This is a genomic window from Mesorhizobium sp. KR9-304 (assembly GCF_040049215.1).
Taxonomy (GTDB): domain Bacteria; phylum Pseudomonadota; class Alphaproteobacteria; order Rhizobiales; family Rhizobiaceae; genus Mesorhizobium_K.
The window spans coordinates 1,580,392-1,690,481 of the sequence record NZ_JBDZDN010000001.1; the positions used below are offsets into that span (position 1 = coordinate 1,580,392).

118 protein-coding genes and 4 pseudogenes (2 of these 122 only partly in view) are annotated in these 110,090 nt (G+C 63.8%); 62 read left to right on the forward strand and 60 right to left on the reverse strand.

Features of this window, described 5'->3' with window-relative positions; all coding sequences use genetic code 11:
- The 8 genes from tsaE to ABLE71_RS07515 all read right to left on the reverse strand — a co-directional run.
- On the reverse strand, positions 1-1,021 hold the 5' portion of the coding sequence (gene tsaE / locus ABLE71_RS07480; RefSeq protein WP_348782714.1) for a tRNA (adenosine(37)-N6)-threonylcarbamoyltransferase complex ATPase subunit type 1 TsaE. It extends 500 nt beyond the left edge of the window; 1,021 of the gene's 1,521 nt are visible here — the first part of the coding sequence; its start codon is at positions 1,019-1,021; the stop codon falls past the left edge of the window.
- The gene (locus ABLE71_RS07485) at positions 1,018-3,576 is read right to left on the reverse strand and encodes an ATP-binding protein (protein ID WP_348782715.1); all 2,559 of its coding nucleotides are present in this window, start codon (positions 3,574-3,576) and stop codon (positions 1,018-1,020) included. Before ABLE71_RS07485 ends, tsaE begins: the two co-directional genes overlap by 4 nt.
- Before the next feature lie 198 nt (positions 3,577-3,774).
- Positions 3,775-5,169, reverse strand: a complete 1,395-nt coding sequence (ahcY, locus tag ABLE71_RS07490) for an adenosylhomocysteinase (protein WP_348782716.1) — start codon at positions 5,167-5,169, stop codon at positions 3,775-3,777.
- Positions 5,170-5,492: 323 nt separating this feature from the next.
- Positions 5,493-5,792: an HPr family phosphocarrier protein gene (locus tag ABLE71_RS07495; RefSeq protein ID WP_348782717.1), complete on the reverse strand. Its 300-nt coding sequence runs from the start codon at positions 5,790-5,792 to the stop codon at positions 5,493-5,495.
- A gap of 8 nt (positions 5,793-5,800) precedes the next feature.
- A complete protein-coding gene (locus ABLE71_RS07500) occupies positions 5,801-6,202 on the reverse strand; it encodes a PTS sugar transporter subunit IIA (protein WP_348782718.1) in 402 nt (133 codons plus the stop codon).
- Between the two features lie 184 nt (positions 6,203-6,386).
- Positions 6,387-6,830 (reverse strand): HPr kinase/phosphorylase, encoded by a 444-nt coding sequence (locus tag ABLE71_RS07505; RefSeq protein ID WP_348782719.1) that lies wholly within the window; start codon positions 6,828-6,830, stop codon positions 6,387-6,389.
- A gap of 3 nt (positions 6,831-6,833) precedes the next feature.
- Positions 6,834-8,618 carry a sensor histidine kinase gene (locus ABLE71_RS07510; RefSeq protein WP_348782720.1) on the reverse strand — a complete coding sequence of 595 codons (1,785 nt, stop codon included), beginning with the start codon at positions 8,616-8,618 and terminating at the stop codon, positions 6,834-6,836.
- 18 nt (positions 8,619-8,636) lie between these two features.
- Positions 8,637-9,338, reverse strand: a complete 702-nt coding sequence (locus ABLE71_RS07515; RefSeq protein ID WP_348782721.1) for a response regulator transcription factor — start codon at positions 9,336-9,338, stop codon at positions 8,637-8,639.
- A 352-nt stretch (positions 9,339-9,690) separates the two neighbouring features.
- Here ABLE71_RS07515 and ABLE71_RS07520 point away from each other — a divergent pair, with 352 nt between their 5' ends.
- From ABLE71_RS07520 to ABLE71_RS07545, 6 genes are all read left to right on the forward strand, one after another.
- Positions 9,691-11,319, forward strand: a complete 1,629-nt coding sequence (locus ABLE71_RS07520) for a phosphoenolpyruvate carboxykinase (protein ID WP_348782722.1) — start codon at positions 9,691-9,693, stop codon at positions 11,317-11,319.
- 75 nt (positions 11,320-11,394) lie between these two features.
- Positions 11,395-11,832 carry an alternative ribosome rescue aminoacyl-tRNA hydrolase ArfB gene (gene arfB / locus ABLE71_RS07525; protein WP_348783691.1) on the forward strand — a complete coding sequence of 146 codons (438 nt, stop codon included), beginning with the start codon at positions 11,395-11,397 and terminating at the stop codon, positions 11,830-11,832.
- A complete protein-coding gene (locus tag ABLE71_RS07530; protein ID WP_348782723.1) occupies positions 11,832-12,464 on the forward strand; it encodes an alpha-ketoglutarate-dependent dioxygenase AlkB in 633 nt (210 codons plus the stop codon). Before arfB ends, ABLE71_RS07530 begins: the two co-directional genes overlap by 1 nt.
- 134 nt (positions 12,465-12,598) lie before the next feature.
- Entirely contained in the window at positions 12,599-13,762 is a 1,164-nt protein-coding gene (locus ABLE71_RS07535) for a glycosyltransferase family 2 protein (protein ID WP_348782724.1), read from the forward strand.
- Positions 13,647-14,267, forward strand: a complete 621-nt coding sequence (locus ABLE71_RS07540) for a methyltransferase domain-containing protein (protein WP_348782725.1) — start codon at positions 13,647-13,649, stop codon at positions 14,265-14,267. Before ABLE71_RS07535 ends, ABLE71_RS07540 begins: the two co-directional genes overlap by 116 nt.
- A gap of 24 nt (positions 14,268-14,291) precedes the next feature.
- Positions 14,292-15,920 carry a hypothetical protein gene (locus tag ABLE71_RS07545; protein WP_348782726.1) on the forward strand — a complete coding sequence of 543 codons (1,629 nt, stop codon included), beginning with the start codon at positions 14,292-14,294 and terminating at the stop codon, positions 15,918-15,920.
- On the opposite strand, the gene ABLE71_RS07550 is transcribed toward ABLE71_RS07545, so the two are convergent.
- The 12 genes from ABLE71_RS07550 to hisB form a co-directional block, all read right to left on the reverse strand.
- The gene (locus ABLE71_RS07550; protein ID WP_348782727.1) at positions 15,877-16,272 is read right to left on the reverse strand and encodes a GtrA family protein; all 396 of its coding nucleotides are present in this window, start codon (positions 16,270-16,272) and stop codon (positions 15,877-15,879) included. The two genes, ABLE71_RS07545 and ABLE71_RS07550, sit on opposite strands and share 44 nt — an antisense overlap.
- A 14-nt stretch (positions 16,273-16,286) precedes the next feature.
- Positions 16,287-17,051 carry a class I SAM-dependent methyltransferase gene (locus ABLE71_RS07555; RefSeq protein ID WP_348782728.1) on the reverse strand — a complete coding sequence of 255 codons (765 nt, stop codon included), beginning with the start codon at positions 17,049-17,051 and terminating at the stop codon, positions 16,287-16,289.
- Entirely contained in the window at positions 17,051-18,094 is a 1,044-nt protein-coding gene (locus ABLE71_RS07560; protein ID WP_348782729.1) for a glycosyltransferase family 2 protein, read from the reverse strand. Before ABLE71_RS07560 ends, ABLE71_RS07555 begins: the two co-directional genes overlap by 1 nt.
- 188 nt (positions 18,095-18,282) lie before the next feature.
- Positions 18,283-19,257 (reverse strand): type I pantothenate kinase, encoded by a 975-nt coding sequence (gene coaA / locus ABLE71_RS07565; RefSeq protein WP_348782730.1) that lies wholly within the window; start codon positions 19,255-19,257, stop codon positions 18,283-18,285.
- 19 nt (positions 19,258-19,276) lie between these two features.
- Positions 19,277-19,627 carry a phosphoribosyl-ATP diphosphatase gene (locus ABLE71_RS07570; RefSeq protein WP_348782731.1) on the reverse strand — a complete coding sequence of 117 codons (351 nt, stop codon included), beginning with the start codon at positions 19,625-19,627 and terminating at the stop codon, positions 19,277-19,279.
- Positions 19,628-19,637: 10 nt separating this feature from the next.
- A complete protein-coding gene (hisF, locus tag ABLE71_RS07575) occupies positions 19,638-20,432 on the reverse strand; it encodes an imidazole glycerol phosphate synthase subunit HisF (protein WP_348782732.1) in 795 nt (264 codons plus the stop codon).
- Positions 20,433-20,443: 11 nt separating this feature from the next.
- Positions 20,444-21,019: a Uma2 family endonuclease gene (locus ABLE71_RS07580; RefSeq protein WP_348782733.1), complete on the reverse strand. Its 576-nt coding sequence runs from the start codon at positions 21,017-21,019 to the stop codon at positions 20,444-20,446.
- A gap of 51 nt (positions 21,020-21,070) precedes the next feature.
- Entirely contained in the window at positions 21,071-21,907 is an 837-nt protein-coding gene (locus ABLE71_RS07585) for an arginase family protein (protein WP_348782734.1), read from the reverse strand.
- A gap of 1 nt (position 21,908) precedes the next feature.
- A complete protein-coding gene (gene hisA, locus ABLE71_RS07590) occupies positions 21,909-22,646 on the reverse strand; it encodes a 1-(5-phosphoribosyl)-5-[(5-phosphoribosylamino)methylideneamino]imidazole-4-carboxamide isomerase (RefSeq protein WP_348782735.1) in 738 nt (245 codons plus the stop codon).
- A gap of 67 nt (positions 22,647-22,713) precedes the next feature.
- A complete protein-coding gene (gene hisH, locus ABLE71_RS07595; RefSeq protein WP_348782736.1) occupies positions 22,714-23,364 on the reverse strand; it encodes an imidazole glycerol phosphate synthase subunit HisH in 651 nt (216 codons plus the stop codon).
- A gap of 1 nt (position 23,365) precedes the next feature.
- The gene (locus tag ABLE71_RS07600) at positions 23,366-23,854 is read right to left on the reverse strand and encodes a DUF2628 domain-containing protein (RefSeq protein WP_348782737.1); all 489 of its coding nucleotides are present in this window, start codon (positions 23,852-23,854) and stop codon (positions 23,366-23,368) included.
- Between the two features lie 3 nt (positions 23,855-23,857).
- Positions 23,858-24,457, reverse strand: coding sequence for an imidazoleglycerol-phosphate dehydratase HisB (gene hisB, locus ABLE71_RS07605; protein ID WP_348782738.1), 600 nt, complete (start codon positions 24,455-24,457; stop codon positions 23,858-23,860).
- 193 nt (positions 24,458-24,650) lie between these two features.
- On the opposite strand from hisB, the gene hslV reads away from it, so the two are divergent.
- From hslV to ABLE71_RS07630, 5 genes are all read left to right on the forward strand, one after another.
- A complete protein-coding gene (hslV, locus tag ABLE71_RS07610) occupies positions 24,651-25,205 on the forward strand; it encodes an ATP-dependent protease subunit HslV (protein ID WP_348782739.1) in 555 nt (184 codons plus the stop codon).
- A gap of 88 nt (positions 25,206-25,293) precedes the next feature.
- Entirely contained in the window at positions 25,294-25,812 is a 519-nt protein-coding gene (locus tag ABLE71_RS07615; RefSeq protein WP_348782740.1) for a GNAT family N-acetyltransferase, read from the forward strand.
- Positions 25,813-25,907: 95 nt separating this feature from the next.
- Positions 25,908-26,504: a DUF2585 domain-containing protein gene (locus ABLE71_RS07620; protein WP_348782741.1), complete on the forward strand. Its 597-nt coding sequence runs from the start codon at positions 25,908-25,910 to the stop codon at positions 26,502-26,504.
- Between the two features lie 90 nt (positions 26,505-26,594).
- Entirely contained in the window at positions 26,595-27,905 is a 1,311-nt protein-coding gene (gene hslU / locus ABLE71_RS07625) for an ATP-dependent protease ATPase subunit HslU (RefSeq protein WP_348782742.1), read from the forward strand.
- Between the two features lie 262 nt (positions 27,906-28,167).
- Positions 28,168-29,103 (forward strand): DUF1402 family protein, encoded by a 936-nt coding sequence (locus ABLE71_RS07630; protein ID WP_348782743.1) that lies wholly within the window; start codon positions 28,168-28,170, stop codon positions 29,101-29,103.
- Positions 29,104-29,133: 30 nt separating this feature from the next.
- Here the strand turns inward: ABLE71_RS07630 and ABLE71_RS07635 are convergent, their stop codons facing one another.
- Genes ABLE71_RS07635 through ABLE71_RS07650 form a run of 4 tightly spaced genes read right to left on the reverse strand, consistent with a single transcriptional unit; the run spans position 29,134 to position 31,873 of the window.
- Positions 29,134-29,511 (reverse strand): helix-turn-helix domain-containing protein, encoded by a 378-nt coding sequence (locus ABLE71_RS07635; protein ID WP_348782744.1) that lies wholly within the window; start codon positions 29,509-29,511, stop codon positions 29,134-29,136.
- Positions 29,508-30,035 (reverse strand): Smr/MutS family protein, encoded by a 528-nt coding sequence (locus ABLE71_RS07640; RefSeq protein ID WP_348782745.1) that lies wholly within the window; start codon positions 30,033-30,035, stop codon positions 29,508-29,510. The genes ABLE71_RS07635 and ABLE71_RS07640 overlap by 4 nt, the downstream gene beginning before the upstream one ends.
- Positions 30,032-31,138, reverse strand: a complete 1,107-nt coding sequence (locus ABLE71_RS07645; protein WP_348783692.1) for a murein transglycosylase A — start codon at positions 31,136-31,138, stop codon at positions 30,032-30,034. Before ABLE71_RS07645 ends, ABLE71_RS07640 begins: the two co-directional genes overlap by 4 nt.
- Positions 31,139-31,168: 30 nt before the next feature.
- Positions 31,169-31,873 carry a Tim44/TimA family putative adaptor protein gene (locus ABLE71_RS07650; protein ID WP_348782746.1) on the reverse strand — a complete coding sequence of 235 codons (705 nt, stop codon included), beginning with the start codon at positions 31,871-31,873 and terminating at the stop codon, positions 31,169-31,171.
- A 219-nt stretch (positions 31,874-32,092) separates the two neighbouring features.
- Here ABLE71_RS07650 and ABLE71_RS07655 point away from each other — a divergent pair, with 219 nt between their 5' ends.
- The 3 genes from ABLE71_RS07655 (at position 32,093) to ABLE71_RS07665 (ending at position 34,258) form a co-directional block, all read left to right on the forward strand.
- Positions 32,093-32,587 (forward strand): FxsA family protein, encoded by a 495-nt coding sequence (locus ABLE71_RS07655; RefSeq protein ID WP_348782747.1) that lies wholly within the window; start codon positions 32,093-32,095, stop codon positions 32,585-32,587.
- A 158-nt stretch (positions 32,588-32,745) separates the two neighbouring features.
- Positions 32,746-33,243 carry a protein-export chaperone SecB gene (secB, locus tag ABLE71_RS07660; protein WP_348782748.1) on the forward strand — a complete coding sequence of 166 codons (498 nt, stop codon included), beginning with the start codon at positions 32,746-32,748 and terminating at the stop codon, positions 33,241-33,243.
- A 151-nt stretch (positions 33,244-33,394) separates the two neighbouring features.
- Entirely contained in the window at positions 33,395-34,258 is an 864-nt protein-coding gene (locus ABLE71_RS07665; RefSeq protein ID WP_348782749.1) for a DMT family transporter, read from the forward strand.
- An 18-nt stretch (positions 34,259-34,276) separates the two neighbouring features.
- Here the strand turns inward: ABLE71_RS07665 and ABLE71_RS07670 are convergent, their stop codons facing one another.
- The 6 genes from ABLE71_RS07670 to ABLE71_RS07695 form a co-directional block, all read right to left on the reverse strand.
- On the reverse strand, positions 34,277-34,528 hold the full coding sequence (locus tag ABLE71_RS07670; protein WP_348782750.1) for a hypothetical protein: 252 nt from the start codon (positions 34,526-34,528) through the stop codon (positions 34,277-34,279).
- 55 nt (positions 34,529-34,583) lie between these two features.
- Complete coding sequence (dnaQ, locus tag ABLE71_RS07675) at positions 34,584-35,297, reverse strand: DNA polymerase III subunit epsilon (RefSeq protein ID WP_348782751.1); 714 nt, start codon at positions 35,295-35,297, stop codon at positions 34,584-34,586.
- Positions 35,298-35,463: 166 nt separating this feature from the next.
- Positions 35,464-36,063: a dephospho-CoA kinase gene (gene coaE, locus ABLE71_RS07680; protein WP_348782752.1), complete on the reverse strand. Its 600-nt coding sequence runs from the start codon at positions 36,061-36,063 to the stop codon at positions 35,464-35,466.
- Positions 36,060-36,923 carry a shikimate dehydrogenase gene (locus tag ABLE71_RS07685; RefSeq protein ID WP_348782753.1) on the reverse strand — a complete coding sequence of 288 codons (864 nt, stop codon included), beginning with the start codon at positions 36,921-36,923 and terminating at the stop codon, positions 36,060-36,062. The genes coaE and ABLE71_RS07685 overlap by 4 nt, the downstream gene beginning before the upstream one ends.
- On the reverse strand, positions 36,916-37,515 hold the full coding sequence (locus ABLE71_RS07690) for a Maf-like protein (RefSeq protein WP_348782754.1): 600 nt from the start codon (positions 37,513-37,515) through the stop codon (positions 36,916-36,918). Before ABLE71_RS07690 ends, ABLE71_RS07685 begins: the two co-directional genes overlap by 8 nt.
- A 32-nt stretch (positions 37,516-37,547) precedes the next feature.
- Positions 37,548-38,387, reverse strand: coding sequence for a pyruvate, water dikinase regulatory protein (locus ABLE71_RS07695; protein WP_348782755.1), 840 nt, complete (start codon positions 38,385-38,387; stop codon positions 37,548-37,550).
- Between the two features lie 403 nt (positions 38,388-38,790).
- Between ABLE71_RS07695 and hemE the strand changes: the two genes are divergently transcribed.
- From hemE to ABLE71_RS07735, 8 genes are all read left to right on the forward strand, one after another.
- Positions 38,791-39,804: a uroporphyrinogen decarboxylase gene (hemE, locus tag ABLE71_RS07700; protein WP_348782756.1), complete on the forward strand. Its 1,014-nt coding sequence runs from the start codon at positions 38,791-38,793 to the stop codon at positions 39,802-39,804.
- Positions 39,801-40,349 carry a protoporphyrinogen oxidase HemJ gene (hemJ, locus tag ABLE71_RS07705; protein ID WP_348782757.1) on the forward strand — a complete coding sequence of 183 codons (549 nt, stop codon included), beginning with the start codon at positions 39,801-39,803 and terminating at the stop codon, positions 40,347-40,349. The genes hemE and hemJ overlap by 4 nt, the downstream gene beginning before the upstream one ends.
- Positions 40,350-40,515: 166 nt before the next feature.
- Positions 40,516-41,781: a transcription termination factor Rho gene (rho, locus tag ABLE71_RS07710; protein WP_348782758.1), complete on the forward strand. Its 1,266-nt coding sequence runs from the start codon at positions 40,516-40,518 to the stop codon at positions 41,779-41,781.
- 290 nt (positions 41,782-42,071) lie between these two features.
- On the forward strand, positions 42,072-43,466 hold the full coding sequence (gene mnmE / locus ABLE71_RS07715) for a tRNA uridine-5-carboxymethylaminomethyl(34) synthesis GTPase MnmE (RefSeq protein WP_348783693.1): 1,395 nt from the start codon (positions 42,072-42,074) through the stop codon (positions 43,464-43,466).
- 363 nt (positions 43,467-43,829) lie between these two features.
- The gene (gene mnmG, locus ABLE71_RS07720) at positions 43,830-45,701 is read left to right on the forward strand and encodes a tRNA uridine-5-carboxymethylaminomethyl(34) synthesis enzyme MnmG (protein ID WP_348782759.1); all 1,872 of its coding nucleotides are present in this window, start codon (positions 43,830-43,832) and stop codon (positions 45,699-45,701) included.
- On the forward strand, positions 45,698-46,333 hold the full coding sequence (gene rsmG / locus ABLE71_RS07725; protein WP_348782760.1) for a 16S rRNA (guanine(527)-N(7))-methyltransferase RsmG: 636 nt from the start codon (positions 45,698-45,700) through the stop codon (positions 46,331-46,333). The genes mnmG and rsmG overlap by 4 nt, the downstream gene beginning before the upstream one ends.
- Positions 46,334-46,380: 47 nt before the next feature.
- Complete coding sequence (locus ABLE71_RS07730) at positions 46,381-47,178, forward strand: ParA family protein (RefSeq protein WP_348782761.1); 798 nt, start codon at positions 46,381-46,383, stop codon at positions 47,176-47,178.
- A gap of 35 nt (positions 47,179-47,213) precedes the next feature.
- Positions 47,214-48,098, forward strand: a complete 885-nt coding sequence (locus ABLE71_RS07735; protein ID WP_348782762.1) for a ParB/RepB/Spo0J family partition protein — start codon at positions 47,214-47,216, stop codon at positions 48,096-48,098.
- A gap of 46 nt (positions 48,099-48,144) precedes the next feature.
- Here ABLE71_RS07735 and holA read toward each other — a convergent pair whose 3' ends face one another.
- Positions 48,145-49,185, reverse strand: coding sequence for a DNA polymerase III subunit delta (holA, locus tag ABLE71_RS07740; RefSeq protein WP_348782763.1), 1,041 nt, complete (start codon positions 49,183-49,185; stop codon positions 48,145-48,147).
- Positions 49,186-49,398: 213 nt separating this feature from the next.
- On the opposite strand from holA, the gene ABLE71_RS07745 reads away from it, so the two are divergent.
- The 6 genes from ABLE71_RS07745 (at position 49,399) to ABLE71_RS07770 (ending at position 56,282) form a co-directional block, all read left to right on the forward strand.
- A complete protein-coding gene (locus ABLE71_RS07745; RefSeq protein WP_348782764.1) occupies positions 49,399-51,048 on the forward strand; it encodes a N,N-dimethylformamidase beta subunit family domain-containing protein in 1,650 nt (549 codons plus the stop codon).
- Between the two features lie 7 nt (positions 51,049-51,055).
- Positions 51,056-52,411: an aspartate aminotransferase family protein gene (locus ABLE71_RS07750; RefSeq protein ID WP_348782765.1), complete on the forward strand. Its 1,356-nt coding sequence runs from the start codon at positions 51,056-51,058 to the stop codon at positions 52,409-52,411.
- A gap of 12 nt (positions 52,412-52,423) precedes the next feature.
- Positions 52,424-53,353, forward strand: a complete 930-nt coding sequence (locus ABLE71_RS07755; RefSeq protein WP_348782766.1) for a 3-keto-5-aminohexanoate cleavage protein — start codon at positions 52,424-52,426, stop codon at positions 53,351-53,353.
- A 31-nt stretch (positions 53,354-53,384) separates the two neighbouring features.
- Positions 53,385-53,888 (forward strand): GNAT family N-acetyltransferase, encoded by a 504-nt coding sequence (locus tag ABLE71_RS07760; protein WP_348782767.1) that lies wholly within the window; start codon positions 53,385-53,387, stop codon positions 53,886-53,888.
- 48 nt (positions 53,889-53,936) lie between these two features.
- A complete protein-coding gene (locus ABLE71_RS07765) occupies positions 53,937-54,974 on the forward strand; it encodes a histone deacetylase family protein (protein WP_348782768.1) in 1,038 nt (345 codons plus the stop codon).
- 117 nt (positions 54,975-55,091) lie between these two features.
- Positions 55,092-56,282: a Xaa-Pro peptidase family protein gene (locus tag ABLE71_RS07770; RefSeq protein WP_348782769.1), complete on the forward strand. Its 1,191-nt coding sequence runs from the start codon at positions 55,092-55,094 to the stop codon at positions 56,280-56,282.
- Positions 56,283-56,290: 8 nt separating this feature from the next.
- Here the strand turns inward: ABLE71_RS07770 and ABLE71_RS07775 are convergent, their stop codons facing one another.
- The 4 genes from ABLE71_RS07775 to ABLE71_RS07790 all read right to left on the reverse strand — a co-directional run bounded on the left by ABLE71_RS07775 (position 56,291) and on the right by ABLE71_RS07790 (position 59,820).
- A complete protein-coding gene (locus ABLE71_RS07775; protein WP_348782770.1) occupies positions 56,291-57,184 on the reverse strand; it encodes a DMT family transporter in 894 nt (297 codons plus the stop codon).
- Positions 57,185-57,331: 147 nt separating this feature from the next.
- On the reverse strand, positions 57,332-57,748 hold the full coding sequence (locus tag ABLE71_RS07780) for a cupin domain-containing protein (protein ID WP_348782771.1): 417 nt from the start codon (positions 57,746-57,748) through the stop codon (positions 57,332-57,334).
- Positions 57,749-57,780: 32 nt separating this feature from the next.
- Positions 57,781-58,617, reverse strand: coding sequence for a phosphoenolpyruvate hydrolase family protein (locus ABLE71_RS07785; protein WP_348782772.1), 837 nt, complete (start codon positions 58,615-58,617; stop codon positions 57,781-57,783).
- 9 nt (positions 58,618-58,626) lie between these two features.
- On the reverse strand, positions 58,627-59,820 hold the full coding sequence (locus ABLE71_RS07790) for a Tm-1-like ATP-binding domain-containing protein (RefSeq protein WP_348782773.1): 1,194 nt from the start codon (positions 59,818-59,820) through the stop codon (positions 58,627-58,629).
- 110 nt (positions 59,821-59,930) lie between these two features.
- Between ABLE71_RS07790 and ABLE71_RS07795 the strand changes: the two genes are divergently transcribed.
- The 7 genes from ABLE71_RS07795 to ABLE71_RS07825 all read left to right on the forward strand — a co-directional run bounded on the left by ABLE71_RS07795 (position 59,931) and on the right by ABLE71_RS07825 (position 66,779).
- Entirely contained in the window at positions 59,931-60,617 is a 687-nt protein-coding gene (locus ABLE71_RS07795; protein ID WP_348782774.1) for a TetR/AcrR family transcriptional regulator, read from the forward strand.
- Positions 60,618-60,976: 359 nt separating this feature from the next.
- Positions 60,977-62,287: an extracellular solute-binding protein gene (locus ABLE71_RS07800; RefSeq protein ID WP_348782775.1), complete on the forward strand. Its 1,311-nt coding sequence runs from the start codon at positions 60,977-60,979 to the stop codon at positions 62,285-62,287.
- A 180-nt stretch (positions 62,288-62,467) separates the two neighbouring features.
- The gene (locus tag ABLE71_RS07805; RefSeq protein WP_348782776.1) at positions 62,468-63,373 is read left to right on the forward strand and encodes a sugar ABC transporter permease; all 906 of its coding nucleotides are present in this window, start codon (positions 62,468-62,470) and stop codon (positions 63,371-63,373) included.
- Position 63,374: 1 nt separating this feature from the next.
- A complete protein-coding gene (locus ABLE71_RS07810) occupies positions 63,375-64,334 on the forward strand; it encodes a carbohydrate ABC transporter permease (protein ID WP_348782777.1) in 960 nt (319 codons plus the stop codon).
- Positions 64,331-64,600: a hypothetical protein gene (locus ABLE71_RS07815; RefSeq protein ID WP_348782778.1), complete on the forward strand. Its 270-nt coding sequence runs from the start codon at positions 64,331-64,333 to the stop codon at positions 64,598-64,600. The genes ABLE71_RS07810 and ABLE71_RS07815 overlap by 4 nt, the downstream gene beginning before the upstream one ends.
- The gene (locus ABLE71_RS07820) at positions 64,597-65,700 is read left to right on the forward strand and encodes an ABC transporter ATP-binding protein (protein WP_348782779.1); all 1,104 of its coding nucleotides are present in this window, start codon (positions 64,597-64,599) and stop codon (positions 65,698-65,700) included. Before ABLE71_RS07815 ends, ABLE71_RS07820 begins: the two co-directional genes overlap by 4 nt.
- Positions 65,700-66,779, forward strand: a complete 1,080-nt coding sequence (locus tag ABLE71_RS07825; RefSeq protein WP_348782780.1) for an ABC transporter ATP-binding protein — start codon at positions 65,700-65,702, stop codon at positions 66,777-66,779. The genes ABLE71_RS07820 and ABLE71_RS07825 overlap by 1 nt, the downstream gene beginning before the upstream one ends.
- 13 nt (positions 66,780-66,792) lie before the next feature.
- Here ABLE71_RS07825 and ABLE71_RS07830 read toward each other — a convergent pair whose 3' ends face one another.
- From ABLE71_RS07830 to ABLE71_RS07860, 7 genes are all read right to left on the reverse strand, one after another.
- The gene (locus ABLE71_RS07830) at positions 66,793-67,236 is read right to left on the reverse strand and encodes a hypothetical protein (protein ID WP_348782781.1); all 444 of its coding nucleotides are present in this window, start codon (positions 67,234-67,236) and stop codon (positions 66,793-66,795) included.
- 376 nt (positions 67,237-67,612) lie between these two features.
- Positions 67,613-68,710 (reverse strand): NADH:flavin oxidoreductase/NADH oxidase, encoded by a 1,098-nt coding sequence (locus ABLE71_RS07835; RefSeq protein WP_348782782.1) that lies wholly within the window; start codon positions 68,708-68,710, stop codon positions 67,613-67,615.
- Positions 68,711-69,393: 683 nt separating this feature from the next.
- Entirely contained in the window at positions 69,394-70,413 is a 1,020-nt protein-coding gene (locus ABLE71_RS07840) for an LLM class flavin-dependent oxidoreductase (RefSeq protein ID WP_348782783.1), read from the reverse strand.
- Positions 70,414-70,519: 106 nt separating this feature from the next.
- Positions 70,520-71,506: a hydroxyacid dehydrogenase gene (locus ABLE71_RS07845; RefSeq protein ID WP_348782784.1), complete on the reverse strand. Its 987-nt coding sequence runs from the start codon at positions 71,504-71,506 to the stop codon at positions 70,520-70,522.
- A 124-nt stretch (positions 71,507-71,630) separates the two neighbouring features.
- Entirely contained in the window at positions 71,631-72,344 is a 714-nt protein-coding gene (locus ABLE71_RS07850) for a FadR/GntR family transcriptional regulator (RefSeq protein ID WP_348782785.1), read from the reverse strand.
- A gap of 15 nt (positions 72,345-72,359) precedes the next feature.
- Entirely contained in the window at positions 72,360-73,529 is a 1,170-nt protein-coding gene (locus ABLE71_RS07855; protein WP_348782786.1) for a mandelate racemase/muconate lactonizing enzyme family protein, read from the reverse strand.
- A gap of 60 nt (positions 73,530-73,589) precedes the next feature.
- Positions 73,590-74,492: a sugar phosphate isomerase/epimerase family protein gene (locus tag ABLE71_RS07860; protein WP_348782787.1), complete on the reverse strand. Its 903-nt coding sequence runs from the start codon at positions 74,490-74,492 to the stop codon at positions 73,590-73,592.
- A gap of 481 nt (positions 74,493-74,973) precedes the next feature.
- Between ABLE71_RS07860 and ABLE71_RS07865 the strand changes: the two genes are divergently transcribed.
- Positions 74,974-76,029: a sugar phosphate isomerase/epimerase gene (locus ABLE71_RS07865; protein ID WP_348782788.1), complete on the forward strand. Its 1,056-nt coding sequence runs from the start codon at positions 74,974-74,976 to the stop codon at positions 76,027-76,029.
- Between the two features lie 130 nt (positions 76,030-76,159).
- Positions 76,160-77,347, forward strand: coding sequence for a Gfo/Idh/MocA family oxidoreductase (locus ABLE71_RS07870; RefSeq protein WP_348782789.1), 1,188 nt, complete (start codon positions 76,160-76,162; stop codon positions 77,345-77,347).
- A gap of 28 nt (positions 77,348-77,375) precedes the next feature.
- Here ABLE71_RS07870 and ABLE71_RS07875 read toward each other — a convergent pair whose 3' ends face one another.
- Together ABLE71_RS07875 and ABLE71_RS07880 are read right to left on the reverse strand one after the other, a co-directional pair.
- Entirely contained in the window at positions 77,376-78,455 is a 1,080-nt protein-coding gene (locus tag ABLE71_RS07875) for an alanine racemase (RefSeq protein ID WP_348782790.1), read from the reverse strand.
- Positions 78,456-78,460: 5 nt separating this feature from the next.
- Complete coding sequence (locus ABLE71_RS07880; RefSeq protein ID WP_348782791.1) at positions 78,461-79,240, reverse strand: 3-oxoacyl-ACP reductase family protein; 780 nt, start codon at positions 79,238-79,240, stop codon at positions 78,461-78,463.
- A gap of 223 nt (positions 79,241-79,463) precedes the next feature.
- Here ABLE71_RS07880 and ABLE71_RS07885 point away from each other — a divergent pair, with 223 nt between their 5' ends.
- Together ABLE71_RS07885 and ligD are read left to right on the forward strand one after the other, a co-directional pair.
- On the forward strand, positions 79,464-80,369 hold the full coding sequence (locus ABLE71_RS07885; RefSeq protein WP_348782792.1) for a Ku protein: 906 nt from the start codon (positions 79,464-79,466) through the stop codon (positions 80,367-80,369).
- A 3-nt stretch (positions 80,370-80,372) separates the two neighbouring features.
- Complete coding sequence (gene ligD, locus ABLE71_RS07890) at positions 80,373-82,886, forward strand: DNA ligase D (protein WP_348782793.1); 2,514 nt, start codon at positions 80,373-80,375, stop codon at positions 82,884-82,886.
- Between the two features lie 187 nt (positions 82,887-83,073).
- Here ligD and ABLE71_RS07895 read toward each other — a convergent pair whose 3' ends face one another.
- The 3 genes from ABLE71_RS07895 to ABLE71_RS07905 all read right to left on the reverse strand — a co-directional run bounded on the left by ABLE71_RS07895 (position 83,074) and on the right by ABLE71_RS07905 (position 85,681).
- On the reverse strand, positions 83,074-83,325 hold the full coding sequence (locus ABLE71_RS07895) for a DUF2934 domain-containing protein (RefSeq protein WP_348782794.1): 252 nt from the start codon (positions 83,323-83,325) through the stop codon (positions 83,074-83,076).
- A 107-nt stretch (positions 83,326-83,432) separates the two neighbouring features.
- The gene (locus ABLE71_RS07900; RefSeq protein ID WP_348782795.1) at positions 83,433-84,710 is read right to left on the reverse strand and encodes a glycosyltransferase; all 1,278 of its coding nucleotides are present in this window, start codon (positions 84,708-84,710) and stop codon (positions 83,433-83,435) included.
- The gene (locus ABLE71_RS07905) at positions 84,707-85,681 is read right to left on the reverse strand and encodes a GntR family transcriptional regulator (protein WP_348782796.1); all 975 of its coding nucleotides are present in this window, start codon (positions 85,679-85,681) and stop codon (positions 84,707-84,709) included. Before ABLE71_RS07905 ends, ABLE71_RS07900 begins: the two co-directional genes overlap by 4 nt.
- Before the next feature lie 175 nt (positions 85,682-85,856).
- Here ABLE71_RS07905 and ABLE71_RS07910 point away from each other — a divergent pair, with 175 nt between their 5' ends.
- The 15 genes and pseudogenes from ABLE71_RS07910 (at position 85,857) to ABLE71_RS07980 (ending at position 98,928) form a co-directional block, all read left to right on the forward strand.
- Entirely contained in the window at positions 85,857-86,918 is a 1,062-nt protein-coding gene (locus ABLE71_RS07910; RefSeq protein WP_348782797.1) for a spermidine/putrescine ABC transporter substrate-binding protein, read from the forward strand.
- Between the two features lie 69 nt (positions 86,919-86,987).
- Positions 86,988-87,824, forward strand: a complete 837-nt coding sequence (locus ABLE71_RS07915) for an ABC transporter permease (protein ID WP_348783694.1) — start codon at positions 86,988-86,990, stop codon at positions 87,822-87,824.
- Positions 87,825-88,619, forward strand: a complete 795-nt coding sequence (locus ABLE71_RS07920; RefSeq protein ID WP_348782798.1) for an ABC transporter permease — start codon at positions 87,825-87,827, stop codon at positions 88,617-88,619.
- Positions 88,616-89,683, forward strand: coding sequence for an ABC transporter ATP-binding protein (locus ABLE71_RS07925; protein WP_348782799.1), 1,068 nt, complete (start codon positions 88,616-88,618; stop codon positions 89,681-89,683). Before ABLE71_RS07920 ends, ABLE71_RS07925 begins: the two co-directional genes overlap by 4 nt.
- A 16-nt stretch (positions 89,684-89,699) precedes the next feature.
- Entirely contained in the window at positions 89,700-90,974 is a 1,275-nt protein-coding gene (locus ABLE71_RS07930; protein WP_348782800.1) for a glycosyltransferase, read from the forward strand.
- A gap of 47 nt (positions 90,975-91,021) precedes the next feature.
- Positions 91,022-91,297: pseudogene (locus ABLE71_RS07935) on the forward strand (cupin domain-containing protein); the annotation flags it as partial.
- Positions 91,298-91,348: 51 nt separating this feature from the next.
- Positions 91,349-91,693: a cupin domain-containing protein gene (locus ABLE71_RS07940; protein WP_348783695.1), complete on the forward strand. Its 345-nt coding sequence runs from the start codon at positions 91,349-91,351 to the stop codon at positions 91,691-91,693.
- 9 nt (positions 91,694-91,702) lie between these two features.
- On the forward strand, positions 91,703-93,211 hold the full coding sequence (locus ABLE71_RS07945) for an aldehyde dehydrogenase family protein (RefSeq protein WP_348782801.1): 1,509 nt from the start codon (positions 91,703-91,705) through the stop codon (positions 93,209-93,211).
- A 17-nt stretch (positions 93,212-93,228) separates the two neighbouring features.
- On the forward strand, positions 93,229-94,572 hold the full coding sequence (locus tag ABLE71_RS07950) for a glutamine synthetase family protein (protein ID WP_348782802.1): 1,344 nt from the start codon (positions 93,229-93,231) through the stop codon (positions 94,570-94,572).
- Between the two features lie 265 nt (positions 94,573-94,837).
- The gene (locus ABLE71_RS07955; protein WP_348782803.1) at positions 94,838-96,130 is read left to right on the forward strand and encodes a site-specific integrase; all 1,293 of its coding nucleotides are present in this window, start codon (positions 94,838-94,840) and stop codon (positions 96,128-96,130) included.
- 344 nt (positions 96,131-96,474) lie between these two features.
- Positions 96,475-97,290, forward strand: coding sequence for a hypothetical protein (locus ABLE71_RS07960; protein WP_348782804.1), 816 nt, complete (start codon positions 96,475-96,477; stop codon positions 97,288-97,290).
- Positions 97,291-97,443: 153 nt separating this feature from the next.
- Complete coding sequence (locus ABLE71_RS07965) at positions 97,444-97,659, forward strand: DNA-binding protein (protein WP_348782805.1); 216 nt, start codon at positions 97,444-97,446, stop codon at positions 97,657-97,659.
- Between the two features lie 11 nt (positions 97,660-97,670).
- A complete protein-coding gene (locus tag ABLE71_RS07970) occupies positions 97,671-97,895 on the forward strand; it encodes a hypothetical protein (protein WP_348782806.1) in 225 nt (74 codons plus the stop codon).
- Complete coding sequence (locus ABLE71_RS07975; protein WP_348782807.1) at positions 97,892-98,407, forward strand: HNH endonuclease signature motif containing protein; 516 nt, start codon at positions 97,892-97,894, stop codon at positions 98,405-98,407. Before ABLE71_RS07970 ends, ABLE71_RS07975 begins: the two co-directional genes overlap by 4 nt.
- Entirely contained in the window at positions 98,404-98,928 is a 525-nt protein-coding gene (locus ABLE71_RS07980) for a hypothetical protein (protein WP_348782808.1), read from the forward strand. The genes ABLE71_RS07975 and ABLE71_RS07980 overlap by 4 nt, the downstream gene beginning before the upstream one ends.
- 269 nt (positions 98,929-99,197) lie before the next feature.
- Here the strand turns inward: ABLE71_RS07980 and ABLE71_RS07985 are convergent, their stop codons facing one another.
- Both ABLE71_RS07985 and ABLE71_RS07990 read right to left on the reverse strand, forming a co-directional pair.
- Entirely contained in the window at positions 99,198-99,446 is a 249-nt protein-coding gene (locus tag ABLE71_RS07985) for a DUF982 domain-containing protein (RefSeq protein WP_348782809.1), read from the reverse strand.
- A gap of 38 nt (positions 99,447-99,484) precedes the next feature.
- A complete protein-coding gene (locus ABLE71_RS07990; RefSeq protein ID WP_348782810.1) occupies positions 99,485-99,634 on the reverse strand; it encodes a hypothetical protein in 150 nt (49 codons plus the stop codon).
- 242 nt (positions 99,635-99,876) lie between these two features.
- Between ABLE71_RS07990 and ABLE71_RS07995 the strand changes: the two genes are divergently transcribed.
- The 6 genes from ABLE71_RS07995 to ABLE71_RS08020 all read left to right on the forward strand — a co-directional run bounded on the left by ABLE71_RS07995 (position 99,877) and on the right by ABLE71_RS08020 (position 101,391).
- Entirely contained in the window at positions 99,877-100,032 is a 156-nt protein-coding gene (locus ABLE71_RS07995) for a ribbon-helix-helix protein, CopG family (RefSeq protein WP_348782811.1), read from the forward strand.
- A complete protein-coding gene (locus ABLE71_RS08000) occupies positions 100,029-100,229 on the forward strand; it encodes a hypothetical protein (RefSeq protein WP_348782812.1) in 201 nt (66 codons plus the stop codon). Before ABLE71_RS07995 ends, ABLE71_RS08000 begins: the two co-directional genes overlap by 4 nt.
- Before the next feature lie 76 nt (positions 100,230-100,305).
- A complete protein-coding gene (locus ABLE71_RS08005; RefSeq protein ID WP_348782813.1) occupies positions 100,306-100,749 on the forward strand; it encodes a DUF5681 domain-containing protein in 444 nt (147 codons plus the stop codon).
- Complete coding sequence (locus ABLE71_RS08010) at positions 100,746-100,970, forward strand: hypothetical protein (RefSeq protein ID WP_348782814.1); 225 nt, start codon at positions 100,746-100,748, stop codon at positions 100,968-100,970. The genes ABLE71_RS08005 and ABLE71_RS08010 overlap by 4 nt, the downstream gene beginning before the upstream one ends.
- Positions 100,967-101,137, forward strand: a complete 171-nt coding sequence (locus ABLE71_RS08015; protein ID WP_348782815.1) for a hypothetical protein — start codon at positions 100,967-100,969, stop codon at positions 101,135-101,137. The genes ABLE71_RS08010 and ABLE71_RS08015 overlap by 4 nt, the downstream gene beginning before the upstream one ends.
- Positions 101,138-101,142: 5 nt before the next feature.
- Complete coding sequence (locus tag ABLE71_RS08020; RefSeq protein ID WP_348782816.1) at positions 101,143-101,391, forward strand: hypothetical protein; 249 nt, start codon at positions 101,143-101,145, stop codon at positions 101,389-101,391.
- Between the two features lie 34 nt (positions 101,392-101,425).
- Here the strand turns inward: ABLE71_RS08020 and ABLE71_RS08025 are convergent, their stop codons facing one another.
- The 4 genes from ABLE71_RS08025 to ABLE71_RS08040 form a co-directional block, all read right to left on the reverse strand.
- On the reverse strand, positions 101,426-101,620 hold the full coding sequence (locus tag ABLE71_RS08025; RefSeq protein WP_348782817.1) for a hypothetical protein: 195 nt from the start codon (positions 101,618-101,620) through the stop codon (positions 101,426-101,428).
- 448 nt (positions 101,621-102,068) lie between these two features.
- Positions 102,069-103,016 (reverse strand): hypothetical protein, encoded by a 948-nt coding sequence (locus tag ABLE71_RS08030; protein ID WP_348782818.1) that lies wholly within the window; start codon positions 103,014-103,016, stop codon positions 102,069-102,071.
- Between the two features lie 7 nt (positions 103,017-103,023).
- The gene (locus ABLE71_RS08035; protein WP_348782819.1) at positions 103,024-103,302 is read right to left on the reverse strand and encodes a hypothetical protein; all 279 of its coding nucleotides are present in this window, start codon (positions 103,300-103,302) and stop codon (positions 103,024-103,026) included.
- Entirely contained in the window at positions 103,299-103,586 is a 288-nt protein-coding gene (locus ABLE71_RS08040; protein WP_348782820.1) for a hypothetical protein, read from the reverse strand. Before ABLE71_RS08040 ends, ABLE71_RS08035 begins: the two co-directional genes overlap by 4 nt.
- A 22-nt stretch (positions 103,587-103,608) precedes the next feature.
- On the opposite strand from ABLE71_RS08040, the gene ABLE71_RS08045 reads away from it, so the two are divergent.
- Complete coding sequence (locus tag ABLE71_RS08045) at positions 103,609-103,941, forward strand: hypothetical protein (protein ID WP_348782821.1); 333 nt, start codon at positions 103,609-103,611, stop codon at positions 103,939-103,941.
- Positions 103,942-104,825: 884 nt separating this feature from the next.
- On the opposite strand, the gene ABLE71_RS08050 is transcribed toward ABLE71_RS08045, so the two are convergent.
- The 7 genes and pseudogenes from ABLE71_RS08050 to ABLE71_RS08080 form a co-directional block, all read right to left on the reverse strand.
- Complete coding sequence (locus ABLE71_RS08050; protein WP_348782822.1) at positions 104,826-106,025, reverse strand: PqqD family protein; 1,200 nt, start codon at positions 106,023-106,025, stop codon at positions 104,826-104,828.
- Positions 106,026-106,684: 659 nt separating this feature from the next.
- A pseudogene (locus ABLE71_RS08055) lies at positions 106,685-106,834 on the reverse strand (IS21 family transposase); the annotation flags it as partial.
- Between the two features lie 14 nt (positions 106,835-106,848).
- Positions 106,849-107,073 (reverse strand): hypothetical protein, encoded by a 225-nt coding sequence (locus ABLE71_RS08060; RefSeq protein ID WP_348782823.1) that lies wholly within the window; start codon positions 107,071-107,073, stop codon positions 106,849-106,851.
- Between the two features lie 151 nt (positions 107,074-107,224).
- Positions 107,225-107,486, reverse strand: a pseudogene (locus ABLE71_RS08065) (hypothetical protein).
- Entirely contained in the window at positions 107,483-108,202 is a 720-nt protein-coding gene (locus ABLE71_RS08070; RefSeq protein ID WP_348782824.1) for an SOS response-associated peptidase, read from the reverse strand. Before ABLE71_RS08070 ends, ABLE71_RS08065 begins: the two are co-directional and overlap by 4 nt.
- A 79-nt stretch (positions 108,203-108,281) precedes the next feature.
- Complete coding sequence (locus tag ABLE71_RS08075) at positions 108,282-108,776, reverse strand: ferritin-like domain-containing protein (protein ID WP_348782825.1); 495 nt, start codon at positions 108,774-108,776, stop codon at positions 108,282-108,284.
- 452 nt (positions 108,777-109,228) lie between these two features.
- Complete coding sequence (locus ABLE71_RS08080; protein ID WP_348782826.1) at positions 109,229-109,669, reverse strand: hypothetical protein; 441 nt, start codon at positions 109,667-109,669, stop codon at positions 109,229-109,231.
- A gap of 307 nt (positions 109,670-109,976) precedes the next feature.
- Here ABLE71_RS08080 and ABLE71_RS08085 point away from each other — a divergent pair.
- Positions 109,977-110,090, forward strand: a pseudogene (locus ABLE71_RS08085) (NAD(P)/FAD-dependent oxidoreductase) (its annotated part continues 161 nt past the right edge of the window); the annotation flags it as partial.

A 110,090-nucleotide genomic window follows, 5' to 3' on the forward strand; every position in this document is an offset into this window, starting at 1 on the left:
CGCGCAACGCCTCACCGGCAGGCCGCGCCGTGGCATAGGGCACATACCAGTCGACCAGCAGTTCGGCCTCGATCAGCATGGCGTCGCGGTCAAAGGGCGGCACGTCGTGGAAGAAGCCCGGCGCGGCCTCCAGCCGCGAAGGCCATTGGCGCGCGTGGATCGCCGCCAGAAGTTGCGCCGCCGCGGCGCAACGCTCCGCGACCGGTCGGCCTTCCGCGTCTAGGAAACCTTCCGAACCAAGATGGCTGATCAGCAGAAAGCCCCGGTCGAGATCATCAGCGAAAATTTCCGGCACCGACACACCGGCTCCGGCAAGCGCGCGGCCGATCGCCACGAAGGCTGTGACCGACTGGGCGGTGTGCGCGATCTCAGCATAGGGCTTGCCGTCACGCACCGGTGGCCCGAGCACCAGCCGCGGCGAGTTCATCAACACGCGCGTCTCTTCTCCGGCCATCGTCACGGTCTCATAGGATCGCGCAGAAGCATCGCCGGTGAAATATCTTCGCGTCGCCTCGCCCCGACCGGCCCCCGTCAGAAAGTCGCGCATCGCGAGCGACCGGGCTATGCGCTCATACGCCTGGCCGGAGCCGGCGATCCTGGCCAGCCGCCCCTCGCCGTCATGGGTCAGTTCCACCGCGACCACGTCTTCCGGCAGCCGGTCGCCGGCGCGCTCCGGCCATTCGATGAGCGCAGCGCCCGATGCCAGCATTTCGTCCAGCCCCAGCTCGTCGAGCTCGGACGGCGAGCCCAGCCTGTAGAGGTCGAAATGATGCAGCGGCACGCGCGTCTCGTAGGACTGCACCAGCGTGAAGGTCGGGCTCGGCACCTCGAGGCTCACGTCGTCCGCCATGGCGCGGATGACGCCTCGCGCCAGCGTCGTCTTGCCCGCCCCGAGATCGCCCACAAGCGCGATCGCGTCGCCGGTACGCAGCGCCATGGCGATGTCCTCGCCGAGCCGCGCCGTCGCCCGTTCGTCCGGCAGACGGCGCTCGAGCACTTTCTTGCCCGTCGCAGCCGTCATTCAGCCGCGTCGCGCATGCCGGCGGGAACGATCGGGAACAGGCAGATGACGGTCGTGCCCTGGTCCGGCGCCGTCTCGATGCGCACGCTGCCGCCATGCAGCTCGACGAAGCTCTTCACGATCGACAGGCCGAGGCCCGCGCCCCTGCGTCGGCCTCCATTGCTGCGCGGCTCGAAGCGGCGGAACACGGTGTCGAGGATTTCGGGCGGCATGCCGGGTCCGTCGTCATGCACGGAGAATTCGGTGCCGATCTCCAGCTTGCGGCAGGCAAGCCTGATCGTGCTGCCGTCGGGCGCGTAGTTCACCGCGTTGGTCAGCAGATTGTAGAGAATCTGGCGGATGCGGATCTCGTCGCCATGGATGAATTCCGGCGCGAATGCGGTCTCCACCTTCAGGCTGATCGAGTGCTCCTGCAGGCGGTCGGCGATCAGCTCGCCCGCGGCCGCGATCGTCTTCTTCACCTCGACCTCGGCGATATCGAGCTCCATGATGCCCGCATCCACGGTGGCGAGGTCGAGTATGTCGTTGACGATGGTGAGCAGCACCGACGACGACGAACCTATGTGCTCGACATATTCGCGCTGGCGCGGCTGCAGCGGCCCGGTCGTGGGCAACGACAGCAGCTCGGTGAAGCCGATGATGTTGGTCAGCGGCGAGCGCAACTCGTAGGACACGTGCTGCACGAAGTCGTTCTTGAGCTGGTCGGCCTTCTGCAGGGCGTCGTTCTTCTCCTTCAGCGCCCGCTCGATGTTCACGCGGTCGGTCACGTCCACGAAGGTGATCATCACCTGGCCGTTGGGCAGGTGGATGACGCCGTAGCGCAGCACGGTGCCGTCGGCGAGCTCGGTCTGGCCGTGGCGGTCGCGGCGTTCCTCGTCGAAGCCGGTGACCGAAGCGACGAAATCGGCCCATGGGCTGTCCTTCGCCAGCGCCTCGCAATGCGTCCTGATGTCGGAGATGTGGGTCTTCTGCGCGACGACGTCCTCCGGCAGCCGCCACAGCGCGTCGAAGGCGGGATTGGACAGGCGGATGCGGCCGTCCGGCCCGAACACGGCGACGCCTTCGGCCAGATTGTCGAGCGTCTCGCCCTGGACACGCACCGCCGTCGCGTAGCGGCTTTCGAGGTCCATCTTCTCGGTCAGGTTCTCGAATACCCAGGTCACGCCGCCCTTGGGCTGCGGGTTGGCGACCACGCGGATGGTGCGGCCGTCCGGCAGATGCCACCAGTGCACGGCCGAATCGACCGAGCGGTACGCCGAAAGCAGGTTCTCCTTCCAGCGCCGCCATTCCGGCTGCTCGGCGATCTTGCCCTCGCTGCGCAGCCTGTCGATCAGGAGCGCGTTGTCCGGCGCGCTGGCGAGGAAGCCGTGGTCGAACTCCCACAGCTTCTGGAACGCCTGGTTGAAGAAGCGCAGCTTCTCATGCTCGTCGAAGATCGCCACTGCCGTGGTGAGCTGGTCGAGCGTGTCGGCATGGCTGCGCACCATGCGCTCGTATTCGGCGCGGATCGCCTCGATCTCGCTCTTGTCGACGGCGATGCCGGCGGAACCGTCCGCACCCGCAAAATCCGTCACCGCGAACAGCCGGCGGTCGCCGGCGATCACGGTCGAGAGCGGCTGATCGAAGACCGGGCTGGCGCCATGCTGCCTGTCGATGGCCTCGCGCGCCTGCGTGCCCAAGAGTTCCTTGCCCTCGCGAACGGCGGCTTCGGCGTCGACCGCCTCGGTGGCGACGGCATAGGCGCGGTTCACCCATTTCAGCTGGCCGTCCTTCGTCCTGATCCAGAACGGCATGTTCAGCGCGTCGATCAGGCCGAGCATCGTTTCGTGTGCGGCGGCAAGCCGCTGGTTGTCGAGCTTCAGCCGCGCCTGCATGCGCTGGCTCTCCGACAGCGACAGGAATCGTACGATGACATGAGCCGGCGTCTTGCGCCCCTGGATTTCGAGCGGCGCGCCGTTCTGCGCCTCGATCACGAGGTCGAAGGCGACGCCTCTTTCGCGCAGCCCCGCGACGGCGTTCTCGAGCGCGGCGGCCGAGCGCGGCATCAGCCAGCGGCCGAAGGCCAGGAACGAGGCGCGCTCGTCCGGCGCGCCGCTTTCGGCCGGCAGCGTGCCGAGCAGTTCCGGCTTCTTCCTGTCATCGTTCCAGACGATCAGGCGCTGGTCGCGCAGGTTGAGCAAGGCTTCCGAGCGGCGGATCGCGGCGTTTAGGTCGGCGACCCTGGCGCGCAGTTCGACGTTTTCGGCGGCCGTGCGCGCTCGCTCGCGGATCATCACGATAGCCGACAGCAATGCCGCGCCCATCACGCCGACCAGCATGGAGACCTGCATCACCTCGACGGTGCCGAAGGAGAAGAGGGAGCCCGCCAGGCCGCCCTGCGCATGGGCGAGATCGGAAACTAGCAGGGATGACGCGGCGGATGCGCGGATCAGCAACCTCGGCGGCGAGCCCGCCAGCGGAAAGCGCAGGCCGATGCCGCCCGCCGCGGCAGTTCCGGAATCCCTGTTCCGGCCGGAATCGGCCTTTCCCGCCTGAAGCGGGGCTTCCCCCGGCATGTCTTGTTCCTCTCCGCCGCCTGACTGCAAGACCGCCCTGACGAGGGCGCCTCCACCGTTCCCCGGAACCGGTGGCGTCGCGAATCACCAACCATAACCCTTGCGCGAATCGGCGTGAAGAAGGCTGCCGCCCAAAAATGAAACCGGGCGAAAAGTCAATCGCCCGGTATCAATATCTTGTAGCTGGAGACGCTAATCTTAATAGCGGTAGTGTTCCGGCTTGAATGGTCCCTGCGGCGCCACGCCGATATAGGCGGCCTGCTCGCCGGACAGTTCGGTGAGCCTCGCGCCAAGCTTGTCGAGATGCAGCCTGGCGACCTTCTCGTCGAGGTGCTTGGGCAGCACATAGACCTGGTTCTGATATTGGCCGGGCTTCGAATAGAGTTCGATCTGCGCCAGCACCTGGTTGGTGAAGGAGGCCGACATCACGAAGCTCGGATGGCCGGTGGCGTTGCCGAGGTTGAGCAGCCGTCCCTCCGACAGCAGGATCATGCGCTTGCCGTCCGGAAAGGAGATCAAGTCGACCTGCGGCTTCACATTGGACCATTTCAGGTTGCGCAGCGAGGCGACCTGAATCTCGTTGTCGAAGTGGCCGATGTTTCCGACGATCGCCATGTCCTTCAGCTTGCGCATATGGTCGAGCGTCAGCACGTCCTTGTTGCCGGTCGCGGTGATCACGATGTCGGCGGTCGAGATGGCATCGTCCATGGTGACCACCTCGTAGCCGTCCATCGCCGCCTGCAGCGCGCAGATCGGATCGGCCTCGGTGACTTTTACGCGCGCGCCGGCGCCCTTCAATGAAGCGGCCGAACCCTTGCCGACGTCGCCGTAGCCGGCGACGATCGCGACCTTGCCGGCCATCATCACGTCGGTGCCGCGGCGGATGCCGTCGACCAGGCTTTCCTTGCAGCCGTATTTGTTATCGAATTTCGACTTGGTGACGCTGTCATTGACGTTGATCGCCGGGAAGGGCAGCAGGCCCCTCTTCTGCAACTGGTAGAGCCGGTTGACGCCGGTCGTCGTCTCCTCGGTGACGCCGCGGATCGCATCGCGCTGCCTGGCGAAGAAGCCGGGCGAGGCGGCCAGCCGCTTCTTGATCTGCGCGAACAGGATTTCCTCCTCCTCGCTGCCGGGATTGGACAGCACGTCCTCGCCCGCCTCGGCGCGCGCGCCGATCAGGATGTACATGGTGGCGTCGCCGCCATCGTCGAGGATCATGTTCGACGTGCCGCCGTCGGCCCACTGGAAGATCTGGTCGGTGTATACCCAATATTCCTCGAGCGTCTCGCCCTTCACCGCGAACACCGGAATGCCGGCGTCGGCGATGGCGGCCGCAGCATGGTCCTGCGTCGAGAAGATGTTGCAGGAGGCCCAGCGGATCTCCGCCCCCAGGCTTTTGAGCGTCTCGATCAGAACGGCCGTCTGAATGGTCATGTGCAGCGAGCCCGAGATGCGGGCGCCCTTCAGCGGTTGCGAGTCGCCGAATTCCTCGCGGCAGGCCATCAGGCCCGGCATTTCGGTCTCGGCGATCTCGATCTCCTTGCGGCCCCAGGCGGCAAGCGACAGGTCGGCGACTTTAAAATCCTTGGACATTTCATGCTCCGAAAGTTTCGTCCGCTGTCGGACGTCGGGCGCTTGGGCCCTCTGGCTGCGGCGGGCCCTTGCGGATGCCTCGCGCGAAAGTGCGCCGTGACCTAGCAGATCGCTCCGAAATCGACAATGGGATATAAAGAAATCTTTATTCGTGCATATCTCTGGGCGCAATGTCAGTCTGGATTTGTTGGAGATTCAGGTCAGGCCACGCCGAAAATGGTGTATTGCGAGAACCGGAGCGGAGCGTACTTTCAGGTACGTGCGCACCGGAAGAGCAGAAAGCCGCCATTTGCAGGCCGGCCTCACCTGAATATCAACAAATCCTAGGCTTCTTCGCCGAACCGCGTCGCGATCAACTCCTCAATCGCCGCGATGGCCTGTTCGGCTTCGGGGCCGCTCGCGGTGACGCGGATGGAGCAGCCGGGGCTGGCGGCAAGCATCATCAGCCCCATGATCGACGTGCCGCCGACCTTGATGCCGTCCTTCTCGACCGAAACGGTCGCGCGGAAGGAATCGGCAAGCTGCACGAACTTCGCCGACGCCCTCGCATGCAGCCCGCGCTGGTTGACGATCAGGAAGTCGCGGGCGATCGCGCCGTCTGCTTCGGAGCTCCCCGCGACCATAGCCGAGCTCACTTGGTGGCCAGCAGCTGGCTGGCCACGTTGATGTATTTGCGTCCGGCGGCCTGCGCCTCCTCGACGGCGGCGGCAAGCTGGTTGCCCTTGCGCACGCTCGACAGCTTGATCAGCATGGGCAGGTTCATGCCGGCGATCACCTCGATGCGCCCGGCTTCCATGACGGAGATGGCGAGATTGGACGGCGTGCCGCCGAACATGTCGGTCAGCACGACGACGCCCGAGCCCTGGTCGACGCGCGCCACAGCGTCGACGATGTCGCTGCGGCGCTGTTCCATATTGTCGTCGGCGCCGATCGAAACGGTCTCGAAGCTCTCCTGCGGACCGACCACGTGTTCCACGGCGCTGCGGAATTCCTCGGCCAGCCGACCGTGCGTCACAAGCACGAGGCCGATCATACTTTCATGGCTTTCGTCATCGTCCGTTCACCGGCATTCCCTAAAGCCTGCTTCGGGCTAGCGCCCATCGGGGCTGTCCGGTCGGCGGGAGCGCTATCTTGTCGACGCGCGACGCGTTGACAAGCCCAAATCTGCGCGTCAGGCGACCATTTTGACGCAGCGCAGCATCCCGTTTCAACCCGGCTCAACCGAATGGCGGCAGCGACAGCCTCGCCATCACGGCGGTCAGGGCGGCCCGCCTGTCGTCGGCTGCGAGCCTGAGCAGCGGCACGGCACAGCCCAGCAGGAGTTCCGCCTCGGCCTGCGGAAAACGCTCCGCCGCGCGCCTTTCCACCAGACGGACCACGAGGTCGACCGGCGCCCGCGCCAAATGCGCCAGCGGGCTCGGCCCGAGCCCCCGGATCTCCACCAGCCCGGCGATGGCGGCAGGCGCCGTGCAGACGAGCCGGCCGCCATGGGCCGACAGGAGTATCTGGTCGTCGGCGACCAGCCGCGCGAACATACCCTGCGTCCGGACCCGGGATATAAGGTCGAGCGCGAGCTGCGTCTTGCCCATGCCGGTCTCGCCCGCGATCACAACGCCGCGATCACCGAGCACGACCGCGGTGGCGTGGAAATTGTTCGCCAAGGGCTAGCTGTCCGCCGGCAGCGTCACGGTAAACCGCGCACCGCGGATTTCGCCGGGCTTGCCGCCGCCGATGTTTTCGGCCGTCAGCGTGCCGCCATGCGCCTCGACGATCTGGCGGCTGATCGACAGGCCGAGGCCCGAATTCTGGCCGAACGCCTCGCCCGCCGGCCGGTCGGTATAGAAGCGCTCGAAGATGCGGTCGATATTGTCAGCGCGGATGCCCGGGCCATTGTCGTCGACGGTCAGCATGATCAGCTTGCCGACCCGCGACAGCGAGATCGTTATGCGTCCCGTATCCTCGGGCACGAAGGAGCGGGCATTCTCGATCAGGTTGGTGATGACCTGCCCGAGCCTGAGATCGTGGCCGAGCACGAGATAGCCCTTGGCGCCCTGCTGCGGCCTGGCTGCCTTGAACTCGATCTCCACCTTCTTCCTGTTGCCGCCGGTGTCGCGCGTGGCCGCAATCAGGTCGCCGACGAATTCTTTCAGGTCGACCTTGCGGGCGTCCTCGCGCGCCAGTTCGGCGTCGAGCCGCGAAGCGTCGGAAATATCGGTGATCAGCCGGTCGAGCCGCCTCACGTCGTGCTGGATGATCTCCATCAGCCGCTCGCGCGAATTCTCGTTCTTGGCGATGGGCAAGGTCTCGACGGCGCTCCGAAGCGAGGTCAGCGGGTTCTTCAGCTCGTGACTGACATCCGCCGCGAAGCTCTCGATCGATTCGATGCGCGCATAGAGGGCTCTGGTCATGTCGCGCACGGCGACGGACAGGTTGCCGATCTCGTCCTGGCGGTCGGAGAAGTCGGGAATCTCCTCGCGGCTCTTGACGCCGCGGCGCACGCGCACGGCCGCCGCCGCCAGCCGGCGCAGCGGATTGGCGATGGTCGAGGCCAGCATGATCGACAAGAGCACGTTGACCAGCGCCGCCACGCCGAAAACACGCAGGATGGAGTTGCGTTCGGCGGCGACGATCTTGTCGATGTCGCCGCCCTGCGTCGACAGAAGCAGAACGCCGAGCACCGCGCGGAAACGCTGCACCGGTACGGCCACCGACACGATCTGTTCGCCCTGCTCGGAGATGCGCACGACGGTCGAGGGAACCCCGGTCAGCGCGTTCATCACCTCCGGGAAGGCGGCGCCGTTGCCTCCCGGCTGCTCCTTATAGACCGGCAGGTCGGTACGGCGGAAAAACGCGGCGATGAATTTCTGGATGCGGTCGAAGAGGTCGAGTTCCTCCTGGTCGACGGGCGGCAGGTCGTAGCGCAGGATCTGGCCGCGCGAATAGAGATGGCGCGAATCGAGCAGCAGATTGGCGTCGCGGTCGTAGATGCGCGCGCGTGTCCTGGTCGGCGAAATCAGGCGTCGCAGCACCGGGGCCACGCGCTCGGGATTGATCGGGAAGTCGAGGCTGTCGAGCTGGTCGGAACCCGGGCCAAGGCTCTCGCCCGCCTGAAGCTCGAGCAGCTTTTCCGGATCGATCGAGATCGAATCGGTCTCCACCGTCGCCGAGGCGGCGATCGCGCCGGCGATGATCTCGCCCTGCGTCATCAGGCTCTCGACGCGCGCCTCGATCAGCCCGTCGCGGAACTGGTTGAGATAGAGGATGCCGACGACCAGCACGCAGAGCGCGGCGAGGTTGAGGAAGAGGATGCGCCGGGTCAGGCTGGAGAAGATGTAGTGGCCAAGGAAGCGCTGCAGCCTAATGCGCAGCCTGCCGAGAAAGGAAGGCAGAGTCCTCGCCGGCCGCTTGGCGGCAGCCGGCGCGCTCTTGATCCCTGCTTCCATGACCATCGGCAATGGTCTCCCGGCTTATGCCTCGCGGAACCGGTAGCCCACTCCATAAAGCGTTTCGATCATCTCGAAATCGTCGTCGACCTGCTTGAACTTCTTGCGCAGGCGCTTGATGTGGCTGTCGATCGTCCGGTCATCGACATAGACCTGCTCATCATAGGCCGAATCCATCAGCGCATCACGGCTTTTTACGACGCCGGGGCGCTGCGCCAGCGAATGCAGGATCAGGAATTCGGTGACGGTGAGCGTCACCGGCTCGCCCTTCCAGGTGCAGGTGTGGCGTTCCTGGTCCATGACGAGTTGGCCCCGCTCGAGCGATTTCGTCTGCTGGGCCGGGGCCTTGGCGCCGGCCTCGCGAGCCGAGGCGCGGCGCAGGACCGCCTTCACGCGCTCGACCAGCAGGCGCTGCGAGAAGGGTTTGCGGATGAAGTCGTCGGCGCCCATCTTGAGGCCGAAGAGTTCGTCGATCTCGTCGTCCTTCGAGGTCAGGAAGATGACCGGCAGGTCGGTCTTCTGGCGCATCCGGCGCAGCAGTTCCATGCCGTCCATGCGCGGCATCTTGATGTCGAGGATGGCGAGGTTCGGCGGACGCGCGGCCAGCCCTTCCAGCGCCGACGCCCCGTCGGTGTAGGTCTCGACGCGATAGCCCTCCGATTCCAGCGCAATCGAAACCGATGTCAGAATGTTCCGGTCGTCATCGACAAGCGCGATAGTTGCCATTTCAAGCGGCTCCCTCATGAGCGGATGTCCCTTCCTGCTGCGAGCAAGGGGCTATTGCGGTACAAATTGGGTACAAATTGTGGCACAGAATTCCGGCCATGTCACAGTAAGCTTCCCTTCGGCTGCGAGCCGGTCCGTTGCCTGGTGAGACGACGCAACCCTGCCCGATCCTTGGGCAGGACCTGAACATTCCTTGTCATATAAACGATTTAAAGAATTTTCAAAATCTTTAAATCGATTAATGATTTGATATCCTTGAGCTTTTCTGTTTTCGACGATTCCGGTTCTCGCGGAGGACCTCCCGCTTAGCCGACCGGGACAAACAGCCATCAATGTCGACGAGGGAGTTCCGATGCAAGAATTCGGCCAGTGGAACCGTGCCTGTGCAATAGGCGTCCCAGGCCTGACCACCGGGCGTTCGGTCCACTACAACTTGCATGCACCCGACCTTTACGCGCAGGCGATTCTGCGCGGCGAGGCCGAGCTCAGCGCCGACGGCGCGCTCGTCGCCTATACGGGCCAGCACACCGGCCGCTCCCCCAAGGACAAGTTCATCGTCCGCGACGAAACCACGCAAGCCGCCGTCTGGTGGGGCGCCAACCAGGCGATGGCGCCGGAAGCGTTCGAGCGGCTCCATGCCGACTTCGCCGCCCATGCCGCGGAGCGCGACCTGTTCGTGCAGGATCTCGTCGGCGGCGCCGATCCGGCGCAGAAACTGCCGGTGCGCGTCGTCACCGAGCTCGCCTGGCATTCGCTGTTCATCCGCAACCTGCTGATCCGGCCCGGCGCCGCCGAACTCGAAACCTTTGTGCCTGACATGACGATCATCGACCTGCCGTCCTTCCGCGCCGATCCAGCGCGCCACGGCACGCGCTCCGAAACCGTCATCGCCATAGACCTTGCGCGCATGATCGTGCTGATCGGCGGCACCGCCTATGCCGGCGAGATGAAGAAAGCGGTGTTCACCGCGCTCAACCATCTCCTGCCTGGGCGCGGGGTGATGCCCATGCACTGCTCGGCCAATGTCGGTCCCGGCGGCGACACGGCGGTCTTCTTCGGCCTGTCGGGCACCGGCAAGACGACGCTGTCGGCCGATCCGTCGCGCATGCTGATCGGCGACGACGAACATGGCTGGGGGCCGGACGGCATCTTCAACTTCGAGGGCGGCTGCTATGCCAAGTGCATCCGCCTCTCGCCCGAGGCGGAGCCGCAGATCTTTGCCGCCAGCACGCGTTTCGGCGCGGTGCTGGAAAACGTCGTGCTGGAGCCCGTCACGCGAAAACCTGATTTCGACGACGAATCGAAGACGGAAAACACGCGCTCGGCCTACCCGCTCCCCTTCATCCCCAACGCCTCGATGAGCGGCCGCGCCGGCAAGCCGAAAAACATCGTCATGCTGGCCGCCGACGCCTTCGGCGTCATGCCGCCGATCGCCAGGCTCACGCCCGCGCAGGCCATGTACCACTTCCTCTCCGGCTACACCGCCAAGGTCGCCGGCACAGAGCGCGGCGTCACAGAGCCGACGCCGGAATTCTCCGCCTGCTTCGGCTCGCCTTTCCTGACGCGCCATCCGTCCGAATACGGCGCGCTCCTGAAGCGCCTCATCGCCGAGCACGATGTTTCATGCTGGCTGGTCAACACCGGCTGGACCGGCGGCGCCCACGGCGCCGGAAGCCGGATGCCGATCAAGGCGACGCGTGCGCTGCTGTCGGCTGCCCTCGGCGGCTCGCTCGACGACGCCGAATTCCGCACCGACCCCTGGTTCGGCTTCGCCGTGCCGGTCGACGTTCAATGTATCGATCCGGCGATCCTCGACCCGACAATTCTGGACCCTCGCTCCACCTGGGCCGACAAGGCCGCCTACGACCGCCAGGCCAAAAAACTCGTCGGCATGTTCATCGACAATTTTGCGAAATTCGAGGATCACGTCGACGACGCCGTGCTGGGTGCGGCCCCGCGCGCGCTGGAGGCGGCGGAGTAGGGGGACGGACTCACAAACACCGTCCAGGGCGCTCCTCCCTTCCCTTTTCCCTCCGCCCGCGCCATGTCTGTCGCCATGGCCGCCGACGACAAGATCATCATTTCGGAAGAAGCCGTCATCCGCCCGGATGACCTCGAGGAGAATTTCATCCGCTCCTCGGGTCCCGGCGGCCAGAACGTCAACAAGGTGGCGACCGCGGTCCAACTCCGCTTCGACGCGGCCGGCGCGGAAGGCCTCTCCGAACGCGTCCGCGCGCGGGTCATCAAATTCGCCGGCCAGCGCGCCACCAAGGACGGCGTCATCGTCATCGAGGCCGGGCGTTTCCGCACCCAGGAGCAGAACCGCGCCGACGCCCGCGCCCGGCTGACCGAACTGGTCGCCAAGGCAGCTGAACCTCCACCGAAACCGCGCAGGAAAACCAAGCCGACCAAGGGCTCCGTCGAACGGCGGCTCAAGACAAAGGCAGGTCGCTCGACGGTGAAGAAGCTGCGCGGCCGCGTGGACAATGACTGATGCCCACTCTCCCGGCGCCGACACTTCCCCAGGGCATCCGCTATTTGCCCGACTATTTCGACCGCGCCGCGCAAGCCGCGCTGGTGGAGGACATCCGCCGCGTCGTTGAGGCAGCACCCCTCTACACGCCTGCCATGCCCAGGACTGGCAAGGAGATGAGTGTGCGCATGACCAATTGCGGCGAGCTCGGCTGGGTCACCGACAAGGAGCGCGGCTACCGCTACCAGCCGACGCATCCGGTTACCGGCGAACCGTGGCCGCCGATCCCGCAAGCGCTGCTCGACCTCTGGCGCGAGGTCGCCGGCCATCCGTGGCCGCCGCAGGCCTGCCTCGTCAATTTCTACTCCGACAAGGCCAGGATGGGTCAACACCAGGACCGCGACGAGTCCGATCTTTCCGCGCCCGTGGTCTCGGTCTCGCTCGGCGACGACTGCCTGTTCCGTGTCGGCGGCACCAAGCGCGGCGACCCCACGTTATCCTTCCGCCTGCGTTCGGGCGACATCGTCGTGCTCGGCGGGCCGAGCCGGCTCGCATTCCACGGCGTCGACCGCATCTATCCGGCCACCTCGACGCTTCTCAAGAGCGGCGGCCGCATCAACCTGACCTTGCGGCGGGTGACCGCCTCGGGGTAGCGCCTCGAAACTTCCCGACCGCGAGTTTACCGGTCCTAAAGGAGCATCCGCTAGTCTGGTCTTGGTATTTCCCAGGGCGGCTTCTTCGCGTCGCGGCGACGCGGGGCGGGAAGGCGCGAATCCGGAGAAGCTGGATGAAGCTCGACGAGGCCGCTGCAGACGCGCCGGAACGCACGGGAGTCTCGATCGTCGTCCCGGTCTATAACGAGCAGGATTCGCTTGCCATTCTGTGCGAGCGGATCCGGGCCGTGATGGCCGCGCAAGCGCAGGACTACGAGATCATCTTCGTCGACGACGGCTCAACAGACGCTTCGCCGGAACGGCTGAAAGAGCTTGCGGGCTCGCTCGACAACGTCAGATGCATCGCCTTCCGCCGCAACTTCGGCAAGGCCGCCGCGCTGGACGCGGGCTTTGCGGCGGCGAGCGGCGAATTCGTCATCACCATGGATGCCGATCTGCAGGACGACCCGCAGGAGATACCGAACTTCATCGCCAAGCTGAATGAAGGCTGCGACGTGGTGTCCGGCTGGAAACGCGTCCGCAACGACCCCGTCCACAAGACCCTCCCGTCTCGGGTCTTCAACGCCGTGGTCAGCCGGCTCAGCGGCGTGAAGCTCAACGATTTCAACTGCGGCTTCAAGGCCTATCGCGCGGAGGCGCTTGAGGGGCTCTCGCTCTACGGCGAGCTTCACCGGTTCATTCCGGTGTTGCTTCACTGGCGCGGCTACCGGATCGGCGAAATCCCGGTCAACCATCATGCGCGGCAGTTCGGCCGTTCGAAATACGGCTTCAACCGTCTCCTCAAGGGCGGTCTCGACTTCCTAAGCGTCATGCTCAACACGCGTTTCGCGACGCGGCCGCTGCATGTCTTCGGCACCGCCGGCGCCATCTTCGGCCTCACGGGAACCGCCATCCTCGCCTATCTTTGCGTGCTCTGGGTCCTCGGGCTCGGCCCGATCGGCGATCGGCCGCTGCTGATGCTCGGCATGCTCCTGGTGATGACGTCCTTCCAGTTCATCACGATCGGGCTGTTGGGCGAGTTCATCCAGCGCCAGGGCTCGAGGGCCGATCGTCCCTACACGATCAAAGCGACGCTGAACCTCGAACACAAGCTTCAGACCGGAGTTCCGGCAGCGCGTCAGCTCGCCGAGATCGCCCGGCGAATGAGAGAAAGCCATCCGGATGAGCAGCACGACAATTCGGTACGACACGACAGAGCGCCATATCGCCAAATACAACAATCCGAACCCGCTCCATCGCCTGAGCCTCGGCCGGTTCCACGCCGCGCTCGCAAGTGAGCTGCGCTCGCTCGATCCCCGGAGCATTCTGGACTTCGGCTGCGGCGAGGCCTTCACGCTCGACGAGCTTGCGCGCCTCGGCGTCGATGTCGACAATTATGAAGGCGTCGATCTGAGGACCGACGCGCTCGAAGCGGCCCGCGCCCGCTGGCCGGAGCTGCGTTTCAGCTGCGCCGACATCCTCGATCCCGCTTTCGACGGCAAGCGCTACGACGTCACCCTCGCTCTCGAAGTGATGGAACATCTCTACGAGCCCGGGCGCATATTGAAGCGGCTGGTCGAGCTGACGGACAAGGCGCTCATCATCTCGGTCCCGCACGAGCCCTGGTTTCAGCTCGTGAACCTCATCAGAGGCCGCGATTTCATCCGGCTCGGCAATCATCCCGAGCATGTCCAGCACTGGAACTCGCAGACCTTCGCGGACTTCATTTCTCCCTACGCCGAGGTGGTGCACATCCGGCGCAGCTTCCCGTTCATCCTGGCGACCGCGCGTCCCCGGCGATGAGTTCGGGGCGATGAGCTCGGAGCGATGAATTCGGTCAGCCTGTCGGACGCCCATCGGGGAGCGGCGGCCCTGCGCGCCTTCGTCACGCCGTGGCGCATGGCCTGGCTGCTCGCCGCGCTGGCCGGCGCGCTGGTGTCTTTTTGGCCGCTCGGCATGGCCGGAGACTACATGAACCATCTGGCGCGCAACCACATCGAGGCGCGGCTGTGGTTCGACCCGATCCTGCATGAAAACTACACGGTTTCGTTCGAAATCATCCCCGATCTCGCCATGGACATGATCGTGCCGTGGCTGTCCTACGCCACCGGCATCTATGCAGCGGGCGCGTTCATGATCTGGGCGGCGTTCGTCTTGCCGCCGATCGCCGGGCTGTTGATCGCGCGGACGCTCCACGGCCGCGTTTCCTGGGTCGCGCTGCTCGGGTTTCTCGCCATGTTCAACCAGAACATGCAGTGGGGCTTCGTCAACTTCGCCGTGTCCACCGGCCTCGCTCTCATCGGTTTCGCATTGTGGATTCGAAGCGGTCCGTCCTGGCGCCGCACCTTCGCCTTCGCGCCTTTCGGCGTCTTGCTGGCGCTCGGCCACGCGCTGGGCTTCCTGCTCCTCGGCTATCTGGTCCTGCTCTGGGAGATCGCGTCCTATGCGGCCGGCCAGCGGGGCTCGCCGGCCGACTTCCTTCGCCAGCTGGCGACCAAGGACGCCGCCGCCATGGTCCCCGGCCTTCTCGTCGTCCTCATAGCGACGGGCGGAGCCGAACAGCTTCCGCAGGCCGGCGTCATCAATTTCGCCCTCGGGCAGAAGATCGACTCACTCTGGTCGGGGGCCGCCTTCTTCAGTCCTTCGCTGGCTAAGCTCGTCACCATCGTGCTGGTCTGCGTGTTCTGGCTTGGGCTGAGGCGCGGCGTCCTGGCGATGGAACCGCGCATGGTCTGGGTCTGCGGCGGCCTCTTGGCGCTGATCGTCGCCCTGCCGACCACCGTGCTCGGCATCTGGGGGCTGCAGTTCCGCTACCAGGCCGTGCTGATCATCCTGGCCGCGGCCAGTGTCCGCGTCGCGCCCGGCCACGACCGGCTGGCAAGGCAGGTCGCCGTGGCGGCGACGCTGCTGCTTGCCGCCGTCTACGCCAACGGCGCCTTTCAGATGGCGCGGATCGACGGTTTCGCCCGCGCCAATCGCGATCTCCTTGCCGGCGTTTCCGAAGGCGCGCGGGTGCTGTCCGCCGGCCACGAAGAGGCCGATCCGCTGCTTGCTTTCCACGCCGCCGCGATCGCCGTGATCGAGCGTTCGGCGTATGTGCCGAACCTGTTCACCAACACCTCGCCCGTCGGCGTTCGCCCTGAAATGCGCGCCTTTCACATGCCGCAGGCCTGGCCGCTGCTCGAAGCGCAACTGGCCGCCTCGGCCTCGCTGGAACCACCGGGATCCGCCAACGGCTACTGGTCGCCGGAATATTATTACGGTTGGCCCCGACATTGGGACTACGTCGTCTATTTCCGCTCGACCCCGGAACAGTCGCTCAGCCATCCATTCCTCTGCCGGCAAGCCGAGGTCCCCGGAGCTGTCCTCTATCGGATTTCCCGCGACGGATGCGCGCCCGACGCCGCGCAGGTCAGCCGTCGCGGAACACCCAGCGACCCAGCACGACATAGTTGACCGTCGGCACGACGATGCAGGCAAGCAGGATGGGAACGACCGCGGGCAGCCCCAGCAGCCCGGTCAGCAGCGCCGGCAGCATCGACACCACCGCCAGCCCGGCCGCGCTCAGCGCGAGAAACCGCGGCAGCTCGAAGGCGTGGCGTCCGCCTGAGACATAGGTCACGTATTTGTGCCCCGTATAGGAGAAGACGGCGGCAAGCCCGAAGGCGAGGACCGAGGCGCCTGTCGCTTCGACGCCAAGGCCGTTCAAGACCAGCGCGAGTACTGCATAGAGCACGGTCGACAGGATGCCGATCGCGGCGAAGCGCGACAGCCGCAGCGACCACAGGCCGCCGATCAGGCGCGTCATCGGGCACATGTGTGTCAGGCTGCCAGCAGAGCGTCTTGCGGCGCCTCGGCTTCGTTCTTGGAGAAAACCGCCAGCAGTGACACGCCGAACGGCAGCGAGGCATTGGCGACGATCAGGCTCTCGGCCGAAAACACCGCCTTCATCGCCGCGTTGACAGGGGCCGGCGGCATCGCCTGGCCCGAAGCCGGGCCGGAACGGCGCAGCCGGTCGGCGAGCCGGGCGAGAACCGCAACCGGAAACAGCGCCGCGTTGGTGTAGGTCAGCTTCTCGATGCTGTAGCCGGCCGCCTGGATGCGCTGCCTGAGCAGGCTGCGCGAATAGCGCCGCATGTGATGCAGCCCGACATCGTGCGTGCTCCACAGCCATTGATGCGCGGGAACCGTCAGCACAACCTTGCCGGTCGACTTCAGCAGCCGGCGCATGGACCGCAACGAAGCCTCGTCCGCCTCGACATGCTCGAGCACGTCGAACAGGCAGATGAGGTCGACCGTACCCGGCGAAACCGGGATGTTGTCCGGCAGATAGCCGTAGAGGAAGTCGCGGCCGGTCTTTTCCCAGGCGATCCGGCGCGCCAGGTCGCTCATCTCGATCGCCTGCACCTCGCCGAACCTTTCCAGCATGGCGATGTTGCCGCCGGTGCCTGCGCCGATCTCCAGGATCTTCGCATCCTTCGGCAGGCCGAGGCCGCGGATGACGGCCTCTCCGATGGCGCGGCGGCCGCAGAACCACCAGTGGTCGTCCTCAGTGGCGGCCATGCTGCGGTAGGCGTCGAGTTCCATCATTTGCCCCCGAAGGTGCGCCGCACGATGTAGATCGGGCGCTGTTTGATCTCGGAATAGACGCGGCCGAGATACTGTCCGATGATGCCGATGCCTAGCAACTGGATGCCGCCGAGGAACAATATGCTGACCAGCAGCGAGGCGTAGCCAGGCACGTCGATGCCGAAGACCAGCGTCTTGGCGACGATCACCAGGCCGTAGAGGAACGACAGGAACGAGATGGTCGCGCCGACATAGGTCCATATCTCGAGCGGCGCGCTGGAGAAGCTGGTGATGCCTTCGAGCGCGAAGTTCCAGAGTTTCCAGCCGGAGAACTTGCTGCGCCCGGCGGCCCGCGGCTCGCGGATATATTCGACCGTCGCCGTGTTGAAGCCTACCCAGGCGAAAAGACCTTTCATGAAGCGGCGGCGTTCCGGCAACGCGCGCAGCGCATCGATGACCTGGCGGTCGATCAGCCGGAAATCTCCGACGTCATGCGGGATCTTCTGGGCCGCCATCATGTTGTGGATGCGGTAGAACAGCGAGGCCGAGCGGTGCTTCATGAAGCCGTCGCTCGACCTGTCGGAACGCCTGGCGACCACGACCTCGAAGCCTTCGCGCCACTTCTCGATCAGCTGCGGAATGACGCTCGGCGGGTCCTGGAGGTCAACGTCGATCGGGATCGCGGCGTCGGCATCGCACATGTCGAGGCCGGCGGTCATCGCCGCTTCCTTGCCGAAATTGCGCGACAGGTCGACGACCCGGATGCGGGGGTCGTCCTGCTGCGCAAGCAGCAGGCAGTCGAGCGTCGCGTCGGTCGAGCCGTCATTGACGAAGATGAAGTCGAAGGAGATGCCCCCCTCGGTCAGCACCTCGGTGTTGCGGTAGACCGCTTCGAGGAACGGGGCGATCGACGCTTCCTCGTTGTGCACCGGCACGATCAGCGCGACGGTCGCAACGCAGACTTCGGGACGCGCTTCGGCCGCAGGCCCGCCCTCCGCCGGCGAATCCGGGGACGCCGTATCTGGGGATGCCAGCCCGGAATGGGGGAAAAGTGCGTTCATCGTCCGCCGCAGCCTCTTTAGACGCAGGCTGGACAATAGATTTACGCGGTTAAGTTAACTTTAAGGTTCCGGGCAGGAGGCCGACAGCGCAAGCGGCGGATCGGCAACCGAAACGGACCGACCGTTGGGACCGCGACGAGCACCGGAAGCCGGAAACCCCGCTGTTTGCAGGTCGATCCAGCCTTGTTCTACAGCTTCCTGAGCGCAACTTGCTCGACGCGGTGATCGGCGCCCTTGCGCAGGATGAGGTCGGCGCGCGGCCTCGTCGGACGGATGTTCTCGCGCAAATTCTTCAGGTTGATGTTGTTCCACAGGCCTTCCGCGATCGCCCGCGCCGCGTCCTCCGACAGTTCCGAATAGCGATGGAAGAACGACGCCGGGTTGCGGAAGGCGGTTTCCCGCAGCCGCATGAAGCGCGCCACGTACCATTCGTGGATCAACTCCTCCTCGGCGTCGATATAGATCGAGAAGTCGAAGAAGTCGGACAGGAACGGCACGAACTTGCCGTCCTTGGGCAGTTCGCGCGGCTGCAACACGTTCAGCCCCTCGAAGATCAGTATCTCCGGCCGGTCGATTGTCACGTATTCGCCGGGCAGCACGTCATAGGTGAGATGCGAGTAGACCGGCGCACGCACATCGGCCTGGCCGGACTTTATCGCAGACAGGAAACGCAGCAGCGCGCCGACATCGTAGCTGTCAGGGAAACCCTTGCGCTCCATCAGGTTCTGCCGGCGCAGCACCGCGTTGGGCAGCAGGAAGCCGTCGGTCGTCACCAGATCGACCTTGGGGCTCGACGGCCAGCGCTGCAGCAGTTCCTTGAGCAGGCGCGCCGTGGTCGACTTGCCGACCGCCACCGAGCCGGCGATGCCGATGATGAAAGGCGTCTTCACCGCATGAGGCACCTGAAAGAATTGGCGCCGCTCGCGGAACAGGGTCTGGCTAGCCTCGACATGCACGGAGAGCAGCCGCGACATCGACAGATAGATGCGCCTGACTTCGTCGAGGTCGATCGGATCGTTGAGCGAGGAGAGCCTGGTTACCTCCTCCTGCGTCAGCGTCAGCGACGCGCCGGCCGCGAATTCCGCCCAGCGCTCCGCCGCATAGAAGCGGTAGGGCGAATACTTTTCCGTCGCGACAAGCTGGTCCTTCACAAGCTGGTCCATCGAAACTCCAGCCCTCCGTTCAGCCCGGCCCGTGGCCCGGCTTGGTCCGCGACGCCTTTTCGGCCAGACCCGACTGCCCCGTGCGCCGCTCGAGTTCGCCGATCACCTCGGATAGGGGAACGCCGGCGAGCGCCAGAACGACCAGCCAATGATAGACAAGATCGGCGCTCTCCGAAACGATGGCTTGCCGGTCGCCGCCCACGGCCGCGATCACGGTCTCGACCGCTTCCTCGCCTAACTTCTTGGCCGCCTTGTCCATGCCGCCGGCAAAAAGCTTGGCCGTCCATGAGCCGGAATCGCCCGAGCGGCCGCGCTCGGCGATGATTCTTTCGAGGTCGGCCAAGGAGAACTGATCGGAAAATTCCCTCATGGCAGGCCGTTTATTGCGCTGCGGCACGAGAGTCCAGACGCATCGGCACGCCAGCCTTAGCCATATGAACTTTCGCCTCGGCGATCGAATAGGTCCCGAAGTGGAAGATCGAGGCGGCAAGAACCGCTGTCGCGTGGCCGTCGCGCACGCCCTCGACCAGGTGGTCGAGCGTGCCGACGCCGCCCGACGCGATCACCGGGACCCGCACGGCGTCGGCAACGGCGCGGGTCAGCGCGATGTCGTAGCCGGCCTTGGTTCCATCGCGGTCCATCGAGGTCAGCAGGATCTCGCCGGCGCCGAGGTCGACGACTTTTCGCGCAAATTCGACCGCGTCGATGCCGGTCGCCTGCCTCCCGCCATGAGTGAAGATTTCCCAGCGGACGGGCTCGCCGGGCGCCGACACCTTCTTCGCATCGATCGCCACAACGATGCACTGGTTGCCGAACTTGTCGGCGGCTTCGGCAACGAAATCCGGATCGTTCACCGCAGCCGTATTGATCGACACCTTGTCGGCGCCTGAGAGCAGCAGTTTCCTGATGTCGCCGACGCTCCTGACGCCACCGCCGACCGTCAGCGGCATGAAGCAGCGCTCGGCGGTCCGCGCGACCACGTCGAAGATGGTCTCGCGATTGTCCGACGACGCGGTGATGTCGAGGAAGCAGAGTTCGTCGGCGCCGGCCGCGTCATAGGCCGCAGCCGCCTCGACCGGATCGCCGGCATCGATGAGGTCGACGAAGTTGACGCCCTTGACGACGCGGCCGTCCTTCACGTCGAGGCAGGGGATGACGCGGGCTTTGAGGGTCATTGCGCCGCTTCTCAGGAGGCCGCACGAACAGACGCGATGCCCGCATAGAGCGAAGGCAAATCGATCGAAACGGGCCTGCCGTCGATAACGAGCGGAACCGAACCGGCCTCGAAGATTTCCGGTTCCTTCCAGCTCTTGTCGTTAGCGCGCGACCAGACCCACATGCGCACTTCGTCCTGCGAAAGGATCAGATAATGTTGAAGCGACGGTAGGCCCTGGTAGTCCCGAGCCTTGGGGCCGAAATCGTCGGCGATACTCGACTTCGACAGGATCTCGGCGATCAGCAGCGGAGACGTGGCCGCAAGCGCTCGTCCATCAACCGCCACCGTATCCACCATGACATCAGGAAATCGAATCCCGTCCGGAGTTTTCACGCCGTGATCGGTCGTTCCCACGTCATAGTTTTCGTCGCCCAGTTGCGCCGCGATCTGGCGCTCGAGCCGGTTGGCCAGCCGCCAGTGATTCCTGGTGACGTTGATCATCATTTCGACCACCCTCCCGCGCACGAACTCCCGCTTGCCCTCGCGCCCTTCGTTCCAGCGCAGGAATTCGTCCGCCGTGGTCGGCATTTTTTGCTGCAGGTTCATGGCGTCAGCCTAGCACAACCGCCTTCTCTTTCACATCGGCCCAGCTGAGCATCAGATCCGCTCCAGCGCGGCGAGGAAATCGACCATCAGCCTGCCGACGGCGGGCGGCACCTCGCCCTTGGCGTCGAAGGCCGGGTCGTAGGCCGAGAGCGTCAGGCCGACAATCGGCACCGAGCGCGCCATGCAGCTTGCCGCCTCGCGCACCGCGTCCGGGTTCGGTCCGCCCGACCGCGCATAACGGTTCACCTGCAACTCGTCGGGATCGTGAACGTCGAGGTCGATGTGCAGATGCGTGCGGTGCGCGCCGGCCTCCTTCAGCCCCAACACCTTGTCGGCGGCCTCGCCCACCTCGGAACGGATGATAGGCAATCGGTCGAGCAGATCCTTCTCGTCCGGATCGAGGTCGCGCGCGTCGACCAGCATGCATCGTGCCGGGTCGACTGCATGGAAGCCGGGAATGGCATTCGCCATCGGCCGCCAGCACAGCCCGAGCGCGGTCGCCAGCGCCATGCCGTCCAGAAAACCATGCGGCGAGGTGTCGGGCGTGTTGATGTCGCCGTGCTGGTCGAACCAGATGATCGAATCGGCCGACTCGCCGGCGACCGCGCCGCAGGTGGTCAGGCAGTTGCCTGCGAGCACCACCGGGAAGCGGCCCTCGGCCTCGCTCTCGACGACCTTTTCCGCAACCGCCTTGCAGACGGCGAAGCCGGTCGCGATCTCGCGATCGTCGAGCCCCTTGATCTTGCCGATCTCCTCGACCGCCACGTCATGGCCATTGAGGGTCAGCATCTCGACCAGCCCGCCCGACAGCAGCGCGTCCGGCCCCTTGCCGAAACCTTCGTGCCGGCGGCCGCTGTCATAGGGCGCCACGATGATGGAAAGCTTCAAGTCAGGACACCTTCGCTTCACGCAGGATCGCCAGCGCTTCGGCCGGGTCGATCCTGCCATCATATAGGGCGCGTCCCGAAATTGCGCCCGCCAGCTTGCTGGCGTCGGGTCTGGTCATGCGCCTGACGTCGTCGAGCGAGGCGAGCCCCCCCGACGCTATCACCGGAATGGACACCGCGTCGGCCAGCGCGATCGTCGCCTCCCAGTTGATGCCCGCCAGCACGCCGTCGCGGTCGATGTCGGTGTAGATGATCGCCGCCACACCGGCGCCCTCGAATTTCTTCGCCAGCTCGATCACGCCGAGGCTCGACGCCTCCGCCCAGCCCTCAACCGCCACCTTGCCGCCGCGCGCGTCGATGCCCACCGCGACCTTTCCGGGAAACTTTTGGCACGCTTCCTTCACCAGCTCGGGCTCGCGCACCGCCACCGTACCCAGGATCACCCGCGCCAGCCCGCGCCCCAGCCAGTCCTCTATCTGGGCAGGCGTACGGATGCCGCCGCCGAGCTGCACCGGGTTCCTCGTTGCCTTAAGGATTGCGCCGACCGCGGCGCTGTTGACGCTCTTGCCCTGGAAGGCTCCGTTGAGGTCGACGACATGCAGCCAGGAAAACCCCTGGTCCTCGAAGGCCTTCGCCTGTGCGGCCGGGTCCTCGCTGTAGACGGTCGCGGTCGCCATGTCGCCGAGTTTCAGGCGAACGCACTTGCCGTCCTTGAGGTCGATCGCCGGAAAGAGGATCATCAGCGGTTGCTCTCGACGATAGCGAAATACGCCCGCCATCCGGTAGCACTCTTCACAGGCTCTTTCATCACGGCCTCCATTTCAGGAAGTTGGCGATCAGCGCCAGGCCCAGGGCCTGACTCTTTTCCGGGTGGAACTGGGTGCCGGCCAGATTGTCCTTGGCCACCGCCGCCGTCACCGGCCCGCCATAGTCGGCGACCGCCAGCACGTCTTCTGCGTTCGCCGCGTCGAGGTGATAGGAATGCACGAAATAGGCATGCAGGCCCTGTTCGCCGGTCGCGATGCCCTCGAACAGCGGATGCCGGCGCTTCAACGTCAGCGTGTTCCAGCCGATCTGAGGGATCTTCAGCGACGGGTCCGACGGCGCGATCTCCTTCACATCGCCCTTGATCCAGCCGAAGCCTTTTGTCACGACCTTCTCAAGCCCGCGCTCGGACATGAGCTGCATGCCCACGCAGATGCCGAGGAAAGGCTTTGCGCGCGTAATCGCCGTCTCCTCGACCGCTTCCCACATGCCTTCAACCGCATGGAGCCCCGCCGCACAGTCGGCATAGGCGCCGACGCCCGGCAGCACGATGCGGTCGGCCGTGCGAACGCGCTCGGCATCCGCGGTCAGGTCGATATCGGCGGCGATGCCGGCCTCGCGCGCGGCGCGCTCGAAAGCCTTGGTCGCCGAGCGCAGATTGCCCGAGCCGTAGTCGATTATGGCGACACGCATGTCAGCGGTTTCCGGGATAGTCGAACAGGCCTAGCGCCGGACCAGAAGCCGCTCCGGCGGTCAGCCTTGGCTGTATGGGACCTTTCAAGTGCGGAACCGATGACTGCACAGCCGCCTCCGGTACGTCGCCGGCTAAATATCGGATCTCGGCTTCGCCAAGGTCGTTGGCTTCCACGACGCCCCATTCGCTCCAGCCGCGCCGCCTCAGCGCATTGATGCGCAATGCCTGCCCTTCCAGCCCGACAAAAATCGAGACCAGCAAGGAAAGCGCTCCACCGGTGAAGCCCAGGCCGGCCGTCTCGCCCAGCGCCGTCAGCCCGACGCTCACAGCAAAGGCAATCGCCGCTTCGATCCAAAGCCGGTGCCACAACAGCCAGAGCGGCGGCACCAGGAAGGCGAAAAAAGCAACGCCGTCCCGCACGAAGACGGCCCGCTCCGCTGCCTCTGCCGCGTTGGCGGCGGGCGGCTCCATGACAACATAGATCGCCATGACTCAGCCTTTCAGACTGCCCTTGGTGGACGGCACGGCGTCCGGCTGGCGCGGGTCGCGCTCGAGTGCAGCCCGCAGCACCCGCGCCACCGCCTTGAAGCAGGTCTCGGCGATATGGTGGTTGTTGGCGCCGTAGCGGTTCGTCACGTGCAGCGTGACGCCGGCATTCTGCGCCAGCGCCTGAAAAAACTCGCGCACCAGCTCGGTATCGAAATTGCCGACCTTCGGCGAGGAGAAGGCGACGTTCCAGACCAGGAACGGCCTGCCCGACACGTCGATTGCGGCGCTGGTCAGCGTCTCGTCCATGGCAAGGTCGATCGAGGCGTAACGCATGATGCCGCGCCGCTCGCCGAGCGCCTTCGACAGCGCCTGGCCGATGGCGATGCCGGTATCCTCGACCGTGTGGTGGTCGTCGATATGCAGGTCGCCCTTGGCCTTGACGGTCATGTCGATCAGCGAATGCCTGGCGAGCTGGTCGAGCATATGGTCGAAGAATCCGACGCCGGTCGTTATGTCGGCCTTGCCGGCGCCGTCCACGTCGAGCGAAACCGAGATCTCGGTCTCCTTCGTCTTGCGGCTGATTTCTGCGGAGCGCGATGCCATTTCGGGGTCCTGCGGTTCGAAAGCGTGAGCCTTCTACCAGCATGGTCGGGCGATTGCCAGTTGCGATGCCGGGGTTGGTTTCTGGAGGACTTTCGGCCATTTGCAAATCGATCCGCCCTGCATACATATGCCGCAACCCACCTCGTACCGCGCCGGCTGCCTTCCGGGGCTCGCGCGAAATCGGAGCAGCAGAATGTCGAATGAATTGACCATGCACGCCACGACCATCGTGACGGTGCGCAAGGGCGGCAAAGTCGTGATCGCCGGCGACGGCCAGGTCAGCCTCGGCCAGACCATCATGAAGGGCAATGCCAGAAAAGTCCGCCGCATCGGCGCCACGGGCAACGTCATCGCCGGCTTCGCCGGCGCCACCGCCGACGCCTTCACCCTGCTCGAGCGCCTCGAAGCCAAGCTCGAACAGTATCCCGAGCAGCTCACCCGCGCCTGCGTCGAGCTGGCGAAGGACTGGCGCACCGACCGCTATTTGCGCCACCTCGAGGCGATGATGCTGGTCGCCGACAAAAGCGTGTCGCTCGCCATCACCGGCAATGGCGATGTGCTCGAACCGGAGCACGGCGTCATGGCGATCGGTTCGGGCGGCAATTATGCGCTTGCCGCCGCCCGCGCGCTGATCGACACCGACATCGACGCGGAAGAAATCGCCCGGCGGGCGATGAAGATCGCCTCCGACATCTGCGTCTACACCAACAACAATTTTGTCGTCGAAACGCTGGACGCCGCGGCCTGAGCAAGGCGCGGTCCGGTCCTCCTCTCCCCGAGGGGGAGAGGGTGGCCGAGCGAAGCGGAGGCCGGGTGAGGGGGAGCCGCTCAACAACATGACCGCCAGAAGCGCCGAGCCCACCTACGACTTTCGTGAGGTGACCGAGGCCGACCTGCCGATGCTCAGGGCCTGGCTGGCCGAGCCGCATGTCGCTGAATGGTGGGGCGAAGGCCCCGAGGTGTCACTCGCCGAGATCGTCGAGGCCATGGAGAGCGTCGAGACCGAGCCGCTGATCGTCGAGCTCGACGGACGGCCCATCGCCTATGTCCAGAGCTACGATCCGCATCTGGAGGACGGCCACCCCTACCAGGACCAGCCGTTCGGCACGCTCGGCATGGACATTTCCATCGGTCCTCCCGAGCTTGTCGGCAAGGGTCACGGCCCGGCGATCGTCAGGCAGTTCACGGCCATGCTGTTCGAGGAAGGCTGCCCGCGCGTGATCATCGACCCCGATCCAGCGAATGCGCGCGCGGTTCGCGCCTACGAGAAGGCCGGCTTCGTCGCCTTCGATACCCGCACATCCGTCTACGGCCCGGCGCTGATGATGGCGCGCGACGCGGAGGACGGCGAATAATTCCGCATCCGCTCCTCAAAAATGACCGAGCCGCCCCAAATCCGCGGCGAAGTGTGCTTTGGTCGGCGGGTCATTCACGTCGCGAGGGGAATTAAGTGGCTCAACTGACGTCTCACGAGCGCGCGCAATGGGGACTGGACTGGAAGGCAGGCGTGCTCGTCGCCGCCCTGCTGGTCGCGGCCCAGGCGCTGATCCTGCGCATGATGGGTCACATCTGGATCTGTAAATGCGGCACCGTAAAACTTTGGCACGGCGTCGTCGTCAGTCCGGAGAACTCCCAGCACCTCGCCGACTGGTACACGCCGTCCCACGTCATCCACGGCTTCCTGTTCTACCTGCTGTTCTGGCTCATCTTCCGCAGGTCCACCGTGTGGACGCGGCTATCCCTGGCGATTCTGCTCGAAGCCGCATGGGAAATCCTCGAAAACAGCCCGATCATCATCAACCGCTATCGCGAAGCGACGATCTCGCTCGATTATTTCGGCGATTCGATCATCAACTCCGTTTCCGATACGCTGTGGATGGTGCTGGGCTTCTTCCTCGCCGCCCGCCTGCCGGTCTGGCTGACGGTCGTTCTCGCCATCCTGTTCGAACTCGGTGTCGGCTGGCTGATCCGCGACAACCTCACCCTCAACGTGCTGATGCTGGTCTATCCGGTCGAAGCCGTGAAAGCCTGGCAGGGAGGCCTGTGAGCCCTGCATGGCCCGCGCCCTTGCATGAGGGCTTGAACCCCATACATAAGCGGCAACCTTCCCTGCTGTTTCATTGAGTACCCCCCGATAATGTCCACCTTCTCTCCCCGCGAAACCGTTTCTGAACTCGACCGCTTCATCATCGGCCAGAAGGACGCCAAGCGCGCCGTGGCCATCGCCTTGCGCAACCGCTGGCGCCGCCAGCAGCTCGAAGGGCAGATGCGCGAAGAGGTGATGCCGAAGAATATCCTGATGATCGGGCCGACCGGCGTCGGCAAGACCGAGATCTCGCGCCGCCTGGCCAAGCTCGCAGGCGCGCCCTTCGTCAAGGTCGAGGCGACCAAGTTCACCGAGGTCGGCTATGTCGGCCGCGACGTCGAGCAGATCATCCGCGATCTCGTCGAGATTTCCATCGGCCTCGTCCGCGAAAAGATGCGCGAGGACGTCAAGGCGCGCGCCCATGTCAATGCCGAGGAGCGCGTTCTCGAGGCGCTGGTCGGCAAGACAGCCTCGCCGGCGACGCGCGATAGCTTCCGCAAGAAGCTGCGCGACGGCGAGCTCGACGACAAGGAGATCGAGGTCGAGGTGGCCGATACCGGCAACGGCGGCATGCCGGGCTTCGACATTCCGGGCATGCCCGGCGGCAGCGTCGGCGTCTTGAACATCAACGACATGATCCAGAAGGCGATGGGCGGCAAGCGCACCAAGACGCGCAAGACCACCGTCAAGGAATCCTACGACCTGCTCGTCAACGACGAATCCGACAAGCTGCTCGACCAAGACGAGGTCGTGCGCCAGGCGCTGGAATCGGCGGAGAACGACGGCATCGTCTTCCTCGACGAGATCGACAAGATCGCCGCGCGCTCGGGCGTCGTGGGCGGGCCTTCACGCGAGGGCGTGCAGCGCGACCTCTTGCCGCTCGTCGAAGGCACGACGGTCGCCACCAAATACGGGCCGATCAAGACGGATCACATATTGTTCATCGCATCGGGCGCGTTCCACGTCTCGAAGCCGTCCGACCTGCTGCCCGAGCTTCAGGGCCGCCTGCCGATCCGCGTCGAGCTTCGCGCGCTGGAAAAGGACGATTTCGTCCGCATCCTGACCGAGACGGAGGCGAGCCTCATCAAGCAGTATATCGCGCTGATGAAGACCGAGGGCGTTGCGCTCGACTTCACGCCCGACGCCATCGACAGGCTGGCGCAGATCGCCGTCGACCTCAACGCCAATGTCGAGAACATCGGCGCGAGAAGGCTGCAGACGGTGATGGAGCGGGTGCTCGACGAAATCTCCTTCGACGCTCCGGACAGGAATGGTACGACCGTCGAGGTCGACGCCGCCTATGTCGAGAAACATGTCGGCGATCTCGCGAAGAACACCGATCTGTCGCGATTCATCCTGTAAGGCGCGGTCGGGCTTAGGGCGGCGCGTCGGCGACAGCGCGCCGCGCAAAACAGGCCGGCGGGTGTGGCCGATTGGAAGCACAAGGCCGCTTCCCGACATCCTGGAAGCGCAAGGGAACGGTCATGCCCTCGACACCGGCGGGTCGATTCCTTAGTTTGCGCGGCAAGATTGAGGGCGGAAAGGCCCTCGGGTGTGGCGGATGATCGGGCTGGCATTCTCAGGACAGGCGTTGCCGTCGGGCAAATTTTGGGCGCGGGCATTTTTGGCCGCGCTTTTTGTTGTGCTCGGCGCATCCTTCGCCTCCGCCACGACGCTGGTGCCGCCCGGCAACCGCTCGCTCGAACAGCCCGGCGTGCCCGGTGGCTCGTCCAAGCGCACCAAGGCCGGCGGCACCACCTTCGACGCCAAGTACCGCAAGGTCTATGCGCTGCTGAACAACGACGGCGCGTTGCGCGGCAAGATCATCGACGCGGCCAATGCCTATGGCATCGACCCCCTGCACATCGTCGGCGCCATCGTCGGCGAGCACACCTACAATGTCGACGCCTACGACCGGCTGCAGACCTACTACGTAAAGGCCGTCGCCTATCTGAAAGCCGACCTCTCCTTCGCCTATGAAGGCGAGAACGTCGACGACTTCGTCCGGCGGCCGCAATTTTCGGAATGCGCCCAATCGGACAGCTACACGCTGTGGACCTGCCGCGAGAGCGTCTGGAACCGATCCTTCCGCGCCAAGACCGTCGGTGGCGTGTCTTTCCCGGACAATCGCTTCGCCACCGTCTTCTTCCAGCCCTATTATGCCGGCCAGACCTTCGGGTTGGGGCAGCTCAGCCCGCTGACGGCCCTGCAGATGAGCGACCTCGTGCATCAGGTCTCGGGCCTGCCGCCCCTCGACGCCGGCAACCCGAACCAGGTCTACGAGACCATCATGGATCCGGACCTGACGCTGAACTACGTCGCCGCTGCGCTGAAGAAGTCGATCGACTCATATGCCGGGATCGCCGGCTTCGATATCTCGCAGAACCCCGGCATCACCGCGACGCTCTACAATATCGGCAATCCCGACGCCCGCGCCTATGCACTGAAGCGCGAGAACGAGGAGCGCGCGGCGCGCGGCGAAGCGCCCCGCTTCCCGGAGGAGAATTATTACGGCTGGCTGGTCAACGAAAAGCTGCCGGAATTGCAGGCGCTGTTCTGATCGGTTCGGCTCAGCCGGAATCTTTAGTCGTCATTCCGTCCCGGCGCTTGCTGGACGGGGCGCGCTCAACAGCGCGATCATCCGATCCAGAGTCTCAGCGTCTAGGCCAGCTATGCGCTCGGCGAGAAGATTGGCGAGTTCGGTCGCGGCCGGCGACAGTCCCGACGTGTCGATCACCACGCGCGGGCGTGATTGGCCAGCAAGACGCAAGACCTCCTCGGCATCGTCCCAGATGACATTGAAATAGCCGATGATCTTCTGCAGCAGCACCCAGGTCGGCACGCCGCGCCGGCCGTGCTCCAGCGCCGAGAGATAGGCGGCGCTGACGCCGAGCGCGGCCGCCATCTCCTTCTGGCTGACGCCCTTCTTGCGGCGCAGATCGCGCAGCTTGTCGCCGAGCGGCGTCATGCCTTGCGCCTCAGCCGCACATAGAGCGCACCCTCGCCGCCATGGTTGCGCGCCGCCAGATCGTGGCTCGACACCAGCGCGCGGAAGGGCGGCGTCGACAGCCAGGCCGGCACCTGCCGCCTGAGAATACCGTCGCCGCCGGAGGAAAATCCCTTGCCGGTGATGACCAGCACGTAACGCACGCCGCCGGCATGCGCCCTTTGCAGGAAGGACAATAGCAGCGAATGCGCTTCGCTTTGCGTCATGCCGTGCAGGTCGACGCGGCCCTCGATCGGCAGGCGTCCGCGCGCGAGTTTGTCCAGCGTCGGCCGGTCGAGCACATGCGCCACATGCTGTCGCTTCGGCGGCACCGGCGCCTGCGCCGTCGCGGCGGCAGCCGCTGCGGCCGGCTGTTTCTCCAAGGCCGCGGGCTTGGGCGTCTCTTCCTCGACCGGCTTCCTGCCCTTGAGCGGCCTGGCGGATTTCGCCACCAGGCTCCACAGAACCCGGTCCTCGTCTGTGAGTTTTTTGCCCGCCCGGCTCACGGCGACGCGCCCACCAGTGCCTTGGGCAACAGCGCATAAAAGTCCGCCGCGTTGCGCACCACGCCGGCGATCTCCCCCGCCGCGTCGCCTGAGCCGGCGAACAGGTCGCCGCGCGCCGGCCCGACGATCGCCGAGCCTGTGTCCTGCGCAATCATCAGCCGGCGGAATCCCTTCCCGCCGAAAGCCGTGAGCGACGGCGCGTCTATATAAAAAGGCGTGCCGAATGTGTGCAGCAGACGATCGACCGCCACCGAACGGCCTGAGGTCAGCGGCACTTTCGCCGCCGCGATGGGGCCGAGTTCCGCGTCCTCGACCGCCGCCTCGCGGAAAAAGATGTAGGAGCGGTTTTGCCGCAGAATCTCGTCCACGCGCCCGGCATTGTCCGCCAGCCAGCCGCGGATCGATTGCATCGTCACGTCTGCGAGCGGGATCTCGCCGAGGTCGGCGAGAACCCTGCCGATGCCGGTGAAGCGCTGGCCCGACTTCGCCGCATAGGTCACGCGCTTCAACGAGCCGTCGGTCATCTGCAGCCGCGCCGCGCCCTGCACATGGATGAAGAAGGCGTCGACCTTGCTTGCCAGCCAGGCGATCTCCAGCCCGCGGCCCGCGAGCGCACCCTGCTCGATCGCCGCGCGGTCGAAATATTCCACCGGCCCCGTCTCCGTCCTTCGCCCGAACGCAAGATAGGGATCCAGTCCGGCCGGCCGGTTGGCGTCGTCGATGTCGATCAGATCGTCGGGCCGCGACAGCAGCGGCACGGTGAATTTTTCAGTCCTCACCGGCGAGGCTTCGACCACCGGCTCGTAGAAGCCGGTCACGAAGCCGCTTGCCGCCTGTCCTCCAGGCGACACCAGAGCCGGCGTGAAATGCCGCTCGAAGAAGCGCCTGGCGCCACCGCTGTCCGCCGGCGATGTTTCACGTGAATCCGCGTAAGCTTCGGCAAAACTCTGGAAAGCCACGCCGAGCGAGCCCGTCCGATAGGGTTTTGTCAGGATGTGGAAGGCGGAACGCCGGAACGCCTCGAAGGCGGGAAGATGGTCGTCGTCGTCCCAGCCGGGCAGGTCGTCGAAGGCAACAGGCTGGAGAAGCGGTGAGAGCGGCACGGGGTCGGTTCCGGGTACCGCCTTCGCCAATCAATCTTCCTCTTCGGTCGCGACGAGCTTCCAGTTCGGGTCCTTCGAGCGGGTGTCGCGGGCGAACGTCCAGACGTCCTTCACCTCGGCGACCGTCTCGGGGTCGCCGTCGATCACCTCGCCGGCCTTGTTGCGCGTCGCCGAGATGAGCTCGCTGACGATGCGCAGCGTCACATGCGCCTCGCCGCCCTTCATCTCCGCCGCGACGATGGCTGCCTTGTCGATGCCGACGAAGGAGGACTGGATCTTTTCCGACTTGGCCTCGCGATCGGAGATCGCCGCGACAAAACCGTCGAAGACCTCCCGCGACAAGAGGTTCTTCAGCGTCTTCCGGTCACCATCGGCATAGGCCATCACGATCATCTCATAGGCCATCTTGGCGCCGTCGACGAAGGTCTTCGGATCGAAGGACGGATCGGCGTCCTTGATCGCGCGCAGTCCCTTGTTCAGGTCGCTGCCCGGTTTCTCGAAGGCGTCGATTGAGGCATAGCTCTCGTCGCTTGCCTCGCCCGCCGCCTTCTTGCGCGGCAGCGAGACGACGTTTTCGGACTTCGCCGCGGCCTCCTTGGCGGTACGCGCGGCAGTATAGGGGTCGAAGGGCGGACGCTCGTTGCCCGTGCGGCGGCCAAGCACGTTGCGCAGCTGGAAAAAAATCACCACCGCCGCAACGAGGAAAAAAATCGTGCCGAAGTCGAAAAATTCCATGTGTGCCGCCAGTAGATCCCTTGCTTCGGCCCCATGATCCGGCCGTGAAACGGCTCGCCGCGCCGAGCAGGTTCCAATACCTGCATATAGAACGCATGCCGCCATCATTCAAATCAAAGGCGTGCATACCTATCTACCACGGAAAGCGCCAGCCGTAGCGGGCATTTGCCGCGCCGGTTAACGTTTTCGCCCAATTCTGCGGAAAGATACCAACCAACAATGCGATTGCCCGTTATTGCGCTTTTTCTTGTTGCGCTGCCCTTCCTCGAGATCGCCAGCTTCGTGGCCGTCGGGCGTCAGATCGGCGTATTCGCCACCCTGGCGCTCGTCATTGCCGCCGGCGTGCTCGGCGCTATCCTCCTGCGCGTCCAGGGCTTCGGCGTCATGGCCCGCGTCAGCAAGGAACTCGACGCCGGCCAGGACCCGAGCCGCGAGCTCGCCAACGGCGCCATGATCCTCGTCGCCGGCATCCTGCTGCTGATCCCGGGCTTCGTCACCGACATCATCGGCCTGCTGCTCTTCCTGCCGCCGGTGCGCGCGCTCGCCTGGCGCTTCCTGAAAAGCCGCGTCATCATATCGGCCGCCGGTTTCGGCGGTTTCGCGCGACCCGGCGCGCGCGGCAAGACGATCGATCTCGACGCCGACGAATACAGCACTCGGCCCGAGTCCGGGCCTCGCCCGGAATCGCCCTGGCGACGTATCGACCACGACTGAACCCCATGCTTGCGCCAGCCTTTCGGCTGGAATGACGGGTCGCGGCCAAACCTGCTGCCGAACCTTGTCTTGCCCGGACTGCCATGCTAGCCAACGCCCGATTTCAAAACCGGGCCGCTGCGCGGCGGCCCCTGTGATAGTGAACAAGGAACCGGCTCATGGCCAATGAAGAAAAGCCGGCAGGCGCAACCACCAACGGAGACGGCGCCAAAGCGGCACTCAACGTTCTCGCCCAATATGTGAAGGATCTCTCCTTCGAGAGCCCGGGCGCGCCGAACTCGCTGCGCGGCCGCGACAAAGCGCCCGGCATTGCTATCAACGTCAACGTCAACGCCAATCCGATGTCGGAGAAGGAATTCGACGTCAACCTGACGCTGACCGCCAAGGCGTCCTTCGAAAAGGACGTGCTGTTCAACGTCGAGCTGGTCTACGGCGGCGTCTTCCGCATCGAGGGTTTTCCGCAGGAGCACATGCTGCCGCTGCTGTTCATCGAATGCCCGCGGCTGCTCTTCCCCTTCGCCCGCCAGATCATCGCCGAGGCGACCCGTAACGGCGGCTTCCCGCCGCTGATGCTCGATCCTATCGACTTCGCGCAGATGTTCCAGCAGAAGCTCGCCGATGACCAGGCCAAGGCGGCGAAGGTTCAGGTCAGCTGAGCCGCCGAACTTGAGCACGAACGAAACCCGGCCTCGCGCCGGGTTTTTGTTGCGCCCGTTTTGTTGAGCCCGTCGTTTTGCCTGTCTGGCCCTTGTCCAATCCTCGGCCGAACTGCCTTGTCCGCGCCCGATGACAGTCTTGCAAACGCACATGGACCGAACGGCAAGCGGATGGGTCAACGGACTCGTCGGCGTCGTTATCTTCAGCGCTTCGCTGCCCGCCACCAGGGTAGCGGTTCTTGAATTCGATCCGCTGTTCCTCACCGCGGCGCGCGCGGCGATCGCCGGGCTGCTTGGCCTCGGCCTGCTGCTTCTGTTCAGGGAAAAGCGTCCGTCGCGCAGCGATCTGACGTCCCTTTTCATCGTTGCCATCGGCGTCGTCGTCGGCTTTCCGCTGTTGACGGCGCTTGCCCTCCAATACGTCACGTCGGCACACTCGATCGTGTTCATCGGGCTGTTTCCGCTCTCGACCGCGATATTCGGCGTGTTGCGCGGCGGCGAGCGGCCAAAGCCCGCCTTCTGGCTGTTCTCCACGCTCGGCAGCGCGCTGGTCGCCGGCTTTGCCTTGATGCAGGGGCTGGCCGCCTCGCCGGCGGGCGACGCGCTGATGCTCGCCGCCATCGTCGTCTGCGGGCTTGGTTATGCCGAAGGCGCAAAACTGTCGCGCACGCTCGGCGGATGGCAGGTCATCTCCTGGGCGCTCGTCCTGTCGCTGCCGGTGATGCTCGTGCTGTCGATCGCCACCCTGCCGCCGTCGTTTGCGGCGATTGGGCTGCCTGCGTGGACCGGCCTGGCCTACGTGTCGGTCTTCAGCATGCTGGTCGGCTTCGTCTTCTGGTATCGCGGCCTTGCCCAGGGCGGCATCGCCGCCGTCGGCCAGCTGCAGCTGCTGCAGCCCTTCTTCGGGCTGGCAATCGCCGCCGCCCTGCTCGGCGAGCCTGTTACATGGTCGATGCTGTTGATCACCGCCGGGGTGATCGCGTGCGTCTTCGGCGCCCGGAAGTTTGCCAAGTAGAGCAGAAGACGGCTTGGGCTAGTTCCGATAATCTTCCAGCGCCCTGCCAAACGCCCGAATCGCAACACCGGGTTCTATCGCCATCATGGCCTTGGCCATCTCTTTGAAGCTGGACGTTTCAATGCAAACGTCAAACCCCGATTTTCGCTTCGGTCCGGCCGACAAGAACCGAATTGTCACTTCATACAGGCTGACTTCAGCAATGGTGCCTGTGTAAGTCTGACGGCTTCTGCCAGTCGAGTTCGGGAAACGATCAACCCTAATTGCCATGCTTCCCTCCTGTTAGAATCTGCCAAGCGAGGGGCTCGGTCCGGGTTTGCCGATATTACGCCGCTGCCCCCTCGCCCATCTGCAGCCATATGGCCTTCTCGCCGAGATCCTTGACCAACAGGCCGTGCGCCGCGAGATCCGCTTCGGTCAGGCGCGGCGCCAGCGGCACCGGCCTCTGGCGGATGCTGATTTCGATCGTCGTGATCTCGATCGTCGTCGACGAGCCCGAGACGATTGTGTCGAGGCCGAGCGCCGCCTGCTTGCCGCCGATCAGCTCGATATAGACTTCCGCCAGCAGTTCGGAATCGAGCAGCGCGCCGTGCTTGGTGCGGCGGCTGTTGTCGATGCCGTAGCGGCGGCAGAGCGCGTCGAGCGAGTTCGGCCCCATCGGATGCTTGCGCTTGGCGATCGCCAGCGTGTCGACGACGCGGCCCTGGTCGACCGCCGGCTGGCCGAGCCGCGCCAGCTCCGCATTGATGAAGGCGATGTCGAAGCCGGCATTGTGGGCGACCAGATGCGCGCCGTCGATGAAGGCGACGAATTCTTCCGCTATGTCGGCGAAGGTCGGCTTGTCGACGAGATCGGCCGCGCTGATGCCATGGACGGCCTGCGCTTCGGCATTGATCTGGCGGCCCTGCGGATTGAGGTATCTGTGGAAGGTGCGGCCGGTCGGGAAGCGGTTGACCAGTTCGATGCCGCCGAGCTCGATGACGCGCTCGTCGCGCCAGTCCAGCCCCGTTGTCTCGGTGTCGAAGACGATTTCCCGCATCGAATCAGTTTCTCCTTGCGGAAAAATCATGGGATGCATGGCGCGGCCGCGCAAGGTTGGCCTGACCTCTCCCCCACTTTGATGGAGAAGTGTCGAGGCCCGAATGGCCGAGACCATGAGGGCTTCGCTGCCGCAATTGCCCTTTGCCTCAGCGGCCGTCGCGGCGCTATGCTCCCTCCGGCCGCTTCCCCGTCAGCCTCTCGATGATATCCGCCACCGCCTGGCGGGCCGCGTCCATGCCCTCGCCGGTGTCGATGACGAAATCGGCCATGCGCCGCTTCGCCGCGTCCGGCACCTGCTGGACGAGGATTTTCTCGAACTTCTCCTCGGTCATGCCCGGCCGCGACAGCACCCGCTCGCGCTGCACCTGAGGCTCGGCGGTCACCACCGCCACCTGGTCGACGCGCTCCTCGCCTCCCGTCTCGTAGAGCAGCGGTATGTCGACGACCGCCAGCGGCGCGCCTGCCGTATGTTGCCGTTTGAGGAAGGCCGTGGCGTCGGCGCGCACCAGCGGATGCACGATCGCCTCGAGCCGTTTCAGCGCCGCCTGGTCGCCGAGCACGCGCTCGGCGAGCTTGACCCGGTCGACCACGCCGTCCGCCGTCGTGCCGGGAAAAGCGGCTTCCACCAGCGGCACGGCCTTGCCGCGATAGAGCCTGTGCACCGCCTCGTCGGATTCATGCACCGGCACGCCGAAATCGGCAAACATCTTCGCCGTCGTCGACTTGCCCATGCCGATCGAGCCCGTCAGGCCGAGCACGATCATGATTTTGCAGCCGATGCCTTTGCCATGTCGGCGATGATCATCCCACGCAACTCTTCCGTCACCTCCGGCCGTCTCCCGAACCAGCGCTCGAAGCCGGGCGCCGCCTGGTGGAGCAGCATGCCGAGCCCGTCGACCGTCTTCAGCCCGCACCGCCGCGCGGCGGCAAGCAGCGGCGTCTCCAATGGGACGTAGACGATGTCTGTAACGATCGCATGCCGCGGCAGCGCTTGCGGATCGGCCGGCAGTTCGCCGGCTCCCGCCTTGCCGGCCATGCCGAGCGCCGTCGTGTTGACCAGCAGGCCGGCATCCGAAAGCAGCTCTGTCGTCACCGCGACCGGATGCGCCGAGACATCCGGACCGAAGCGGTCGGCTAGCTCGACCGCCCGCGCGAGCGTCCGGTTCGTCACGCGAATGTCGGCAAAACCGCGCTCCTTCAGCGCGTGGATGACCGCCCGCGCCGCGCCGCCGGCGCCCAGCACCACCGCCGCGCCAAGCTTCGTCCAGCCGGGCGCCCGTTCGTCGAGATTGGCCGCGAACCCTTCGGCGTCCGTGTTGCCGCCACAGAGCACCCCGTCCTCGAACCACAGCGTGTTGACCGCGCCGATCCGTTCAGCCGCCCCGTCCCGCCGTACCGCCGCCGCGAAGGCTGCCTCCTTGTGCGGAATGGTGACATTGCCGCCGGCAAAACCTCGCTGCCCGAGCGCCGCGAAGAAACCCGCCGCGTCCTCCGGCGTCACATCGATCGCCTCGTAGCTGCCCGCAATGCCATATCTCCTCAGCCAGTAGCCGTGGATGGCAGGCGAACGCGAATGCGCGATCGGATGCCCGCAGACGAAGGCCTTTTTCGCCATGTCAGCCATCGATCGCGCCGAGTTCGCGCAATTCCTTGAGCAGCGGCAGCAGCGGCAGGCCGACGATCGTGAAGTGATCGCCCTCGATCTTCTCGAACAGCTGAATGCCCTCGCCCTCGATCTGGTAAGCGCCGACCGAGTTCAGCGCCATCGGCCCGACCCGCGCCAGGTGCCTGCCGATGAAGGCCGGCTCGAGCTTGCGCATCGTCAGCCGGGCGATGCCGACGTCGCGCCACAGCGCCTCGCCGTTCCTGGCCAGCACGGCGGCGCTGTTCAGCTGGTGCGTCCGGCCGGACAGCTTCAGCAGGTGCCGCCTCGCATCCTCCATGTCCTTCGGCTTGTGGAACAGCTCGTCACCCAGCGACAGCGTCTGGTCGCAGCCGAGCACCAGCCGGCCGGGCTGCCTTTCGCTGACCTCCAGCGCCTTCGCCTCGGCCAGCACCTGCGCCACGTCTTCCGGCGACGCGCCGGTGCCTTCAAGAGTTTGTTCGACCGCGCGCTCGTCGATATCGGCCGGCACGACGTCGACAACAACCCCCGCCGCTTCCAGCATCGTCTTGCGAAACTGGCTGCCCGACGCCAGCACTATTCTTTCGGCCATTTATTTCCTACCCGTTCGCGTGCCGCCTGTCGCTATAGCACGCCGCCGCCCGACTTCACCTTGCCCCTCAGCGCAACGATCGCCGCCGCCGTCTCCTCGATCGAGCGGCGGCTGACATCGATCATCGGCCAGCCGTGGCGGGTGAATATCTGCCTTGCATAGGTGAGCTCCTCGGTAATCGCCGCGCGATCGGCATAGATCTCGGCGTCGAAACCCGGCGTTGCCCCAAGCAGCCGGTTCTGGCGCACCTGCGAGATGCGCTCGGCCGTTGCGATCAGCCCGACGATCAGCGGATTCTTTGCCCTCGTCAGGCTGTCGGGCACGGGCACGCCGATCACGATCGGGATGTTTGCGGTCTTGATGCCGCGGTTGGCGAGATAGATCGAGGTCGGCGTCTTCGACGTCCTGGATATGCCGACCAGCACGATATCGGCCTGGTCGGCCTCCTCCGGTAGCTGGCCGTCATCATGCTCCATGGTGAAGTTCAGCGCGTCGATGCGGCGGAAATATTCCGCGTCGAGCACATGCTGGGCGCCGACGCGCCGGCCGGCCGGCGTACCGAGATAGGACTGGAAGACGGTAAGCACCGGTTCCAGGACGGACACGCAGGGCAGCCCCATCGCCGCGCAGCGCTCATCGATCTGCCGAGCCAGTCCCTGGTCGACCACCGTATAGAGCACGATGCCAGGCTCCTCCTCTATGTCCTCGAAAACCTTCGCCAGCTGCTTTTCGGTGCGGATCAGCGGAAAGATGTGCTCGATGGCGCGCGCGTCCTTGTATTGCGCCGAAACCGCGCGGCCGGCGGCAATCAGTGTCTCGCCGGTGGCGTCGGAGATCAGATGGAGATGGAAGAAGCTCTGCGGTTTCGTCATTCATACACGGGATTTGGGGGTGGCTGTGATCTGCTGTGGACAAGACGGGAGGATTTCGGCTGCTTCGGCGGGCGACTGTATCAGATGGCCAGATGTCCACAATTCGCCCTGCCTTGGAGATCGTTCTCCGGTCTGGGAAGACTATGGGGACAAAACCAGCCTCCGGCACGCGGCGCCAAACCGTTCTATATCGGGCGTTGCCCAAGTAGCGGCAAAACCACGCAGAATCCGGTTCGTCCCCAGACTTGTCCTTTCCCGGTGAATGTTCGTCCTGTAAGGAAGCTCCACCTTCCGGCAGCTGCCTGGGGACAATTCGCAACCACCGATTCCCACAGAGTCTAAGAACTAGAAAACAGAAAGAATCTAAGTTTTGGTTTTAGAGAGTACCCCGGGACAACGCGTCATGCTGGATGTGCTGAGGGGCAAAACCGCCTTTCCTCCGCCCGTCTGGATGATGCGCCAGGCCGGTCGCTATCTGCCCGAATACCGCGAAACCCGTAAGAGAGCAGGGAGCTTCCTCGACCTCTGCTACAATCCCGACCTCGCCGTCGAGGTGACGCTGCAGCCGATCCGGCGCTTTGGTTTCGACGCCTCGATCCTCTTTTCCGATATTCTGGTCGTTCCGCATGCGCTTGGCCGCGACCTGCACTTCGAGGAGGGACGCGGTCCGCTGATGACGCCGCTCGAGGTGGCTGAAATCGACGGCCTGGAGACGGAAAGGTTTCACGTGAATCTTTCGCCGATCTACGAGACCGTCCGACGCCTGCGCGCCGATCTGCCGGACGAAACCACGCTCATAGGATTCTGCGGCGCGCCCTGGACGGTCGCCACCTATATGATCGCCGGCCACGGCACGCCCGACCAGGCGCCGGCCCGGCTTTTCGCTTACCGCCATCCGCAGGCTATGAGGCGGCTCCTGAAGCTGCTGGCGGACCAGTCCGCGGCCTATCTCATCCGCCAGATCGATGCCGGGGCCGACGTGGTGCAGATATTCGATTCCTGGTCGGGTGTCCTCGATGGGGCCGGTTTCCAGGCCAGCTGTGTCGAACCCGTCGCCGAGATCGTGCGCCAGGTGCACGCCGCGCATCCGGATGTGCCGGTCGTCGCTTTCCCCAAGGGCGCCGGCAGCCGCTACGACGGCTATCGCGCGGCGACAGGCGCCGCCGCGCTCGGCCTCGACTGGACCGTGCCGCTGGCCCAGGCGCGGTGCTTGCAGAAGGACGGCGCCGTGCAGGGCAATCTCGATCCGCAGCGGCTTGTCGCCGGTGGCGAAGCGCTCAGCGAGGGGATCGAAGCGATACTGGACGCCCTCGGCGACGGCCCGCTGGTCTTCAACCTTGGCCATGGCATCACGCCTGAAACGCCGATCGCCCATGTCGAGGCGATGATCTCGCAGGTCAGGAGCGCCCGAAAATGAACGAGAAGACGAGCAGTATCGGACCACGCCCGGGCGGGGCGCAAGCCATGACGCGGGCTCTTGTTGCGGTAGTGGTGTTCCTGGCGCTGACGGCCTTCGTCTTCTGGCTCTACCCCGAAAACTTCTATCTCTGGGCCAAGGCGGTCCATGTTATCGCGGTGATCGCCTGGATGGCCGGCATGCTCTATCTGCCGCGCCTCTTCGTCTATCATTCGGAGGTTCCTGTCGGTTCGCCGCAGGCGGAAACCTTCAAGGTGATGGAGCGCCGGCTGCTGCGCGCCATCATCAATCCGGCGATGATCGTCACCTGGGTATTGGGCCTGTGGCTTGCCTGGGATGGCTTCGGCTTCAAGGGCGGCTGGCTGCACGCCAAGATCGCGCTCGTGCTCGCCATGTCGGGCGTGCACGGCTATCTGTCGGCGTCGGTCCGCCGCTTCGCCGACGACCGCAACGAAAAGTCGCCCCGCCACTGGCGCATCGTCAACGAGATCCCCACATTGCTGATGATCGCCATCGTGATTCTGGTCATCGTAAAGCCGTTCTGACGGCGGCAGCGATTCGTGGCTTGCTCTTTGCGGGCAGCGCCGCTAGAAGACGATTCTTCCTTTCCCGTCCTGTGCCGCCTCCCTGCCCACTGGCCCGGCCGCACCGACGACAATCGCGTTAGACGATCCGCATTCCCCACCAATTTCCCACCCAGAGTCCATCTATATGCAGGAAATGAAACTCGCAGAGTTCAAGAACAAGAAGCCGCCGGAGCTGATCGCTTACGCGGAATCGCTCGAGGTCGAGAACGCCAGCGTCATGCGCAAGCAGGAGCTGATGTTCGCGATCCTGAAGAAGCTGGCAGGCCAGGACATCGAGATCATTGGCGACGGCGTCGTCGAGGTGCTGCAGGACGGCTTCGGCTTCCTCCGCTCGGCAAACGCCAACTATCTGCCGGGTCCCGACGACATCTATATCTCGCCGTCGCAGATCCGGCGCTTCTCGCTGAAGACCGGCGATACGGTCGAGGGACCGATCCGCAGCCCCAAGGAGGGTGAACGCTACTTCGCCCTGCTCAAGGTCAATACGATCAATTTCGACGATCCGGAGAAGATCCGGCACAAGATCCACTTCGACAATCTGACGCCGCTTTACCCGACGGAACGGCTGCGTATGGAGGTCGAGAACCCGACTGGCAAGGACATCACGTCGCGGGTCATCGACTTGGTAGCGCCGATCGGCAAGGGCCAGCGTTCCCTGATCGTCGCGCAGCCGCGCACCGGCAAGACGGTGATCCTCCAGAACATCGCGCACTCGATCACCGCCAACCATCCCGAGTGCTACCTCATCGTCTTGCTTATCGACGAGCGCCCCGAGGAAGTGACGGACATGCAGCGTTCGGTGAAGGGCGAGGTCGTGTCCTCAACCTTCGACGAACCGGCTTCTCGCCACGTGCAGGTCGCCGAAATGGTCATCGAGAAGGCCAAGCGCCTGGTCGAGCACGGCCGCGACGTCGTCATCCTGCTCGACTCAATCACCCGTCTCGGCAGGGCCTACAACACCGTGGTGCCGTCTTCCGGCAAGGTGCTCACCGGCGGCGTCGACGCCAACGCGCTGCAGCGCCCGAAGCGCTTCTTCGGCGCGGCGCGCAACATCGAAGAAGGCGGGTCGCTCACCATTATCGCGACCGCGCTGATCGACACCGGCAGCCGCATGGACGAAGTGATCTTCGAAGAATTCAAGGGCACCGGCAACTCGGAAATCGTGCTCGACCGCAAGGTTGCCGACAAGCGCATCTATCCGGCGATGGACATCCTGAAATCCGGTACCCGCAAGGAAGATCTGCTGGTTACGAAGGCCGACCTGCAAAAGATCTTCGTGCTGCGCCGTATCCTGGCTCCGATGGGTACCACCGACGCGATCGAGTTCCTCATCGACAAGCTGAAGCAGACCAAGACCAACGCGGACTTCTTCGACTCGATGAATACGTGACCCGACGAGGCCGGATGTCGGCCTCGATTCGGACTCGGAACGAGTGGGCGCGACGTTAATGATCCGTTAACCATGATGGATCGGCAGCTGATGCCACGCCCGGCGGCGGTCCTTCGAAGCTCGCTGCGACCGTTCCCGGAAGAGGTCGGCCTTGCATCACGGGTGGCCGTCCTGTGCTAAGGTAAATCAGGCAATGAAGGGGCTCCGCAGCTGCCTGGAGGGAGTGACAGGCAGCTACTCCCCCATCGTGAGCGAGCGGAGCGAGCCTCGAAGGACGCACCGTGAGTTCCATCGACTTCCCCGACACCATCGTCGCGCTATCCAGCGGCCGCTTGCCCGCCGGCATCGCGGTCATCCGCATCTCTGGTAAACAGACTCGATTCGCACTCGAAACGATCTCTGGCGAGCTTCCTGAACCGCGCCTTGCGAGCTACGGCGCCCTGCGCGCGCCCGCCGGTGCAAAGATCGATTCGGGCCTGATACTATTTTTCCCTGCGCCGCGCAGCTTCACCGGCGAGGACTGCGCCGAGTTCCAGATCCATGGCGGCAAGGCGGTGGTTGCCGCAATTCTCGCCGCCTTGACCGGCATCCCAGGGGTCCGCCACGCCGAAGCTGGCGAGTTCACCCGCCGCGCCTTTCTCAACGGCAAATTGGACCTGACTGAGACCGAGGCTCTCGCCGACCTCATTTCGGCCGAGACCGAAGCCCAGCGCCGCCTGGCCGTCCTGAACGCCGACGGCGCCCAGTCGAACCTCTATTCAGGCTGGCGTCAGCGTCTCATCCACGCCAGGGCCATGATCGAGGCGGAACTCGACTTCGCCGACGAGTTGGACGTTCCGGGATCGGTGGCCGATATTGTCTGGGCAGACATGGAAAAGCTGCTCGGCGAGATCCGCGAGCATATAAGTGGCTTCCACCGCGCTGAGATGATCCGTGACGGCTACGATGTCGTCATCGTCGGTGCACCCAATGCCGGAAAGTCCAGCCTGTTGAATGCGCTCGCCCGCCGCGACGCGGCGATTGTCTCCGACGAGCCTGGCACGACCCGTGACTTGGTCGAGCTTGCTTTGGACCTGAACGGCATAAAGGTCCGCCTCACCGACACGGCCGGCATCCGCGAAGGTGCAGGCAAGGTAGAAGCGATCGGCATCGAACGCGCCCGGCAACGCGCCGAGAGCTCCGACCTCGTCCTGCTCCTGATCGACGCTACGGCTGAAGCCCCCGTCTTGCCCGTCCTCGTTAATCCCAATGTTATCCACATAGAGACAAAGGCCGACCTGGTGGCCGGCAGCTTGATAGGAGCCAAGGATATCAGTGCCGTGGCGGGCTTGGGACACATCGCGAACGCACGGGTTATCTCCACGGAGGCTGCAGACCAACCCCTTCTGATGGTCTCTTCCATCACAGGTCAGGGAATCGACCAACTCCTTGGTCTTTTAGCCGAAAGAGCCAAGCATGCAGTGGGCGAAGCCGGCGATGTCCTTCCCTCGCGGCTGCGCCACATTGAACTGTTGCGAGAGACCGCGGCCCATCTGGAATCCGCCTTGGTGGCCGACGGTCGCGGCCTTGAACTTCGCGCCGACGATCTTCGGCTCGCTGCGGACCGGCTCGGCAGGATTTCGGGCGCAGTCGATGTCGAGGACCTGCTCAACGTCATCTTCTCGCAATTCTGCATTGGCAAGTAGTACGGGAAGGGACGACCGGATTCCGGCGTTTCGCATTGCGGCTGAGACGATTAGTGGATCGCCGCTATGCAGGGTCATTTGGTTCGAATGACACGATGACCATGCAGCCTGACGTTATTCTAACCAACTCTTCGCGGCGTACGAACGTCGGCTTGATATAGGTTTTCATTGCCCAGCTCCCGCAATGTGCGTCGACAACGTTTCACGGAACCGGTGCCGCGTCAATTTCCCACGGGTGCGTGATTCACGTGAAACACGCTTCCTCCCCGGGCCCTGCGTTTCACGTGAAACGCTCGTGCCTTCAATGGCTTGACACCTACGCTCATTGCGCACATCTGTCGGCGCAACGAAGCGGAAGCTGACATGACTGGAATCTACGATGTCGTGGTGGTTGGCGGCGGCCATGCCGGCTGCGAGGCGGCAAGTGCTGCCGCGCGCTCCGGTGCCCGCACCGCGCTGGTCACGCTGCGAGCCGACAAGATAGGGGCGATGTCCTGCAATCCGGCGATCGGCGGGCTCGGCAAGGGCCATCTCGTGCGCGAGATCGATGCGCTGGACGGCCTGATGGGCCGTGTCGCCGACGCCGCGGGAATCCAGTTCCGCCTGCTTAACCGTCGCAAAGGTCCGGCCGTGCGCGGTCCCCGCACGCAGGCGGACCGCAAGCTCTATGCCGCCGCCATGCAGCAGGCCATCGCCGGACAGGATCTGCTTGATGTCGTCGAAGCCGAGGTTGAGGACCTCGACCTGGACAATGGCTGGGTTGCCGCCGTCCTGCTGGCCGACGGCCGCCGCCTCACCTGCGGCGCCGTGGTGCTGACGACGGGTACCTTTCTGCGCGGCCTCATCCATATCGGCGAAAGGAAGATCGTCGCCGGGCGGATGAACGAAAAGGCGTCCATGGGCCTCTCGGCGACCATGGCTCGCGCCGGCTTCAAGCTCGGCCGCCTCAAGACCGGAACCCCGCCCCGGCTCGACGGCCGCACGATCGACTGGGCCTCGCTGGAAATGCAGGCGGCCGACGAGGACCCCGTGCCCTTCTCGCTGATGACAGACCGCATCGCGAACCGTCAGATCGAATGTGGCATCACCCGCACGACTCCGGCGACTCACGACGTCATCCGGACGAATCTTGGGCGCTCGGCGATGTATTCGGGATCGATCGAAGGTGTCGGTCCCCGCTATTGCCCGTCCATAGAGGACAAGATTGTGAAGTTCGGCGATCGCGAAGGCCACCAGATCTTTCTGGAGCCCGAGGGTCTGGACGACGACACCGTCTATCCGAACGGTATCTCGACCTCGCTGCCCGAGGATGTCCAGCTCGAGATGCTGAAGACCATCCCCGGACTGGAAAGGGCGGTCATGCGTCAGCCAGGCTATGCGATCGAATATGACCATGTCGATCCGCGCGAGCTGGAAACCACGCTCGAGACGAAGCGCGTGCAGGGACTTTTCCTTGCCGGCCAGATTAACGGCACAACCGGCTATGAAGAGGCGGCTGCGCAGGGAATTCTCGCTGGTTTGAACGCCGCCAGACGTGCTGTGAACAAAAATCAGGTCACGCTTAGCCGCACCGAGGCCTATGTCGGTGTAATGATTGACGATTTGACGATGCGCGGCATCACCGAACCCTATCGTATGTTCACGTCCCGCGCGGAGTTCCGCCTATCGCTGCGCGCCGACAATGCCGACGAACGCCTGACTCCGCTGGCCATCAAGCTCGGAATAGCCTCGTCCGAGCGTACCCGCCGGTACGAAAGCATGCGCGAAGTGCTTGATTCGGCTCGGGTCTTGGCGAAGAGCCTCACAATCACGCCGAATGAGGCCCGCAAGCGGGGCCTCGAACTGAACCAGGATGGCATCAGGCGGTCCGCCTACGACCTGCTGGCTGTCAAGGATACCAGCGTGAACTCGCTGGCGGCGCTTTGGCCAGAGCTCGCTTCAGTCGATGCAAAAACCGCCGAACGCCTTGAAACTGAAGCGAAATATGCGGTCTACCTCGATCGCCAGGCGGCGGATGCCATCCAGATCCGGCGCGAGGAACAGCGGGCCATTCCGCCCGGTCTCGATTTCTCCGGCGTGCCTGGATTGTCGAATGAAATCAAGCAGAAGCTTCGTGCGCGCAGCCCCCGATCCTTGGCCGAGGCTCAGCGGATCGACGGCATGACCCCTGCGGCGGTGGCGTTGATCGTTTCGCATATCCGGCATTCCGAGCGCCTGCAAGAAGGTGCCGTTTGACGAATAGTGACAAGTATCAAAGCCTTATCCATATTGCCGGCCCCGTTTCACGTGAAACATTCGAAGGCTTGGAGGCCTTCGAAGCGATGTTTCGGACCTGGGCGAGCCGCATTAATTTGGCCGCGCCATCCACTCTGGACGACCTCTGGAACCGGCATATTCTGGATAGCGCGCAACTAGCGCCTCTCGCGCCGAATGCGCTCCGCTGGCTGGACCTCGGCTCGGGAGGTGGATTTCCGGGGCTTGTTCTTGCCTTCTTGCTCAAGGATAGGCCTGGCGGGCATATCGATCTCGTCGAGAGCAACCGCAAAAAGGCGGGGTTCCTGCAGGCTGCCGTGGGCGAATTCGCGCTGCCTGCCCGCATCCACGCAAGCAGAATTGGGCCGGGAATCAAAGGGTTGCAGCCACCCGACATCGTCACAGCCAGAGCGCTGGCGCCATTGCCCGAGCTGCTCGACCTTGCCTTTCCCTGGTTGTCGGTCGGCGCAACGGGTCTTCTGCATAAAGGTCGGGATTACGGCCGAGAGGTTCAAGAAAGCGCTCTTCTGTGGCAATACGATCTGATAGAACACCTAAGCAGGGTCGATACCGGCGGCGTTATCCTTGAGATCGCCAATCTCAAGCGCCGCTAACAGTCGATCGCTGACGCTGAAAAACCGATTGCATACAGAGGCTTACAATGAAGCCCGGACCGCGTATCATAACACTCGCCAACCAGAAGGGCGGTGTCGGCAAGACAACAACCGCCATCAACCTCGCTACGGCGCTCGCCGCGATCGGCGAGCGTGTGCTCATCGTCGACCTCGATCCGCAGGGAAATGCCAGTACCGGCCTCGGCATCAACCGGCGCGAGCGCTCGGCGTCGTCGTACGACGTACTGACCGGCGCGCTGACGCTTGACGAAGCCGCCATGCCGACCGCAGTGCCCGGGCTGTCCATCGTGCCGTCGACGCTCGATCTCCTCGGCATCGAGATGGAAATCGCCGGCACGCCCGACCGGGTGCTGCGGTTGCGCAACGCAGTCCACGCCTCGGCCAGCCGTTCGGCTGCCTTCACCTACATATTGATCGACTGCCCGCCGTCGCTCAATCTTTTGACGCTGAACTCCATGGCAGCGGCGGATTCAGTGCTGGTTCCGCTGCAATGCGAGTTCTTCGCGCTGGAAGGATTGAGCCAGCTCTTGGAGACAGTCGAGCAGGTGCGTAACTCGATTAACCCCGACCTGACCATCCAAGGCATTGTGCTCACCATGTTCGACGGCCGCAACAGCTTCGCCCGGCAGGTCGTCGACGACGTTCGCGAACATATGGGCGAGAAGGTCTATGAGACAGTGATCCCGCGCAATGTCAGGGTTTCCGAGGCGCCGTCCTACGGCAAGCCGGCGATCCTCTACGACCTCAAATGCTCCGGCAGCCAGGCTTATCTGCAGCTTGCCTCGGAGGTGATCCGCCGCGAACGCCGGCTTCGCGCAGCGTAAAGCTCGATTCGGTATCGAAACAAACTGGATTCATGATGAACGAAGACCAATCCAAGAAAAGGCTGGGCCGCGGGCTTGCCGCGTTGATCGGTGAAATGGACCGGCCCGCACCGCGCGAAGAGAAACAGTCCACACAGGTCGCCGCCGCGGACGGCCGTGTGCCGATCGAGTTCGTATCGCCCAATCCGAAAAACCCGCGTCGCAGCTTCGCCGAGCCCGAACTTGCCGATCTCGCGCAGTCGATCCGCGAACACGGCATCGTTCAGCCGGTGCTGGTGCGTCGCAAGCCCAACGGCAAATATGAGATCATCGCCGGCGAGCGCCGCTGGCGTGCCGCGCAGCGTGCCGGGCTGAACGAGATTCCGGTTCTGGTGCGCGACGTTGACGACCGCACCGCCCTTGAACTTGCCATCATCGAGAACGTCCAGCGCGCCGACCTCAATCCGGTGGAGGAGGCGCAGGGCTACCAGCAACTGATCGACGAGCACAATTACACGCAAGCCGATCTGGGCAACGTCATCGGCAAGAGCCGCAGCCATGTCGCCAACACGCTGCGCCTGCTCAAGCTGCCCGAGGTGATCCGCGACCTTCTGGTCGACGGCACCCTGTCTGCCGGCCATGCCCGCACGCTGGTGACCGCCAGCGATCCGGCCGGCCTTGCCAAGCGCATCGTCGAGGGCGGGCTTTCGGTTCGTCAGGCGGAGGCGCTGGCGCAGCAACCCGACGCCGGCGCGCCAAAGGCGCGCAAGCAGTCACAGCCAAGTGAGAAGGACCCGGATACGCTGGCGCTCGAGAAGCTGCTCTCCGATGTCACCGGCCTTCACGTCGCCATCTCGCACAAAGAGAAAGGCGGGGAGGTTCGCCTCGGCTATCGCACGCTCGATCAACTCGACGATCTTTGCCGGAGGCTACAACAGTAGCTGAAAACCGTTTTTACTCAGTCGTTTAGCGATATAGTTAGCCGGCTCATCTCCTTTGGCCGAGCCTGGCGCCTTCAACGGCGATGCCAAGCAGCGCCTGCCTGGCGATCTCTACCGACAATTCCGGGCGCTGGCGTGTCGCAAGCACCGCGGTCTGAAGCCGCGCAAGCCCCCGTTGCAGCGCCTCCGTCGACCAGCGATCCAAGGCCCGCTCGACCAGCTTGCGCCGTGCGAAAAAGACCGGTGGCCTCGCGGCCGCAACGGCGGCCGCGGCATTGCGACCCGTCATGCTGGCGCGCATCAGATGCAGGGACTGCATCTGCCTGATCGCCGCCGCCAGCACCAGATAGGCCTGGCTGCCGCCGAGTGCCTGGCGCGAAAAAGCCTGATCGAAGGCGTCGATCTTGCCGTCGAGCATTGCGTCGACGGCGTCGTCGAGCGATATGCCGGAAACGTCGCCGGTCATGGCGAGTACGTCGTTCAGTTCGATCTCGCGTTTGCCATGCGCGTAAAGCGCCAGCTTGGCGATCTCGCCGCGCGTCGCGAGCCGGTCGCCGCCGAGATTGCGGCGCAGTGCGTTACGCGCCTCCATCGCGATGCCAATGGCGGTCTTGGCGAGCTCGTCGTCAATCACTGAATCGATGTCGCGGTCCTCGTCGCCGTAACAGGGTAGCGCCATGCCGATAGCACTCGTTTCGACCGCCGAGCGCAGCGGGGCGCCCTTCTTCAGGTCGCCGGCCTCGATCAGGATGACCGCGTCGCGCGGCGGTGCGGCCGACAGCGCCTTGACGTCGTCGGCCAGCGACTTCTGGGCGCCCGCATTGCGCACCCAGAGGAGGCGGCGGCTGGAGAACATCGGCACGGTGCGCGCCTCGTCGAGCAACCGGCCCTGGTCGCGCTCTGCTTCACCCGCATCGAGCCGAACGACCGAGAACGGATCGTCGAGCGGCAGCCCGGTCTTTTCCGCGAATGCCTTTGCCCGCTCCGACACCAGCCCGCGGTCGGGCCCATAGATCAGGACGATCAAGACGTTTTCGGGCGGCCGTCGCAGCCAGCCTTCGACCTCATGTGCTTTCTTCTGCGCCATTGGCGCTGGATAGCATGTGCCGCGCGAGTTGCGAACGCTTTTGCGTCGCGCGTCGCCACTTGCGCCAGTTCGATATTTGAGACGGGCCAGACAGGCTGGTGCGGGCATCAGGCATGCTGGAGGCCCCGTGCCCCCTTGACCGCATGGCCAAGGACGCGGTCAATCGCCTGACGTCGCCGGGGGAGCCGGCAAATCAGACTGCCGGAACGCCCGATGCACAAACCGCATCCAGCTACAGAATTTCCCGACTTCGGCCTGACGCCCGAGGAGCGCCGTTTCGCCGTGCGCGGGCACTATTATGAATATCCTGGTATGGACGGCGAGCGCGGCGAGATCTGGTGCTACACGGACCGCTTCTCCTACCGACCCGGCGAGGTCGCTTACCTTCATGCCAGCACGACCGCGGAAAGCTTTGCGATCCGCATCCTTCGCGACGGCGCAAGCGAGACAAAAGTTTTCGAACAGCACAACACCGCTTGCCGCTGGCAGGACACGCCGGATCAATGCTCGGTCGAGGGGTGCGGGTGGCAGCCTGTGTTGGAGATTGCGATCGGCGAGGATTGGCCGTCCGGCGCCTACCGCGTAACGCTTATGGCCGAAGGTCGCGATGGCTCCAACATCACTTGCCACCACGTCTTCATCGTCACTCCGAAGCCCGGCAAAAAATCCGGTCGCGTGCTGCAGGTGGCGGCGACCGGCACGTGGACCGCGTACAACACATGGGGCGGCTCGAACGCCTATCAGGGGATTACCGGCCCTGCCCGAGACCAGTATTCGCCCATGGTATCGACACAGCGTCCCTGGTGCCGCGGCTTCGTCGTGCTCCCGCCAGAGGCGCCGCGCGTGCCACTGGAAGTCTCCATGCCGCCGAAAACCGTACCGCGGTACCCGCATATGGAATGGGCATTGGCGACCGGCCACTCCAAGAAATACGCCTCGGCCGGTTGGGCGAGCTATGACAGCCACTTCTTCCGCTGGGCCGAGGCCGCCGGTTATGCGGTCGACCTCGTCAGCCAGCACGATGTGCATTTCACGCCGGAAATCCTCGCCGGGTACGATTGTGTCGTCTTCGTCGGCCATGACGAATACTGGACCTGGGAGATGCGCGACGTCGTGGACCACTATGTCGAGCGTGGCGGCCATGCGGCGCGTTTCGCCGGCAACTTCATGTGGCAGACCAGGCTCGAGGACGAGGGCAGGCGCCAGGTCTGCTACAAATACCGCGCCCGCGCCGAGGACCCGGCATACCGGACAGCCGATGTCACCCGCGCCACCAACTCCTGGGACGCGCCCGAGATCGGCCGGCCCGGCGTGAAGACCTTCGGCCTCAATTCGTCCAAAGGCGTCTACGCAGGCTGGGGCGGCTGCACGCCGCGCGGCGCGCGGGGCTTTCCCGTCTACCGGCCGGAACATTGGGCTTTCGCCGATACCGGCCTGTTCTACGGCGATCTTCTCGGCGCCGACAGCCATGTCTATGGATACGAGGTTGACGGACTCGACTACGAGATACGCAATGGACGGCCATATCCGACCGCCACGAGCGGCGCGCCGGACAGCCTCGAAATCCTGGCGATGGGCATGGCGAGCCAGGTCGAGGAAGCCGACTTCCTCACCATCGAGGATCAGTTCTTCGGCGACGAGGACGGCCGCTTCATAGCCGATATGCTCTATGGCGAAGCCAGCGACGAAAACCTGGAAAAGGTCCGCTACTCGAACGGCATGATCGTCAATTTTTCGCGCGGCAAGGGCGAGGTGTTTCACGCCGGCAGTTGCGAATGGGTCGCCGGTCTGTTGCGGCGCGACGCGATGGTCGAGCGCGTCACCGCCAATGTGCTCGACCGCTACCTCGGTAACAGCCGGTGAGGATTTCATGAAAGCAGACGCAACACCGCGCCGGAACCTCTTCCACTTCACGCGGCTCCCGCGGCCGCTGGTCGACCGCGCCGGCGGCATCTATCTGTGGGACAGCACAGGCCGCCGCTACATCGACGGATCGAGCAGCGCGGTCAACGTGAACATCGGCCATGGCAATCGCGTGGTCATCGACGCGATGAAAAGGCAGATGGACCGGGTATCGTTCGCCTATCCGATTCACTTCGAGAATGAGCCGGCTAATGATTTGGCGAGCAAGCTGGCCGCGCGCTTGCCGGAAGGGTTGGAGCGCATCTATTTCGTCTCGGGCGGATCGGAGGCCGTAGAGGCCGCGATTAAGCTGGCGCGGCAATGGGCGGTGGCCACCGGCCAGGAGAAGCGATGGAAGGTGATCGGCCGCATGCCTTCCTATCACGGCATCACCATGGGCGCGCTCGAGCCGACCGGCGACGACGTGCTCACCAAGGTCTTCGAACCGATGAGCAGGCCGATGCCGCTGATTCCGGCGCCTTTCGTCCATCGCGACCGCGACAATCTCTCGCTGGAAGAACGCGGGCTCAAATATGCCGACATGCTCGACGCGAAGATTATCGAGGAGGGAGCAGACAGCGTGCTCGCCTTCATCATGGAGCCGATCGGTGGTGCCGCAACAGCCGCACTCGTACCGCCCGACAGCTATTTTTCGCGCATCCGCGAGATCTGCGACCGCCATGGCATCCTGCTCATCCACGACGAGGTGATGACCGGCGTCGGCCGTACCGGAAAGTTCCTCGGCGGTGACCACTGGAACTGCCGACCGGACATCGTCGTGCTGTCGAAAGGCCTGTCGTCGGGCTATGCGCCGCTCGGCGCGATTGCCGCGCCGGAACGCATCGTCGGGCCGGTGATCGACATGGGCGGCTTCCTGCACGGCCACACCTATGGCGGCAATCCGGTCTCCTGCGCGGCGGGCCTCGCGGTGCTCCAGGAGATCGACCGCCTGCATCTCATCGACAATGCGGTGGCGATGGGCGAGATGCTGAAAGGCGAGCTCGAAAAACTGTCGCAGCGTTTTCCGTTCGTGGCGGATGTGCGCGGCAAGGGCCTGCTGCTCGGCGCGGAGATCTATGCCGATCCAATTGCGAAGACGCCGCTGCCGCGCGAGGTTAATGCCAACGTCCGGCTGATCGATCTTGCCTTCGAGCGCGGGCTGATCGTCTATTCGCGGCGCGTGCGTGGCGGGCCGGAGAGCGACAATTTCATGGTCTGTCCGCCGCTCATCGTGTCGCGCGCGGAGATCGCGGAGATCATGGCGATCCTGTCCGACACGCTGGAAGCGCTGGCCGGCGAACTCGGCCTGCCGGTCAACCGCTGAGGCGCGAGAAGCATGGCAAGGAAGAAGGTCGTCATCACCTGCGCGGTCACCGGGTCGGTGCATACGCCGACGATGAGTCCCTATCTGCCGGTGACGCCGGACCAGATCGCGGCGGAAGCGATCGCGGCGGCCGAGGCCGGCGCATCGATCCTGCATCTCCATGCCCGCGACCCGCGGAACGGACGGCCCACCGCCGATCCGGAGATGTTCATGCAGTTCCTGCCGCGCATCAAGCAGGCGACCGACGCGGTGATCAACATCACCACCGGCGGCTCGTCGCTGATGACGCTCGACCAGCGGCTGGCCGCGCCGCTGAGGGCCGAGCCCGAAATGTGCTCGCTCAACATGGGCTCGATGAATTTCGCGCTGTTTCCGATGCTCGACAAACCAAGGGAATGGAAACACGAGTGGGAGCCGAAGCTGCTGGAGGCCACGCGCGACACGATCTTCAAGAACACGTTTGCAGACATGGAGACGGTGCTGGAGAAGCTCGGGCGCGGCTGCGGCACGCGCTTCGAGTTCGAATGCTACGATGTCGGCCATCTCTATTCGCTGGCGCACTTCCTGGAACGCGGCCTCGTCTCGGGGCCGCTCTTCATCCAGTTCGTGTTCGGCATTCTTGGCGGCATCGGCGCCGACCCGGAAAACCTCACTCATATGAAGCGCATCGCCGACAAGCTGTTTGGAGCCGACTACGAATTCTCCGTGCTCGCCGCCGGGCGTCACCAGATGCCCATGCTGTCGATGGCGGCCGCGATGGGCGGCAATGTGCGCGTCGGGCTGGAGGATTCGCTCTTTGACGGACGCGATCTGGCGAAATCCAATGCCGACCAGGTGCGCCGCATCCGGTCGATCCTCGATGGCCTGTCGCTGGAGGTCGCCACGCCCGCCGAAGCGCGAGCGATGCTGGCGCTCAAGGGCGGCGACAAGGTGGCGTTTTGAGCAGGCATGACGGTAAGCCATGACTAACGCATTGGTCTCGGTCCGCTTTGCCACCGTCGCAGATGCCGACGACATTTTCTCGGCGCTGGTGGGGATCGCCGAAACGGTTAAGGAGTTGCACAAGCTGAAGAGCACCGTCGACGACATTCGTCGTTTCGGCTTTGGCGAAGCGCCGGCTTTCGAGACGCTGATCGCCGAGTTTGACGGACGCTTCGCGGGATGCTGCCTGTACTTCCCGAGCTTCTCTACCTGGATCGGAAGGCCGGGTGTCTATGTCCAGGATTTCTACGTAGCCGCTGACTTTCGCGGCCAAGGCGTCGGCGAGAGGCTGCTGCAGCGGCTAGCTGCCGTCACGCGCGCTCGTGGCGGCTGCTATATCCGCCTTGCCGTCGATACCCTGAACTATCGGGCGCAGGCGTTTTACACGCGCGTTGGCATCAAGCACTCGGATACAGAGCAGATCCACGCCGCCTATGACCAGGATTTCGATGCGCTGGCGGACGCCGACCGGGACGATCGGCCGGCATCGGATTGATCCGAAAACCGCTTCGCACTTTTCGGTCCGATGCCCTAAGGGGGAAAGATGAAAGCCTATTTCGCCGACGAGCAGCGCCGCCACGACCCGAAGTCGTTTCTCTCCTCCGGCGCGCCTAAACCAAACCCGGAGGTGCCGGAGCGTATCGAGCGGCTGCTTGCCGGCGCGACGGCCGCCGGCTGCACCATCGAGCGTCCCAAGAGTTTTGGGTTAGGTCCAATCGCAGCGATCCACACGCCGGAATATATCGAGTTCCTGCAGCGCATCTATGAGCGCTGGCAGCGCATAGACGGCGCGTCGGCCGAGGTGATCCCGAACATCCACCCGATCGCGCGCGGCGGTTCCCGTCCGGATTCGGCGGTCGGCCAGGCCGGCTACCACATGGCCGACACATCCTGCCCAATCTCGGCCGAGACCTATGACAGCTCATGCTGGAGCGCCTGGACGGCGGTTGGCGCGGCGGAAGCGGTCGAGGCCGGCGCTTCGTCAGCCTACGCGCTCTGCCGGCCGCCGGGGCATCACGCCTTCGCCGATGTTGCCGGCGGCTTCTGCTTCTTCAACAATTCGGCGATCGCTGCGCAGCGTCTGCGCCAATACGCCGACCGCGTCGCCATTCTCGACGTCGATCTCCACCACGGCAACGGCACGCAAGGGGTCTTCTACCGGCGCGCGGACGTGCTCACCGTCTCGCTCCATGCCGATCCGGTTCGCTTTTACCCCTTCTTCTGGGGTTACGCCGACGAACGCGGCGAGGGCGCCGGACTGGGCTACAATCTAAATCTGCCGCTGGCGCGAAAATCCGGCGACGAAGTCTTCCTTGAAGCACTTGCGGCCGCCATCCGCCGCATCGACGCCTTTTCGCCGGACGCGCTTGTGGTTGCGCTCGGACTCGACGCCTTCGCGGGCGATCCGTTCGGCGGCCTGTCCGTGACGACATCAGGTTTCGCGCGCATCGGTGAAACGATCGCGAGGCTCGGCGTGCCGACCGTCATAGTTCAGGAAGGCGGTTATCTCTGTGACGCGCTGTCAGGCAATTTGACCGCCTTCCTCACCGGATTTGCGGCCCGCCACAAGACATCGCCATAAAATTCAACCTTTTTGGCCGCTACTGGACCATGGCGGGCGATTCAGTGCAGACTTGGTCCGACCAGCATGGGACCGAGGGGATGCGGGGCCGGCTGGAATAGAGATGGGAACGCCGTCATGGACGCAGTAGCGGAAAACAGGCAGGAAACCAAACCTCCATTCGACCAGAGCCGCGTCGACCGGCTGATGGAGGAAGCGGATCTCGATTTCCTGGTCGCGGCCTCGAAGCACAACGTCCAGTATATGCTCGGCGGCTACAAGTTCATCTTCTTCTCGGCGATGGATGCAATCGGCCACAGCCGCTATCTGCCGCTCGTCATCTACGAGAAGGGCAAGCCGGACAACGCCGCCTATATCGGCAACCGGCTTGAGAGTGGCGAGCACCAGAACCGTCCCTTCTGGACGCCGACCGTGCATACGTCGACCTGGGGCTCGCTCGATGCGGCTTCGCTCGCCGCCGAACACTTCGCCAAGCTCGGCCGCACCGATGCGCGCATCGGTATCGAGCCTGCCTTCCTGCCGTCGGACGCCTATATCGCGCTCAGGAAAGCGCTGCCGGAAGCACGCGTCTTCGACGCCACCCACACTTTCGAGCGCATCCGCGCGCTGAAGACGCCCGAAGAGCTCGAAAAACTGCGCACTGCCTCCGAGCTGATCACCGATTCCATGCTCGCCACGATCGCCGCCACGCATGAAGGTTCCACCAAGATCGACATCATCGAGCGTCTGCGGCGTGAGGAGACGAACCGCGGACTGCAGTTCGAATATTGCCTGCTGACGCTCGGTTCCAGCCACAATCGCGCCGCCTCGTCGCAGGCCTGGGCGAAGGGCGAGGTGCTGTCGATCGATTCCGGCGGCAATTACCATGGCTACATCGGCGACCTCTGCCGCATGGGCGTGCTCGGCGAGCCGGACAGCGAGCTGGAGGACCTGCTTCTGGAGATCGATGCGATCCAGAAGGCCGCGTTTTCCAAGGTCCGCGCCGGCGCAATGGGCGAGGACATCATCATTGAGGCTGAAGCAACGCTGAAGACCTCTCCCTCGGCGGCCTTCACCGACTTTTTCACTCACGGCATGGGCCTCATCACCCATGAAGCGCCCTTCCTGATGACCAACCACCCGGTCACCTATGAGGGCGTCGATGCCGACCGCCCGCTGGAGAAGAACATGGTCATCTCCGTCGAGACGACCATGCTTCATCCCAAACGCGGCTTCCTCAAACTCGAGGACACGGTCGCGGTGACCGCCGACGGTTATGAGATGTTCGGCAACGTCGGCCGAGGCTGGAACCGCGGCGGCACGGCCTAGCTAGGCACTCACAGCCGGTTCCGCCCGAACGGGTTCCACCGCACGGTGCCGAGCCTGATCCGTTCTCGTGCGACCGTCAGCAGGCCGGAACCCGCGATGATCGCGAGGCCCAGAATGGACACGATGTCGGGCTGCTCGTCGAAGATCAGCGCGCCGAGCATGACTGCCCAGACGATCTGGGAATAGTGCATCGGCGCCAACTGGTTCGCGGGCGCAAAACGTGTTGCCCGTAGAATCAGCGTGTTGCCCATCGCCGAAAAAACGCCGGCCACGACCAGGATCACCGCCTGCGCGGGCGTCGGCACGGAAAACGACTGCGTGATCAGCATCGCGACGCCGTTGAAGAGCACTGCGTAGAGCATCAGGAAGCCGAGCATGGTCGTGCGCGTCTCCTGAGCGGAGAGCGAGCGCATCAGGATCACGCTGACGGCCGCCAGGAATGCGATGCAGATCGACGCGAAATGGCCGAGTTCGAGTTGCCGGAAGCCCGGCTGCACCACAAGCAGGACGCCGATAAAGCCCGCCGCCACCGCGAACCATCGCCATGCACCGACGTGCTCCTTGAGGACGAAGATTGAAAGCAAGGTTACGAACAGCGGGGCCAGGAAGACGAGCGCGTAGACTTCCGCGAGTGGGATGGTTGTGAAGGCAAGCACGCTGAGCACGCTGGCGGTGGCGCCCGAAATCGCGCGCGTCTGCACAGCCAACGGACGCTTCATGCGCCAGAAGTGCAGCCAGCTTTCCTCTTTCGGCGTGGTCAGCACGATGCTGATGCTGGCCACCAGGGTAAGGAAAAAGCCGATCTCGAAGACGGTGAGGCCGCCGCCGAGCGCCTTCACCGCCGCGTCGCTCCACGAGTAGACGGCATAGGCGAGGAGCGCCAGCAGGATTCCGTTATTCACATTAGTCTTTCAGAAGAGCGCCGCCGGGATCGGCGGTGATTCCCAGACAATACAGAATCGCGCGCGGCGGCGCCTGCCCGATTTGAAGCAACGCCTATCAATCGCGCCGTTTTTTCCGCGACGTTTCGGCGCGGCGGGTTGAAGACGCTACTTGCCTGCCGGGATCAGCCTGAAGTCGGGCAGTTCGCGCAGCCCGAGCTCCGGCCCGGCCGGCGAATAGACGACGAAGAGCTGCATCGGTCCGCCGCCGGTGTTGAGCGTCGAATGGAAGCGGCTCTCCGGCACGAAGATGGTGCAGCCGGGTCCGACTTTCTTGGTGACCGGGTTGCCGTTCCCGTCCTCGACCATCTGCTCGCCATCGCCGGAGATAACGAAGATGATTTCTTCCGCGCCCGGATGGTTGTGGCGCGCATGACCCTGGCCGGACGGCAGATCGACGACGCCGCCGGAGAATCGAGCTGCGCCGTTGACCTCGGGCGCAACGGTCAGCGCCAGCCGACCCCAGTCGAAACCGAAGGCGTCGACATCCCTGGGATAGACGAACATCTTGTTTGGATCGCTCATGATCGGGCTCCTCCCGGACAATCGTTGCAGAACTATTTGCGGATCGGCAGCGCCTTGAAGCTGGCCGTTTGGTCGCGGATCGCGGCTTCGGCCGGCAGCCGTTCCATCGAACTCGCGCCATAGAAGCCATGCAGGCCGCCGCAACGCTCGAGGATGTAGCGCGCGTCGTCCGGCATGGAGATCGGGCCGCCGTGGCAGAGCAGGATCACGTCCTTGCGCACGGACCGCGCGGCGTCCGCGATCGCGTCGATCGCGTTCACGCAGTCGTCGAGCGACTTGGCGCTGGTCGCACCGATCGAGCCGCCGGTCGTCACCCCCATATGGGCAACGACGATGTCGGCACCGGCCTTCGTCATCGCCTTCGCCTCTTCGGGATTGAACACATAGGGCGTGGTCAGCAGATCAAGCCTGTGCGCTTCGGCGATCATATCGACCTCGAGCGAAAAGCCCATGCCGGTCTCCTCGAAGCTCTGGCGCATCGCCCCGTCGAAGAGGCCGATGGTGGGAAAATTCTGCACGCCGGAAAAGCCCATATCCTTCAGCTCGGCGAGCAGACGCGGCATGATGACGAAGGGGTCGGTGCCGTTGACGCCGGCAAGCACCGGCGTTTTCTTCACCACCGGAAGCACCTCATACGCCATTTCCTTGACGATCTCATTGGCGTTGCCATAGGCGAGCAGGCCCGCCGCCGAGCCGCGGCCGGCCATGCGGTAACGGCCCGAATTGTAGATGATGATGAGGTCGATGCCGCCGGCCTCCTCCGCCTTGGCCGACAGGCCGGTACCCGCGCCGCCGCCGACGATCGGCTGCCCGCGAGAAATCATGTCGCGGAATCTTTCCAGGATCTTGCTGCGTGGGATGGCGGGCATCGGTGTTCCTCAGGCCGTGATTTCGTGAAACGCCGCGACCGCGGCCTCGGCGAATTGCGGATCGTTGATATGAAGAGGCATGCGCTCGATGCGCCGCCGCGGGGTCTGGCGGATCGTCCCCTCCAGCGCCTCGAACAACGCCGCGTCGGCCGCCGGATCCCAGAAGGCGCCGCCCTCGATGTCCAGCGCCGACACGCCCTTCTCCGGGATGAGGAAGCGCACCGGCCCCTCGCAGGCATTGAGCTTCTTGCCGATCCATTCTCCGATGGCGCGGCATTCGTCGGCGGTGGTCCGCATCAGCGTCACATTGGAATTGTGATTGTAGAATAGCCGGCCTCGATATTTCTCGGGCACGGTTTCGGGAGCCCAGAAATTGATCATGTCGAGCGCGCCGACGGAGCCGACATAGGGTAGCCTGGTGCGGGCGATGGCGCCGAAACGGTCTTCCGTTGCCGGCAATACCCCGCCGAACAGGTAGTCGCACACTTCCGTCGTGGTCATGTCGACCACGCCCGACAGCAAGCCGGAATCGGCGAGCTTTTCCATCGTGCGGCCACCCGTTCCGGTAGCGTGGAAGACTAGGCAGTCGTAATCGCTTTTCAGACGCTCCACGATCCCGGTCACGCAGGGCGTGGTGACGCCGAACATGGTGAGCCCGATCGCCGGCTTGGCGCCCCCGTTCTCGCCCGGGCGATCCGCCATGGCGACGATTGCAGAGGCTGCATTGGCAAGAATCACGCGGCTGATGCGGTTCAGCCCCGCCATGTCGGTGACCGAGGGCATCATCACGATGTCAGAGACGCCGACATAGGGCGAGACGTCGCCCGAGGCGAGCGTCGAGACCATGATCTTGGGCAGTCCGAGCGGCAATTCGCGCATGCCAGCGGTGACGATCGACGTGCCGCCGCCGCCGCCGATGCCGATGATGCCGGCCATATCGTTCCGCGCCGAGGCGAAACGCGCGAATGCCGCCGCCATCGCGGCGACAGCGCGGCCCCGGTCGCCCGAAACCAGCGCGTCCGCGGTGCCCGCCGGCCCGTACCGTGCCACTTCCGTCGTCGCAATATCCGGCTCGATCAAAGGTTTCGTCGTGCCGACATCGACGATGATCGGCGTCCCTCCCGCGGCCGCGATGCGCCCGGCGAGATAGGCGAGTTCTTCGCCCTTGGTGTCGGCGGTGCCAACGACGTAGATGCGCTTCAACGCTTCCTCTCCAGGGCGGGTGCGCGGAAGCGCAGTGCCTGTTTCGCCGGATACGAAGGCGAGGTCGCCAACGCTCTTGCGTTTTTATGAGACGCGCGTATCGTATTGATATGCTCGTCTCACGTCAATCGGATGCCGGCGTGGAAGAAGCCGAACGCGGCCCCCGCAACGGCCTCCCGAACGGCCCTCGCGCCCGCACGGGACGGCTGATGCTCGAAACGGCGATCCGGCTGATGCAGTCGGGCGCCACACCGTCCGTCAGCGAGGTTGCGGAAGCCGCCGGCGTCTCACGCGCCACCGCCTACCGCTATTTCCCCAGCCAGGCGGCACTCGTCGGGGCGGTGGTGGACGAGGGGTTGGGACCGATCCTGACCTGGACATCCGGCTCGCAGGACCCGGCGCGCCGCGTCGCCGAACTGATCGACACCGGCCTGCCGCGCATCGAAGCATTCGAGGCGACGTTCAAGGCGGCTCTGAAACTGTCGCTCGATCAGTGGGCGCGAGGACGCGCGGGTACGCTCGGCGAGGAACCGGAGTTCAAACGCGGCCATCGGATCGAGCTTCTGAGGGATGCGTTGTCGCCCCTGAAAGGAAAGCTCGGGCCGAAAAAGATCGACCGCTTGGCGCAGGCGCTGTCGCTGGTGTTCGGAGTCGAGGTGCTGACCGTACTTAAGGATATCTGGGGACTGGATGGCCAAGAAACACAATCTGTGGCTCAATGGGCGGCAAGTGCGCTCGTCCGTGCCGCTTTGGAGGAGGACGCCGACACGAAACCGAAAGCAGCGAAGCCGGCTTAGGACAGTATCTGGTTAGACCAGATGCTGTCGGCTGATCGCACCTCAAAGGGCGCCGCAATGCCGACATCTTCGGCATTTTTTCGCTTGTGTTGGCGAAGCGGATGAAATTGAAGCGTTTTTGCGCGATTTTGTGATCGGACTGGCCGCCGCTACGGCCAAGAAAGCGCTTGACGGAACTTGCAGATTGGTAATACCAGATTGACGAGATGGCGCGGACCGGGCGGATACCCGTTCCGTGCCGGAACTGGTCGGGAGGACCCGGACCCAGGCTGAGTTAAGAAGAAGGGTTGGGAACTGGAAGGCTAGTCGAATGCCGCCCGCTGGAACGGGCTGGTTGAATACCAAGGGAGGAAGTTAACATGCGCAGCAAACTGACCGGCATGCTTGCCGGTGTCGCGATGACGCTTGCCAGCGGAACGGCGGCGTATTCCCAGGAGCTTACGATCTTCTGGGCGGAGTGGGATCCGGCGAACTACCTGCAGGAACTCGTCAACGAATATGAGAAGGAGACGGGGGTCAAGGTAACGGTCGAGACGACGCCGTGGCCGGATTTCCAGACCAAGGCCTTCACCGAATTCAACGCCAAGGGCAGCGCCTACGACATGGTCGTCGGCGACTCGCAGTGGATCGGCGCCGCCTCGGAAGCCGGCCACTATGTCGACCTCAGCGAATTCTTCGCCAAGCACAAGCTGACCGAGACGATGGCGCCAGCCACCGTCAAATACTACGCCGAGTATCCGGCCGCCTCGGGCAAGTACTGGTCGGTTCCGGCCGAGGGCGACGCGGTCGGCTGGTCCTATCGCAAGGACTGGTTCGAAGATCCGAAGGAGATGGAGGCCTTCAAGGCGAAGTACGGCTACGACCTCGCCCCGCCGACGGATTTCAAGCAGCTGCGCGACATCGCGGAGTTCTTCCACCGTCCCGACGAGAAGCGCTACGGCGTCGCCATCTACACCGACAACTCCTATGACGCGCTGGTGATGGGCGTCGAGAACGCCATCTTCTCCTATGGCGGCGAGCTCGGCGACTACGCGACCTACAAGGTCGACGGCATCATCAACTCCGACAAGAACGTGCAGGCGCTGGAACTGTACAAGGAGCTCTACGGCTTCACGCCTCCGGGCTGGGCCAAGGCCTTCTTCATCGAGGACAACCAGGCGATCACCGAGAACCTGGCGGCGATGAGCATGAACTACTTCGCCTTCTTCCCGGCGCTGGTCAACGAGGCGTCGAACCCCAACGCCAAGAACACCGGCTTCTTCGCCAACCCGGCGGGTCCGACCGGCGAACAGTTCGCGGCGCTCGGCGGCCAGGGCATCTCGATCGTGAACTATTCCGAGAACAAGGAAGAGGCCTTCAAGTTCCTGGAGTGGTTCGTCAAGGACGAGACTCAGAAGAAGTGGGCCGAGCTCGGCGGCTACACCTGCAACAAGGCGGTGCTCGAATCAGCCGAGTTCCAGAACGCGACGCCGTACAACAAGGCCTTCTACGACACGATGTTCAAAGTGAAGGACTTCTGGGCGACGCCGGAATATGCGGAGCTGCTGATCGCGATGAACCAGCGGGTCTATCCGTATGTCACCGGCGACCAGGGCACGGCCAAGGAAGTGCTCGATGCGTTGGCCGGCGACTGGAACGCGACGTTCAAGAAGTACAACCGCGTGAAGTAAGCACGGTCTGAATTCGGAGGGGGCGTCAGTTCTGCCCCCTCCGTTTGTTTTTCAAGGACGGCGCATCGGCCCCGCGAGCCGGGGCCGTTCTTGGGCAAGCACGATGCGCAGATTCAAAACGTCGGAGTGTCCTTTGCGCAACCCACAAGGACGCGCGACGCTCGCAGGAAGGAACGGGCCTTGGCCACGGCAGTCATGACCACGCTGGATCCGAAATCGCGCGCCGCCTCCCGGGGATTGAGCGACATCGCGATCCGCAATCTCTTTATCATCCCGACGATCCTGTTCCTGATCGTCTTCAACATCTTCCCGCTGCTCTATTCGCTCGGCTATTCGTTCACCGATTTCCGCGCCTCGTCGCCGGCACCGGCGAATTTCGTCGGGCTGCAGAACTACCGGGAGCTGCTCAACGATCCGTTCATCTGGTCGAACTTCGCCATCACTGCGAAATACGTCATCGTCTCGGTGGTCGGCCAAGTCATCGTCGGCTTCGGCGTCGCACTGCTCTTGAACCGCGACATCCCCTTCAAGGGCCTGATCACCACCCTGCTCCTGTTGCCGATGATGCTTTCGATGGCGGTCGTCGGCCTGTTCTGGAAGCTGCTCTACGATCCGTCCTTCGGCGTCATCAACTATGCGCTGGGCCTCGGCACCTTCGAATGGCTGTCCAACCCCGACATGGCGCTCTACGCGGTGGCGATCACCGACATCTGGATGTGGTCGCCCTTCGTGATGCTGTTGTCGCTCGCCGGCCTTTCGGCGGTGCCCAAGCATCTCTACGAGGCCGCCGCCATCGACCGCGCCGGCACGTTCTACACCTTCTTCCGCATCACGCTGCCGCTGGTGGCGCCGATCCTGATGATCGCAATCATCTTCCGCACCATGGAGGCGTTCAAAACCTTCGACCTCGCCTACATCCTGACCAGCCAGCCGACCACCGAGGTGATCTCGATCCGGCTCTACAAGATGGCGTTCCAGGAATGGCAGACGGGACGCTCATGCGCGCTCGCCTACATCGTGCTTGTCATGATCCTGGCGATCACAAACATCTACGTGAAATACCTCAACAAGGTGAAGGAGCGCTAGAATGGCCCAGGTGCAGACCTCGGGCGAAAAGACGCTCAACCGCGTCGCCATCGCCGCCGTGCTCATCATCACGCTGATCTTCCTGGCGCCGATCTACTGGATCGTGTCGACCTCGTTCAAGCCGCGCAACCTGTCGACAACCATCCCTCCGACCGTCGTCTTCACCCCGGAGATCTCGCCCTTCGTGAAGCTCTTCACCAAGCGCTCGCAGCTTCGGACCGCGCCCACGCCGGAGGAGTACGAGGCCGCGCCATGGTGGGAACGCATGGTGTTCGACGGCGGCGAGAAGGTCGTCCGGTCGGGGCGCGGAGAAGTGCAGTGGTCGGCCTACCCCAACCGCTTCATGAACTCGCTGATCGTCGCGATTACCTCGACCGTTCTGGCCGTCTCGATGGGAACAATCACTGCGTACGGCTTCTCGCGCTTCAGGGTTAAAGGCGAGGGGGACCTGCTCTTCTTCATCCTGTCAACGCGCATGCTGCCGCCCGTCGTGGTGGCGATCCCGATGTTCCTGATGTACCGCGTCGTCGGCCTCAATGACACGCATTGGGGCCTGATCATCCTCTACACCGCCTTCAACCTCTCCTTCTCGGTCTGGCTGATGAAGGGTTTCATCGACGAGATCCCGAAGGAGTATGAGGAGGCCGCTCTCGTCGACGGCTACACGCGCATGGAGGCATTCTTCAAGATCGTCATCCCCGAAGCGGCGACCGGCATCGCCGCCACCGCCGTCTTCTGTTTCATCACGGCGTGGAACGAATACGCCTTCGCGCTGATCATGACCAACCGCCGCGCCCAGACCGCGCCGCCCTTCATCCCGAGCCAGGTCGGCTCCGGCCTGTCGGACTGGACAGTGATCGCCGCGGGAACCTTCCTGTTCCTGCTGCCCGTCGCGATCTTCACCTTCCTGCTCCGCAACCACCTCCTGCGCGGCATGTCCTTCGGAGCGATCCGCAAATGATCTCGAGCACGAAACTGCAGCGCATCGCCGAGATCGTCATGGTGCTCGGCATCGTGGCGCTCTGCCAGCCGTGGAGCCTGTTCCTCCATCGCTACGGCCTGACCGTCATCATCGTCGGGCTCCTCACCTTCATGTTCACCGGATGGTTCGGCAAGCCGGACGGGAAGAAGGAAGAAAACGACGGCGTCTTCGACGTCTCGGATCATCATGACGGTCTCAAGACCGTCGGCCACCATGACGGCCGCCAGCACGGGGGCCGGTCATGACCCAGATCGAGCTTCGCGGCGTCCAGAAGTTCTTCGGCGCCGTCCAGGTCATCAAGGACCTCAATCTGAAGATCGAGGACAACGAGTTCATCGTTCTGCTCGGACAGTCGGGCTGCGGCAAGACGACGACGCTGCGCGCCATCGCCGGCCTCGAGACCATCGACGAGGGCGACGTCCTGATCGACGGAAAAGCGGTGCAGCACCTCAAGGCCTCGGACCGCGACATCGCCATGGTGTTCCAGTCCTTCTCGCTCTACCCGCACATGAACGTGTACGAGAACATCGCCTTCCCGCTGCGCGCCACCCGCATGCAGAGGGCGGAGATCGACAAGGAGGTGCGTGAGATCGCCAAGGTGCTGCGCATCACCGGCCTGCTCGACAAAAAACCGTCGGCGCTGTCTGGCGGCGACATGCAGCGCGTCGCCATCGGCCGCGCCCTGGTCAGGCGGCCGAAGGCGATGCTGATGGACGAGCCGATCGGTGCGCTCGACGCCAAGCTGCGCGAGGAGATGCGCGCCGAGATCAAGCGGCTGCACTTGAAGCAGGGCTCGACTACCATCTACGTCACCCACGACCAGATCGAGGCGATGAGCCTCGCCGATCGCATCGTCATCATGCATGAGGGCGTGCTGCAGCAGGTCGGCAGCCCGGAGGAAGTCTATGCGCATCCTGAGAACCTGTTCGTCGCGCAGTTCGTCGGCAGCCCGGTGATGAACGTTGCCAACGCTACCGTCTCGCAGAGCGCCGGCAAGGCGACCGTCACCGTCGATGGGGCGTCGGAAGGTTTTTCCTTCCCCGCCGAACTGCTCGGCAAGCTGAACGGCAGCGCCGGCAAGCCTCTCTCGCTCGGCGTGCGGCCGGAAGGCATCACCGTCGCCCACGAAAAGGCCGAAGGGTTCCTGCCTGCCGAGGCTCATATCATCGAGCCGCTCGGCTCATACGACATCGTTGATCTGAAGTTCGGCTCCCAGTTGTTGCGCGCCCGCACCCGCTCCGGTTTCGTCGCCAAGGCCGGCGACCGGGTCTTTGCCCGCATCGAGCCGGGCCAAGCGCATTTCTTCGACACGCAGAGCGGCCAAAGCCTGGGGGTACGGCTCTGATGGCTCATATCCAGCTCAAAAACATCACCAAGAAGTTCGGCAATCACACGGCGCTGCGCCACCTCGATCTCGACATCGCCGACGGCGAGTTCTTCGTGCTGCTCGGCGAGACTGGCGCCGGCAAGACGACGACGCTGCGCCTGATCGCCGGCCTCGAAAAGCCGACCGAAGGGCAGGTGCTGATCGACGGCGCCGATGTCGCCGACTGGGGCGCGGCCGAGCGCGACGTGGCGCTGGTGCTGCAGCAATATTCGCTCTATCCGCGCTATACGGTGCGGCAAAATCTCGAATTCCCGCTGAAGTCGAAGCTGCGCCGCGTCGCAGACGCCGAGATCGCCGAGCGCGTCGCCCGCGTCGCCAAGACGCTGCGCATCGAGCACCTTCTCGAGCGCAAGACCGACAAGCTGTCGGGCGGCGAGATGCAGCGCGTCTCCATCGGCCGGGCGATCGTCAGAAAACCGCGCGTGTTCCTGATGGACGAGCCGCTGTCGGCGCTCGACGCCAAGCTGCGCGAGGCGCTCAGGACCGAGCTCAAGAATATCCAGATGAATCTCGGCCAGACTTTCCTGTTCGTCACCCACGACCAGATCGAGGCGATGTCTATGGGCGACAAGATCGGCGTGCTCAACCACGGCCATCTGGTCCAGACCGGCACGCCTTACGAGATCTACAACAATCCCAGGAACACCTTCGTTGCGCGTTCCGTCGGCTCGCCGCCGATGAACCTCATCGACGGCAGACTGGTCTCCGGCCGCGCCGTGATGGCGCCGCTCAACTTCGAACTGCCCTTCGAGGGCGCGGGCAACGGAAACACGGACGGGCGGTCGCTGACCTTCGGCATCAGGCCTGAGGACCTGGTTGTCGAATCCGGAGCGCCGGTCGAGGCCAAGGTGCACGATATCGAGAACCATGGCGTCGAAAAGATCCTGACGCTCCGCGTCGGCGACGCCATGCTGCGCGCCACCGTGCCGGCGCGGACCAGCCTCGCCATAGACGAATCGATCCGCTTCTCGTGGAATCCCGAGAAGGTTGTTCTCTTCGACCAGGCAAGCGGCGAGAGCCTCAGGCACGCGGGGTAGCCTCGAGGTGATTCTAGTGCCAGGTGGTCGGTGGGAACCAATCATCGACCGCCTCCTCTGTCACGCCTCGAGCGGCGCTCCACCAATTGACAGGGAAAGGCCAATCGTTTGCTGCATATTCGCGAAGATAAGTGGGGACGAAGCTCTCGCGGAAATCGGGCTTCGCAGGATCGACGAGGACGCCGCAATAACCGAGGATCGCGATCAATGCTCGACGCTCCTGGTCGTTTGAAGGCAGTATCGCGCCCAGCGCCTTGGCGAGGTCAGCGAGTCTGGCCGCCGAAGGCATAGACCGGGCTATGTCGAGAACGGCATTCAACCTCAGATAGTCTGCTCTGCCCGGGTGTGGCCTGGGCGCGTGAGCAAGCTGCTGCAGATCGAAGCCGACATAACAAGGCTGGGTGTGGCGTACGCCGCCCCATTTGATCCGCACAAAGTTGAGTACGTTCAGGTCCACATCGGCGTCCTGCGGTTCACCGCAGATCGAGCAGGTTGAACTGTTCGACTGACTGACCCATTTGTGGCGAGTCAAATGTCGAGTCGCGGCGTAGCTGCCTAACCCAGATCGCAGATCCAGACGTCGGGTACGCAGGCTAACGCGAAGCATGAAACAACCTGTTCGCGAGAGATTGCATCCCGGGCGGCAATTGCGCGGTCGACTGAAGCGTCGTGCGACAGGCGAAAATTGTCGAACATCAGGCCTTTGGCTTTTGCATATGCAAAATCTTCAGGCGAGATAACTGGACTCCTGCGCCATCCGGCCTGAGTCCAGTATGCGTTGATCAGAACTTGAACCGCACGCTTATCCAAATCCATCGACCCGGACACAGTTATTACGCCCCCACCCAGTGCCTATGCATGTGGGCTGCGCGGGCGAGCTGTGGTGCGGTCTTGAATTCGTGGCCGAGCGTGGCGGCCGCGCGCCAGGGCCAGCGCGGGTCTGCAAGGATGGCGCGGGCGAGCGCCACCATGTCCGCGCGCCCGCCGGCGACGATCGCCTCGGCCTGCCTGGCCTCGTCGATCAGGCCAACCGCGCGCACTGGAATGCCGACAGCCTTCTTCACTGCTTCCGCCAGATGCACCTGGTAGCCGGGGCCGGTCGGGATCTTCTGATGCGGAGAATTGCCCCCGCTCGAGCAGCAGATGTAGGACGCGCCGGCATCCTTTAGCGCACGCGCGACCTCGACGCCTTCCTCCACCGACAGTCCGCCCTCCACCCAGTCGGTCACGGAGATGCGCGCGCCCAGCATCAGCTTCGGCACGGCATGCTTGACCGCCTTGGCGATCTCGACGGCCAGCCGCACGCGGTTCTCGAACGACCCGCCCCAGTTGTCCGTGCGCTGGTTGGAGAGCGGCGAGATGAACTGGTGCAGCAGGTAGCCATGCGCGGAATGCAGCTCGATGAAGTCGAAACCGGCGCGCTCCGCGCGGTGCGCTGCGCTGACGAAATGGCCGATCAGCGCATGGATCTCATCCTCGCTCAGCGCATGTGGCGTATGCCAGCCGTCGGCGAAGGGCAGGGCGGAGGCCGACACCGTCTGCCAGGGATCCTGGCCGGGTTTCAGCGGCCCGCCGCCTTCCCAGGGACGCTGGCACGACGCCTTGCGGCCGGCATGGGCGAGCTGGACGCCGAATTTGGTGCCTGATAGCGCGACGCGTTTCGTGGCGTCCAGCGCACGCTTCGCGGCCGCTTCGTTGTGGTCGGAGTAGAGGCCGAGGCAGCCATGCGAGATGCGGCCGCGCCGCTCGACATCGGTCATTTCCATGGTGACCATGCCGGCGCCAGACAGGGCGTACATCATCCATTGCTGCAGATGCCAGTCGGAGGCCGAGCCGTCATCGGCGGAATACTGGCACATGGGCGCAATCGCGATGCGGTTGGGGAATTCGAGGCCGCCGAGCGTGATCGGCGAGAAAAGATGGTCCGTCATGGGATGCTCCTGGGAGGGAATGTCCATACTTATGTGGCCTTGGGCCGAGCGCAACGGGCCCCGTGGCATGGTGGCGATGGGCCAGATCTTCGAGGGGCCCAGCCCGCCTCCCTCCAAACGGCAAGGTAGAGAACAGCACACCTCTCCGTCTCGGCCCTTCGGCAAGCTCAGGGTCTCGCCACCTCTCCCCCGGAAGGGGGCGAGGAAGGGAGCCAAGCTTCATCATCGCCACGCCCCGTTTCCGGTCTGGCCGTTTCAAAGAACGCTCTTCGCCGCCGGGAAGAGAAGTCGGGAAGCGGGGCACGGGGCCGAGCCTCTCAATTGTTAGTACGTGGCACGGTCTCCCGTGCCCCGCCGGCGTGCTTGCCCTACCTGGAGGGGACGCAGCGAATTCTATCACCGCGCGACCTCGGTCAGGGCCCGGACCTCAGGGCTCATCACCCAGCCGCGCCACCGTTAGCGCGACCGATCCGGCGCCGCCACCCTCCCTGATACCCGGTGCGCACCAGGTTCCCGTAAGAGCGATGGCCAAGTATCGCGCAACATTGATCTGCGTGGAGAAACAGGCGCGAAATATTTTCGCGGTCGAATGAAATCAATCGGTTAGCGGGCGTGTATATCCACGCGCCACGCGAAGCAGCGGCTGCTGGCCCATCACAGGACGATAGGAAACGGGGTCTCGTTCAACGCCAGCCGAGAGCGGGGGCGACATGGGTCAGGATCGCCTCGATCACATGGGCGTTGTAGGCAACGCCGAGCTGGTTGGGCACGGTCAGCAGCAGCGTGTCGGCCTCGGCGATGGCCTCGTCGCCTTTCAACTGCTCGACCAGAACGTCCGGTTCGGCTGCATAGGAGCGGCCAAATACCGCCAGCTTTTCCGGTTCGATGTAGCCGAAATGGTCGGTGCTCTGGTCGCCGCCGAAATAGGCGCGGTCCATATCGTTCACCAGCGCGAAGATGCTGCGGCTGACGGAAACACGCGGCTCGCGCGCGTGGCCGGCTGTCTTCCATGCCTCCCGGAAGGCGCGTATCTGGTTGGCCTGTTGGACGTGGAAAGGCTCCCCGCCTTCGTCGAACTTCAACGTCGAACTCTGCAGGTTCATGCCGAGTTTCGCCGCCCATTCGGCCGTCGCATTGGTGGCCGCGCCCCACCAGATGCGGTCGCGCAGGCCGGGCGCATGCGGCTCGAGGCGCAGCAGGCCGGGCGGGTTCGGGAACATGGGCCTGGGGTTGGGCTGGGCGAAACCGTCGCCCTTGAGCACCTCGAGAAAAACCTCGGCATGGCGGCGAGCCATGTCGGCGTCGCTCTGGCCCTCGGGCGGCGCGTAGCCGAAATAGCGCCACCCCTCGATCACCTGCTCGGGCGAGCCGCGGCTGATGCCGAGCTGCAGGCGGCCGCAGGCGATCAGGTCGGCGGCGCCCGCGTCCTCGGCCATGTAGAGCGGGTTCTCGTAGCGCATGTCGATGACGGCGGTGCCGATCTCGATCCGGCTGGTCCTGGCGCCGACGGCAGACAGCAACGGAAAGGGCGAGCCGAGCTGACGGGCGAAATGATGGACGCGGAAATAGGCTCCGTCCGCGCCGAGCTCCTCCGCTGCGACCGCAAGGTCGATGGATTGCAGGAGCGCGTCGGACGCCGACCGCGTCTGCGACTGCGGCGAGGGGTTCCAGTGGCCGAAGGACAAAAATCCGACTCTCTTCATGCAGCTATCTAGCCTATCGAATCGACAGCAAGCCACGCCGAATTTGGATGACTGGAATGCAGGTCAGCGAGGATCGTCGCTCATACCGTCGGTGCAGGGCGAGGCTTCACGGAAACCGCCGGCGGTAGTGCTCGACGGCTTCCGGGTTGCGCAAGTTCGCCGGCAAATCGCCCGAGAGCACGCGGATCGCCTCCTCGGCCGCGCCCAGCCCCATGCGCATCATGCTCTCTTCGGTGATGCCCGCCATGTGCGGCGTGATGATCACATTGTCGAAGCTGAAATAGGGATGATCCGATGGCAGCGGCTGCGTCGAAAAAACATCGAGCGCCGCACCTGCGATGCGGCCGGACGACAGCGCCTCGAGCAGCGCCGCGTCCTCCACGACCGGCCCGCGCGAGACGTTGATCAGCAGCGCGCCGGGTTTCATGAGGGCTATGCGGTCGCGGCCGATCAGGCCGGTCGTCTCCAGCGTCAGCGGGCAGCAGAGCACGACGATGTCGCTCGCCTCGACCAGTTCGTCGACCGAGGCGAAGCGGACATGATCAGGCAGATCCCTGGGCGTGCGGCTGTTGACGATGACGTCTAGGCTGAAACCCTTCGCCGCGATCTCGGCGACATGCCTGCCGACGGCGCCGAAACCGACGACGCCCATCGTACGGCCAGAGAGATCGTTGCCGTCGTTGGCGTGGTCGCGCCCGGCGAGCCAGCCCTTCTGCCTGAGGTCTCGGTCGACCTGGCGGAATTTCCTGAGCAGCGCCATCGAGGTCCACAGCACATGCTCGGCCACAGTTCGGGCGTTCGCGCCTGGCACGTTGGCGACCAGCACGCCGGCCCTGGTCGCCGCGTCGACCGGGATCATGTCGAGGCCGGCGCCGTGGCGGATCGCGGCGCGCAGTTTTTGGGCGCGCTCGAAGAGTATCGGCGGCAGGTTGGCGCGCACGATGACGATGTCGGCGTCGCGCGCCTCGTCGGCCAGCGTCACCGGATCGATCGCCGAGGCCACCACGAGATCGCCATGGTCCTTGAGCATCGCGGCCGCTTGCGGGTGCAGCGTATGCGTCGAGAAGATGACGGGCTTTTTCTGTCTGGGCATGAACTCTTCCGAAACCGGTTGCCACTCCAAGCTTGCGCGGTCGTACAGTTCGGGATCGTGCCCTAACTCGTTGTGTTCTCGCAATTCCGGACGGAAGCCGGTTGCCACTTTTCCTGGAATCGCCCTAGGCGCGCTCCAGCGTCTTTCCCGCCTCTTCGGTGCCCCCTTGGATGAGCCCCTTCCAGTAGCTCTCGACGCCCTGCAGATGCGCGCTCATCAGCGCCTGGGCGAGATTACCGTCACGCTTCAAGAGCGCGTCGAAAATCTGCAGGTGCTCGGCATGCGACTTGCGGCCACGTTCGGGGTCCTGGAAATAGATCGGCAGGCGTCGCTCGCCCATGACGTAATAGACGCTGCAGACCTTGTGGAAGACGCTGTTCTTCGTCGCCCGCACGATCTCGAGATGGAAGTCGCGGTCCTCCTTGGCGATGCCCTCGCCGGCGGCGAGCCGCAACTCCGATTCGTGCAGGATCTCGCGCAGCCGCTCGTAATTCTCCTCGGTGGCTCTGCTGCAGGCGAGTTCGGCCGCCTTGATCTCGTGGATTTTGCGAAGCTCCACCGTCTCATAGATCTGGACCGGGTCGAGCGGCACGCCGGCCTTGGCGAACAGCGCCATCGCCTCGACGCTGGCCTGCCGCGTGGTGAGATAGATGCCGGATTTCGCGCGGCGCTCGACGATCTGCATCGCCTCGAGGATGGCCAGCGCCTCGCGGATCTGTCCGCGGCTGACGGCGAAATGCTCGGCCAGTTCGCGCTCGGAGGGGGTGCGCCCCGTGTCTCCGTGGGAAGCGGAGAACAGGTAGGCGGCGAGTTCGGCGAGGAGGTTCTTCTCTTTCATGATCACATGCCGACCCTATGCGCCCTGGGCGTGGGTCTCCAGGAATTTTTCCGAGATTGTGAAGCCGAGGCCGGGCTTTTCCGGGATCGCAATCAGACCGTCGGATACTTCGATCTTATCCTCGACAAGGTCGTGAATCATGGGGTTTGCACCCAGCGAATATTCGACCGTGAAGGTAGCCGGCGAAGCCGCGCATATATGCAGCCCGGCAAAGAAGCAAGGCGCGCCGGCCCACAGATGCGGTGCCAGCCGCAGGTTGAAGGCGCTGGCGATGGCGCCGATCTTCATCACCTCGCTGATGCCGCCGCAGAAGGCCGGGTCGGGCTGGAAGATGTCGGCCGCCTTGAGCACGGCAAGATCGCGGAACGCGTAGCGCGTCGCCTCGCTCTCGCCGGTGGCGACCGGAACGTTGCCGGCCGCGCGCACCTCGGCGATGCCCGATTTGTCGTCGGCGACGACGGGTTCCTCGAACCAGGCGAGGTTGCAATCCTCGACCATCTGGATGAAGCGCCGCGCGCCGGCGACGGTGTAGGTGCCGTGCGCGTCGACCGCCAGCTCGATGTCGGGACCGATCGCCTTGCGCGCGGCCTGCACGCGCCCGGCCGATATGTGCGGCGCACCGTCCATCGCGCCGACGCGCATCTTCACCGCCTTGAAGCCGCCCTGGTCGATATAGGACTGCAGCTGTTCGCCGATTTTGTCGGCCGAAGCCCAGCCGCCCGACGCATAGGCCGGCATGCGCTCCAGCTTGCGGCCGCCGAGCAACCGCCAGACCGGCACGTTCAGCGATTTGCCGAGTATGTCCCACAGCGCGATATCGACCGCGCTGATCGCCGCGATCGTCGCGCCGCGCCGGGCCATCTGCGGCATGGCATGGCCTTCCTTGACGGCAAGGTCGGAGCGGACGCCGTTGTAGAGCATCTCCCAGATCACGCCGATGTCGCCGGCATTCCTGCCGATCAGCTGCGGGCCGACTTCGTGGTTGAGCATATGCACCAGCGCGCCGTAGTCGCCGGCGCTGCCGGCGGCGTTCTTGCCCTCGCCCCAGCCGACCAGCCCGTCATCGGTCTCGATGCGCAGGATAGCGGCGTCGAAGGTGCGCACCTGACCGAAGTCGCTGCGATGCTGGCGGCTCGTTTCGATGGGGATGCGGACCCACCAGGCCTGGACGCTCTTGATGCGCATTCTGCTCCTTTGCCGCGGCCGGCCGCAGGCGGACTGATCGTTGCCCGGTTTGCGTCCCGCTTATGCCGGCATCTTCTTGCCGATCAGCGGCAGGATCGTTTCCGCCGTGATGCGCATCTGGTCGGTGTAGAATTTTTCGGTCAGCACGCTGGAGCCGTGGTCCTGGATGAACTTCAGCTGCTCGGGCGAGATATCGACGGGGTTGCGCTCGACCATGTCCGGGTAGCGGTTGGCCGGCGTGCGGTCGACGGGAGCGACGAACTCGTTGGTGAGCGCGCCGTCATAGCCGATGTCCTTGAGTATGCCGACGATCTTCGGCCAGTCGATGGTGCCGAGGCCCGCGGCGAAACGGTTGTTGTCGGCGATGTGGAAGTCGAACAGGCGCTTGCCGGCCTTGCGGATCGCCTCCTCGACGTCGAACTCCTCCATATGGAGGTGATAGGCGTCGAGGCAGACGCCGCATTCGGGGCTGACCGCATCGGCCAGCGCCAGCGCCTGCTCGCCGCGATTGAAGATGTAGGTCTCGAACCGATTGAGCGGCTCGACAGCGATCTTGACGCCGACCTTCCTGGCGTGGGTGAAACATTCACGCGTGGCGTCGACCAGCCATTTCCACTCTTCCTCGGGGGAGCCATCGGGCACCACCTTGCCGACGGTTCCCGGCACCAGCGTGATGATCTCGCCGTCGAGTTCGCTCACCATGGTGAGCACGTCCTTGACATACTGCACCGAGCGCTCGCGCTGGCCCTGGTCCTTGGCGGCAAGGTTTCGCTCGCCGAGCATCAGTGTCACCGCGCCCCAGCAGCGTATGCCATGTTCCTTCAGCAGCCTGCGCGTCTCGACCGGCTTGTATTGTTCCGGTTCGCCGGAAATCTCGATTGACTCGTAGCCGAATTTCTTGATCCGCTTGAGCGTCACCTCCAGCGGCTCGGCGCGCATCCAGTTATGCGTTGAAAGATGCATGGTCTTCTCTCTCCCGAAAAATCGCCCGCGCAGAGCCGCGCGACGGCATTGGCTAGCTCGCTTCCCTTGTTGGACGGACGGCACTGCGCCAATCTGGTTCGACCAATTAGGGTTGGATTGACCACTATAGCAAAAATTTTGCACCTGCAAGCCAGCAGCTCCGGACCATGGGGACTCGCCTTAAGTTGTTGAACAAAATGGAATTATTACGGGGCTCGAAATTTTTCACCCGGCCCGGCATACTTGCCGGCTGGCTTGACCAGATCGAGGAATTTGGTAATACCAGACGGGGCGAGCAAACATGGAAAGCCGATATTTGAGTAATGCGTCCGGCGTCCATGGGGGGAAGGGCTGATGGCCGGCGGTCCGGGGCGGCGCCGCCGGCCATGGTCCCAAGGCGGCCCGGCAATCTGCTGGACATTCAGCGACAAGGATGCAAACCGATTGCTGACCGCAGCCGGTCAGGACGAAGGAGGATTTCGTGCCTAAGACGATGAAGGGACCTGCAATATTCCTGGCGCAGTTCGCGGGCGACGCCGCGCCGTTCAATTCGCTGAAGTCGATCACCAAATGGGCGGCCGGGCTCGGCTACAAGGGCGTGCAGATCCCGACCTGGGACGGGCGCCTGTTCGACCTCAAGAAGGCGGCGACCTCGAAGGCCTATTGCGACGAGGTGAAGGGCATCTGCGCCGAAGCAGGCGTCGAGATCACCGAGCTGTCGACCCATCTGCAGGGCCAGCTGGTCGCGGTGCATCCGGCCTATGACGCCCAGTTCGATGGCTTTGCGCCGCCATCGGTGCACAACAATCCCAAGGCGCGCCAGAAATGGGCGGTCGAGCAGATGAAGTTCGGCGCCAAGGCGTCGCGCAATCTCGGGCTGAACGCTTCCGTCAGCTTCTCCGGCGCATTGGCCTTCCCTTATCTCTACCCGTGGCCGCAGCGGCCGGCCGGCCTGATCGAGGAGGCCTTCACCGAACTCGGCAAGCGCTGGAAGCCGATTCTGGACGCCTATGAGGATGCCGGCGTCGATGTCGGCTACGAGATCCATCCCGGCGAGGACATTTTCGACGGAGCGACCTTCGAGATGTTCCTCGACGCCGTCGGCGGGCACAAGCGGGCCAACATCAACTACGACCCGTCGCATTTCCTGCTGCAGCAGCTCGACTATCTCCACTTCATCGACATCTATCACGAGCGCATCAAGGCCTTCCACGTGAAGGACGCCGAGTTCAACCCGACCGGCCGGCAGGGCGTCTATTCCGGCTATCAGGGCTGGGTGAACCGCGCCGGCCGCTTCCGTTCGCTCGGCGACGGACAGGTCGATTTTTCCGGCATCTTCTCCAAGCTGGCGCAATACGACTACGACAGCTGGGCGGTGCTGGAATGGGAATGCTGCCTCAAGCATCCCGAGGACGGCGCGGCCGAGGGCGCGCCCTTCATCGCCAGCCACATCATCCGTGTGACCGAAAAGGCGTTCGACGATTTCGCCGGCGGCACGACGGACAAGAAGCTGCTCAAGGCGATGATGGGGATTTGAGGGAGTAGGTTAGCAGGGGAATTAGGGAAGTAGGTATGACAGCAGTATGGTCTCGGGTGTAGACGCTCGTTCCCCTATCTCCCCTATTCCCGTACTCCCCTACCAATCTTGATTTTTCAGGGAGAGAGAAATGGTCAGCGGCAGACAGGTTGAATCCGGCAAGGGACCCATCCGCTACGGCATGGTCGGCGGCGGGCAGGGCGCCTTCATCGGCGCGGTGCACAGGCTGGCGGCGCGCATGGACGGCGAGTTCGAGCTGGTGGCCGGCGCGCTGTCGTCCAATCCGGAACGCGCCAAGGCTTCGGCCGCGGAACTCGGCCTCGATCCCCAGCGTAGCTATGGGAGCTTCGCCGAGATGGCGAAGGCAGAAGCCAAGCGGCCCGACGGTATCGAGGTGGTGGCGATCGTGACGCCAAACAACGTGCACTATCCGGCGGCGAAGGCCTTCCTTGAAGCCGGCATCCACGTCATCTGCGACAAGCCGCTGACTTCGAACCTCGCCGACGCCAGGAAGCTCGCCGCGCTGGTCGAAAAGAGCGGCAAGCTGTTCGTGCTCACCCACAACTACACCGCCTATCCGATGGTCAGGCAGGCGCGCGACATGGTGGCGAAGGGCCAGCTCGGCGACATCCGCGTCGTGCAGGCGGAATATCCGCAGGACTGGCTGACCGACCCGATCGAGCAGGCGGGCCAGAAGCAGGCGGCCTGGCGCACCGATCCGAAGCAGTCGGGCGCCGGCGGCGCTTCCGGCGATATCGGCACCCATGCTTACAACCTCGCGCGCTTCGTCTCCGGACTCGAACTCGCCGAGCTTTCGGCCGACCTCGACGCCTTCGTGCCGGGCCGCAAGGTGGACGACAATCTGAATGTGCTGCTGCGCTTCAAGCCGGCCGGCAAGGCTCCCCCCGCGAAGGGCATGATCTGGGCGAGCCAGGTCGCGCCAGGACACGAGAACGGGCTGAAGCTGCGCGTTTACGGCACCAAGGGCGGCATCGAATGGGTACAGGCCGACCCGAACTATCTGTGGTACACGCCGTTCGGGCAGCCCAAGCAGCTCATCACCCGCGCCGGCGCGGGCGCCGGCCCGGCCGCGGCGCGGCTGACGCGCGTGCCATCAGGCCATCCGGAAGGCTATCTCGAAGGTTTCGCCAATCTCTACCAGGAAGCCGCGCGGGCGATTCGCGCCGCCCGCCGGAAGGGCGGCAAGCCGGCAAAGGACGTCATCTATCCGACCGTCCAGGACGGTGTGGAAGGCGTCGCTTTCGTGGAGGCCTGCGTGAAGTCGTCGAAGAAGAACGGGGCCTGGACGAAGCTCTGACCCGCATCGAACCGGACCGGCCGGTCGCTCACCGCATCAGGCCGCGCGCGGCCACCGGCCAGACCGTCTCGACTATGCCGTCGCGGACGCCGTAGACCTCGTCGACCATGTTCGACACCACGCAGCAATGGTTCGGTACGATGGAGACGACTTCACCGACCTCAGGCTTCGCCGCCGAGGCCGACAGATCGATGATACCGTGCTCCTCCGAGAGGTTGGCGAGCCTGGCGTCGGGATAGTCGACGAGGCGGCCGAAATCCTTGAGGAAATACTGCTCGCGCGTCAGCATCTTCGAGCCGGCGTCGATGACGGCGCGGTCCTCGGTCGGCCGGCTCACCACGGTGGCGCGGACATGCATAGCGCAATCGTCCCATGTCGCGACGCCGGACTCGACCATCATGACGTCGTTGTAGACATAGGTGCCGACGCGGTGCTCGGTCATCATCGGATAGTCGGCGAGCGATTTCAAAGCCGGCGATCCGCCGCCCGAAAGCGTCGGGATCGGCATGCCGGCCGCTTCGAAAAGGGAAAGGGTGCGCGTGAAAAAGTCGAGCGTGCGCGGCGCATTGTTGGGATAGACGGCGAGGCCGGCGAATTCGACGCCCGGCAGCCTGTCGGCGAGGCGCGCAAGGTCGAGCGCCGCCTCCGGCGTCTGCACGCCGTTGCGTCCGAAGCCGGTGTCGCACTCGATCAGCACGGGCAGCTGCCGGCCGTGGCCTTTGGCGGCGTCCGACAGCCCGCGTAGCACCACCTCATTGTCGGCGACGACGGCGAGCCTGCGGATCCGCTCCGACAGGTCTATCAGCCGGCCGGTCTTTCGCGGGCCGACGATGTTGAAGGTGATCAGGATGTCGTCGGTGACGCCGGCGTCGATGAAGATTTCGGCTTCGCCGAGCTTCTGGCAGGTGAGACCGATGGCGCCGGCGGCGATCTGCATGGCGCCGATGGCCGGAATCTTGTGCGTCTTGATATGCGGACGCAGCGCCTTGCCGGATTGCGAAACCAGCCGCTGGACGCGCCCGATGTTGTTCTCCATGAGGTCGAGCAGGATGGTGACGCAAGGCGTGTCGAGTTCGGTGACCGGTTGCCGGCTTTGGGCCTTCTCCATGTCCGTCATCCTCCGGCAATCGACCAGCCGCCATCGACCATGATGTTGGCGCCGGTGATCAGCGACGCCGCCGGCGAGGCGAGGAACACGACGGCGCCGGCGACGTCGATCGGATCGCCGATCCGGCCGAGCGGGATGTGGGCGAGCACATGCGCGTGAAATTCGGGCTGGTCGAGGCTGGGCCGGGTGCCGTCGGTCCAGATGAAGGTCGGCGCGATGCTGTTGACCGTGATGCCGTGGCGCGCCCATTCCGCCGCGAGGCAGCGCGTCAGATGGTTGATGGCGGCCTTGGTCATGCAATAGATGGACTCCCCGCGCAGCGTGACCGATCCCGCCTGCGAGCTGATGTTGATGATGCGCCCGGATTTCCTCGACATCATCAGCTTGCCCACTGCCTGGGTGGTGAAGAAGGTGCCCTTGAGGTTGATGTTCACCGTATAGTCGAAGTCAGCCTCGGTGACGTCCTCGGCGAGGTTTTCCGGGCCGATGCCGACATTGTTGACCAGCACGTCGATGCGGCCGAAATGGTCGTGCGCCTGCGCGACGGCGGCGCGCACCGAGTCCAGGTCCGACAGGTCCATGCGGACCGCGAAAGCGCGCCGGCCCAGTGCCTCGATCTCGGCGACGAGCGCCTCGCCGTCCCCGGGCTTGCGGATGCCGACGACCATGTCCGCGCCGGAGCCGGCGCAGGCGAGCGCGCAGGCGCGGCCGATGCCGCGCGATGCGCCGGTGACGAACACAATCTTTCCCGTGAGCTCGAAGCTGGGCGTGGTGGCGGCGGTCATGGCTGTTCTCCCTCTTTGCATGCGGCTGCACAGCATTAGACAGATGCGGTGCGCCGGGGAAGCCGGCTGACGCTTTGCAGGCGGGAACTTCGCGGGCGGGATCCGGACCCGGCCCAGCCGCATTGTCAGCAGTGCGATGTCTGACGGCGCAGGATGCCGTTTGCCGTCTTTCCGTTGGCTACGGACGGTCGTAGACTGAAACCGCAACGAGCCGGAGTTCGTCATGGCGCCTCGCCCTGCCTGGAAAGGCTATCTGAAACTTTCCCTCGTCACCTGCGCCGTCGAGCTGTCGGGAGCGACGACCCAGAGCGAGAAAGTATCGTTCCGCACGCTCAACCGCCAGACCGGCAACGCGGTCCGCCGGCAATACATGGATTCGGTGAGCGGCAAGCCGGTGGACGACAAGAACGAAGTGCGCGGCTACGAGGTCGAAAAGGACGAGTTCCTGATCATCGAGGATGAGGACATCGAGGCGGTGCAGATCGAATCCTCGCACACGCTGAGCCTCGACAGCTTTGTCGAGAAGGCCGACGTCGATCCTGTCTATATCGAAAAACCCTACTACCTCACGCCCGCCGACAAGGTTTCCGAGGAGGCCTTCGCCGTCATCCGGCAGGCGCTGGAGGACAAGAAGATGGCCGGGCTTGCGCGCATCGTGCTCTACCAGCGCGAACGGCCGTGCCTGATCGAGCCCTTCGGCAAGGGCATGCTTTTGACCACGCTGCGCTATGGCGACACGGTGCGGCAGGCCGAGGACGCCTATGACGGGATGGACAAGCTCAAGCTCGACCAGGACCTGCTCGAACTCGCGACCCGCACGATCGAGAGGAAGAAGGGCAAGTTCGACCCCGCCACCTTCGAGGACCGCTACGAGAAGGCCGTGCTCGACCTGATCAAGTCGCGCAAGAAGAGCGGCAAGAAGGTGTCGGTGCGCGAGACCGAGGAGAAGCCGTCCAACGTCATCAACCTTTTCGATGCCTTGAAGAAGAGCCTGGCGGCGGGCGAGCAGAAGGCCGCCGGTAAAGCGGCGAGCAAGGAAGCGCCAGGGAAGGTCCAGGCGAAAAAGCCCGCGCCACGCAAGAAGGCGCCGCCCACAAGGAAGGCTCCGTCGGGCAAGCCAAAAAGCTGAGCCATGGACAGCCTCGAAAGCTACCGCGCCAAACGCAACTTCAAGCGCACGCCCGAACCGTCCGGCAAATCCAAGCCCGGAAAGCCGAAAAGCGCCGGCGGCGTCTTCGTTGTGCACAAACACGATGCGCGCCGGCTGCACTACGATCTGCGGCTCGAACATGACGGGGTCCTGTGGAGCTGGGCGGTGACGCGCGGCCCGAGCCTCGACCCGTCCGACAAACGGCTCGCCGTCCATGTCGAGGATCATCCTTTTGAGTACCGCACCTTCGAGGGCATCATCCCGGAAGGCTACGGCGCTGGAACCGTCGTCCTGTGGGACGAGGGCAGTTGGACGCCGGAATTCGACCCGGCCTGGGGCATGAAAAAGGGCCACATCCGCTTCGAGCTCGACGGCCAGAAGCTGCACGGGCTCTGGGACCTCGTGCGGCTGAAGCGCAAAGCCGGCGAAAAACGCGACAACTGGCTGCTGATCAAGGCCGACGACGCGTTTGCGCGGCCCGGCGAAGACATTCTTCTGGAACAGCCGCGTTCGGTGAAATCGGGCCGGACGGTCGAAGAGGTCGCGGCCGGAAAGCCGCCGCGCCGGAAGCCGATCGCCAAGGCGCTGCAGGTCACCAAGCCGAAGGCGCGAAAAAGCAGCAAGCCGATGCCCGGCTTCATCGAGCCACAGCTGGCGACGCTGCGCTCGAACCCGCCGTCGGGGGACGAGTGGCTGCACGAGGTCAAGTTCGACGGCTACCGCATCCAGGCGCATGTCTCCCAGGGCAAGGTCACGCTGTTCACGCGCAAGGGTCTCGACTGGACCGCCAAGTTTGGCAGCGCCATCCCGGAAGCCCTTGCGGCGCTCGATTGCGAAGACGCTGTCATCGACGGCGAGATCGTCGTGCTTTCGGACCAAGGCGTCGCTTCCTTCTCGGCGCTCCAGGCCGCGCTTTCTTCGGGCAGGACGGACCTCATGCTCTATTACGCCTTCGACCTTCTGCATCTCGACGGCGTCGACCTGCGCGGAGAGCCGCTGCTTGAGCGGAAGGCGAAGCTGCACCGGCTTGTAGGAACGGGCCTGGCCCATGCACCGGTTCACTACAGCGAACATTTCGAGACGGCCGGCCAGACCATGCTGGCGCATGCCTGCAGGATGGGGCTTGAAGGCATCATCTCCAAGCGCGCCGACGCACCCTACGAAGCCGGGAGGAGCCTCGGCTGGATCAAATCCAAATGCACGCTGAGGCAGGAATTCGTCATCCTCGGCTACGTGCCGTCGGAAGCCACGGGCCGGGGCTTGCGCTCGCTGGTGGTCGGCTACCACAGGGACGGCAAGCTGCACTATGGCGGCCGGGTGGGCACCGGCTTTTCCGGCACCGTCACCAACGATCTGAAGAAGCGGCTCGATCGCATCAGAACGAAGCGGCCGCCGGTCGGGGGCGAACCGGCGAAGGACAGGAAGGTTGTCTGGGCAAAACCCGATCTCGTCGCCGAGGTCGAGTTCAGGAGCTGGACGGACGACGGCATCCTGCGCCAGGCCTCCTTCCAGGGCTTGCGCGAGGACAAGCCCGCGAGCGAGGTCGTGGCGGAGACGGGAATGGCGGCGAACGATGGCGCAGCCGCCGATATTACAAAGGCGCGTTCGCCGCGCGCCTCGAAGGAAATATCGAAGAGGCCGAAAGCCATGTCCGTCACCCTGAGCAGTCCCGAGAAACTGTTGTGGCCCGAGGCCGGGATCAGCAAGCAGGGGTTGCTCGAGCACTACGAAAAGGTCTGGCCGCGCATCGAGCAATTCATCGTCGACAGGCCGCTCAGCCTGGTGCGCGCGCCCGACGGCATCGACGGGCAGCGGTTCTTCCAGAAGCACGCGTCGAAGGGCATGCATGAGGCGATCATCCGCACGGCCGATCCCGAGGACGGCGAGGAGCTTCTCTCCATCCGCGACTTCGACGGACTTGCCGCGCTGGTGCAGTTCGGCGTCGTCGAGATCCATATCTGGGGTTCGACGCTCGCCGCCATCGAGATGCCGGACCAGATCGTCTTCGACCTCGACCCGGACGAAGGACTGGGCGTCGAGGACGTGAGGGCAGCGACGCTCGACGTGAAGGACAGGCTCGACGCGCTCGGCCTGCCGAGCTTCGTCAAGACATCCGGCGGCAAGGGATTCCATGTCGTGGTGCCGCTGAAGCCCAAGGCAGACTGGGATACGGTGAAGACCTTCTCGCACGACTTTGCCCGCGCCATGGAACAGACGGATCCCGGCCGCTACACGTCGGTGCTGTCCAAGAAGGCGCGCAAGGGCCGCGTCTTTGTCGATTATCTGCGCAACGGCAGGGGATCGACCGCGGTGGCGCCATGGTCCTCGCGGGCGAAGCCGAACGCGACGGTCGCGGTGCCGGTAACTTTCGACATGGTGCGCGACGGTGTCGGCCCCGCCGACTTTTCCATCGGCTCGAAGGCGCTGGACGACGCGCTGAAGAGACCCGATCCCTGGGCGGACTTCTTCAAGGCGGCCAAGCCGCTGAAACTTTAGAGCGGCGAACGCTCAGTCGGAATCGCTGCGTCGCTATCTCTTTGTTTCAGCATCGGATTTGTCCGAAAACCGCTGCGCACTTTTCGGTCCGATGCTGTAGAGACGCTTGCCGAAACAGCCATGGCCGCAACCAACTCACCGCCGGACCGCGGTCCGACGTGTCAGGCGATCGGCCTTGTGGACCCGACTACTTCGCCTTGGGCTTGGCTGCCGGCTTCTTGGCGACTGGAGCCGCCTTGGCGGCGGGTGCCTTGGCGGCGGCCTTGGGCTTCGCGACCGCGGCCGCGCGGGCCGGCTTTTTCTTCGCCGCCGCGGCCTCCGCGTCGATTTCCCTTGTCGCCTGGTCCCAATGGTCCTGGTCTGCGCCGTGAGGTCGTCCGTGACTTTCCCAAATAGCGTGGGCACGTTGACGAATGCGCTGCTGACGGTCGTCGGTCATGCTTGCCTCCAGTCGGTCGGAGCCTTGATCGTAACACAATTGCGGCGATGCGACAGAGCGCTTACGCCGCAGTGCACCATCGCGGACATATTTTTTTCGCGCGGTCCCTATCGCCCGACAAGACCGAGAATGGCATCGGCGGCGCGCGCCGTGCCGGGTGCGGCGGCCATGCTCGCGGCGTTCGTCCGAAGACGACCGCGCATGGATCGATCGTCGAGCAGTGATGCGATCGCCGCGGTCAGCCCGGCCGGCGTCCACGAAGCCCGGTCGAGGCGAAGTCCGACGCCGGTCTCGACGGCGCGCTCGGCATTGTCGTGACCATCCCAGCAATAGGGCATGATCAGCGAGGGCACGCCGAAATACAGCGCCTCGCAAAAACTGTTGTTGCCGCCGTGATGGATGAAGAGGTCGCATCTGGCGACCACGGAGGGCTGCGGAAACCAGGCATCGAGATAGACATTGTCCGGCACCGCGCGGTAGGCCTCGCGAAATCCGCCGACATTGACGATGAAGCGCGCCGGGAAGGACGCGAAGACCGCGATCATCCGTTCGATCAGATCGACGTCGGCGGCGCCGAGACTGCCGAAGCCGAGATAGACGAGCGGCCCCTCGCCGCGCGGGAAGTCCGGCAGGTCGAACGGGCCCTCGCGGCGCACGCACCCCTCCAGGTAGACGAATTTATCGGGGTCGAGCGGCACCGCGCGTTCGCGGCGCACGATTTGCGGCGTCAGCAGAAGGTTGAGCCAGGGCGAGGTTTCGAGAAAGATGCCCGGCGGCAGCGCCGGCAGTCCCGTTCCCACGCGAAAACGGTTGAACCGTTCATGCGCCGGCGCGACGGCCTCGAGATAGCGCTTCTCGAAATAGGGCCGCGATGCGTCGTCGGCCGCGAGGCCCGATAGATAGGGGGGCACGTTGGCGTCGGGCAACTCGGTCTCGGCGCAGGAGACCATGCGCACCCACGGGATGGCGGAGGTCGCAAGCGCCGGGAACATGACGACATTGTCGAGCACAACCGCGTCGGGCTTCAGCCGGGCGAGCAGCCGGCGGAGCCCGGCCTCCGCCCCGATTGCGGTGTCGACGATCGCCTCCCAGGTCGGACCGACATAGGTGTCGAGCTGCTCGAGGGGCGAGAGGTTGAAATGCGGCAGGTGCCGGCGCACGAACGACTGCCACGTATCGGGGCGGTCGCCGGCGCGTTCGCTCGCTGGCAGTTGGTGCTCCGGAAAACCATAATCGGCGAACAGGCCGGAAAAGCCCGGATGACAGATGAAGACGGGCCGCGCACCGCGCTCGCGCAACGCCTGCGCGACGCCGATGCAGTTCAGCGCAGCGCCGAAGCTCGCTTCAGGGAACAGCGCGACGATCGGTGCGGCGCGCGACTTCATCTGCCGTTCCGCTCGTCGGTCCTGCCGGTCGCAGGCAGGACCGGCGCGCCGCGGCTCGCCGCCTGCGGCCGCTGGCTGCGCGAGAGGCGCAGATGCAGACGCATGAGATCGGCCGCCGCTTCGAACTGCCTGCTTTCGAGCTGGTCGAGGATGGCGAGATGCTCGCGCGTCGACTGCTTCAGGCGAAAGACGTTCACGGCGTGCATAGCGCCCGGCATACGCCTCAGCCTCAGATGATCGGCAAGCGCCTGGCCAACGAAACGGTTGGCGGCGCCGCGGGCGACCATGCCGTGGAACTCGATGTCGAGGCGTTGGAATTCGCGCGCGTCGAAGGTGACCTCCGGCGAGGCGAGTTGCGCCTCCATGCCGAAACGCAGGGCGGCGGCCTGCGCCTCGTCCAACCTGAAGCCCGGCGTCAGCAACGCGGCCGGCTCCAGAAGCAGGCGGTAGTCGTAGCTTTCGGCAAGCGCCTCCGGCCCCGCCTGCGCCGGGCGGAAGAGCCACGACTGGCCGGGAGCCTTCTCGATCCAGTTTCCGCCCTCCAGTATTCTTAGCGCCTTTAGTACCGTTCGGCGGTCGCTTGTGTAACGTTGTGAAAGGGCGCTGGCGGTAACCGTGTCGTCCAGGCGGCGCGCCGCGCGATCCCGCAAAATGGACTCGGCCAGGCGGTCCTCCTCAGCGCTCGGAAGGTCGGCGGCGGCCTCGATCGCGCCGGCGGGATCGATTGCCAGGGTGTAGCCGCTGTCCTTCTCCCACCGCACGACGCCTTGGCCGGCCAGCAGGCGCAGGCTCGCCCGGACCGGCGTGCGCGAGACGTTGCAGAGCGAGGCGATCTGCTGCTCGGCCAGACGGTCGCCGGCCCGGAAACCGCCGCGGCGCACCGCCTCCAGGATGCGCTGGGCGAGATCCAGGTGATTGGAGCGGGGGCGCTGGCGGGTCGGCTGCATGTTGCGGACTTTCGCGGCGAGCACCGGTTCGTCGCTCGCATCCCGATTATGGATTGACGTTCTTTTTGCAGCAATAGTACAGTTGTGAAAACGGCAAAAAAGCCGGGGAACGAAATCCGCGCCTTAGCCCGATCATCGACGCAAGGCACTCAACGCCGAATTTCACCGACGCAAAAGTCGCGAACAATGGGAGTCTGTCATGAAGATCACGAACGAACGCCGGGCACGTGCGCGGGTTGTCCTGCTCGGCCTTGGCCTCGCCGCGCTGGCCTCGTCGGCGAGCGCCGCCAACCTCGTCATCTCCAACTGGGACGGCTACATGGCGCCCGACGCCATGGATGCTTTCAAGACGGCGACCGGCAATACCGGCGAGGTCGTCAAGCACGCAACCAACGAGGAGATCATGGGCAAGCTCGTCGCCTCGGGCGGCAAGGGCTATGACGTAGTCTTCGTTTCGTCGCCGTTCGCGGAGGTGCTGAACAAGCTCGGCCTCGCCGAGACGGTCGACGCATCGAAGGTCCCCAACCTCGCCAATCTTTATCCCGAGGCTGCCTCGCTCGCCTACGATCCGGGCAACACATTCTCGGTGCCTTATACATGGGGCACGACCGGGCTCTGCTACCGCTCCGACCTGGTGAAGACGGAGCCGGCCTCGTGGAACGATCTGCTGAAGCCCGCCGACGACATCAAGGGCAAGACGACAATGCTGGCGACCGACCGTTGGCTGCTCGCCGCCGGCCAGCTCGCCGACGGCTTTTCGGTGAACGAGACTGATCCGGCCAAGATGGAGCAGGTGAAGAACACGCTGATCGAGGCGAAGAAGACCCTGCTCGCCTATGACGACACGACGTTCTACGCCAAGCTGGTGTCGGGCGAGGCGCTCTTGGTGCAGGCGTGGGACGGCTGGTGCAACTACGGCATCACCGACAACAAGGACATCAAATACGTGATCCCGAAGGAGGGGTCGGATCTGTGGGTCGACACGATGGTGGTGTTGAAGGCTTCGGAGAACAAGGACGCCGCCTTCCAGTTCATCAACTTCATGCTGGACACCAAGAACCACGCGTGGGCAGCCGAGAACATCCTCTACAAGGTGCCGAACAAGGCGGCGATGGAGAGCCTGCCTGCCGAACTCGCCACGACCTATCCGAACATGGCCATGCCGGTCGCCGAGCTCACCAAATTCGAGGTGCTGCGCGATGTCGGCGAGTCGCAGAAGGAGTATTCGCGCATCGTCAGCGAGATCAAGGCGGCGCAGTAGCCTGCTGCCGTCGTTCGGAACTCAAAGGGGCGGGACATGACGGCGACAGGCACCCGCCCCGCCTTCCTGATGGCGCCGGCCCTGGCCTGGCTAATCGGGCTGATGGTCGTGCCGTGCGGCCTGGTGCTGGCGCTCGCCTTCTTCCAGCGCGGCATCTATGGCGGCGTCGACTACAGTTTCACGCTGGAGAACTTTTCCAGGGTCTTCGACCCGCTCTACGCCGGCATCTTCCTGAGGTCGGCGCGTATCGCGGGAACGGCAACGGCAATCGCCGTAGTTCTGGGCTACGCTGCCGCCTATGCCATCGCGTCGTGCCGGCGAAACCTGCAGCCGGCGCTGCTGTTCTTCGCGGTGCTGCCCTTCTGGTCGAATTACCTGATCCGGACCTATGCCTGGATCGTGCTGCTCAACCGCGAGGGGCTGATCACGCAGTTGCTGCGCTGGTTCGGCTATGAGGGCGAGCCGCCGTCGATGCTCTATACGGAAGGCGCTGTCATTGCCGGGCTCGTCTACAACTACCTGCCCTTCGTCATCCTTGCCTGCTACGCGCCGCTGTCGCGCATGAACCCGGAACTCGCCGAGGCTTCGCGCGATCTCGGCGGCTCGGCCTTCACGACGTTCCGCCGCATCGTGCTGCCGCTGACGCTGCCCGGCATCGCCGCCGGGGCGGTGTTCGTCTTCGTTCTGTCGATCGGCAACTTCGTGACGCCGGCCCTGCTCGGCGGCGGGCGGTTCCAGATGATCGGCAATCTCGTCTACGACCAGTTCCTCACCGCCAACGACTGGCCGTTCGGCGCGGCGCTGTCGATGGCGCTGATCGCCATCATGATGCTGCTTCTCCTCGTGCAGGCCTATGCGTCGGACCGCGCCTCGACGCGCACTGCCTCCGTCAGGGAGGATGCGTAGATGGCGGAGCGCAGTGCAGCGGCTAGGCGAAGCGGCACAGCAGTGCTCGTGCTTTTCTTCGCCTTTCTCTACGTCCCGATCGCCGTGCTGGTCGCGCTCTCCTTCAACGAGGGCGGGCTGCCGACCGTCTGGTCGGGTTTTTCGACCAAATGGTATGTGTCGCTCGCGTCCAACCGGGACATATTGTCGGCGACGCTGAATACGCTGATTGTCGCAGTTGCATCGACTGCGATCGCCACGCTGCTCGGCACGCTGCTTGCCATCGGCATCGAGATCCGGCAGCAACGCGGGACAGCGCTCGAAGCGCTGGTCTTCGCGCCGATGATCGTCCCCGACATCGTGCTCGCCGTTGCGCTGCTGTCCTTCTTTTCCATGCTTGATTTCACACTGGGCCTGCACACGATCGTGCTGGCGCATGTCGTGTTCAACCTCGCCTTCGTCTGCGCGGTGGTGCGCGCGCGGCTAAAGAGCTTCGACTGGTCGATCACCGAGGCGTCGGCCGATCTCGGCGCCTCTGCCTTCACCACCTTCCGGCGGGTGACCATTCCCGTGATCCTGCCTGCCGTGATCGCCGGTGCGCTGCTCGCCTTCACGCTGTCGGTCGACGAGTTCATCATCGCCTTCTTCACCGCCGGAGCGGGGCGCGCCTCGACCACGCTGCCGATGCAGATCTATTCGATGATCCGCTTCGGCATCACGCCGGAGATCAACGCGCTCGCCACCATCGTCATGGCTGTCAGTGTCGTGGCGCTCGCCATATCGCAGCGACTCAACCGCGGGATGGTCGGGCAATGACGCGTGCGGTGCTTGACCTCGACGCCGTCGGGAAGAATTTCGGCCGGCTGACCGCTGTTGACGGCGTGACTTTGTCGATCCGGGAAAACGAATTCTTCGCGCTGCTCGGGCCGTCGGGCTGCGGCAAGACCACGCTGCTCAGGATGCTCGCCGGCTTCGAGACGCCGACGCGGGGAAAGATCCTGCTCGACGGTGCCGACGTGTCGCGGGTGCCGCCGAACCGGCGGCCGGTGAATTTGATGTTTCAGTCCTACGCGCTGTTTCCGCATATGAGCGTGCGCTCCAACATCGCCTACGGGTTGGAAATGGAGGGCCGGCCGGCCGCCGAGATTCGCGCCAGGGTCGACGAGATGCTGGCGACGACGCAGCTTGACGGGCTTGCCGGCCGCAAGCCGGACCAGCTCTCCGGCGGTCAGAAGCAGCGCGTCGCACTCGCCCGCGCTCTGATCAAGCGGCCGCGCGTGCTTCTGCTCGACGAACCGCTCGGCGCGCTCGACAAGAAGCTGCGCGGCGAGATGCAGATCGAGCTGAAGCGGCTGCAGCACGAGGTCGGCATCACCTTCGTCGTCGTTACGCACGACCAGGAGGAGGCGCTTGTCATGGCCGACCGCATGGCGGTGCTGAAGGACGGCCGGCTGCTGCAATGCGACACGCCGCACGCGGTCTACGAGCACCCCGCAGACGCCTTCGTCGCCGGCTTCATCGGCCTGATGAATTTCTGCCGGGGCGTCGCCGTCGTCGAAGGCGTGCGCGCGAGGGATGCCTCGTTGATTGCCGGCGCGCTGCCGGGAGGATTGGCAACCGGCGACGAGGCGATTGCTGCGGTGCGGCCCGAGCGCATCATGCTGTTTCCGCCGGCCGACATCGCCAACAGGACGACCGGCACGGTCGAGGCGCTCGCCTATCACGGGCTCGACCTGCAGCTCCATGTGCGCACGGCACCGGCCGACAAAGCTTTCCTCGTCCGCATCACCGCCGACACCGCGGACAAGCGCGCTATCGGCATCGGCGATGCGGTCGAGCTCGGCTGGTCGGCGGCGGACACACGCATCTTCAGAATTTGAGAGACCGGAGGCACTCATGACCCAAAAGACGATCGCATTCTTCCCCGAGGCCGCCTACGGGCCGGCTCTGAACTCGGTGGGCATCGCCCAGGCGGTCGAGGCGCGCGGCCACAAGGCCGTGTTCCTGTCCGATCCCGGTTTCGTCGATGTCTACAAGGGATACGGCTTCGAGGCGCATCCGGTGAACCTGTCCGAGCCGATGCCGCCCGAAAAGATGGCGAAGTTCTGGGAGGACTTCATCAACGGCCACATCCCGAATTTCCGCAAGTCGCCCTACGACCAGGTCGACAATTACGTGAAGGATTGCTGGACGGCGATCGTCGACAGCGCGAAATGGGCGCAGAAGGATCTGCCGGGCGTGCTGGCCAAGATCAAGCCTGATGTCATCTGCGTCGACAATGTCATCCTGTTCCCGGCCATAAAACAGTTCGGCGTGCCGTGGGTGCGCGTCATCTCCTGCTCGGAGAACGAGATCGAGGATGAGGATATCCCGCCGCATCTTTCAGGCTGTGGCGAGAACGATCATGCCTGCCACAAGGCCTATCGCGACCATTTCAACGAAGTGATCCGGCCGATCCATGACGACTTCAACGCGTTCCTGACATCGGCGAATGAAGCTCCCTATCCGCTCGGCCAGTTCTTCGAGGCGTCGCCGCATCTCAACCTGCTGCTCTATCCGCAGGCGGTGAAGTTCAAGCGCAAGCATCCGCTCGACCCCAGGCGGTTTCAGTATCTCGAGGGATGCGTGCGCAAGGAGGCGGACTATACGGTGCCGGCCTTCACTGGGAATAATGACGGGCCGCTGATCTACGTGTCGTTCGGTTCGCTCGGCGCGGGCGACACCGAGCTTCTGAAGCGCGTCATCGCCGCGATCGGCAACTCGCCCTACCGCGCGCTGGTCAATGTCGGCGGCTATAAGGACCAGTATTCCGACGTGCCTGACAACGTGATCATCGAGGGCTGGTTCCCGCAGCCGTCGGTCATCCCGCAGGCCGACGCCGTCATCCATCACGGCGGCAACAACTCCTTCACCGAGTGCCTCTATTTCGGCAAGCCGGCGATCATCATGCCCTATGTGTGGGACGGGCATGACAACGCGACGCGCGTCGAGGAGACCGGCCACGGCTTCAAGATGCCGCGCTACGACTGGACCGAGGCGGAACTGCTGGCGAAGCTCGACGCCTGCCTGACGGACAAGGCGATGAAGGCCAAGCTCGCCGCGACCTCGAGGCACATGCAGGCGCAGAACGGACCGGAGAAGGCCGCCGGCCTCCTGGAAAAGCTGCTGTGACCTCATCCGCGCCGCATCTCCACGACGCGTCGACGCGCACGGACCTTGTGGACTGGGGCGTCCAGCCGGACGCCATTGAGGGCGTCTCGCGTTCGACCGGACGGCTCGTACACAAGGGCCCCGACAACCGGCCCGAGACCGGAATATGGCTGTGCACGGTAGGACGCTGGCGGCTGTCCATCCCGCGCGACGAACTCTGCTATTTCGTCGCCGGGCGGGCCACCTATCGTTCCGACCTCGGCGAGACGATCGAGGTCTCGGCCGGCACGCTGGTCATGTTCCCTGCGGGCTGGAAGGGCGAGTGCAGGGTCCACGACGCGATCCGCAACACGTATATCCTGGCCGCAGACGAACCCGACACCAAGGAGCCTAAAATGCCCACCCCCGTCATGCAGTCGCCGCTGAAGCTGACCGAGCTGGTCGACTGGGGCGTCATCCCGACGATGATCGAAGGCGAGTCGCGGACATCCGGCAAGCTGCTGCACAAGGGTCCGGAGGGGCGGTCGGAATGCGGGCTCTGGGTCTGCACGCCGGGCAAGTGGAACTGCCACGTGACGCGCGACGAGTTCTGCCACTTTCTCGAGGGGCGCTGCACCTATGTGCATGAATCCGGCGAGGTAATCGAGATCGTTCCGGATACGGTCGCCTTCTTCCCCGGGGATTGGAAGGGCGTTTGCACGGTCCATGAGACGATCAAGAAAGTCTACATGATCCGCTGAGGCCGCCCGATGCAATTCTCGCCCGACAGCCCCTGCTTCTTCATCAATCCGGTCTACCGGCCGATGAGCGGTCAGCCGCGTCCGGTGATCGATCCGGCGACGCTGGAAGTGGCCGGCGCAATCGCCGCGGTGACCGAGGCCGAAATCGACACGGCGCTGACCGCGGCGGCAAAGGCGCAAAAACTCTGGAAGGCGTTGGACGCCAAGACGCGCGCGAAACATCTGCACGGCGTCGCCAACGCGATCGAGGCGGCCGACTTCACACGCTGCGCCGAGCTGATGGTGCGCGAGATGGGCAAACCCTATCCGGAGGCGATCGGCGAGATCGCCAATTGCTCGGCCGTCTTCCGCTATTATGCCGAGATGGCGCGCGACGAGGCCGGCAAGATCGCCGGCACGACGCAGACCGGTTCCTTCCAATATGCCCGCTACGAGCCCCACGGCCTCTCGGTGCACATCATGCCGTACAACTTCCCGGTGCTCCTGATGTGCTGGACGGTCGCCGCATCGCTCGCTGCCGGCAATGCCTGCATCATCAAGCCAGCCGAGGCGACGACGCTCTCGACGCTCGACTATATGGCGGTGTTCCGTTCGCTGCCCGAAGGGCTGGTGTCGTGCCTGCCGGGCGGGGCGGAGACAGGCAAAACGCTGGTCGAGTCCGACCGTACCCATGCGGTGGCCTTCACCGGATCGGTGGCGGCTGGGCGGCGTGTCGCGGTCGCCTGTGCTGAACGGATGAAGCCGTGCGTGATCGAGGCGGGCGGCAGCGATCCGCTTGTTGTCAGCGCGCATGCGCCGCTGGAGGTCGCCGCCGCCGGCAGCGTGACGGCCGCCTTCCACCTGTCGGGACAGGTCTGCACCTCGGCGGAGCGCTTCTTCGTCGTCGATTCCGTCCACGACCGCTTCGTCGAGCTGTTTGCCGAGAAGACAAGAGCGCTGCGCATCGGCAATGGAATGGACGAGACCGAGATCGGCCCGCTGGTCAGCGAGGCCGCGCGCGCCAAGGTCATGCGGCTGGTGGACGATGCCGTCGCGCACGGTGCCAAAGCGGTGACGGGAGGACGGATACCGCCGCAGCACAATGTCGGCTGGTTTTACGAGCCGACGATCCTAACCGGCGTGACGCCGGGCATGGCGATCTGCCGCGAGGAATGTTTCGGGCCGGTCGCCGCGGTCTGCCGCGTCAGCGACTTCGACGAGGCGATCCGGCTTGCCAACGACAGCCCGTTCGGGCTCGGCGCATCGATCTTCACCACCGACCTCGCCGAGGCCATGGAGGCGTCGGAGCGGCTGGAGGCCGGCATGGTGTGGGTCAACAATCCGCTAATCGACAATGATGCGCTGCCTTTCGGCGGCTGGAAGGCATCCGGCATCGGCCGCGAGCTCGGGCGTCAGGGGCTCGACGCCTTCCGCAGGACCAAGATGGTGATCATCGACCACAAGCCGGTGGTGCAGGATTGGTGGTATCCCTATCCTGACGAATGGTTCCGCAAGACGGGAGGACGAAAGCATGTCTGACATAGTGGCTGCACGGCATGGGTGACGCGGCTGACTGGATCGAAAAGAACCGGGTCACCGAAGTCGAGTGTCTCGTCCCCGATATGAACGGCGTCTTGCGCGGCAAGGTTTTGCCGGCTGAAAAATTCCTCAAGGCGATCGACGGCGCCGCGCTCTACGTCCCGACAAGCGCCCTGCTTGTCTGCATCGACGGCCGCTACTCCGGATCGATCGACGAGGGTTTCGCCTATGCCGACCCGGACATGCGCGTCGTCCCGGATCTCGGCTCGCTTTGCCTGGCTCCAGCCGCCAGTCCCCCACGCGCGTTGGTCCTTGCCGATGCGTGCTACCCCGCCGACCAGCCGTGGAGCGCGCTTCCCCGCACGTTGCTGAAGTCAGTCCTCGCGCTCTACGCCGAAAAAGGCTGGCGCGCCGTCGTCGCCCCCGAACTGGAATTCTACCTGACGGCGCTCAACCCGGACGCCCGGGACGCGTTGACGCCGCCGGTCGGCATTGATGGCCGAAGGGAGAATTCGCAGCATCCCTACGACATGGAGGCGCTCGAAATGTTCGAGCCGGTCATCCGTCGGATCTACGATCACTCCGCCGTCGCCGGCATTCCGGTCGAGACGCTCACCCATGAAACCGGAACGGCCCAGCTCGAGATCAATCTGCTGCATGGCGATCCGCTCAAGCTTGCCGACCACGCGGTGCTGTTCAAGCGCATCGCCCGCAAGGCCGCGCTCGACGGCGGCATGCACGCCACCTTCATGGCCAAGCCTATCGAGGGCCAGGCAGGCAGTTCCATGCATCTCCACGTTTCGCTGATCGGCGGGGCGGGCGAAAACCTGTTTGCCGACCGGGATGGCGCGGATACGCCGATGTTCAGGCATTTCATCGGCGGGCTGCAGAAACATATCCCCGAGGCGCTGCCGCTGCTGGCTCCGAATGTGAATTCCTACCGCCGCATCCGGCCGAGCCTCAGCGCTCCCGCCAATGTCGAATGGTCGCACGACAACCGCTCTTGCGGCTTGCGCCTGCCCAAGGGCGGCAAGGAAGCCCGGCGCGTGGAGAACCGTCTGGCCGGCGCCGACGCCAACCCCTACCTCGCCATCGCCGCGACGCTTCTGTGCGGCTATCTCGGCGTCGAGGAGCGGCTGGAGCGGTCGCCGGAGGCGCTCGGCAACGCCTACCTTGCGACAAGCACGCTGCCCCGGACCATGGCGCAGGCGCTCGACCGGCTTGCGGCCTGCGCGCCCGTGCGCTCCCTGCTCGGCGAGGAATTTTTCCAGACATTCCTGCGCGTGAAACAGCAGGAACTCGAGGCGTTCGAAAGCGTCGTGACCGCCTGGGAACGCGAACATCTCTTGCTCAAGGCCTAAAGCGTGTCGCGCCCCTGCCCGGACGCGAACGTCCACGCTAAACCGGCCATCCCCACGGGGACAGCCTGCTTTCGCGTGAAGTTTTTTGAGAAACTGGAGCGGGTGAAGCGATTCGAACGCTCGACCCCAACCTTGGCAAGGTTGGTACCCGGCTTTCCGGGAGTGTCCGGGATTTGCCGGGAATAGCTGGGAACGTTGAGTTTCCTTGCATCATGACGTACGGTGTATCCGCTGATTTCCTTTTTGGTGGCGACACGGTGGCGACATGGCGACCCGGAAACTTACAAAGTCTGTCGTTGATGCTCTTGCTCCCGCCGACAAGGCATTCATTGTCTACGACACCGAGTTAAAGGGCTTCGGGGTTCGCGTCGCTCCCTCGGGCACCAAGACATGGCAAGTGGAGTACCGGCCCTATCCCGGCGGCCGGGAAGTCGCGAAACGGCGCATGTCGCTTGGCGCCTCGAACGCTCTGACGCCCGACCAGGCCAGACAGAAGGCCCGTGACATACTGGCTTCGGTCTCCAAGGGAGGCGATCCAGCGCGGGACCGCAATGAAAAACGTCGGGAGATGAAAGTCGCCGACCTTATCGACTTCTATGAGCGGGAGGGCTGCTACGTCTTAAGGGGCCTCCGGCAGGGTCAGCCGATGAAGCCCAACACGAAGGCGTACACCATCGCTCGCCTTCGGCATCATGTCGTACCTCTGATCGGAACGAAGCGTGTCCCCGATGTGACCGCTACGGATATAGAGCGAATGGTTCGCGACATCGCGGCCGGCAAGACGGCAAAAGACTTCAAGCCGGAAGGTGGTAGACGCGTCATCGTGAAGGGTGGCGATGGCGCCGGCTGCAAAGTAGCGCGCGACGTGTCGGCAATGTTCACTTTCGCTGTGCGGCGGGGCATCGCGCTTTCGAACCCGTGCGAGCATGCAGCGATAAGGAAGACCGACAACCGGCGAACCCGGTATCTATCGATCGAGGAGGTGCGCCGCCTTGGCGCTGCGCTGGAGGCTCTGCAAACTCAGGGCACGAATTCAAAGGCGCTCGACATCACAAGGCTGTGGGCATTGACCGGCTGTCGGCGTGACGAGATTGCCGCGCTGAAATGGACGGAGGTTGATTTCGAGCGAAGCTGCCTGGTCCTGGAGGACAGCAAGACCGGAGAAAGCGTCCGCCCACTGGCGTCGTCGGCGCTTATCTTGTTGGAGGCATTGCCGCGTTACAACTCGCCCTATGTCTTCCCGGCTACCACCGGTGATGCCCACTTCCAGGGGACAAAGAAAATCTGGCCAAAGGTGACGGCGCTGGCGAAATTGCCGGGCGTCACACCGCATACGCTGCGTCATACGCTGGGCTCGGCCGCTGTTTCGACCGGCGAGACCCTCGCGATGACCGGCGCCATCCTTGGCCATAGCAACGCGCGCTCGACCGCGATCTATGCGCACGTCCAGCGTGATCCTGCGAAAAAAGCTGCGGGTCGCGCGGTCGGCCCTATCGCCGCAGCGCTGGCTGGAAAGCCGGCAGCCAAGGTTGTGCCGTTGAAGCGGAAGGGCGCGTAGCAGGTCGAAGAAACCGCAGGGATAGGAAGGCCATCCAACAAGCCGGGCGCGCACCTCCTGGCTTCCCTGCGGCCTTATAGGTGCATCGACAAAGGTGCGCGATGTCTGATCCAATTCCTGAGGGGTTCCTGACACTGCCGGAGGCATATAGCGCCCACTATCAACGCAGATATGGAGCCACTCCTACACACGGAGACCATGTTTATCGGCAAACCACAACTCAAGAGGAAATGGTCTCAGCGTTCCGGAAACGTGTCTTAGAAGCCTGCGTTCGAGAGCCTGGAGCAGCGACAAACTCACGGATTCAGGCTTGGTGGGATGAAGGCTTTCCCGAGCGTATTTTTATGGCTCCCGAGTTCCCGGAGTACAGCGAGCAATTTGCCGGGCGCACGCCGTTTGTCAGCGAAGCAAACTTCACGACTTGGTCGGAGAAGGCTGCTCTCAAGTTTCGCCAAACCGACCCAATGCGCCAGGCATCATGGTCTTATGGAATGGCGGTGGCGTGGATCGTCTTTCGTTCGACAGACGGTGTCAGAGAATATGGTGACTCATATGCTCTTCTCGCGCAAATTGAGGCCCAGAATGACGCCGAGGACGACGATGATGGCTTAGTTAAAGCAATGACTGTTGCAGACGCCGATTTCCAATTGCGGCGCGCCCTCTCCGTAGGCGAATTCGCAGCCGATGCCGTCAATGCTGCTGACGGTCGCCCTTGCCGGATACCCAACCACGAATGGTCTCGCTTGGAGCACGCTCCCGACAAGAACCTCGTGGATCAATTTCGGTTGTCGGACAGACCTCTGAACATTGCATATCGTGACGTGCAGTTGCAGCGTGCTGAGATTGAATGGAAGTGGCCCGGCGCGCCATCGGCGGAGGCCGACGAGACGGACCACGACGACCCGGCAGACGGCGCGGCCCCCGTTGTTCCGGCTCTCGTAAAGCAAGAAATAGCCAGCCTTCTTAAGCGGCTGTGTCAATCATGGGAGAATTCCGGACGAGACCCGTTAAAGCAGATCGGAAATCGGGAATTCATAGCGATGGTCACCCGTGACGATTCGCCGGATCGCGTCCGGAATGCGAAGCCATATTGGGCCGACGACATTTGGCGAAAGAAAAAGCCTTCGGAGTGGAGTACGCCCGGCCCGCGCAAGCTATAACAGCCTATTGTGTGGACTTTGAACGCCACACAATTCCCCACAATTTTCTCACAACTGGCGCACAATTCGGAGCGCTCGCATCTTTCCTCACGTTCGACGCAATTACGCGTCGGCCCCTGCCAAAGTACAGGGTGCGACAAGGAAAGACTCCACATGCCGGAAACAAACTTCAAAACCCATCGTGCCAAGATGCGCACGCCAGAAGCAGCCACGTACTGTGGTTCGACCGAAAGCACCTTCAACAAGCTCAGATTGACCGGCGGCGGCCCGATCTACATCACCATAGGTAGGACCGTCGTCTACGATCCGGATGACTTAGACACCTGGCTTGCCTCCAATCGCCGCAAGTCAACTTCGGTTGCGGCGTAGGAGGTGGAAACATGCACCTCCAAATCGAAGCCGCCGCGCCTGACGGGCTCAATCGTCAGGCCGGCGACGCCGGTATTTCAATGGTCGGTGGAACGGCCAATGATTACCATCTCGCCCCCAACAAGTCCACTCACCAAGAGAACTACGCGACCGCGAAATTGGTAGCGCGATTTCGGTTGCGTATAGAGACGGCACGGCTCGTCTGCCACCTCTCAGGGATCGGAGGCCCTCAATGAGCCGCCGTCCCGTACTCACCTACGAGCGGGCCTGCGAGGTGCTCGTCTACGATCGCGAAACCGGCGCGCTGAACTGGCGCGTCGCTCGCCCTGGCGCCCCCAAAGGGGCGTTGGTCGGGACCCGTTCCAGCCATGGCTACACGCAAGTCGAAGTCGACTACCGGCTCTACAAAGCGCACCGCGTCATCTGGCTCCTTATGACCGGGAACTGGCCGACGCATCAGGTCGACCACATCAACGGCATGCGCGCCGACAACAGGTGGAAGAATCTGCGAGAGGCAACGCCCCTCCAGAATTCGCGCAATCGCCGTCCGTCAAAGTCGAGCACGAGCGGACGCGTCGGCGTGACCTTCATCAAGGCCTCTTCGAAATGGCAGGCGTACATCGGCATTGATAGCCGCACAGTGTCACTCGGCCACTTTGCAGAGATCGAAAAAGCGATTGCCGCCCGCGAAGCAGCCGAGAAAAAGCACTACGGCGAGTTTGCGCCTGGAAAGGCGGTGGCGCAATGAGCCGCGAGTGGTCAAAACTCTCCCCGGAGGTGTGGCGCTCGCCACGCTTCCTTTCCCTGCCCGAGGTAGGCGCCGCCTTGCTCTGGCACTATTACGTTGCCGGCCCCCATGCCAACAGTTCCGGGTGCTCTTGCATCCCGGACGGTTACGCCGTCGCTGATTTCTCGTCGTTCGGCTGGACCGCAAAAGACCTAGGCCAGAACCGCAAGCTGCTGATCGATGCCGGCCTCATCAGCTTCGACCCCGTCACGAGCGAGGTCTACGTCGATCGGTGGTTCCTCCACAACCCGCCGACGAATCCGTCTCACGCCAAGGGCGCGGCAAAGCTCATCGGCAAGATCGCCAGCGACACGTTGCGCGAGAAAGCCGAGGCCGAGTTCGCGGCAACCGACTTCGGCGCGAAGCTCTTGCAGATCGCCAAGGCCGCCAACGACCCGCTCGCCTCATCGCCCGGTGACCGCCTTACCAACAGCGCCTTTATGAATGGTGGGAACAGGGGGGTGAAATGGGACGGGAGGTGACAGCCTGTCGACAGCCTGTCGAGACGGTGTCGACACACAAGACAAGACCGAGACTGAGACGTGAGACGGAGACGAGAGAACACCGACAGAAGAGAAAAACAAAAAAAGACTTTGAGACTTCCGCGCTTTCGCGCGGGCGCTTCGCCCCGATTTTTTCTTTCGCTCTGGAGATCAATTCGGAAACGTCGTGCGGGCGGAAACGCCGCCGGCTTTGGAGGGGGAGCGTGCCACGCACGTCGGTGCTCTGCCTCCAAGAGGTTTGCGTGGACTCAGGCGAGCGCTGTTTCTCCCAGTATCCCTACGTCTTCAGCGAAGCGCCAGAAGGCCAGACGGGCATCATCAACAGACAACTCCCCGTTGACGGCCCTTTGCATTGCCTGCTTCGTGAAGTGGTACACGGCACCCCGATCGCCGGAATAGGCGTTCAGGTAGGCCAAGCCTTCCTCGCCGCTCTCGATTGTTCGAAAGAACAGAGCGCCTTCGCGAATCCAGATCGGGGATGCAAATCGGACAGCCATTTGGCAAAACCGGCACCGCCCGAAATAGTTCCGACTGTTCAGTCGCTGCGCATCAACCCGAAACTGTATCCGAGCCCGGTGCCGATCGTGGCACCGAGCATGGCGCCGACCTGCAAATCATCGAGCAGCGCGATACCGATAACGGCGCACGCCACTCCACCCAAGAGGGCGAAGACGTATTGTTTCACTCTGCGTGCTCCCCAGCTAACGCAGGCCCAGCATAGCACAAATCCCGCCGCCGACTTTATGCCGGCGATTGAGCGGGTAACATTTTGGTGAGCGGCTCTCTGCATCCGGTCGACCACGGACGCTATGGGACACCCACGGACACTGTGGGACACACAGCATAACTATTTGAAATACATTGCCTTTTCATTGCTCGTGGCCCCAAACAAGCCTATGCTAACGGCATTGATTTGGAGATGTCTCGATGCGCTTTTCAGAGCCGATAGATGGCAGAATCAAAGTCCGCGTATCGCGAGATGAAAAGGCTGCGCTGGCAACGCTGGCCCGTGAGCGCGGCATGACCTTGAGCGATTTACTTCGCGACGGCGCGAAGGCCTTTGCCGACCGGGTCGCCGCGTGATTTCCGCGTCCGCCCGCGACCTGACGCCTATGGCCCTGTGGGCGCGGCGCAAGCGTGAGTGCCACCCGGTTGGGCAGTTCGTCGCCGACGCCTGCGCTGGCTATCGCCTCGGTATCGAACCGCTCGAAAGCGGATTTGGCCATCGCGTCATCAATGAAGGTGCGGCCCTCGCCGCCATGCGCAAGGATCAAGTTTGATGGCGTCCAGGCGCGGTTGTAGACGGCCGGCAAGAGCGTTCACTGAACCTGTCAATGCAGGGTAACAAACAGACCGATGACTCAACCGAACGAACCGCCAAAAGATACGCGCTTTAAGCCGGGCCAGTCGGGCAATCCGAACGGTCGGCCCCAAGGTTCGCGCTCCAAGGTATGCGTTGCTCTCGATGCTCTCGCTGAGGGCGAGGCCGAGGAAATCGTCAAGGCGATGATTGAGAAGGCGAAGGAAGGCGATGGCCACTCGGGGCGAGTCATCCTTGAACGCATCTGGCCGCCAAGAAAAGGCGCGCGCCTCACTTTCGACCTGCCCGAGGTGACGACCGCAGCGGAACTCCCTGGCGCAATTGCCAAGGTCAACCGACAGGTAGCGGACGGCGGACTGAGCCCCGACGAAGGTGCCTTGATTGTCGGTCTGCTCGATGCCCAGCGCCGGGCGATCGAAACCAACGATCTGGCCGACCGTATCGCGGCCATAGAGGAAAGGATTGCCAAAAAGCGATGAACCTGCACGCTCGTATATCCAAGATTGAAGCGGCTCAGCCGCTTACGGCTTCAGCGGTTATCGTTGCGACCGACGAAGCAGATTTCAGCAAGCAGCTGGAAGACGCGCTGTTATCTTCGGAACCTGGCTCCCTGCATGTCACGGGGTCGATTGGCAGGGAACCCTACGACCAGATGCACAACCTTCTGCCGTTCGAAGAAGCATTGGAGCTGCTGTCATGAACCTGCGGTCACGCCTCGATCGACTGGAGGGAGAAATCTCGCCACCCGCGAAAGTTAAAGTGACCTGCACGTTCGCCAAATCAGATGAGGAAGTGGCGGAGTTGCGCAAGAACGCCATTTCGCAGGGCGAGATGTATATTCTGACCTGGCTGCCGCCAAAGGAGTAGGAAATATGGCAAGCACACTCGCCGCGAGGCTCTACAAACTGGAATCGGCTGTCCCCGGCGCGGATAAGCCATACCCGCGTGTCATTCAGATAGTCTCGAACAATAGGGACGAGGCGGACGAGCTGGCGCGCGCCAATGGATTTCATCCGGGTGAGGATGGCTACAACGAAATCATCATCAATCGCATTCTGGTTTCACCGCCCGGCAAGGTTCATGAGCCGATCAAGCCTTATGTGATCGATAGGGCATCCTGACGTGCAAAAGACGCGCTTGGGGCGCTTCTGTCCTTTAGGTCCGGTCAGCATTCGACCCATCCTTATTGCGGCAAATGCCAAACAGGTGGCCGTTGTCGAATTTGAAGCCAATCAGTTCCGCGCTGTTTCCACCGGGGATGGCCTTTTCGAAAAGCTTCTGCCACTGCCGCATATCATCGGCAGTCGGGAAGCCCATTCCGTCTGGCAATTCTTCGTAGTGGTCGGCCATTCTGCCTCCTTGCTTTTAGGACGCGCAGCAGGCCAATTTCAGAATGCGAGCCAAGTGACAGCGACCCAAAAGAATGCGCACAGAGTAACAATCAGTAGAAGGCCGTAAGGCCACCTATCGGATCGCCGCGCCCGCAGAGGGGAGGCATAGGGCATCAACGATGGGGGCTTTACGGTGATGCGCTCTCGTCGCGCCTCTTCATCAAGGCGTTGCCGGAGTCGCTGAACCTTGTCGTCCATCCCGCTACACTCGGTGCACTGGGAGCTTATATCAGAATACTCTAAATTTTAGATATACCGCAAACGGTAAAGAGTGACCAATACGCGCGCGCGAGGTGCCTGGTGCAGATGAGCGGTTTGTCCGCAATCTTGACGACGCGACGGGCCGAGGACTGAGCGCTGTCACGCTCTTTGCTGGCGTATGCATTCGACCTCGGGCAAGAGGCTATTTAGTTGCAGTCCTCGCCAGACTTAAACGACTCGACCAAACGTTCTACCATCGGATCGAGCGCGGCGACTTCTGCGTGGTCGTATTCGAGCAAGAAGAAAGCTGCCTGCGAATCACAGAGCGCGATAGCCCGCTGATACATGATGCGATTGCCTTTTGTACCCGACCAACTGGCCCATTCGTCCGTCTTCTTTTGATAGGTAATTTTCCAACCGTTGGCGTTGCTCAGTTCAATTCGGTTCCAAATTTCAGCCGCGAAATCACCCTCCGTGATGTGGCTGCCCCAGACAGACAAATCGACCTTGCCGTCTTCCGACTTAGATGTGCCGCCGTCGCCATTCTCGGCTTCGGTGATTGCCGAAAATCCCGGTGGGATATCTATCCAATAGCCAAATCGGGCGTTGCCATACCTTCTCCAAAATGAATCGCTGGACACGGAAGCGGGCGGAAAGCACGTCCATTCTGCGTCCGCGCTTACCGGAGCAACGGCGGCGGGAAAGAATTCCTTTGGATTGCGCTCATCAAAAAAGCCGCCAGCAGGCTTTGTCCCGTCATCTTGCCAAATGGATTCGATGGCTTCGCTCCTGTCAGTGAACCCTATCGAAATGAAATCCGATTGTGTTCCCGGCCCTCTCGTGAACAAGTCGGGCAGAGCAGTGAAGAGATGCCGGTCAGAGAAGCAGATGTATTCAATTGGGGCGTCTTGCGAGGCTAGCAGATCGAGCGGCTTAGCCAAATGGAAACAGGAGGCACTGTCATAGTCGGCGAACTTGGGGCCGATGAACCCGGCAGCCCGCATGTCCAGAAAGGTTGCCGCGACGCTAAACGGAGCTTTGCAGGCGATTTTGTCCAACAGCAAGCGAGAAGCCTGCTGGTCGTCGACTGCGTAAGAAAAGTTGGGAAGGCATATCGCAAATAAGGCCAGAACAAAGGTCTGAGTTCGTGTCATCGCGCACCTATTGGCCGGTGCTCGGCCAGACGCCCGTGGCAATGGACTCGACGGCAAGGTTGACGAAATCAAACAGCCCATCCGACTCGGGATTCGCAGCAACCTCTTTTGGTTCTGGACACAACGCAAACGCCTTCTCCTGCGCCAGCGAAGCGTCCTTTTTGCCGGACTGCGCATGCAGCGCGACTGCCGACTGTCCGATAAGACAAGCCACGTACTCATCAACAGGCGTGGCCACTGCTTGGCTTGCTACCAGCAGGATAGCCGCAGCCAGCAACAGTTTCATTGGTCAGCCTCAGTGCTGCGAAGGAGATTCAGTCCTCCAGCAACGTCTTCAACAATCGTCTCGACGTAATCGCTGATTTCGCTGCGCGCTTTCGTAGAGAGGCCATCAGGCGGCGAGCAGGCGGCGTGAGCTGCTTCAATCGCAGCGGAGAACGGATTGATTGCATCATTTGATTGATTGTGGAGAGCGATTACCGCTTGTCCGACAAGGCAAGTTGCATAGTCATCAGCGGGCAGGGCAAACGCACCTCCGGCGATTTGCAAAAAGGCAATGGTGAGGACCAAGCGCATTGTGCGAACATAACTGATGCGTTGTGTGTCGCGCAAATGGCGGGTTGCGACGCACCGGGCCGAAAAGATTCTGCTGATGCACGTTTCTATGAAGGTTTTCCTTTTCGCTCCTGGATTGCTGCTGGCTGAACCCACGCTGGCCGATACCATTGCTGAGGATTACATTGCCTGCCTGGTTGGTCGGGCCGTGGTCGCACTATCCGCGCAGGAAGGTCAGAAGGATGCTGATGCGGCCATGCTGGAGGCAGCGTCCAAGTGTCCCCAGCCCAAGGGTTCGGACCCCGACATAGAATATGGCGAGATGGTTGCGGACCTAGTTGAAGAGATAGCCAAAATCGAGGGCCTGTGAAAAACGAAACACCCGCCAGGGCGAATCGTGGCGGGCGAGGCGCGGGGGATTTCTTTCTGCGCTACGTCGCGCTGTCGGCAAGGCGCAGGACTGCATCAGCCAGTTTCGGCCCCCATGTCAGTCCGCCATCTATGATGCTCGCCCAAGCCGGAAGCTCGCCATCACCGCGAGGCAAGTCACTGCCTTGTGCAAGGGGGCCGCGAAGGCCGGCTTTGTAGCTGCTGTAAATATAGGCGACGTAGTTGTGCGCCTTGTCCCGGCTAACGATGCACAGGAAAAGCCGGAAGTTGACGATAAGGTAACGAGATGCGATGGGAAGAGCCGCCGCTGCCCTGTGATGGCGAAAAGGCAGCGGGCTCTAATGCCTCCGGGGCATCAAACGTAACAACGATATCGCTGAAATAAAGGTTGCCTATTGCCTGAAAGATAGCCGGTCCATAGCCGACTATGCCTTGAATTTTCCGAAAAACAGCAGATGCTAATTTGTTAGCCGGGGGCTCGTACCAACCGGCTAGGCCCGGCTGTGGCTCCCACCCTAAACGCAACACAGCCGGGCCGCGTGCAAACTGCTTAGCTGTCATGGGAGGATTGGTCTGTGAGGAAGCCTTATGCGAAGCCAATATTTGTCCCCCGCGAAATTTTGAGCAAGGTCACAGCCTTCAATGGCGGCGGTTCGCCGATACGGGTTACTACCGGGTGAGTGACTGACCCGGATCATCCCTAGCCCTACGCTGGATAGCATTCGGCGCGGCCTGTGCCTTGGGGCACTTCTATCCTTTGTCCGACACTGTCGATCCCGAAGCTGTCGTCGAACCGGAAGAGTAGCGGCGCCGGCGCGAAGCCGAATGCCGCAGCTTCCTTGCGTCCGACGACGGTTCCGGCAGCTACCGGCCCGCTTCGATGATAAGGCCTTCCCGCAACAGCGCGGCGAAAAGACGGCTTACATCGTCGGCGACGGCCCGCGGCTCGGCGTCGGGAAACGCATCGCACAGCACCTCGATGGACTGGTCCTGGCTGATGGGTTCCGCAAGCAGAGTCCAGAGCCCCGCCCCGGTCGCGTTGAGCCGATGGATTGACAATCCGTCGGGAGTGGCCAGGAAAAGACTGTCCTCGACCTGGTGGAGGGTCACGGCGGTGTTGCGGATCAGCAGCGTTTCGGGCGCAAAGGACTGCGCCAATTTTGTTCCCCCGACGATGTCGGGTCCTGCCAGCGGCGACACTTCCACGCGGAATTCGTCGGTGGTGGGAATGTGCGGCGGCCAGGACGCGAAGGTAGCCGCCAGCAATTCAGCCGCATCCTCGAAGTTGCTGTAACGCAGCGTTACGCGCGGCAGCCGGTCCATCAGGCTATGAAGACGGTTGAGAAGCGCTCCGGAGGGCGCGGCTCGCGCGAAGTTCCGTTCGATCAGCGCCTGAAGCGCGGCGCTTCTCGACGCATGGAGGAGTTCCGGCCTCCCATGCTCGACGCGATCGAGCAGCACGACCGCGCCGAGCGGCGCGGTGGCGCCGCGCGCCGCAAGCAGCCCTGCGCCCAGGCGAAGATAGCAGTAACGACCGTCAGATGCGGCGCTATGTTCCTCAACAAAGTTGCGGAAGGTCTGACTTGCGGCCTCAGGGAGCGGAATTCGTAGCCGTGGAGCCAGACCAAACGCGACGCCTGCATCGTCGTCGGCCGAAACTGGAAGGATATCGTCGCCGAAGATCGTCAGACCCATGGACGCGAGTCTGGCGATCAGCGTGCTCTTCCCCGCCCGATATCGGTTCGGAAAGACTATGAGTTGACCGTCGAGCAGGGCCGCGCCGCCATGGAAGCAAAGCTGATCGGGCCGCTCGTCGACCCAAGCGTTGGCGAGTGCGACTATCGCGCCGCAGGCTGCGCCGACCGCGGTGGTATGGATCGGATTATTGCTTCGAACCGCGAGCGAAAAGCCGCCCGCTTCTTCCGTCACGATCGCCTGCGGGTCGCCACGGGCTTGCGAAGCAGCGAACGACCAGCCTGGCGCGGCGGCCTTGAGCGCCACCTCAAATTCCGGCGAACCGGGAACCTCCAGCGTGGCCGCCGTTCCAGCAAAGGCGATGCGCATGGTTTCCTGTCGTTTTGGGCAGGAATGTTCACGTGGAATGGGCGGCCGCTCCTCCCAGAGGCGCTCGGCCGCCCCTGTCTGCTAGCGATCCTGCGGAACCACAAGCGTAAGATCGTCGCTAGGCCCGCTAGGGGTGCTCGGCGCGCTTGGGGCGCTGGGCGCGCTGGCTGCGCTCGCGCCTGAGTCACCGCCACCCGAATCGCCACCACCGCCCGAGCCACCACCGCCCGAGCCACCACCGCCCGAGCCACCACCACCCGAGCCACCACCGCCCGAGCCGCCGCTGGCGCGCGCCTGACTGAGATGGAGCAACACGGGTGTAGCGTAAATCGCGGTTGCAGCGAGCCCGAGCCGGGTCAGCATTGCACGCCGCGTCACATCCGGCCCGTTCATTTTTTCCCGGTTGACTGCCAAGGTAGCCTCCATCTCTGTCGATTGCCCACCGAACCCGTAGCTTACCGGTAAGGCCACCAAGTTTCCGGTTTGTTAGACGGATAATTCAAAATTGACCTAAGGCGAGGTTGAGCACAGCCCTAGTCAGGTTGAGATCGCATTTCTCAGTGCCAGCCTCGGCCAGCAGTGGCGACGCAGGATCACGTAGACTTTCGTGCACTGTCGACATTCATGCCAAAGGCGTCCACGAACGTTCGGGAGGCTGGCTTCACGAAGCAGGCGTCCGAATGCGGCAGGTCCATGCAGAAGAAGTGGATCTTGCTGCGAACGCTGCCGATCACGCCGACCGCCTCGCCAAAATCCACCTGCGCATGGCCCGGCGGATGCGCCAGTGGCACGAAGGTCTCGCGCCCTGAATGGCACGCCGCGATTATTGTCGCGGCCGACAAATCATCAACGCGCCGTAAAGTCGTTGATCGGCGGAGCTCCCGCTTGGGTTTGGCTGTGCAGATACGATGTCTTGATATTCGAACGGCGAAAAGTTCGCCTCGATCTGGTCGGCAAAGCACGAGCAAAAGGTCTGCACCTCGGCGGCGCTGTATCCCTCCGCCTCCAGCGAAGGCAAGCAGTTGCTGTCGATGAACTGCTGTTTCATAAACTCAGGCCACTCGCCGACTGCCGCTAGGGACGATGTCGGGAGGGTTAGGCATGAAATGGCGATTATAAGCGTGCGCATCCTTGGAACCTGAAGCTTATGAACTGGCTGCGCAACCAGCGCGCCGATCAGAGCGAGTGCGCGTAGGTAGCTATTCCATGTCCGGCACTTCGCCTGATTTGAACAGCGTCGTTGGCGGACCGTACTCGCCGATCGCTGGATTGGCATCGCGGCTCCAAGCAATCACACCTAGATGCTTGGTGGCCAGCACCCTCGCAGTGCGAACTGCTCGATCTTCGTTCTGCTCTTCGGCCGCCGTAGACAGCGAACAGTTCTCCGTCTTCGCCGCGATCAAACGCAGCCTCGACGATGAGTTTTGGCATCTTAGGCTGAGGGAGAAGGGCATCAGTCATAGCGGGTTCACCGGTCCAATCATCGAAGCATCATCGTTCGGCTTTTCGGTTCGGCTCGAGGCGTTGACGCGACGATCGACGCGGTGAAACTGCAGATCCCCGTCGAGATTGTTCGACAGGAGTGGCTTAACATCGGCCACCGGCGTCGCAGGGTCGAGCCAGGCGTCGTAGGCGTCCGGCGCCAGGATTGCCGGCTGGCGATCGTGTAGCTGAGCCATTGGCTCGCCGGCCGGCATGGTGATGATTGTGCAGCTGGTCACGCCCAGATTGTCGTTGTGCGCCCATAGTCCGGCGAAGCTGAAGGGTTGCGCCTCGGGCATGTGAATGAACCAGGGATCGCGGCCGCCGTCCTCCGGGTTCTTCGTCCATTCATAGAAGCCATCGGCCGGGATCAGACAGCGCTTAGATTTCCATGCGTCCTTGAACGCGCCGGACGTTTCCGCAGTCTCCATGCGAGCATTGAACATCGCAGCCTTGGGCATTTCCTTCGCCCACCAAGGCACAAGCCACCAGCGGCCCGTCCTGACCTGCTGGGAGCCATCCTTGCCGGCCGTGACGAAATACACGTCCTCGGTCGGCGCGATGTTGTAGCGAGCCTCGGTATTGCGGCCAGCCTCGCTCGCTGGCAGCAACCTGTACATCCGATGGATGTCAGCCCAGATGTGGAATCGGGTGAAGCGTCCGCACATGCGGCGCACCTTGGCGTAGATCAGCACCGTCGCGCAACAGCACTTGGCGCGCGGCGCGAACAGTCAGAGGGCCAGCCCGGCGTTCCAGGATGACCCTCTGTAGTGATTACGCTGCCTTCGCCGCGGCAGTAGTCTTGTTGACCGAGGTGACAGCCAAATTGGTCAGCTTGTTGTTGGTTGCCTTCTCTTCATCGAGGATCTCGCTGAGAAGCTTGTGTGCCTCGTCGTGCCCGAGTTCCTTTGCCCACTCGCGCAGCGAGCCGTAACGGGAAATTTCGTAGTGCTCGACTGCCTGGCAGGCTGCGAGTAGCCCAGCATTAAGGGCGACGCCAGATGCCTCTTCCATCAAACCGTCAGCTTCCTTGATAAGCCCTTCGATCGCGTCGCACTTTTCGCCGGCAGCCGTCTTGCCGATCGACTTGAAGACTTGCTCCAGCTTTTTGATCTGGCCCTTCGTTTCGGCGAGGTGATTTTCCGCAGCCTTTTTCAGGTTTGCGTCGGTGACCGCCTTTGCGAGCTTCGGCAGAGCTTTCACGATTGCGTTCTCTGCATAGTAAACGTCTTCGAGGGTGTGTTCGAAAATGTCGGCAAGTGTTTTCATGGGATTCCTCCGTTTCGGGACTAAGACGATGATGGGATTCGGTATGGGTTGTTCTTCGGTCCGGACATCCGCACAGCGCCGGCTCTAGGCGCCCATGCCAAACGAGTAGGCGGCAAGCGGGCCGAGCGTCATTACGGCTGCGGCCACAGGCGGTTCTCAGTTGGGTGGATGTTCATGACGTTCTCCTAAGGGTGACCCTCAAGAACATGAAATCACACCGCGAGCGGAAGGTTCCGGTATGCGTGATCGACCGGGTTTGCAGCGTTCAGGGCAATCCGCCAATGAAGGCGCACATTCTGTTTCCATGTGCTCACCAGAAATCCTCCGCCGTCGGGATGCGCGTGTAGCTGATTTTGCCGCCGATATTACCGCCGACGGGCGGTTAGAGCCGTAGCCGCAGGAGAAATGAAAAGCGGCCCCGGATGTCCGAGGCCGCTTCTTCGTTCAGGAGTTTACTTGACGTAGACGGTGACAGAACCGTCGGCTTCGACATTCGCAGCCACCACGCTGGATGCCTCGACCGACTCAGCGTCGAGCTTAGCCTTCAAAGCAGCATTAGCGCCGATTGCATTCTGCAGACCGGTAATGTCGGCCTGGTTGTCGGTGATAGCTTTGTCGAGGGCCTGCATGTTATTGCCCTTCGCGAGATCGCCGACACGGATCACATTCACCTTGTTGACCATCGTCAGGCCAGTGATGGCACTGACGTTGGTCTTGCCGGCCTTGATCGACGACATCACTGTGCCGAAGTTGGCCTTCGCGTCAGTGCTGGCGGTCGTGTTGGCATCGGTCTCGATCTGTGTGCCCGTAGTGGTCGTGGTTTCCTGGGCCAAAGCAGGACCGGCGAAAACTGATGTGAGAAGCAGGGTTGCGATGGCAATTGAGCGTTTCATGATTTTTCCTTCGTCGTTTGTCGTCCCTCAGGCAGCCCAACCATGGACGCCTAAGTTCGTTCCAAAACTAAAAAGGGTCATTTGGTGGAGATTGTGAGGCGCAAAATCGGCTTCCATCCACAGCGGCGCGAGGTTTGGGGATTGGGGCCGAGGAAGGCCACAGTGGCGCTTTTCGCAAATCTCAGCGGGGTGTTTGGTTGGCAAAAAACATCTGCCGACGGGCTGATGCCGGAACCTATCTCGACCGATCCGGAGCGACAGCTTAGTTGGCCGATACGAAGCTGGAGTTCGGGCCGGGAAAGCAGCCGTTCGCGTCGGGCTGGCTGGGGATACCGCGCCCAAACCATTCAGCTACAGGCATGACGGCGAAATGGCGACGATCGGCAAGCGCGCCGCGGCGATCGATTTCGGCTGGATCAAA

Excerpts from the sequence above, each read along its gene's own strand:
- ABLE71_RS07820 (WP_348782779.1), top strand. The coding sequence starts at position 64,597 with ATGACCCAGATCGAGCTTCGCGGCGTCCAGAAGTTCTTCGGCGCCGTC.
- ABLE71_RS08045 (WP_348782821.1), top strand. The coding sequence starts at position 103,609 with ATGCGTTGTGTGTCGCGCAAATGGCGGGTTGCGACGCACCGGGCCGAA.
- ABLE71_RS07650 (WP_348782746.1), bottom strand. The coding sequence starts at position 31,873 with ATGGAATTTTTCGACTTCGGCACGATTTTTTTCCTCGTTGCGGCGGTG.
- mnmG (WP_348782759.1), top strand. The coding sequence starts at position 43,830 with ATGACTGGAATCTACGATGTCGTGGTGGTTGGCGGCGGCCATGCCGGC.
- ABLE71_RS07755 (WP_348782766.1), top strand. The coding sequence starts at position 52,424 with ATGGCAAGGAAGAAGGTCGTCATCACCTGCGCGGTCACCGGGTCGGTG.
- ABLE71_RS07845 (WP_348782784.1), bottom strand. The coding sequence starts at position 71,506 with ATGCCCAGACAGAAAAAGCCCGTCATCTTCTCGACGCATACGCTGCAC.
- ABLE71_RS07600 (WP_348782737.1), bottom strand. The coding sequence starts at position 23,854 with ATGGCGATCTATGTTGTCATGGAGCCGCCCGCCGCCAACGCGGCAGAG.
- ABLE71_RS08020 (WP_348782816.1), top strand. The coding sequence starts at position 101,143 with ATGGCAAGCACACTCGCCGCGAGGCTCTACAAACTGGAATCGGCTGTC.
- ABLE71_RS07925 (WP_348782799.1), top strand. The coding sequence starts at position 88,616 with ATGACGCGTGCGGTGCTTGACCTCGACGCCGTCGGGAAGAATTTCGGC.
- ABLE71_RS08060 (WP_348782823.1), bottom strand. The coding sequence starts at position 107,073 with ATGAAACAGCAGTTCATCGACAGCAACTGCTTGCCTTCGCTGGAGGCG.
- hemJ (WP_348782757.1), top strand. The coding sequence starts at position 39,801 with ATGAACGAGAAGACGAGCAGTATCGGACCACGCCCGGGCGGGGCGCAA.
- ABLE71_RS07695 (WP_348782755.1), bottom strand. The coding sequence starts at position 38,387 with ATGACGAAACCGCAGAGCTTCTTCCATCTCCATCTGATCTCCGACGCC.
- ABLE71_RS07540 (WP_348782725.1), top strand. The coding sequence starts at position 13,647 with ATGAGCAGCACGACAATTCGGTACGACACGACAGAGCGCCATATCGCC.
- ABLE71_RS07730 (WP_348782761.1), top strand. The coding sequence starts at position 46,381 with ATGAAGCCCGGACCGCGTATCATAACACTCGCCAACCAGAAGGGCGGT.
- ABLE71_RS07840 (WP_348782783.1), bottom strand. The coding sequence starts at position 70,413 with ATGAAGAGAGTCGGATTTTTGTCCTTCGGCCACTGGAACCCCTCGCCG.
- ABLE71_RS07555 (WP_348782728.1), bottom strand. The coding sequence starts at position 17,051 with ATGGAACTCGACGCCTACCGCAGCATGGCCGCCACTGAGGACGACCAC.
- ABLE71_RS07495 (WP_348782717.1), bottom strand. The coding sequence starts at position 5,792 with ATGGTCGCGGGGAGCTCCGAAGCAGACGGCGCGATCGCCCGCGACTTC.
- ABLE71_RS07880 (WP_348782791.1), bottom strand. The coding sequence starts at position 79,240 with ATGACCGCCGCCACCACGCCCAGCTTCGAGCTCACGGGAAAGATTGTG.
- ABLE71_RS07560 (WP_348782729.1), bottom strand. The coding sequence starts at position 18,094 with ATGAACGCACTTTTCCCCCATTCCGGGCTGGCATCCCCAGATACGGCG.
- ABLE71_RS08030 (WP_348782818.1), bottom strand. The coding sequence starts at position 103,016 with ATGACACGAACTCAGACCTTTGTTCTGGCCTTATTTGCGATATGCCTT.
- ABLE71_RS07870 (WP_348782789.1), top strand. The coding sequence starts at position 76,160 with ATGGTCAGCGGCAGACAGGTTGAATCCGGCAAGGGACCCATCCGCTAC.
- ABLE71_RS07670 (WP_348782750.1), bottom strand. The coding sequence starts at position 34,528 with ATGGCAATTAGGGTTGATCGTTTCCCGAACTCGACTGGCAGAAGCCGT.
- secB (WP_348782748.1), top strand. The coding sequence starts at position 32,746 with ATGGCCAATGAAGAAAAGCCGGCAGGCGCAACCACCAACGGAGACGGC.
- ABLE71_RS07860 (WP_348782787.1), bottom strand. The coding sequence starts at position 74,492 with ATGCATCTTTCAACGCATAACTGGATGCGCGCCGAGCCGCTGGAGGTG.
- ABLE71_RS07520 (WP_348782722.1), top strand. The coding sequence starts at position 9,691 with ATGCAAGAATTCGGCCAGTGGAACCGTGCCTGTGCAATAGGCGTCCCA.
- ABLE71_RS07900 (WP_348782795.1), bottom strand. The coding sequence starts at position 84,710 with ATGAAGTCGCGCGCCGCACCGATCGTCGCGCTGTTCCCTGAAGCGAGC.
- ABLE71_RS07885 (WP_348782792.1), top strand. The coding sequence starts at position 79,464 with ATGGCGCCTCGCCCTGCCTGGAAAGGCTATCTGAAACTTTCCCTCGTC.
- ABLE71_RS07970 (WP_348782806.1), top strand. The coding sequence starts at position 97,671 with ATGCACCTCCAAATCGAAGCCGCCGCGCCTGACGGGCTCAATCGTCAG.
- ABLE71_RS07545 (WP_348782726.1), top strand. The coding sequence starts at position 14,292 with ATGAATTCGGTCAGCCTGTCGGACGCCCATCGGGGAGCGGCGGCCCTG.
- ABLE71_RS07615 (WP_348782740.1), top strand. The coding sequence starts at position 25,294 with ATGACCGCCAGAAGCGCCGAGCCCACCTACGACTTTCGTGAGGTGACC.
- ABLE71_RS07895 (WP_348782794.1), bottom strand. The coding sequence starts at position 83,325 with ATGACCGACGACCGTCAGCAGCGCATTCGTCAACGTGCCCACGCTATT.
- ABLE71_RS08015 (WP_348782815.1), top strand. The coding sequence starts at position 100,967 with ATGAACCTGCGGTCACGCCTCGATCGACTGGAGGGAGAAATCTCGCCA.
- ABLE71_RS07635 (WP_348782744.1), bottom strand. The coding sequence starts at position 29,511 with ATGACGCCGCTCGGCGACAAGCTGCGCGATCTGCGCCGCAAGAAGGGC.
- ABLE71_RS07995 (WP_348782811.1), top strand. The coding sequence starts at position 99,877 with ATGCGCTTTTCAGAGCCGATAGATGGCAGAATCAAAGTCCGCGTATCG.
- ABLE71_RS07875 (WP_348782790.1), bottom strand. The coding sequence starts at position 78,455 with ATGGAGAAGGCCCAAAGCCGGCAACCGGTCACCGAACTCGACACGCCT.
- hisA (WP_348782735.1), bottom strand. The coding sequence starts at position 22,646 with ATGATCCTCTTTCCGGCGATCGACCTCAAGGACGGCAAGTGCGTTCGC.
- ABLE71_RS08025 (WP_348782817.1), bottom strand. The coding sequence starts at position 101,620 with ATGGCCGACCACTACGAAGAATTGCCAGACGGAATGGGCTTCCCGACT.
- ABLE71_RS08035 (WP_348782819.1), bottom strand. The coding sequence starts at position 103,302 with ATGAAACTGTTGCTGGCTGCGGCTATCCTGCTGGTAGCAAGCCAAGCA.
- ABLE71_RS07920 (WP_348782798.1), top strand. The coding sequence starts at position 87,825 with ATGGCGGAGCGCAGTGCAGCGGCTAGGCGAAGCGGCACAGCAGTGCTC.
- ABLE71_RS07535 (WP_348782724.1), top strand. The coding sequence starts at position 12,599 with ATGAAGCTCGACGAGGCCGCTGCAGACGCGCCGGAACGCACGGGAGTC.
- ABLE71_RS08080 (WP_348782826.1), bottom strand. The coding sequence starts at position 109,669 with ATGAAACGCTCAATTGCCATCGCAACCCTGCTTCTCACATCAGTTTTC.
- ABLE71_RS07945 (WP_348782801.1), top strand. The coding sequence starts at position 91,703 with ATGCAATTCTCGCCCGACAGCCCCTGCTTCTTCATCAATCCGGTCTAC.
- ABLE71_RS07910 (WP_348782797.1), top strand. The coding sequence starts at position 85,857 with ATGAAGATCACGAACGAACGCCGGGCACGTGCGCGGGTTGTCCTGCTC.
- ABLE71_RS07940 (WP_348783695.1), top strand. The coding sequence starts at position 91,349 with ATGCCCACCCCCGTCATGCAGTCGCCGCTGAAGCTGACCGAGCTGGTC.
- ABLE71_RS07785 (WP_348782772.1), bottom strand. The coding sequence starts at position 58,617 with ATGCCCGCCATCCCACGCAGCAAGATCCTGGAAAGATTCCGCGACATG.
- ABLE71_RS07835 (WP_348782782.1), bottom strand. The coding sequence starts at position 68,710 with ATGACGGACCATCTTTTCTCGCCGATCACGCTCGGCGGCCTCGAATTC.
- hisF (WP_348782732.1), bottom strand. The coding sequence starts at position 20,432 with ATGACCCTCAAAGCCCGCGTCATCCCCTGCCTCGACGTGAAGGACGGC.
- ABLE71_RS07780 (WP_348782771.1), bottom strand. The coding sequence starts at position 57,748 with ATGAGCGATCCAAACAAGATGTTCGTCTATCCCAGGGATGTCGACGCC.
- ABLE71_RS07530 (WP_348782723.1), top strand. The coding sequence starts at position 11,832 with ATGCCCACTCTCCCGGCGCCGACACTTCCCCAGGGCATCCGCTATTTG.
- hisB (WP_348782738.1), bottom strand. The coding sequence starts at position 24,457 with ATGGCATCGCGCTCCGCAGAAATCAGCCGCAAGACGAAGGAGACCGAG.
- arfB (WP_348783691.1), top strand. The coding sequence starts at position 11,395 with ATGGCCGCCGACGACAAGATCATCATTTCGGAAGAAGCCGTCATCCGC.
- ABLE71_RS07965 (WP_348782805.1), top strand. The coding sequence starts at position 97,444 with ATGCCGGAAACAAACTTCAAAACCCATCGTGCCAAGATGCGCACGCCA.
- ABLE71_RS07485 (WP_348782715.1), bottom strand. The coding sequence starts at position 3,576 with ATGCCGGGGGAAGCCCCGCTTCAGGCGGGAAAGGCCGATTCCGGCCGG.
- ABLE71_RS07810 (WP_348782777.1), top strand. The coding sequence starts at position 63,375 with ATGGCCCAGGTGCAGACCTCGGGCGAAAAGACGCTCAACCGCGTCGCC.
- ABLE71_RS07955 (WP_348782803.1), top strand. The coding sequence starts at position 94,838 with ATGGCGACCCGGAAACTTACAAAGTCTGTCGTTGATGCTCTTGCTCCC.
- holA (WP_348782763.1), bottom strand. The coding sequence starts at position 49,185 with ATGGCGCAGAAGAAAGCACATGAGGTCGAAGGCTGGCTGCGACGGCCG.
- dnaQ (WP_348782751.1), bottom strand. The coding sequence starts at position 35,297 with ATGCGGGAAATCGTCTTCGACACCGAGACAACGGGGCTGGACTGGCGC.
- ABLE71_RS07655 (WP_348782747.1), top strand. The coding sequence starts at position 32,093 with ATGCGATTGCCCGTTATTGCGCTTTTTCTTGTTGCGCTGCCCTTCCTC.
- ABLE71_RS07950 (WP_348782802.1), top strand. The coding sequence starts at position 93,229 with ATGGGTGACGCGGCTGACTGGATCGAAAAGAACCGGGTCACCGAAGTC.
- ABLE71_RS07815 (WP_348782778.1), top strand. The coding sequence starts at position 64,331 with ATGATCTCGAGCACGAAACTGCAGCGCATCGCCGAGATCGTCATGGTG.
- rho (WP_348782758.1), top strand. The coding sequence starts at position 40,516 with ATGCAGGAAATGAAACTCGCAGAGTTCAAGAACAAGAAGCCGCCGGAG.
- ABLE71_RS07690 (WP_348782754.1), bottom strand. The coding sequence starts at position 37,515 with ATGGCCGAAAGAATAGTGCTGGCGTCGGGCAGCCAGTTTCGCAAGACG.
- hslU (WP_348782742.1), top strand. The coding sequence starts at position 26,595 with ATGTCCACCTTCTCTCCCCGCGAAACCGTTTCTGAACTCGACCGCTTC.
- coaE (WP_348782752.1), bottom strand. The coding sequence starts at position 36,063 with ATGATCGTGCTCGGCCTGACGGGCTCGATCGGCATGGGCAAGTCGACG.
- ABLE71_RS07765 (WP_348782768.1), top strand. The coding sequence starts at position 53,937 with ATGAAAGCCTATTTCGCCGACGAGCAGCGCCGCCACGACCCGAAGTCG.
- hisH (WP_348782736.1), bottom strand. The coding sequence starts at position 23,364 with ATGCGTGTCGCCATAATCGACTACGGCTCGGGCAATCTGCGCTCGGCG.
- ABLE71_RS07850 (WP_348782785.1), bottom strand. The coding sequence starts at position 72,344 with ATGAAAGAGAAGAACCTCCTCGCCGAACTCGCCGCCTACCTGTTCTCC.
- ligD (WP_348782793.1), top strand. The coding sequence starts at position 80,373 with ATGGACAGCCTCGAAAGCTACCGCGCCAAACGCAACTTCAAGCGCACG.
- ahcY (WP_348782716.1), bottom strand. The coding sequence starts at position 5,169 with ATGTCCAAGGATTTTAAAGTCGCCGACCTGTCGCTTGCCGCCTGGGGC.
- ABLE71_RS07510 (WP_348782720.1), bottom strand. The coding sequence starts at position 8,618 with ATGGTCATGGAAGCAGGGATCAAGAGCGCGCCGGCTGCCGCCAAGCGG.
- ABLE71_RS08005 (WP_348782813.1), top strand. The coding sequence starts at position 100,306 with ATGACTCAACCGAACGAACCGCCAAAAGATACGCGCTTTAAGCCGGGC.
- coaA (WP_348782730.1), bottom strand. The coding sequence starts at position 19,257 with ATGGACCAGCTTGTGAAGGACCAGCTTGTCGCGACGGAAAAGTATTCG.
- ABLE71_RS07515 (WP_348782721.1), bottom strand. The coding sequence starts at position 9,338 with ATGGCAACTATCGCGCTTGTCGATGACGACCGGAACATTCTGACATCG.
- ABLE71_RS07825 (WP_348782780.1), top strand. The coding sequence starts at position 65,700 with ATGGCTCATATCCAGCTCAAAAACATCACCAAGAAGTTCGGCAATCAC.
- ABLE71_RS07665 (WP_348782749.1), top strand. The coding sequence starts at position 33,395 with ATGGACCGAACGGCAAGCGGATGGGTCAACGGACTCGTCGGCGTCGTT.
- ABLE71_RS07980 (WP_348782808.1), top strand. The coding sequence starts at position 98,404 with ATGAGCCGCGAGTGGTCAAAACTCTCCCCGGAGGTGTGGCGCTCGCCA.
- ABLE71_RS07500 (WP_348782718.1), bottom strand. The coding sequence starts at position 6,202 with ATGATCGGCCTCGTGCTTGTGACGCACGGTCGGCTGGCCGAGGAATTC.
- ABLE71_RS07770 (WP_348782769.1), top strand. The coding sequence starts at position 55,092 with ATGGACGCAGTAGCGGAAAACAGGCAGGAAACCAAACCTCCATTCGAC.
- ABLE71_RS07550 (WP_348782727.1), bottom strand. The coding sequence starts at position 16,272 with ATGACGCGCCTGATCGGCGGCCTGTGGTCGCTGCGGCTGTCGCGCTTC.
- ABLE71_RS07915 (WP_348783694.1), top strand. The coding sequence starts at position 86,988 with ATGGCGCCGGCCCTGGCCTGGCTAATCGGGCTGATGGTCGTGCCGTGC.
- ABLE71_RS07960 (WP_348782804.1), top strand. The coding sequence starts at position 96,475 with ATGGCTCCCGAGTTCCCGGAGTACAGCGAGCAATTTGCCGGGCGCACG.
- ABLE71_RS07750 (WP_348782765.1), top strand. The coding sequence starts at position 51,056 with ATGAAAGCAGACGCAACACCGCGCCGGAACCTCTTCCACTTCACGCGG.
- ABLE71_RS07975 (WP_348782807.1), top strand. The coding sequence starts at position 97,892 with ATGAGCCGCCGTCCCGTACTCACCTACGAGCGGGCCTGCGAGGTGCTC.
- hslV (WP_348782739.1), top strand. The coding sequence starts at position 24,651 with ATGTCGAATGAATTGACCATGCACGCCACGACCATCGTGACGGTGCGC.
- ABLE71_RS07580 (WP_348782733.1), bottom strand. The coding sequence starts at position 21,019 with ATGAACCTGCAGCAAAAAATGCCGACCACGGCGGACGAATTCCTGCGC.
- ABLE71_RS07570 (WP_348782731.1), bottom strand. The coding sequence starts at position 19,627 with ATGAGGGAATTTTCCGATCAGTTCTCCTTGGCCGACCTCGAAAGAATC.
- ABLE71_RS07795 (WP_348782774.1), top strand. The coding sequence starts at position 59,931 with ATGCTCGTCTCACGTCAATCGGATGCCGGCGTGGAAGAAGCCGAACGC.
- ABLE71_RS08050 (WP_348782822.1), bottom strand. The coding sequence starts at position 106,025 with ATGCGCATCGCCTTTGCTGGAACGGCGGCCACGCTGGAGGTTCCCGGT.
- ABLE71_RS07800 (WP_348782775.1), top strand. The coding sequence starts at position 60,977 with ATGCGCAGCAAACTGACCGGCATGCTTGCCGGTGTCGCGATGACGCTT.
- ABLE71_RS07855 (WP_348782786.1), bottom strand. The coding sequence starts at position 73,529 with ATGCGCATCAAGAGCGTCCAGGCCTGGTGGGTCCGCATCCCCATCGAA.
- ABLE71_RS07930 (WP_348782800.1), top strand. The coding sequence starts at position 89,700 with ATGACCCAAAAGACGATCGCATTCTTCCCCGAGGCCGCCTACGGGCCG.
- ABLE71_RS07745 (WP_348782764.1), top strand. The coding sequence starts at position 49,399 with ATGCACAAACCGCATCCAGCTACAGAATTTCCCGACTTCGGCCTGACG.
- hemE (WP_348782756.1), top strand. The coding sequence starts at position 38,791 with ATGCTGGATGTGCTGAGGGGCAAAACCGCCTTTCCTCCGCCCGTCTGG.
- ABLE71_RS08075 (WP_348782825.1), bottom strand. The coding sequence starts at position 108,776 with ATGAAAACACTTGCCGACATTTTCGAACACACCCTCGAAGACGTTTAC.
- ABLE71_RS07985 (WP_348782809.1), bottom strand. The coding sequence starts at position 99,446 with ATGGCTGTCCGATTTGCATCCCCGATCTGGATTCGCGAAGGCGCTCTG.
- ABLE71_RS08010 (WP_348782814.1), top strand. The coding sequence starts at position 100,746 with ATGAACCTGCACGCTCGTATATCCAAGATTGAAGCGGCTCAGCCGCTT.
- ABLE71_RS07735 (WP_348782762.1), top strand. The coding sequence starts at position 47,214 with ATGAACGAAGACCAATCCAAGAAAAGGCTGGGCCGCGGGCTTGCCGCG.
- ABLE71_RS07685 (WP_348782753.1), bottom strand. The coding sequence starts at position 36,923 with ATGGCTGACATGGCGAAAAAGGCCTTCGTCTGCGGGCATCCGATCGCG.